At 72.2% G+C, this 104,900-nt stretch carries 93 protein-coding genes, 2 tRNA genes and 1 riboswitch; of the genes, 55 read left to right on the forward strand and 40 right to left on the reverse strand.

The window, feature by feature from the left end; translation table 11 throughout:
* The first annotated feature begins 219 nt into the window (after positions 1–219).
* The 4 genes from AB0D29_RS29120 to moeZ all read left to right on the forward strand — a co-directional run bounded on the left by AB0D29_RS29120 (position 220) and on the right by moeZ (position 4,204).
* The gene (locus tag AB0D29_RS29120) at positions 220–1,080 is read left to right on the forward strand and encodes a hypothetical protein (RefSeq protein ID WP_362858310.1); all 861 of its coding nucleotides are present in this window, start codon (positions 220–222) and stop codon (positions 1,078–1,080) included.
* Between the two features lie 131 nt (positions 1,081–1,211).
* Positions 1,212–2,219 carry an NAD-dependent epimerase/dehydratase gene (locus AB0D29_RS29125; RefSeq protein ID WP_362858311.1) on the forward strand — a complete coding sequence of 336 codons (1,008 nt, stop codon included), beginning with the start codon at positions 1,212–1,214 and terminating at the stop codon, positions 2,217–2,219.
* Positions 2,207–2,962 carry a spherulation-specific family 4 protein gene (locus AB0D29_RS29130; RefSeq protein ID WP_362858312.1) on the forward strand — a complete coding sequence of 252 codons (756 nt, stop codon included), beginning with the start codon at positions 2,207–2,209 and terminating at the stop codon, positions 2,960–2,962. The genes AB0D29_RS29125 and AB0D29_RS29130 overlap by 13 nt, the downstream gene beginning before the upstream one ends.
* Before the next feature lie 63 nt (positions 2,963–3,025).
* The gene (gene moeZ, locus AB0D29_RS29135; RefSeq protein WP_030709977.1) at positions 3,026–4,204 is read left to right on the forward strand and encodes an adenylyltransferase/sulfurtransferase MoeZ; all 1,179 of its coding nucleotides are present in this window, start codon (positions 3,026–3,028) and stop codon (positions 4,202–4,204) included.
* Positions 4,205–4,290: 86 nt separating this feature from the next.
* Here moeZ and AB0D29_RS29140 read toward each other — a convergent pair whose 3' ends face one another.
* From AB0D29_RS29140 to AB0D29_RS29170, 7 genes are all read right to left on the reverse strand, one after another.
* Positions 4,291–5,886, reverse strand: a complete 1,596-nt coding sequence (locus AB0D29_RS29140; RefSeq protein WP_362858313.1) for an alpha/beta hydrolase — start codon at positions 5,884–5,886, stop codon at positions 4,291–4,293.
* A gap of 190 nt (positions 5,887–6,076) precedes the next feature.
* On the reverse strand, positions 6,077–7,447 hold the full coding sequence (gene hemG / locus AB0D29_RS29145; protein WP_362858315.1) for a protoporphyrinogen oxidase: 1,371 nt from the start codon (positions 7,445–7,447) through the stop codon (positions 6,077–6,079).
* A gap of 62 nt (positions 7,448–7,509) precedes the next feature.
* Complete coding sequence (locus AB0D29_RS29150; RefSeq protein WP_362858316.1) at positions 7,510–8,700, reverse strand: TIGR04053 family radical SAM/SPASM domain-containing protein; 1,191 nt, start codon at positions 8,698–8,700, stop codon at positions 7,510–7,512.
* Positions 8,697–9,422: a respiratory nitrate reductase subunit gamma gene (gene narI / locus AB0D29_RS29155; RefSeq protein WP_362858317.1), complete on the reverse strand. Its 726-nt coding sequence runs from the start codon at positions 9,420–9,422 to the stop codon at positions 8,697–8,699. Before narI ends, AB0D29_RS29150 begins: the two co-directional genes overlap by 4 nt.
* On the reverse strand, positions 9,422–10,081 hold the full coding sequence (narJ, locus tag AB0D29_RS29160; protein ID WP_362858318.1) for a nitrate reductase molybdenum cofactor assembly chaperone: 660 nt from the start codon (positions 10,079–10,081) through the stop codon (positions 9,422–9,424). Before narJ ends, narI begins: the two co-directional genes overlap by 1 nt.
* A complete protein-coding gene (narH, locus tag AB0D29_RS29165; protein ID WP_362858320.1) occupies positions 10,078–11,598 on the reverse strand; it encodes a nitrate reductase subunit beta in 1,521 nt (506 codons plus the stop codon). Before narH ends, narJ begins: the two co-directional genes overlap by 4 nt.
* Complete coding sequence (locus AB0D29_RS29170; RefSeq protein ID WP_362858322.1) at positions 11,598–15,248, reverse strand: nitrate reductase subunit alpha; 3,651 nt, start codon at positions 15,246–15,248, stop codon at positions 11,598–11,600. The genes narH and AB0D29_RS29170 overlap by 1 nt, the downstream gene beginning before the upstream one ends.
* Positions 15,249–15,452: 204 nt before the next feature.
* Between AB0D29_RS29170 and AB0D29_RS29175 the strand changes: the two genes are divergently transcribed.
* The gene (locus AB0D29_RS29175; protein WP_362858323.1) at positions 15,453–16,214 is read left to right on the forward strand and encodes a YwiC-like family protein; all 762 of its coding nucleotides are present in this window, start codon (positions 15,453–15,455) and stop codon (positions 16,212–16,214) included.
* A 100-nt stretch (positions 16,215–16,314) separates the two neighbouring features.
* Here the strand turns inward: AB0D29_RS29175 and AB0D29_RS29180 are convergent, their stop codons facing one another.
* Positions 16,315–19,182 carry a lysylphosphatidylglycerol synthase domain-containing protein gene (locus tag AB0D29_RS29180; RefSeq protein ID WP_362858324.1) on the reverse strand — a complete coding sequence of 956 codons (2,868 nt, stop codon included), beginning with the start codon at positions 19,180–19,182 and terminating at the stop codon, positions 16,315–16,317.
* Between the two features lie 119 nt (positions 19,183–19,301).
* On the opposite strand from AB0D29_RS29180, the gene AB0D29_RS29185 reads away from it, so the two are divergent.
* The 5 genes from AB0D29_RS29185 to nudC all read left to right on the forward strand — a co-directional run bounded on the left by AB0D29_RS29185 (position 19,302) and on the right by nudC (position 29,946).
* Positions 19,302–19,661: an MGMT family protein gene (locus tag AB0D29_RS29185; protein WP_362858326.1), complete on the forward strand. Its 360-nt coding sequence runs from the start codon at positions 19,302–19,304 to the stop codon at positions 19,659–19,661.
* Between the two features lie 174 nt (positions 19,662–19,835).
* Complete coding sequence (locus tag AB0D29_RS29190) at positions 19,836–23,339, forward strand: UvrD-helicase domain-containing protein (RefSeq protein WP_362858407.1); 3,504 nt, start codon at positions 19,836–19,838, stop codon at positions 23,337–23,339.
* 71 nt (positions 23,340–23,410) lie between these two features.
* Entirely contained in the window at positions 23,411–27,529 is a 4,119-nt protein-coding gene (locus AB0D29_RS29195; protein ID WP_362858327.1) for a UvrD-helicase domain-containing protein, read from the forward strand.
* Between the two features lie 10 nt (positions 27,530–27,539).
* A complete protein-coding gene (locus AB0D29_RS29200; protein ID WP_362858329.1) occupies positions 27,540–28,946 on the forward strand; it encodes a dipeptidase in 1,407 nt (468 codons plus the stop codon).
* A gap of 55 nt (positions 28,947–29,001) precedes the next feature.
* Entirely contained in the window at positions 29,002–29,946 is a 945-nt protein-coding gene (nudC, locus tag AB0D29_RS29205) for an NAD(+) diphosphatase (protein ID WP_362858331.1), read from the forward strand.
* Positions 29,947–30,032: 86 nt separating this feature from the next.
* On the opposite strand, the gene AB0D29_RS29210 is transcribed toward nudC, so the two are convergent.
* The gene (locus AB0D29_RS29210) at positions 30,033–30,293 is read right to left on the reverse strand and encodes a mycoredoxin (RefSeq protein WP_030011087.1); all 261 of its coding nucleotides are present in this window, start codon (positions 30,291–30,293) and stop codon (positions 30,033–30,035) included.
* Between the two features lie 170 nt (positions 30,294–30,463).
* On the opposite strand from AB0D29_RS29210, the gene AB0D29_RS29215 reads away from it, so the two are divergent.
* The 5 genes from AB0D29_RS29215 (at position 30,464) to AB0D29_RS29235 (ending at position 34,322) form a co-directional block, all read left to right on the forward strand.
* Positions 30,464–32,638, forward strand: a complete 2,175-nt coding sequence (locus AB0D29_RS29215) for an ATP-dependent DNA helicase UvrD2 (protein WP_362858333.1) — start codon at positions 30,464–30,466, stop codon at positions 32,636–32,638.
* Between the two features lie 179 nt (positions 32,639–32,817).
* Positions 32,818–33,132: a hypothetical protein gene (locus AB0D29_RS29220; RefSeq protein WP_362797615.1), complete on the forward strand. Its 315-nt coding sequence runs from the start codon at positions 32,818–32,820 to the stop codon at positions 33,130–33,132.
* Between the two features lie 185 nt (positions 33,133–33,317).
* Positions 33,318–33,689, forward strand: coding sequence for a WhiB family transcriptional regulator (locus tag AB0D29_RS29225; protein WP_362797273.1), 372 nt, complete (start codon positions 33,318–33,320; stop codon positions 33,687–33,689).
* Entirely contained in the window at positions 33,686–34,015 is a 330-nt protein-coding gene (locus tag AB0D29_RS29230) for a hypothetical protein (RefSeq protein ID WP_362858335.1), read from the forward strand. Before AB0D29_RS29225 ends, AB0D29_RS29230 begins: the two co-directional genes overlap by 4 nt.
* A 100-nt stretch (positions 34,016–34,115) precedes the next feature.
* A complete protein-coding gene (locus AB0D29_RS29235) occupies positions 34,116–34,322 on the forward strand; it encodes a hypothetical protein (protein WP_351295246.1) in 207 nt (68 codons plus the stop codon).
* A 31-nt stretch (positions 34,323–34,353) separates the two neighbouring features.
* Here AB0D29_RS29235 and AB0D29_RS29240 read toward each other — a convergent pair whose 3' ends face one another.
* Both AB0D29_RS29240 and AB0D29_RS29245 read right to left on the reverse strand, forming a co-directional pair.
* A complete protein-coding gene (locus AB0D29_RS29240) occupies positions 34,354–35,682 on the reverse strand; it encodes an AarF/ABC1/UbiB kinase family protein (RefSeq protein ID WP_362858337.1) in 1,329 nt (442 codons plus the stop codon).
* 55 nt (positions 35,683–35,737) lie between these two features.
* On the reverse strand, positions 35,738–36,880 hold the full coding sequence (locus AB0D29_RS29245; RefSeq protein WP_362858339.1) for a TOMM precursor leader peptide-binding protein: 1,143 nt from the start codon (positions 36,878–36,880) through the stop codon (positions 35,738–35,740).
* Positions 36,881–37,006: 126 nt separating this feature from the next.
* On the opposite strand from AB0D29_RS29245, the gene AB0D29_RS29250 reads away from it, so the two are divergent.
* The 4 genes from AB0D29_RS29250 to AB0D29_RS29265 all read left to right on the forward strand — a co-directional run bounded on the left by AB0D29_RS29250 (position 37,007) and on the right by AB0D29_RS29265 (position 40,908).
* Positions 37,007–37,645, forward strand: coding sequence for a M48 family metallopeptidase (locus AB0D29_RS29250; RefSeq protein WP_362858341.1), 639 nt, complete (start codon positions 37,007–37,009; stop codon positions 37,643–37,645).
* Between the two features lie 139 nt (positions 37,646–37,784).
* The gene (locus AB0D29_RS29255) at positions 37,785–39,434 is read left to right on the forward strand and encodes a TerD family protein (protein ID WP_362858342.1); all 1,650 of its coding nucleotides are present in this window, start codon (positions 37,785–37,787) and stop codon (positions 39,432–39,434) included.
* 20 nt (positions 39,435–39,454) lie between these two features.
* Positions 39,455–40,135 carry an AIM24 family protein gene (locus AB0D29_RS29260; RefSeq protein WP_030709946.1) on the forward strand — a complete coding sequence of 227 codons (681 nt, stop codon included), beginning with the start codon at positions 39,455–39,457 and terminating at the stop codon, positions 40,133–40,135.
* Between the two features lie 17 nt (positions 40,136–40,152).
* Positions 40,153–40,908, forward strand: coding sequence for an AIM24 family protein (locus AB0D29_RS29265; RefSeq protein WP_362858344.1), 756 nt, complete (start codon positions 40,153–40,155; stop codon positions 40,906–40,908).
* Between the two features lie 81 nt (positions 40,909–40,989).
* Here the strand turns inward: AB0D29_RS29265 and AB0D29_RS29270 are convergent, their stop codons facing one another.
* Together AB0D29_RS29270 and AB0D29_RS29275 are read right to left on the reverse strand one after the other, a co-directional pair.
* Entirely contained in the window at positions 40,990–41,520 is a 531-nt protein-coding gene (locus tag AB0D29_RS29270) for an NUDIX hydrolase (RefSeq protein ID WP_362858345.1), read from the reverse strand.
* A complete protein-coding gene (locus tag AB0D29_RS29275) occupies positions 41,517–42,941 on the reverse strand; it encodes a zinc-dependent metalloprotease (RefSeq protein WP_362858347.1) in 1,425 nt (474 codons plus the stop codon). The genes AB0D29_RS29270 and AB0D29_RS29275 overlap by 4 nt, the downstream gene beginning before the upstream one ends.
* A gap of 192 nt (positions 42,942–43,133) precedes the next feature.
* Here AB0D29_RS29275 and AB0D29_RS29280 point away from each other — a divergent pair, with 192 nt between their 5' ends.
* The 4 genes from AB0D29_RS29280 (at position 43,134) to AB0D29_RS29295 (ending at position 46,595) form a co-directional block, all read left to right on the forward strand.
* Complete coding sequence (locus tag AB0D29_RS29280; protein WP_362858349.1) at positions 43,134–44,291, forward strand: SDR family oxidoreductase; 1,158 nt, start codon at positions 43,134–43,136, stop codon at positions 44,289–44,291.
* Between the two features lie 162 nt (positions 44,292–44,453).
* Positions 44,454–44,915 carry a molybdenum cofactor biosynthesis protein MoaE gene (locus AB0D29_RS29285; RefSeq protein ID WP_351295219.1) on the forward strand — a complete coding sequence of 154 codons (462 nt, stop codon included), beginning with the start codon at positions 44,454–44,456 and terminating at the stop codon, positions 44,913–44,915.
* A 291-nt stretch (positions 44,916–45,206) separates the two neighbouring features.
* Positions 45,207–45,404 carry a hypothetical protein gene (locus tag AB0D29_RS29290; RefSeq protein ID WP_319723032.1) on the forward strand — a complete coding sequence of 66 codons (198 nt, stop codon included), beginning with the start codon at positions 45,207–45,209 and terminating at the stop codon, positions 45,402–45,404.
* Between the two features lie 99 nt (positions 45,405–45,503).
* Positions 45,504–46,595, forward strand: a complete 1,092-nt coding sequence (locus AB0D29_RS29295; RefSeq protein WP_362858350.1) for a PDZ domain-containing protein — start codon at positions 45,504–45,506, stop codon at positions 46,593–46,595.
* Between the two features lie 19 nt (positions 46,596–46,614).
* On the opposite strand, the gene AB0D29_RS29300 is transcribed toward AB0D29_RS29295, so the two are convergent.
* On the reverse strand, positions 46,615–47,184 hold the full coding sequence (locus AB0D29_RS29300; RefSeq protein WP_362858351.1) for a PPA1309 family protein: 570 nt from the start codon (positions 47,182–47,184) through the stop codon (positions 46,615–46,617).
* 130 nt (positions 47,185–47,314) lie between these two features.
* Between AB0D29_RS29300 and AB0D29_RS29305 the strand changes: the two genes are divergently transcribed.
* The 4 genes from AB0D29_RS29305 to AB0D29_RS29320 all read left to right on the forward strand — a co-directional run bounded on the left by AB0D29_RS29305 (position 47,315) and on the right by AB0D29_RS29320 (position 52,522).
* On the forward strand, positions 47,315–50,194 hold the full coding sequence (locus AB0D29_RS29305; RefSeq protein ID WP_362858408.1) for a UPF0182 family protein: 2,880 nt from the start codon (positions 47,315–47,317) through the stop codon (positions 50,192–50,194).
* 52 nt (positions 50,195–50,246) lie between these two features.
* A tRNA-Met gene (locus AB0D29_RS29310) sits at positions 50,247–50,320 on the forward strand.
* 192 nt (positions 50,321–50,512) lie between these two features.
* Positions 50,513–52,369, forward strand: a complete 1,857-nt coding sequence (locus AB0D29_RS29315; RefSeq protein ID WP_362858353.1) for a tetratricopeptide repeat protein — start codon at positions 50,513–50,515, stop codon at positions 52,367–52,369.
* Positions 52,370–52,448: 79 nt separating this feature from the next.
* Positions 52,449–52,522, forward strand: a tRNA-Met gene (locus AB0D29_RS29320).
* Between the two features lie 117 nt (positions 52,523–52,639).
* Here AB0D29_RS29320 and AB0D29_RS29325 read toward each other — a convergent pair.
* Positions 52,640–53,056: a Fur family transcriptional regulator gene (locus tag AB0D29_RS29325; protein ID WP_030709927.1), complete on the reverse strand. Its 417-nt coding sequence runs from the start codon at positions 53,054–53,056 to the stop codon at positions 52,640–52,642.
* Positions 53,057–53,185: 129 nt separating this feature from the next.
* Here AB0D29_RS29325 and AB0D29_RS29330 point away from each other — a divergent pair, with 129 nt between their 5' ends.
* Positions 53,186–54,655, forward strand: a complete 1,470-nt coding sequence (locus tag AB0D29_RS29330) for a catalase (RefSeq protein ID WP_362858354.1) — start codon at positions 53,186–53,188, stop codon at positions 54,653–54,655.
* Positions 54,656–54,738: 83 nt separating this feature from the next.
* On the opposite strand, the gene AB0D29_RS29335 is transcribed toward AB0D29_RS29330, so the two are convergent.
* Both AB0D29_RS29335 and hisN read right to left on the reverse strand, forming a co-directional pair.
* On the reverse strand, positions 54,739–55,131 hold the full coding sequence (locus AB0D29_RS29335; protein WP_319723017.1) for a CBS domain-containing protein: 393 nt from the start codon (positions 55,129–55,131) through the stop codon (positions 54,739–54,741).
* 166 nt (positions 55,132–55,297) lie between these two features.
* Positions 55,298–56,101, reverse strand: a complete 804-nt coding sequence (gene hisN, locus AB0D29_RS29340; RefSeq protein ID WP_362858356.1) for a histidinol-phosphatase — start codon at positions 56,099–56,101, stop codon at positions 55,298–55,300.
* Between the two features lie 123 nt (positions 56,102–56,224).
* Between hisN and AB0D29_RS29345 the strand changes: the two genes are divergently transcribed.
* Positions 56,225–56,776: a TetR/AcrR family transcriptional regulator gene (locus AB0D29_RS29345; RefSeq protein ID WP_362858358.1), complete on the forward strand. Its 552-nt coding sequence runs from the start codon at positions 56,225–56,227 to the stop codon at positions 56,774–56,776.
* On the opposite strand, the gene AB0D29_RS29350 is transcribed toward AB0D29_RS29345, so the two are convergent.
* The 4 genes from AB0D29_RS29350 to AB0D29_RS29365 form a co-directional block, all read right to left on the reverse strand.
* Entirely contained in the window at positions 56,742–57,065 is a 324-nt protein-coding gene (locus tag AB0D29_RS29350) for a multidrug efflux SMR transporter (protein ID WP_030011402.1), read from the reverse strand. The genes AB0D29_RS29345 and AB0D29_RS29350 overlap by 35 nt on opposite strands.
* A gap of 101 nt (positions 57,066–57,166) precedes the next feature.
* Positions 57,167–58,177 (reverse strand): ribosome small subunit-dependent GTPase A, encoded by a 1,011-nt coding sequence (gene rsgA, locus AB0D29_RS29355; protein WP_362858359.1) that lies wholly within the window; start codon positions 58,175–58,177, stop codon positions 57,167–57,169.
* An 8-nt stretch (positions 58,178–58,185) separates the two neighbouring features.
* On the reverse strand, positions 58,186–59,574 hold the full coding sequence (gene aroA, locus AB0D29_RS29360) for a 3-phosphoshikimate 1-carboxyvinyltransferase (RefSeq protein ID WP_362858360.1): 1,389 nt from the start codon (positions 59,572–59,574) through the stop codon (positions 58,186–58,188).
* Between the two features lie 64 nt (positions 59,575–59,638).
* The gene (locus tag AB0D29_RS29365; RefSeq protein ID WP_362858362.1) at positions 59,639–60,352 is read right to left on the reverse strand and encodes a M50 family metallopeptidase; all 714 of its coding nucleotides are present in this window, start codon (positions 60,350–60,352) and stop codon (positions 59,639–59,641) included.
* Positions 60,353–60,405: 53 nt separating this feature from the next.
* On the opposite strand from AB0D29_RS29365, the gene AB0D29_RS29370 reads away from it, so the two are divergent.
* The 8 genes from AB0D29_RS29370 to def all read left to right on the forward strand — a co-directional run bounded on the left by AB0D29_RS29370 (position 60,406) and on the right by def (position 67,991).
* Entirely contained in the window at positions 60,406–61,224 is an 819-nt protein-coding gene (locus tag AB0D29_RS29370) for an SOS response-associated peptidase (RefSeq protein ID WP_362858363.1), read from the forward strand.
* A 26-nt stretch (positions 61,225–61,250) separates the two neighbouring features.
* Positions 61,251–61,895: an alpha/beta family hydrolase gene (locus AB0D29_RS29375; protein WP_362858364.1), complete on the forward strand. Its 645-nt coding sequence runs from the start codon at positions 61,251–61,253 to the stop codon at positions 61,893–61,895.
* Between the two features lie 284 nt (positions 61,896–62,179).
* Positions 62,180–62,824, forward strand: coding sequence for a sigma-70 family RNA polymerase sigma factor (locus tag AB0D29_RS29380; RefSeq protein ID WP_030709911.1), 645 nt, complete (start codon positions 62,180–62,182; stop codon positions 62,822–62,824).
* Complete coding sequence (gene rsrA / locus AB0D29_RS29385) at positions 62,821–63,126, forward strand: mycothiol system anti-sigma-R factor (RefSeq protein WP_351291604.1); 306 nt, start codon at positions 62,821–62,823, stop codon at positions 63,124–63,126. The genes AB0D29_RS29380 and rsrA overlap by 4 nt, the downstream gene beginning before the upstream one ends.
* Before the next feature lie 197 nt (positions 63,127–63,323).
* Positions 63,324–64,874 carry an HD-GYP domain-containing protein gene (locus AB0D29_RS29390; protein ID WP_362858365.1) on the forward strand — a complete coding sequence of 517 codons (1,551 nt, stop codon included), beginning with the start codon at positions 63,324–63,326 and terminating at the stop codon, positions 64,872–64,874.
* The gene (locus tag AB0D29_RS29395; protein ID WP_362858367.1) at positions 64,871–66,145 is read left to right on the forward strand and encodes an HD domain-containing protein; all 1,275 of its coding nucleotides are present in this window, start codon (positions 64,871–64,873) and stop codon (positions 66,143–66,145) included. The genes AB0D29_RS29390 and AB0D29_RS29395 overlap by 4 nt, the downstream gene beginning before the upstream one ends.
* A gap of 120 nt (positions 66,146–66,265) precedes the next feature.
* The gene (locus tag AB0D29_RS29400) at positions 66,266–67,267 is read left to right on the forward strand and encodes a hypothetical protein (protein ID WP_362797223.1); all 1,002 of its coding nucleotides are present in this window, start codon (positions 66,266–66,268) and stop codon (positions 67,265–67,267) included.
* An 82-nt stretch (positions 67,268–67,349) separates the two neighbouring features.
* Entirely contained in the window at positions 67,350–67,991 is a 642-nt protein-coding gene (gene def / locus AB0D29_RS29405; RefSeq protein WP_362858368.1) for a peptide deformylase, read from the forward strand.
* A gap of 20 nt (positions 67,992–68,011) precedes the next feature.
* On the opposite strand, the gene AB0D29_RS29410 is transcribed toward def, so the two are convergent.
* The gene (locus tag AB0D29_RS29410; RefSeq protein ID WP_362858370.1) at positions 68,012–68,977 is read right to left on the reverse strand and encodes a helix-turn-helix domain-containing protein; all 966 of its coding nucleotides are present in this window, start codon (positions 68,975–68,977) and stop codon (positions 68,012–68,014) included.
* An 81-nt stretch (positions 68,978–69,058) separates the two neighbouring features.
* Between AB0D29_RS29410 and AB0D29_RS29415 the strand changes: the two genes are divergently transcribed.
* Positions 69,059–69,283, forward strand: coding sequence for a hypothetical protein (locus AB0D29_RS29415; protein ID WP_362858371.1), 225 nt, complete (start codon positions 69,059–69,061; stop codon positions 69,281–69,283).
* A 130-nt stretch (positions 69,284–69,413) separates the two neighbouring features.
* Here the strand turns inward: AB0D29_RS29415 and AB0D29_RS29420 are convergent, their stop codons facing one another.
* From AB0D29_RS29420 to AB0D29_RS29445, 6 genes are all read right to left on the reverse strand, one after another.
* Entirely contained in the window at positions 69,414–70,430 is a 1,017-nt protein-coding gene (locus AB0D29_RS29420; RefSeq protein WP_362858373.1) for a ribonucleotide-diphosphate reductase subunit beta, read from the reverse strand.
* Complete coding sequence (locus tag AB0D29_RS29425) at positions 70,430–72,823, reverse strand: ribonucleoside-diphosphate reductase subunit alpha (RefSeq protein ID WP_362858375.1); 2,394 nt, start codon at positions 72,821–72,823, stop codon at positions 70,430–70,432. The genes AB0D29_RS29420 and AB0D29_RS29425 overlap by 1 nt, the downstream gene beginning before the upstream one ends.
* A gap of 144 nt (positions 72,824–72,967) precedes the next feature.
* A riboswitch (cobalamin riboswitch) is annotated at positions 72,968–73,099 on the reverse strand.
* A 41-nt stretch (positions 73,100–73,140) separates the two neighbouring features.
* Positions 73,141–73,638: a GNAT family N-acetyltransferase gene (locus tag AB0D29_RS29430; RefSeq protein ID WP_362858377.1), complete on the reverse strand. Its 498-nt coding sequence runs from the start codon at positions 73,636–73,638 to the stop codon at positions 73,141–73,143.
* Between the two features lie 66 nt (positions 73,639–73,704).
* Entirely contained in the window at positions 73,705–73,902 is a 198-nt protein-coding gene (locus AB0D29_RS29435; protein ID WP_030709892.1) for a YbdD/YjiX family protein, read from the reverse strand.
* Complete coding sequence (locus tag AB0D29_RS29440; RefSeq protein WP_362858379.1) at positions 73,899–76,142, reverse strand: carbon starvation CstA family protein; 2,244 nt, start codon at positions 76,140–76,142, stop codon at positions 73,899–73,901. Before AB0D29_RS29440 ends, AB0D29_RS29435 begins: the two co-directional genes overlap by 4 nt.
* A gap of 140 nt (positions 76,143–76,282) precedes the next feature.
* Positions 76,283–77,047 (reverse strand): GntR family transcriptional regulator, encoded by a 765-nt coding sequence (locus tag AB0D29_RS29445; RefSeq protein ID WP_030016685.1) that lies wholly within the window; start codon positions 77,045–77,047, stop codon positions 76,283–76,285.
* A 289-nt stretch (positions 77,048–77,336) separates the two neighbouring features.
* On the opposite strand from AB0D29_RS29445, the gene AB0D29_RS29450 reads away from it, so the two are divergent.
* The 4 genes from AB0D29_RS29450 (at position 77,337) to AB0D29_RS29465 (ending at position 82,130) form a co-directional block, all read left to right on the forward strand.
* A complete protein-coding gene (locus AB0D29_RS29450; protein WP_362858380.1) occupies positions 77,337–78,620 on the forward strand; it encodes an extracellular solute-binding protein in 1,284 nt (427 codons plus the stop codon).
* Positions 78,621–78,745: 125 nt separating this feature from the next.
* A complete protein-coding gene (locus AB0D29_RS29455; protein ID WP_351583352.1) occupies positions 78,746–79,765 on the forward strand; it encodes a sugar ABC transporter permease in 1,020 nt (339 codons plus the stop codon).
* Between the two features lie 71 nt (positions 79,766–79,836).
* A complete protein-coding gene (locus tag AB0D29_RS29460; protein ID WP_030709882.1) occupies positions 79,837–80,640 on the forward strand; it encodes a carbohydrate ABC transporter permease in 804 nt (267 codons plus the stop codon).
* Positions 80,641–80,648: 8 nt separating this feature from the next.
* A complete protein-coding gene (locus tag AB0D29_RS29465; protein WP_362858382.1) occupies positions 80,649–82,130 on the forward strand; it encodes a glycoside hydrolase family 3 protein in 1,482 nt (493 codons plus the stop codon).
* Between the two features lie 190 nt (positions 82,131–82,320).
* Here AB0D29_RS29465 and nagB read toward each other — a convergent pair whose 3' ends face one another.
* Both nagB and AB0D29_RS29475 read right to left on the reverse strand, forming a co-directional pair.
* Positions 82,321–83,106, reverse strand: a complete 786-nt coding sequence (gene nagB / locus AB0D29_RS29470) for a glucosamine-6-phosphate deaminase (RefSeq protein ID WP_362858384.1) — start codon at positions 83,104–83,106, stop codon at positions 82,321–82,323.
* 145 nt (positions 83,107–83,251) lie between these two features.
* Positions 83,252–84,013, reverse strand: a complete 762-nt coding sequence (locus AB0D29_RS29475; RefSeq protein WP_362858385.1) for an SDR family oxidoreductase — start codon at positions 84,011–84,013, stop codon at positions 83,252–83,254.
* An 83-nt stretch (positions 84,014–84,096) separates the two neighbouring features.
* Between AB0D29_RS29475 and AB0D29_RS29480 the strand changes: the two genes are divergently transcribed.
* Both AB0D29_RS29480 and AB0D29_RS29485 read left to right on the forward strand, forming a co-directional pair.
* Positions 84,097–84,693, forward strand: a complete 597-nt coding sequence (locus AB0D29_RS29480; RefSeq protein WP_362858386.1) for a TetR/AcrR family transcriptional regulator — start codon at positions 84,097–84,099, stop codon at positions 84,691–84,693.
* 394 nt (positions 84,694–85,087) lie between these two features.
* Positions 85,088–86,557: a PAS domain-containing sensor histidine kinase gene (locus AB0D29_RS29485; RefSeq protein WP_351583629.1), complete on the forward strand. Its 1,470-nt coding sequence runs from the start codon at positions 85,088–85,090 to the stop codon at positions 86,555–86,557.
* Positions 86,558–86,737: 180 nt separating this feature from the next.
* Here the strand turns inward: AB0D29_RS29485 and AB0D29_RS29490 are convergent, their stop codons facing one another.
* Together AB0D29_RS29490 and AB0D29_RS29495 are read right to left on the reverse strand one after the other, a co-directional pair.
* Positions 86,738–86,995: a WhiB family transcriptional regulator gene (locus AB0D29_RS29490; protein ID WP_003953983.1), complete on the reverse strand. Its 258-nt coding sequence runs from the start codon at positions 86,993–86,995 to the stop codon at positions 86,738–86,740.
* Between the two features lie 324 nt (positions 86,996–87,319).
* Positions 87,320–88,285: a diacylglycerol kinase family protein gene (locus tag AB0D29_RS29495; RefSeq protein WP_362858387.1), complete on the reverse strand. Its 966-nt coding sequence runs from the start codon at positions 88,283–88,285 to the stop codon at positions 87,320–87,322.
* Positions 88,286–88,369: 84 nt separating this feature from the next.
* Here AB0D29_RS29495 and AB0D29_RS29500 point away from each other — a divergent pair, with 84 nt between their 5' ends.
* Complete coding sequence (locus AB0D29_RS29500) at positions 88,370–88,819, forward strand: hypothetical protein (RefSeq protein ID WP_030709865.1); 450 nt, start codon at positions 88,370–88,372, stop codon at positions 88,817–88,819.
* 21 nt (positions 88,820–88,840) lie between these two features.
* On the opposite strand, the gene AB0D29_RS29505 is transcribed toward AB0D29_RS29500, so the two are convergent.
* The 3 genes from AB0D29_RS29505 to AB0D29_RS29515 form a co-directional block, all read right to left on the reverse strand.
* Entirely contained in the window at positions 88,841–89,863 is a 1,023-nt protein-coding gene (locus AB0D29_RS29505; RefSeq protein WP_362858389.1) for an RNA polymerase sigma factor SigF, read from the reverse strand.
* A complete protein-coding gene (locus AB0D29_RS29510) occupies positions 89,860–90,273 on the reverse strand; it encodes an anti-sigma regulatory factor (RefSeq protein ID WP_030012703.1) in 414 nt (137 codons plus the stop codon). The genes AB0D29_RS29505 and AB0D29_RS29510 overlap by 4 nt, the downstream gene beginning before the upstream one ends.
* 202 nt (positions 90,274–90,475) lie before the next feature.
* A complete protein-coding gene (locus AB0D29_RS29515) occupies positions 90,476–90,736 on the reverse strand; it encodes a UBP-type zinc finger domain-containing protein (protein WP_362797189.1) in 261 nt (86 codons plus the stop codon).
* A gap of 55 nt (positions 90,737–90,791) precedes the next feature.
* Here AB0D29_RS29515 and AB0D29_RS29520 point away from each other — a divergent pair, with 55 nt between their 5' ends.
* Positions 90,792–92,372 (forward strand): Na+/H+ antiporter, encoded by a 1,581-nt coding sequence (locus AB0D29_RS29520; protein WP_362858390.1) that lies wholly within the window; start codon positions 90,792–90,794, stop codon positions 92,370–92,372.
* Between the two features lie 225 nt (positions 92,373–92,597).
* On the opposite strand, the gene AB0D29_RS29525 is transcribed toward AB0D29_RS29520, so the two are convergent.
* A complete protein-coding gene (locus AB0D29_RS29525; RefSeq protein WP_362858392.1) occupies positions 92,598–93,506 on the reverse strand; it encodes a pyridoxal-phosphate dependent enzyme in 909 nt (302 codons plus the stop codon).
* A 130-nt stretch (positions 93,507–93,636) separates the two neighbouring features.
* Between AB0D29_RS29525 and AB0D29_RS29530 the strand changes: the two genes are divergently transcribed.
* Positions 93,637–93,831: a superinfection immunity protein gene (locus AB0D29_RS29530; RefSeq protein ID WP_362858393.1), complete on the forward strand. Its 195-nt coding sequence runs from the start codon at positions 93,637–93,639 to the stop codon at positions 93,829–93,831.
* A 48-nt stretch (positions 93,832–93,879) separates the two neighbouring features.
* Here AB0D29_RS29530 and AB0D29_RS29535 read toward each other — a convergent pair whose 3' ends face one another.
* The 3 genes from AB0D29_RS29535 to AB0D29_RS29545 all read right to left on the reverse strand — a co-directional run bounded on the left by AB0D29_RS29535 (position 93,880) and on the right by AB0D29_RS29545 (position 96,421).
* A complete protein-coding gene (locus AB0D29_RS29535; protein WP_362858394.1) occupies positions 93,880–94,470 on the reverse strand; it encodes an N-acetylmuramoyl-L-alanine amidase in 591 nt (196 codons plus the stop codon).
* 127 nt (positions 94,471–94,597) lie between these two features.
* Positions 94,598–95,794: a globin domain-containing protein gene (locus AB0D29_RS29540; protein ID WP_362858410.1), complete on the reverse strand. Its 1,197-nt coding sequence runs from the start codon at positions 95,792–95,794 to the stop codon at positions 94,598–94,600.
* 171 nt (positions 95,795–95,965) lie between these two features.
* Positions 95,966–96,421 (reverse strand): Rrf2 family transcriptional regulator, encoded by a 456-nt coding sequence (locus AB0D29_RS29545; RefSeq protein ID WP_362858396.1) that lies wholly within the window; start codon positions 96,419–96,421, stop codon positions 95,966–95,968.
* 236 nt (positions 96,422–96,657) lie between these two features.
* Between AB0D29_RS29545 and AB0D29_RS29550 the strand changes: the two genes are divergently transcribed.
* The 5 genes from AB0D29_RS29550 to AB0D29_RS29570 all read left to right on the forward strand — a co-directional run bounded on the left by AB0D29_RS29550 (position 96,658) and on the right by AB0D29_RS29570 (position 100,819).
* On the forward strand, positions 96,658–98,064 hold the full coding sequence (locus AB0D29_RS29550) for a family 2B encapsulin nanocompartment shell protein (protein WP_362858397.1): 1,407 nt from the start codon (positions 96,658–96,660) through the stop codon (positions 98,062–98,064).
* Positions 98,055–99,113 (forward strand): family 2 encapsulin nanocompartment cargo protein polyprenyl transferase, encoded by a 1,059-nt coding sequence (locus tag AB0D29_RS29555; RefSeq protein WP_362858412.1) that lies wholly within the window; start codon positions 98,055–98,057, stop codon positions 99,111–99,113. The genes AB0D29_RS29550 and AB0D29_RS29555 overlap by 10 nt, the downstream gene beginning before the upstream one ends.
* Positions 99,114–99,228: 115 nt before the next feature.
* A complete protein-coding gene (locus AB0D29_RS29560; RefSeq protein WP_362858399.1) occupies positions 99,229–99,822 on the forward strand; it encodes a GNAT family N-acetyltransferase in 594 nt (197 codons plus the stop codon).
* 137 nt (positions 99,823–99,959) lie between these two features.
* Entirely contained in the window at positions 99,960–100,544 is a 585-nt protein-coding gene (locus tag AB0D29_RS29565) for a dihydrofolate reductase family protein (RefSeq protein ID WP_362858400.1), read from the forward strand.
* 71 nt (positions 100,545–100,615) lie between these two features.
* Positions 100,616–100,819: a hypothetical protein gene (locus AB0D29_RS29570; RefSeq protein WP_362858402.1), complete on the forward strand. Its 204-nt coding sequence runs from the start codon at positions 100,616–100,618 to the stop codon at positions 100,817–100,819.
* Position 100,820: 1 nt separating this feature from the next.
* Here the strand turns inward: AB0D29_RS29570 and snpA are convergent, their stop codons facing one another.
* A complete protein-coding gene (snpA, locus tag AB0D29_RS29575) occupies positions 100,821–101,489 on the reverse strand; it encodes a snapalysin (RefSeq protein ID WP_362858404.1) in 669 nt (222 codons plus the stop codon).
* Positions 101,490–101,700: 211 nt separating this feature from the next.
* Here snpA and AB0D29_RS29580 point away from each other — a divergent pair, with 211 nt between their 5' ends.
* The 3 genes from AB0D29_RS29580 (at position 101,701) to AB0D29_RS29590 (ending at position 104,743) form a co-directional block, all read left to right on the forward strand.
* The gene (locus tag AB0D29_RS29580; protein ID WP_351291671.1) at positions 101,701–102,633 is read left to right on the forward strand and encodes a LysR family transcriptional regulator; all 933 of its coding nucleotides are present in this window, start codon (positions 101,701–101,703) and stop codon (positions 102,631–102,633) included.
* Positions 102,634–102,825: 192 nt separating this feature from the next.
* Positions 102,826–103,806, forward strand: coding sequence for a DUF4097 family beta strand repeat-containing protein (locus AB0D29_RS29585; RefSeq protein WP_362858405.1), 981 nt, complete (start codon positions 102,826–102,828; stop codon positions 103,804–103,806).
* 1 nt (position 103,807) lies between these two features.
* Positions 103,808–104,743 carry a helix-turn-helix transcriptional regulator gene (locus AB0D29_RS29590; RefSeq protein ID WP_362858406.1) on the forward strand — a complete coding sequence of 312 codons (936 nt, stop codon included), beginning with the start codon at positions 103,808–103,810 and terminating at the stop codon, positions 104,741–104,743.
* Positions 104,744–104,900: the final 157 nt, after the last annotated feature.

Raw genomic sequence — 104,900 nt, forward strand, 5'->3', positions numbered from 1 at the left:
CCTGGCCGAGACCGCCCGCTTCGTCGCCACCCACACCCTGCCCGTCTTCATCCGAGGTGTCGTCAGCCCCGGGCGCTGCCCCCGGACCCCCGCGCCTCAAACGCCGGCGTGGCTGAAAGTGCGGGCGCCCGCACCTCAAATGCCGGCGAGGCCGAGCTTGCCGCCGGCAGGGGTGAAAGTGGGGCCGGGCTGCGCGCGGCAGAGGCGGCTGGGAGGACCGTGCGGCGGCGGGCCGGTGGGGATCCGGTCAAGGCGTTGCTGCACCGGCACCAGGAGCTGTGCGAGCGGGCCGTGGACCCGCTGGAGATCGCCGCCGGCCTGGAGGCCCACGGCATCACCGACCGCACCGCCGCCCGCTTCCGCCACCGCGACGTCTTCTCCCTCGCCGAGGAGCTGTACGCCCGGAGCCCGCGCGGGGAGCTGGCGGAGCACCCCGCCGCCCGGCCCGGCCGAGCCCCCGCAGGGGCCCCGGCCTTCCGGGGCTTCGGCTACGCGCTGCTGCCCGGCGCCCTCGCGTTCGGCGCGGCCGCCGTCGCGCCGACGTGGGCCGGACCCGTCGCCGTGGCCGCCACCGTCGCCGCCCTGGTGTGGCCGGGGCGGGCCGCCGGGGGCCGGTTCCCGTACGCCGCGCACCTGTTGGCCGCGGCCCTCGTGGCCTGGGCCGCGCACCGGCACGGCGCCGCCCTCGCCGTCGGCCTCGCGCTGGCCGTCGCCCCCGGGCACCTGGCCGCCGCCGCGTTCGCCGCGGGGGCCCGGGCCCGGCTCGGCGGGAGCCGCGCCCTGGAGGACTTCGCGGACCGGGCCCGGCCCCTGCTCATCGCGGCCGTCGCCGTGTTCACCGCGGCCGCCGCGGGGGCGGCCGCGCTCGCCGGCACCGCGCTCCCGGTGGCCGTGCCGCTGGCCCTGCTGCTGTTCCTGACCCGGCTCCTGCTCCGGCACGGCGCCCACCGCGGCCCCGTCGGCGCCGCCCTCGTCCTCGCCCTGATCCCGGTCCCGGCGGCGGCGATCGCCGCCGCGGCCGGACTCCTCGTACACGCCGTCCTCGCCCTGTCCCGTGCATCCGCGCATGCGCGGCCCTGACGCGGCAGGGACGACCACCGACCTTCGGAGCCGACGCCGAGGCGCTGTACCCGTACCCCGCCCCATCCACCCACCCGTCCGCAAGGAGAAACAGACATGACCGGCCAGCCAACCAACCAAGGGGTCACGCGATGAGGGTGCTGCTGATCGGAGCCAACGGATACCTCGGCCGCTACGTCGCCGACCGGCTGCTCGCCGACCCCGCCGTCCAGCTCACCGCGCTCGGCCGCGGCGACGACGCCGACGTCCGCTTCGACCTCGCCACCGGCAGTCCCGGCGCGCTCACCCGCTTCCTCGACGCCGTCCACCCGGGCGTCGTCATCAACTGCGCCGGCGCCACCCGGGGCGGGGCCCGGGAACTCACCCGGCACAACACCGTCGCCGTCGCCACGATCTGCGAGTCGCTGCGCCGCAGCGGCTGCGGGGCGCGGCTCGTCCAGCTCGGCTGCGCCGCCGAGTACGGGCCCAGTCAGCCCGGGTCCTCCACGGCCGAGGACGCCGTGCCGAGACCCGGCGGGCCGTACGGCGTCAGCAAACTGGCCGCCACCGAGCTGGTGCTCGGCTCCGGCCTGGACGCCGTCGTCCTGCGGATCTTCTCGCCCGTCGGCCCCGGCACCCCCGCCGGATCCCCGCTCGGCCGGCTGGCCGAGGCCATGCGTCGCGCGATGCAGGCGGGCGACGGCGAGCTCAAGCTCAGCGGGCTCGGCGTGCAGCGCGACTTCGTGGACGTACGGGACGTGGCGCGGGCCGTGCACGCGGCCTCCCTGTCCGCCGCCCAGGGCGTCGTCAACATCGGCACCGGCCGCGCGGTCCGGCTGCGCGACGCGGCCGCCGTCCTGGCCCGGGTCGCCGGGTACGCAGGCGCCCTGCACGAGCTGGACGTCCCGCACGGCGGCTCCCAGCAGGGCCACCACCCGGGCCGGCCGGCCGGGCTCGCCTCCATCGGAGCCCCCCGCTCCGAGGCCACCGCGGAGCAGCTCTCCGGCGCGGCCCCCCAGCCGTACCCGTACCCCGACGGCTGCGGAGCCTGGCAGCAGGCGGACGTCCGTACCGCCCGCGACCGGCTCGGCTGGCGGCCCCGGATCAACCTGGAGGAATCCCTCGCGGACATCTGGATGGAGGCGGCGTGCCGCATCTGACCACGCCGCCGGGGTCGGTGACCGCCGCCGCGGCCGAGGCCGGCCGCCTCGGCCTCGGCATCCCCGGCTACGCGCACCCCCTGCTCGCCCCGGTCGAATGGGCCGAGCTGACCCGCCCCGGCACCCCGCTGCACTGGGCCGTGCTCAACGTCACGGACGGTCCCGGCGGGCGGCCCGACCCGCACTGCACGGAAGCGGCGGCGAAGCTGCGCGGCGCGGACGGCACGGTCCTCGGCCATCTCGCGATGCGGGACGGATCGCGGTCGTTCGGGGAGCTGGTCTCCGACGCCCACCGCTTCCGCGACTGGTACGGGGTCGGCGGCTTCTACCTCGCCGACACCCCGGCCGACAAGGCGGACCTGGCCTCGGTGTGCCGGGTCGTCGAGTCCCTGCGCGGTCTGGGCGAGGACCTGCGGATCGTGCTCGGGCACGGCACGCACCCGTACGAGGGCTACGCGGAGGCCGCCGACCAGCTGGTCACCTTCTCCGGGCCCTGGGCCGACTACCGGTGGTCGCAGGTGGCGGAGTGGACCGCGGACCATCCGGCGGAGCGGTTCTGCCACCTGGTCCACGGGGTGCCGCGCACGCACCTGGAGGAGGCGATGCGGATCGCCCGCTGGCAGGGCGCGGGCACCATCTGGTTCACGGACCGGCGCGCGGTCGGCGACCGTGACCCCTGGGCCTCGATGCCCGGGTACTGGGACGAAATCGTCTCAAGAATTGGGACAGGTGTCTTGGAATGAAGACGGCCGTGGCAGTGTTACGGAGAGAACCACCGTTAAGACGTCACCATCTACGGAGTCCCCGTGTCGCTGCCACCCCTGGTCGAGCCAGCTGCTGAGCTCACCGTTGACGAGGTCCGTCGGTACTCCCGCCACCTGATCATCCCCGATGTCGGGATGGACGGCCAGAAGCGCCTGAAGAACGCCAAGGTGCTGGCCGTGGGCGCGGGCGGCCTCGGCTCGCCCGCCCTCATGTACCTGGCCGCGGCCGGCGTCGGCACGCTGGGCATCGTGGAGTTCGACGAGGTCGACGAGTCGAACCTGCAGCGCCAGATCATCCACAGCCAGGCGGACATCGGCCGTTCCAAGGCCGAGTCGGCCCGCGACAGCGTGCTGGGGATCAACCCGTACGTGAACGTGGTCCTGCACGAAGAGCGGCTCGAAGCCGAGAACGTGATGGAGATCTTCAGCCAGTACGACCTCATCGTCGACGGCACGGACAACTTCGCCACGCGCTACCTGGTCAACGACGCCTGCGTGCTGCTGAACAAGCCGTACGTATGGGGCTCGATCTACCGTTTCGACGGCCAGGCCTCGGTCTTCTGGTCCGAGCACGGCCCGTGCTACCGCTGCCTCTACCCGGAGCCCCCGCCGCCGGGCATGGTCCCGAGCTGCGCCGAGGGCGGCGTGCTGGGCGTGCTCTGCGCGTCCATCGGGTCCATCCAGGTCACCGAGGCCATCAAGGTCCTCACGGGTGTCGGCGAGCCGCTGGTCGGCCGCCTGATGATCTACGACGCCCTGGAGATGCAGTACCGCCAGGTCAAGGTCCGCAAGGACCCCGACTGCGCGGTCTGCGGTCCGAACGCGACCGTCACCGAGCTCATCGACTACGAGGCCTTCTGCGGAGTCGTGTCGGAGGAGGCCCAGGAGGCCGCGCTCGGCTCGACGATCACTCCCAAGCAGCTCAAGGAGTGGATCGACAACGACGAGCCCATCGAGATCATCGACGTCCGCGAGATCAACGAGTACGAGATCGTCTCGATCCCCGGCGCGAAGCTGATCCCCAAGGGCGAGTTCCTGATGGGCACGGCCCTCCAGGACCTGCCGCAGGACAAGCGCATCGTCTTGCACTGCAAGACGGGTGTCCGCAGTGCGGAAGTCCTCGCGGTCCTGAAGTCCGCGGGCTTCGCGGACGCGGTGCACGTCGGCGGCGGCGTCATCGGCTGGGTCCACCAGATCGAGCCCGAGAAGCCGGTCTACTGAGCAGTCGCCCGGAGGGGCCGTACCGCGCGCGTCGTGCGGTACGGCCCCTCCGGCGTTCCGGTGTTCCGGCGTTCTCCGGATCCTGATCAGGCGCCCACCGGATCCTCCGGCGCGACGGGCGTCCCCGTGGCGTCCGGGCTCGCGGTGCAGACGGTGCCCGCCGCCGGCGTCTTCCCGTCCAGCAGGTACGTGTTGACGGCCTCCTGCACACAGGCGTCGCCACTGTTGTACGCGCCGTGGCCCTCGCCCTTGTACGTGAGCTCCACGCCCACGCCGGGGCCGAGCCGCTCCACCATGTTGCGGGCGCCCTCGTACGGGGTGGCCGGGTCGCCGGTGTTGCCGATCCCCAGGATCGGGGCGGAGCCGGGGGCGGACACGTCCGGGGTCTCCCAGGTGCCGGGCACCGGCCAGTCGGTGCAGCTCATCATCGCCCAGCCGAGGAAGTCCCCGAAGACGGGCGAGGCCGAACGGAACGCCGACAGGCGGGCCTTGGTCTCCTCCAGGGTGTAACGGTCCTTGGAGTCCACACAGTTGACGGCGGTGTTCGCGGCGCCGATGTTGCTGTAACGCCCTTGCTGATCACGGCCGTTGAGTGCGTCCGACAGGGCCATCAGCAGCTGCCCCTGGCCGCCCTCGGCCTCGTCGAGGCCCTGCTCCAGCAGCGGCCACAGCTCCTTGGAGTACAGGGCCTGCGCGATGCCGTTGGTGGCGGAGGTCTCGGTGAGCCGGCGGGCCCCGATGCCCGGGATGGGCTTCGCGGCCAGCTCCTTCTGGAGCTTGATGATGTTGGCCTCGATCTCCTTGGGCGTGCTGCCCTGGAGCCGGCACTCGTCGCCGCGGTCCACGCAGTCCTGGGCGAAGTTGTCGAGGGCGAGCTGGAAGCCCTTGGCCTGGCCCATCGCCCCTTCCTCGGAGTTCTTGGTCGGGTCCACGACGGCGTCGAAGACGGCCCGGCCGACGTTCTTGGGGAAGAGGTGGGCGTAGACCCCGCCGAGCTCGGTGCCGTAGGAGACGCCGAAGTAGTTCAGCTTCTCGTCGCCGAGGGCCTGGCGGATGCGGTCCAGGTCGCGGGCGGCGTCCGGGGTGCCGACGTGGGGCAGGAGCTTGCCGGACTTGTCCTTGCAGGCCTGCTGGTACTTCTTGATGTTGTCGACGTAGGTCTTCTCCTCCTGCGGGGTGTCCGGGGAGGAGTCCTGGGAGTAGTACACGTCCAGCTGCTTGTCGTCCTTGCAGAGGACGGGGGCGCTGGCGCCCACCCCGCGGGGGTCGAAGCTGACCAGGTCGTACCGGGCGCGCAGGGCCTCGTACTCCTTGGCGGCGCCGGGGAGGGTGGCGACGCCGGAGCCGCCGGGGCCGCCGAAGTTGAAGACCAGGGAGCCGAGACGATTCTTCTGGTCGCGCGCCTTGGCACGGATCAGGGCGATCGGGATCGTCTCGCCGCCCGGGTCGGCGTAGTCGAGGGGGACGTCGAGGGTGGCGCACTGCCAGTCCTTGGGCGGGACCGGGCCGCTGCCCTGGGCCGGGGTGGGGGCGTCGCAGTCGCCCCACTTGAGGGGCTTGGCCGGCTTGGTGCCGTCGGCCTGCGGCCGGCTCCCTTCGCCGTCGTCGGAGCACGCGGCCGTGGAGAGCAGAGCGGCGGCGAGTGCGGCGGCGGCGGTGACCCGCCAGGCGTTTCTCGGCATGCCTCCATCCTGTGCGCCCTCCGCCGCCCCCGCCCCCGCGCTGACCCAAACGGGTCCCCCGCGCCCCCTGCTCCGGCTGCGCCAAACCCAGCCCCTTCGGCTGCGCCGCGCATATTCAGCCCCAGACCCCGCTCCTCAAACGCCGGAGGGGCTGAAATGGCCCGGCGGAGCGGGAGGAGCCACATTGCCCTCAGGGGAGGGAGGCGGCGGCGGCGCGGCCCGTGGCGGCGCAGGCGGCGATGCCCACGCCCTCGTACGCGGCGCCGCACAACGCCAGCCCCGGCAGTTTCGCCGCGGCTTCGCGGATGCGCCGCACGCGCTCCCGGTGGCCGACGCCGTACTGCGGCAGGCCCCGGTCCCAGCGGGTCACGCGGGCCGCGAGGGGCTCGCCCATCGGCCCCACCGCGTGGTGGAGCTCGGCGATCGCCGCCCGGACCAGGTGCCGGTCCGGGCGGCGCAGCAGCTCCTCCTCGCCGATCCGGCCGACGGAGGCCCGCAGTACGAAGGTGTCCGGCGCCGACGCGTGCAGCCAGCCCCACTTGTTGGACAGGAACGACGCCGCCTTCAGGACGCGCCCGTCCACCGGCGGGACGAGGAACCCGTTGCCCTCCGGGAGGAAACGGGCCCGGGCCCGGGAGAACGCCATCGTGATCACCGCCGTCGAGGCGTGCGGGATCGCCGACAGCTCGGACTCCGCGAGCGGCGAGTGCGGCCGCAGCAGCTCCGCCGCCGCGAACGCGGGCAGCGCGAGGATCACCGCGTCGGCCTCCATGGTCAGGGCCCCGTCACCCGTCATGGCCCGTACCCGCCAGCGGCCGCCCGGGATCCGTTCGAGCGAGCGCGCCGCCGTCCCCGTCAGGATGCGCGCCCCGGACGCCTCGGCGACCGCCTGCGGGAAGCGTCCCGTGCCGCCGCTCACGCCCCGGACGGCCGCGGGGGCCGGCCGGGCGGCGCCCTCCGCCTTCATGCGGCGCAGTGCGGGCAGCAGCGGGCCGCCCTGTTCCGCCAGCGCCGCGATCCTCGGCATGGCCGCCCGCAGCGAGAGCCGGTCCGCGCGGCCCGCGTACACCCCGCCCAGCAGCGGTTCGATCAGCCGGTCCACGGCCTCCTGGCCGAAGCGCCCGGCCAGGTAGCCGGCGACCGAGCAGTCCTCGGTCAGCGGCTGCGCCGCGCGCGCCTCCTCGGCGGCGAGCCGGGCCAGGCCCGCCGGCGAGAGCAGCCCGGTGCCGGCCAGCTCCGCGGGATCGGCCGGGACGCCCATGACGTGCCCGGCCGGCAGCGGCCGCAGCGCGCCGTCGGTCCAGATCGCGGTGGGGGACGGCGCCGGGTCGCACAGGGCGTCGCCGAGGCCGACGGCGGTTGCCAGTTCCACGGCCTCCGGCCGCAGCGCCATGAGGGATTCCGCGCCCTCGTCCACGGTGATCCCGGCGATGGTGCCGGTGCGGAGCTTGCCGCCGACCTTGCCCTGGCTCTCCAGTACGGTCACCTCGGCCCGGCCGCGCAACTCCCACGCGGCGGCCAGCCCGCTGATGCCGCCACCGATGACGATCACTGAACGCATTGTCTTCTCCCGCGACCGATATGTCCCCCTGCCCCCTGTGGAATGTATGCGGCTCCCCGGTGTCAGCGCTTCGTGCTTTCGGCCAGAGCCCGGATCTCCTCCTGGTACGGGAAGCTGCCCGGCTCGTACGCGCAGTACGGATCCGCCGCCAGCACGTCCCGGGTGGAGCCGTACGCCCGCGAGCGCGAGCCGCCGCACACCGACCTGAACTCGCACGCCCCGCACTTCCCGCCCAGCAGCGACGGGTTGCGCAGCCGCGTGAACAGCTCCGATTCCCGGTAGATCTCCGTCAGCGGACGGTCCTTCACATTGCCGCCCGACACCGGCAGGAAGCCGCTGGGATGCACCTCGCCCGTGTGCGAGACGAAGACGAAGCCGCGCCCCGAGGACACGTCCATCGGCGGGCGGCGCACCGCGCGGCGCTCCCCGTCGAAGAGCCCCAGCTCCGCGGCGCGCGCCGTGAGGCGTCCGTACAGCGGTCCCAGCCGCGGGCGTTGCCCGTGAGCGTCGAGGACGGCGCGCTGGAGCGCGACCCGGCGGAAGTGGTGGCCCTCGGTGGTCTTCACGGCCATCACGGAACCGCAGTCGTGGAGGAAGTGCAGCACGTCCTCGATCTCGTCCGCGGTGAGCGGCTCCAGCTGCTCACCGCGCCCGGTGGGGACGAGCAGGAAGCCCGACCACAGCATCGCCCCCTCGCGCCGGACCAGGGCCGCGACATCGGCCAGGTCCTCCAGCCCGTGCCGGGTGACGGTGGTGTTGACCTGGACCTTGAGCCCCAGCTCGCGGGCGGCCCGCCAGCCGTCCAGGGTCCTGTCGAAGACGCCGGGCACGCCCCGGAAGGCGTCGTGCCGCTCGGCCGTCGAACCGTCCAGGGAGAGCGACAGGGCCACCGCGCCCGCCTCGCGCACCGCGGCCAGAGCGGCCCGCGTGAGGGTCGGCGTACCGGAGGGGGAGACCGCGACCCGCAGCCCGAGCGAGGTCCCGTACGCGATCAGGTCGGTGAGGTCGGCCCGCTGGAAGGGGTCCCCGCCGGTGATGACGAACAGCGGGCCCGGCCGGCCGAAGGCGGCGACCTGGTCCATGACGCGGCGGGCGCCGTCGCCGTCGAGCTCATCGGGGTGCCGGGCGGTCTGCGCCTCGGCCCTGCAGTGCAGGCAGGCCAGCGGACAGGCCCGGGTGGCCTCCCAGATGACGAGGAACGGCCGTTCGCAGACGCAGTGCCGGGGCCGGCGGACGACGGCGGGCGGCTTCACGACACCCGCTCCCAGCCGCGCCGGTCCGGGCGTTCGGCCGGCTGCCGCGGATCGCGCCGCCGGTAGACCACGTAGGGCCGGAACAGGTACTTCAGGGGCGCCGAGAACGTGTGCACCAGGCGCGAGTACGGGATCAGGGCGAACAGCGTGAAGCCGAACAGCACGTGCAGTTTGAAGGCGAGCGGGGCGCCCGCCATCAGCTGGTAGTCCGGGGTGAAGGTGAACAGGCTGCGGAACCACACCGAGATGCCCTCGCGGTAGTTGTAGCCGTCCGTCCGCCCCGTCGAGTTGAGGACGGTGGCCGTCAGGCCCAGCACGATCGCGCCCAGCAGGAAGGCGTACATCAGGTGGTCGCTCCGCAGCGTCGCCCGGCGCACGGCGGGGACCCTGAGGCGCCGGTACACGAGGATGCCGACGCCCGCGGCGGCGGCGACGCCCGCGACCGCGCCGGTGGAAACGGCCAGCAGGTGGTACGCGTGGTCGCTCAGGCCCACCGCGTCGGTCCAGCCCATCGGGATCAGCAGGCCCACCACGTGGCCCAGCACCACGAACAGCATGCCGAAGTGGAACAGCGGCGAACCGATCCGCAGCAGCCGCGACTCGTGCAGCTGCGAGGAGTGGGTGGTCCAGCCGAAGGCGTCGAACCTGGCCCGCCAGAGCGTGCCCGCGATCAGCAGGGCGACGCAGACGTACGGGAGCACGCCCCACAGGATGAGGTCCATCAGGCCGTCCGCCTTTCCGCGAGGGTGGGCCAGGGCAGATCGGAGGGCCGGTCGATCCCGGGGCCGAAGGGTTCGAGGGGGGAGCCCGCGCCCACCAGCTCCTGCGGCGGTCCGTTCCTCGCGAGGGCCTTCGCCTCGGCCCTGGTCTCGGGCGAGGGACCGGGCAGGGTCGTGCAGACGGCCTCCAGCACCCGGGCGTACGGGGAGCCGGACTCGGTGAGCGAGAGCCGCAGCAGCTCCAGCCCGGCCCGGTGCTCCTGGAGCAGTTCGGTGCCGGCCCGCTCGCGCAGCGCGGCGAACTCCAGGGCCGCGGGCAGGAAGTCGGGCAGTTCCTCGCCGGTGAACTCCAGCCCGAAGTCCCGGTAGATCCGCTTCAGCCGGACCAGGGACAGCCCGCGGCGCCTGGTGTCGCCGTCGGTCCACCAGGTCAGGTACAGGCAGCGCCGGTTGCGGGTGTCGAAGGTGGAGGTGTACGCGGCGCACAGCTCGATCGGGGTGCTCGCCCCGGCCTCGTCGAGGAAGGAGCCGAGCAGCGCGGCCGGTTCGGCGGGCGCCCCGGCGAGGGCCGCGCGCAGCCGCGGGAGTTCGTCGTGGAAGTGGTCTCCGGGGTACTGCAGGACGCAGCCCGCGACCAGTCGTACCAGGGCGTCGGGGGTCACGAGCTCCTCCTTGTGGGGCTGAGGTCGAGCATCACGCGCGGTTCGCCGGCCGTGCCCACCGGGCAGGCGTCGTCCAGCGGGTGCGACGAGGCGAGGGCTTCCGCCTCGGGGCGGGCGGCGCTCGGGACCACGAACCGGTCCTCGATCTTGGCGATGGCGAGCAGGCGGAACATGTCCTCCATCTCGGCGCCGGTCAGGCCGACCGCCGCGGCGATGGACTCGTCCGCTTCCTCGCCGAGGTTGATCCGGCGCATGTACGCGCGCATCGCGGCCATCCGGCGCAGCACCGCCTCGACGGCGTACGTGTCGCCCGCCGTCAGGATCGCGGCGAGGTACTCGACGGGGATGCGCAGCGCGTCGATGGCCCCGAAGAGGTTGCCCGCGTCCTCGCCGTCGCTGCCGGTGGCGGCGACCGCCTCGACGACGGGGGAGAGCGGGGGCACGTACCAGACCATCGGCATGGTCCGGTACTCCGGGTGGAGCGGGAGGGCGACCTGGTAGGTGGCGATCAGGTCGTGGACGGGGGAGTTGCGCGCCGCCTCGATCCACTCGTGCGTGATGCCGGCCGCGCGGGCGGCCGCGACCACGGCCGGGTCGTTCGGATCGAGGAAGCACTCCAGCTGGGCGGGGTAGAGGTCGTGCTCGTCCTCGACGGCCGCGGCCTCGGCGACCTTGTCGGCGTCGTAGAGCATCACACCGAGGTAGCGCATGCGGCCCACGCAGGTCTCGGAGCAGACGGTCGGCATGCCGACCTCGATGCGCGGGAAGCAGAAGGTGCACTTCTCGGCCTTGCCGGTGCGGTGGTTGAAGTACACCTTCTTGTACGGGCAGCCGGTCACGCACATGCGCCAGCCGCGGCAGCGGTCCTGGTCGACGAGGACGATGCCGTCCTCCTCGCGCTTGTACATCGCGCCCGAGGGACACGACGAGACGCACGCCGGGTTCAGGCAGTGCTCGCAGATCCGGGGCAGGTAGAACATGAAGCTCTGCTCGAACTCGAAGCGGATCCGCTCCCCGACCTCCTCGCGGATCTTCTCCACGATCGGGTCCTTCGGCGCGTGCGCGGGGGCGCCGCCGAGGTTGTCGTCCCAGTTCGGACCCCACTCGATCGTGTCGATGGGCTCGCCGGTGACCTGGGAGACGGGCCGGGCGGTCGGCATGTCGTCGCCCGCCGGCGCCTCGGTGAGGTTCTTGTACTCGTAGGTCCAGGGCTGGTAGTAGTCGTCGATCTCCGGCAGGTGGGGGTTGGCGAAGATGTTCCCGAGCTTCTTCAGCCGGCCGCCGGCCCTGAGGCGGAGCCTGCCGGAGCGGGTGCGCTCCCAGCCGCCCTTCCACTTCTCCTGGTCCTCCCAGCGGCGCGGATAGCCCTGGCCGGGGAGGGTCTCGACGTTGTTGAACCAGACGTACTCGGTGCCCTGCCGGTTGGTCCACGCCTGCTTGCAGGTGACCGAGCAGGTGTGGCAGCCGATGCACTTGTCGAGGTTCATGACCATCGCGACCTGTGCCATGACGCGCATCAGTACTCCACCTTCTGGTCGCGGCGGCGGATGACCGTCACCTCGTCGCGCTGGTTCCCGGTCGGGCCCAGGTAGTTGAAGGCCCAGGTGAGCTGGGCGTAGCCGCCGATGAGGTGGGTGGGCTTGAGCATCACCCGGGTCAGGGAGTTGTGGATGCCGCCCCGGCGGCCGGTCTTCTCGGTCTTGGGGACGCCGACCGTGCGCTCCTGGGCGTGGTTCATGTAGACCGTCCCGGGCGGCATCTTGTGGGAGACGATCGCGCGGGCGGTGACCACGCCGTTGCGGTTGACCGCCTCGATCCAGTCGTTGTCCGCGACGCCGATCGCCTCGGCGTCCTGCGGGGACATCCACACCGTCTGGCCGCCCCGGCCGAGGGTCATCATGTAGAGGTTGTCCTGGTACTGGCTGTGGATCGCCCACTTGTTGTGCGGGGTCAGGTAGCGGACGGCGACCGACTTCGTCTTCTCGTCGACGACGCCGAGCTCCGGCTCCCCGTACAACGTGTGCATGTTCAGCGGAGGCTTGTAGACGGGCAGCGATTCGCCGACCTCGTGCAGCCAGTCGTGGTCGATGAAGAAGTGCTGGCGGCCCGTGAGGGTGTGCCAGGGCTTGAGGTGCTCGGTGTTGACGGTGAAGGCGGTGTAGCGGCGGCCGCCCGCCTCGCTGCCCGACCACTCGGGCGAGGTGATCACCGGGACCGGGCGGGCCTGGGTGTCGGCGAAGGTGATCCGCTTGCCCTCGGCCTCGGCGGCCAGATGGGCCATGTGCGTGCCGACCTGCTTCTCCAGGGTCTGGAAACCCTGGGTGGCGAGCCGCCCGTTGGACGTTCCGGAGAGGGAGAGGATCGCCTCGCAGGCGCGCTGCGCCGTGTCCAGGCGCGGGCGGCCGTCGGCGGTCCCGCCGCGGACCAGGCCGTTCTTCGCTCCGAGGTACGCGACCTCCTCGGCCACGTCGTAGGTGACGGCCTTCGTCGTGACCCCCAGCTCGTCGACCAGCGGGCCGAGCGCGGCGAACTTCTCGCCGACCGCCCCGTAGTCCCGCTCGACGACGGTCAGGTCGTACATGGTCCGGCCGGGCACCGGCTCGCACTCGCCCTTGGACCAGTCCAGCGCGACCCCGCCGGGCTGGGCCATCTCACCGCCCGGGGTGTCGTGCTGGAGGGCGGTGGCGACCAGGTCCTTGCGCACGCCCAGCCGGGTCCCGGCGAGGTCGCCGAAGCTCCGGGCGATCGCCAGGAAGGCGTCGTAGTCGGAGCGGGCCTGCCAGGGCGGGTCCACGGCCGGGGTGAAGGCGTGCAGGAAGGGGTGCATGTCCGTGGAGGACAGGTCGTGCTTCTCGTACCAGGTGGCCGCCGGGAGGACCACGTCGGACAGGAGCGTCGTGGACGTCATCCGGAAGTCCATGGTCATGAGGAGGTCCAGCTTCCCCTCGACGTCCTCCTCCCGGTACGTGACGTCCTTCGGCGTGCAGCGCGGGCCGTCCTCGGCGAGGTTGGAGTGGGTGCCGAGGAGGTGCTTGAGGAAGTACTCGTTGCCCTTGGAGCTGGAGCCGAGGAGATTGGCCCGCCACACGTTGAGCACGCGCGGCCAGTTGCGCGGCGCGTCCGGGTCCTCGCCGGCGAAGCCGAGGCTGCCGTCCTTGAGCTGACGAATCGTTTCGGCAATCGGGTCGGCGGCCTCGCCCAGCTCCAGCGGGTTGCGGTCGAAGGTCGGGTAGGAGGGCATCCAGCCCATCCGGGCGCTCGCGGCCAGGCAGTCCGCGCCGGTCATGCCGGTGAAGGCCCCGGTGGCCAGCGGCGAGGCCAGGGCCTCGGCGGGCAGGGTGTCGTAGCGCCACTGGCCGGTGTGCAGGTAGAACCAGGCCGCGCCGATCATCTGGCGGGGCGGGCGCGACCAGTCGGAGGCGGCGGCGAGGGTGGCCCAGCCGGTGACCGGGCGGCACTTCTCCTGGCCGACGTAGTGGCCCCAACCGCCGCCGTTGCGGCCCTGGCAGCCGGTGAGGGTGAGGAGGGCGAGGAACGAGCGGTAGATGGTCTCGGAGTGGAACCAGTGGTTGGTGCCCGCGCCCATCAGGATCATGCAACGGCCCTGCGAGCGCTCGGCGGTCTGCGCGAACTCCCGCGCCACGCGGGCGGCCTGCGCGGCCGGCACCGAGGTCAGCGACTCCTGCCAGCCGGGGGTGCCGGGCTGCGAGGCGTCCTCGTAGCCGGTGGGCCACTCGCCGGGCAGGCCCTCGCGGCCGACCCCGTACTGGGCGAGCATCAGGTCGAAGACGGTGGTGACGAGCCGGCCGCCGAGGCGGCGGACGGGGACGCCTCGGCGCACGGTGGAGCCCCGCTCGTCGTCCTCGAAGCGCGGCAGCGTGATCAGGGCGGCCTCCCCCTCGCCGAGGAGGGAGAGGCGGGGCACGGTGTCGCCGAGGTCGAGGTTCCACTCGGGGGTTTCGCTGCGGCCCCAACGGTGGCCGAGGGTGCCGTTCGGGACCACCGCCTCACCCGTGGCGTCGTCGACGAGGACGGTCTTCCACTGCGCGTTCTCCGTGTCCCGGCCGAGATCGGCGGCGGTGACGAACTTCCCCGGGACCAGACCCTGTTCCGTCTCCTTCAGCGATACGAGGAAGGGCAGGTCGGTGAACTGCCGTACGTAATCGGTGAAGAAGGGGGTCTGCCGGTCGACGAAGAACTCCTTCAGGATCACGTGACCCATCGCGAGGGCCAGCGCCCCGTCCGTACCGGGGTGCGGGTGCATCCATTCGTCGGCGAACTTGGTGTTGTCCGCGAAGTCAGGGGAGACGGTGACGACCTTCTGCCCCCGGTAGCGGGCCTCCGTCATCCAGTGAGCGTCGGGAGTACGGGTGACGGGGACGTTGGAGCCCCACATCATCAGGTACGCGGCGTCCCACCAGTCGCCCGACTCCGGCACGTCGGTCTGGTCGCCGAACACCTGCGGGGAGGCCACGGGCAGGTCGGCGTACCAGTCGTAGAAGCTCAGCATGGGCGCGCCGATGAGCGAGTGGAAGCGGGCGCCCGCCGCGTGCGAGGCCATCGACATCGCCGGGATCGGCGAGAAGCCGGCGACGCGGTCCGGGCCGTGCTCCGCGATCGTGTGCACGTGCGCGGCGGCGATGATCTCGGTCGCCTCCTCCCACGTCGCCCGGACCAGCCCGCCCTTGCCGCGGGCCCGCTGGTACGCGCGGCGGCGCTCGGGATCGCCCTGGATCTCGGCCCATGCCGCGACCGGGTCGCCGAGGCGCCGGCGGGCCTCGCGGTACATGGCGAGGAGCGTGCCGCGCACGTACGGGTGGCGGACGCGGGTGGGGGAGTACGAGTACCAGGAGAAGGAGGCGCCGCGGGGGCAGCCGCGGGGCTCGTACTCGGGGCGGTCCGGGCCGACGGAGGGATAGTCGGTGGCCTGGGTCTCCCAGGTGATGATCCCGTCCTTGACGTACACCTTCCAGCGGCACGAACCGGTGCAGTTCACGCCGTGCGTGGAGTGCACCACCTTGTCGTGGCTCCATCGGTCCCGGTAGAAGGCCTCCGCCGCCCGGCCGCCGGTCCGGTGGACCGTCCGCAGGTCCTCGGACATCTCGGCCCGGGTGAAGAAGCGGCCCGCCTTGATCAGCGAATCCGCGGCGTCCTGACGCTTTTGCACGGCGACCCTCCAGGCCGAAATCAATGGTGCGTTTTCGACGCTACGCCCGCGGAATGCACGAATCCGGTGACAAAGGTCCCGTACGTGCATGACCTCCTTCCGCTCTTTCGCGGGCCGATGGGATGCAAGGCTGGAAGGCGCCCAACTCCGCGCCGGCGGAGGCGAATCACGCGAAGGAATGCCAATTTGAGGAGGAGGGCGGGAATGGCGCCGAAGGCCGGGGGAGACGGCAAGTACCGGGAATACCGCTGGATACCGGACCAGCACGGGGCGTGGGCGATGCTGGCGGTGCCGTTCCTCGCGGGCACGTTCCTGGCCCCGCGGCCCGGGTGGGCGCACGCGGAGCTGTTCGCGGCCTGGCTGCTCGGCTACGTCGCGGTGTTCCACGCCCAGCAGTGGCTCCGGCTGCGGACGCGCGGGCTGCGCTCGGCGCGGCGGCACGGGCGGCCGGCGCTGGTGTCCGGGGCGGCGTTCGCGGTGGCGGCCGCGCCGCTGGTGCTGCTGCACCCCTGGCTGGTGGTGGCGGCGCTGATCGCGACGCCGTTCCTCGGGATCAACACGTACTACGCGTGGCGGGGCCGGGAGCGGGCGCTGGTGAACGGCCTGGCGGCGGTGGTTCCGGCGTGCGGGATGCTGCTGGTGGCGGCCCGCCTGGGCGGCGCGGAGCCGGGGGCGGCGTGGCGGCCGGCGGTGGCGTGCCTCCTGTACTTCGCGGGGACCGTGCCGTACGTGAAGACGATGATCCGGGAGCGGAACTCCCGGGCCTACCGGGCCGGTTCGGTGGCCTACCACGCGGTGGCCCTGGCGGTGGCCGCCTGCCTCTCGCCCTGGCTGGCCCTCCCCTTCACGGCCTACCTCGCCCGAGCCGCCGCCCTCCCGGGCCGAGGCCTCCGCGTCCCGCTGGTCGGCGCGACGGAACTCGCCTGCGCGTGTGCCTTGCTGGCGGCCCTGCTGCTCATCTTCTGAGGCGCGCCGCCGCCGGCCGGGCGCGCCGCCGCTTCCCGGGGCTCCGCCCCGAACCCCGCGCCTCAAACGCCGGCGGGGCTGGAAAATCCAGCCCGTCCGGCTAGATGGCTTCCTTGCGGGTCAAGAAGTTGAACGAGATCCACCCCGGCAGCACCGGGAGCCAGAAGGTCATCAGGCGGAACAGCAGCACCGCCGAGATCGCGACCTCCTTCTCCAGCCCGGCCGCGACCAGGCCCAGCGTCAAGGTGGCCTCCACCGCGCCCATGCCGCCCGGCGTCGGCGCCGCCGAACCGAGCGCGTTGCCCGCCAGGAACACCACCGCGATGCTCGCGTAGCTGATGGCCTCGCCGCCCCCGAACGCGCGGATCGACGCGTCCAGGCACATCACGAAGCAGCCCGTCAGCAGCAGCATCCCGCCGATGCCGGTCACCAGCTTCTTCGGCCGCTGCAACACGTCCAGCATGCGCGGCACCACACCCGCGAACAGCGCCCGTACCCGTGTCACGACGAACTTCCGCATGAACGGGACCGCCGTCACCACCAGCACCAGCACCGCCACCGTCAGCAGCCCCGCGATGACCGCCCGGGACGGGGTCATCTCGGGGGTCTTCTCGGTCCCGGTGAGGTAGCCGAAGGACAGCAGCAGCAGGATGTGGCTGGCCAGACCGAACAGCTGCGATGCGCCGACGCTCGCCACCGCGAGCCCCGGCCGGATCCCGGCCCGCTGCAGGAAGCGCGTGTTCAGTGCGACACCGCCGACCGCCGCCGGGGCCACCAGCTTCACGAACGAGCCGGCCACCTGCGCGATCACCGTCCGCAGGAAGGACACCCGCTCGGGTACGAAGCCGAGCAGGCTCATCGCCGCCGCGAAGTACGTCAGCGCCGAGAAGGCGAGGGCCGCGCCGACCCAGCCCCACTGCGCGTCCGCGACGGTCTCGGCGAGGGGGACGTGCGCGAGCTGCGTCAGCAGGAAGTACGCGCCGAAGGCGCCCGCGATGAACGAGACCAGCGTGCGCGGCCGGATCCGCTCCAGCCGGGCCGGCTCCACCGGTGCCTGCGGGCGGATCAGCAGCACCTGCTGGCGGATCTGGCTGAGCAGGTCCTCCTCGCGGGCCCCGTCCAGGGCGTCGTCGAGTGCCCTCTTCTCGGCCTTGCGGTCGGCCGCCGCCGAGGTCGGGGCGGCGGACGCGGAGGCCGCGGCCTCCGCCTCGCGCGCGGCCTTCGCCGCCCGCGACGACTCCAGTACGGCCTCCCGCTCCCGCTCGGCCCGTTCCCGGGCCAGCTTGCGCAGCGTCGCCCGGGTGGAACGGCTCAGCGCGATCGGCTGGAGCAGCGGCAGGCAGTCCGCCACCGCGTCCGGGCCGAGGACCGACACCGCCGAGGCCACCGACCGCTCCGCGCCGACCCGCAGGCCGAGCGTGGTGAGCATCTGGGCGATGTCCATCCGGAGCACCAGATCGCCCGCGGCGATCTCCCCGCCCCGCAGGTCGGTGAGGATGACGTTGCCGGAACGATCCACCACCAGGGCGTCCCCGGTGAGCCGCCGGTGCGCGATCCGCCGCGACTGGAGGGCCCGTACCTGCTCCCACGCGTTGCCGATCAGCTCGTCGGTGATCTCCTCGTCGGGGACCGAGTCCATGGTCCGGCCGCCCAGGTGCTCGTACACGAGCATCACGGCGTCCGGACCGAGCTCGGAGGTGGCGATCAGCTTCTGCGCGTTGGCCCCGGCCGCGATGGCCGCGTACGCGAGGAGTGCCTCCTGCTCCAGCGCCTGGCGCAGCGACAGCAGGCTGCGTCCCGTGGTGATGCCGCGCAGCGTGAGCCGGCGCCAGACCCGGTAGAAGAAGCCCTGGGCCTGCTGCTCGCGGTCGACGACGGTCACGTCGAGCGCCGGGCCGTCCTCCAGGGTGACGTGGTAGCGCCGGCCCCGGTCGTTCACCTCGGACGCCTCGGGGCCCTCGGGCATTTCGGCGCGCATCGCGCTGACCGGCTGGAAGCCGACCCGGCGCAGTCCGGCGAGGAGGTTCTGCCCGGTGGGGCGCACGTTGGGAGAGCCGACGGCGTACAGGGTGCCGTAGGCGACGCTCCAGCCGATCAGCACGGTGAGGATGATCGAGAAGGGCGTGGTGTACCCGTTGACCAGCATGGTGAGGGCGTTGAGCAGCAGGACCACCCACAGCGCCACGCGCCAGTGGGGTCTGCGGGTCATGCCGACGGCGGTCATGTACGCGATGACGGGCGCGAGGTAGCCGTGCACCGGGTCGGTCAGGGCCCCGCCGCCCGCCGAGCGGGTCAGGGCGTCCTGGATGGTGTCGGGGGCGGCCTGGGAGACCCACAGGTCGGTGGCGAGGGTGACGCCGTGCGCGAGGACGGCGGCGAGCACGCCGTCGGCGATGCGCAGCCCGTCGCGTTTGATCAGCCGCTCGATGGCGAAGGCGACGGGCAGCAGCAGCACCGCGATGCTGGACACGAGCGCCGCGACCTTGATCAGCAGGTCCGGCGCCTGGCCGGTGCCCTTGTTGATGTCCTCCTCGAGACCGACCGTGGTGCCGTGGGCGAAGGCGGCGATGGCGAGCAGGACGGCGATGCCGAGGACGCCGACGAGGAGGCGTACGAGGTCGGACGGCCGGTGCACGCGGGCGGCGAGCAGCGGCTCGTCGACCTCGACGCGGTCGGCGGCCGTGGGGGCGTGGCCGTGCGGCCCCTCCGCGTCCTCGCCCGCGCCGTCCGTACCGCTGCCGTCGGAGGTGCCGGGGGCACCCTCGGCGGGCGGGGTCTTCGACGGGATCTCCGGCGTGGCCTTCGGCGAGATCTCCGGTGTGGCCTCCGGGCGGGTCGCCGGAACGGGTTCGGGGCGGGAGGCGGCGCCGTCGTCTGGGCGCGCGCCGTCGTCGGTCGCCGCGCCGTTCGGAGGGCTCACACCCTGCTCCTTCGTCGTCACATCCGTCTCTTCTTGATCACGTATCACCAGTCACCGCCCGGAAGATGGTGGCACGGACCGACGGGCCAGCGGGGCATCAGGGTGCGCGCCGGTCCGGAACCCCGACTTCCGTCGGCGGGCCTCCGGTGTACTGCACCATGTGCTGAATGAGTGAGGAGCTGCCCGCGTACGCGGAGCACGTGCTTGAGGTGGCCGAGCGTATTCCGCCCGGCCGGGTGATGACATACGGGGACGTCGCCGAATGGCTCGGCGAGGGAGGTCCGCGCCAAGTCGGGCGTGTCATGGCCCTGTACGGGGGAGCCGTGCCCTGGTGGCGCGTGGTGCGGGCGGACGGCGTACCCCTGCCCGGCCACGAGCTGCGCGCCCTGGAGCGCTACCGGGCCGAGGCCACCCCGCTGCGCCTGACGGCGGGCGGCGAGCCGCGTCTGGACATGCGGCGGGCGCGCTGGGACGGCGCCCCGGGAGGACCCGGACGGGACGGCACGCGCGACGAGTCTCACACCTGACAGCTTCGGCCATGCGCGGCCCGGACGGGCGATCGGGCGACGGCGCGAACGTCCGTCCGGGGTACCCGGGGGGACTGCGCGGCGTCGGCCGGTTGCCGTAGCGTTGCCTCTTCGGCTTCTCCGCGAGCCGTCACGGCAACACCCGCAGACCCACCAGGACCGGCACCCCACGTGATCACCTCTTCCTCCGAAAGCCACCGCGCCGAGCGGCGGCGTACGCGGACCCCTGACGCGTACCGCCTCGTGCGCACCGGGCCGGAACGGGTGGATCCCCCTGTGCTGGACGCAGCGCAACGGGCGGTGGTTGACCACACCGGCGGACCACTCCTGGTCCTGGCCGGACCGGGCACCGGGAAGACGACGACGCTGGTAGAGGCGGTCACCGCCCGCGTGGAGGCGGGGGCGGACCCCGCCCGCATCCTCATCCTCACCTTCAGCCGCAAGGCGGCGGCGGAACTGCGCGACCGGGCCGCCCTGCGGCTGGGCGGTGCGCGGGCTCCGCAGGCCACCACCTTCCACTCCTTCTGCTACGGCCTGGTCCGCGCCCACCAGGACACCGACCTCTTCGCCGACCCGCTGCGGCTGCTGTCCGGCCCGGAGCAGGACGTGATGGTCCGCACCCTGCTGGAAGGCCAGCGCCGGATCCGCTCCATCCGCTGGCCCGACGACCTGCGGGCTGCGCTGACCACGCGCGGCTTCGCCGACGAGGTCCGTGCGGTGCTGGCCCGCGCCCGCGAACTGGGCCTCGGCCCGCAGGCCCTCTCCTCCTTCGCCGACCGCATCGGCCGCCCCGACTGGAAGGCGGCGGCGGCCTTCCTCTCCGAGTACCTGGACGTCCTGGACCTGCAGGGCACCCTGGACTACGCGGAACTCCTCCACCGTGCGGTCCTCCTGGCGGAGAGCACCCCCGCCCTGGCCTCCGCCTACGACGCGATCTTCGTGGACGAGTACCAGGACACGGACGCCTCGCAGCTGCGGCTGCTGCGGGCCCTGACCGGCCGGGGCGGCACGCTGGTCGCCTTCGGCGACCCGGACCAGTCGATCTACGCCTTCCGCGGCGCGGACATCAACAACGTCCTCGACTTCGAGTCCGCCTTCCCGGGCGCGCGGGTCGAGGCCCTGACCGTCGGCCGCCGCTCCGGCGCGGCCCTGCTGACGGCGACCCGTCTCCTGACCACCCGGATGCCGGTCCCGCGGCTGCCGGCCGCGGCGGTACGCGCCCACCGGAATCTCGCACCCGTTCGGGAGGGCGGCCGGGTGGAGGTCTTCACGTACCCGACGGCCGGCGCCGAGCTGGACAACATCGCCGACATCCTGCGCCGGGCCCACCTGGAGGACGGCGTCCCGTGGCAGGACATGGCCGTCCTGGTCCGCGCCGGCGGCCGCACCCTCCCGGCGATGCGCCGCGCCCTGATCGCGGCCGGCGTCCCCACCGAGACCGACGGCACGGACACCCCCCTCCGCCACGAACCCGCCATCACCCCCCTCCTCACCGCCCTCCGCCTCACCGCCACGGCAACCCTGCCCCCCGACCCGTCGCCCGAGCCGACCGCCACCACAGGCGAGGCGGGATCGGGGCCGGGCTCCGAGGCGGCCGCCTCCGGCTCCGCCGAAGTGGAAGCCGCAGGCACCGCGGACGCGTCCGCCGCCACGGGCGAGGCGGGACCGGGGCCGAGCCCCGAGGCGACCGCCGCAGGCGAGGCCGGACCTGGGCCGGGCTCGGAGGCGACCGCCCCCGGATCCGCCGAAGTGGAAGCTGCCGCAGGCGAGGCGGGATCTGGGCCGGGCCCTGACACAGCCGACCCCGCCGGAGGCGTCGAGGCGGCCATTGCCCTGCTCACCTCCCCCCTCGGCGGCATGGACGCCGCCGACCTGCGGCGGCTCGGCCGGGCCCTGCGGGACGAGGAGCGCGCCGCCGGCGTCAAGGTGCCCGCGCCCTCCGACGTGCTGCTCGCGCGCGCCCTCGCCGAGCCCGAGCGGCTCACCGCGCACGACCCCGTCTACGCCCGCGGCGCGCAGCGCCTCGGCCTGCTCCTGCGCAAGGCCCGCGAGCTGCTCCAGGGCGGCGGCACCGCCGAAGAGGCCCTGTGGATCCTCTGGGACGGCACCCCCTGGCCCCAGCGGCTGGAGCGCAGCGCCCGCCGCGGCGGCGCGGCCGGCCGCAACGCCGACCGCGACCTCGACGCCGTCTGCGCCCTCTTCGACACCGCCGCCCGCGCCGAGGAACGCACCGGCGGCCGCGGCGCGCTCAACTTCCTCGAACAACTGGAGGCGGAGGACATCGCCGCCGACACGTTGACGGCCCGCGCCACCCGCTCCGAAGCCGTCCGGCTGATGACCGCCCACCGTTCCAAGGGCCTGGAATGGTCCCTCGTCGTCGTCGCCGGCGTCCAGGAGGGCCTGTGGCCCGACCTCCGCCGCCGCGGCTCCCTCCTGGAGGCCGACCGCATCGGCCGCGACGGCCTCGCCGAGCCCCTCACCCCCGGCGCCCTCCTCGCCGAGGAGCGCCGACTCTTCTACGTCGCCGCCACCCGCGCCCGCGACCGCCTCGTCGTCACCGCCGTCAAGGCCCCCGCCGACGACGGCGACCAGCCCTCCCGCTTCCTCACCGAGCTCGGGGTCACCCCCAAGGACGTCACCGGCCGCCCCCGCCGCCCCCTCGCCGTGCCCGCGCTCGTCGCCGAGCTGCGCGCCACCACCGTCGACCCCGACGCCTCGCCCGCCCTGCGCGACGCCGCCGCCCGCCGCCTCGCCCGCCTCGCCGCGCTCACCGACGACGAGGACCGCCCGCTGGTCCCCGCCGCGCACCCGCAGCGCTGGTGGGGCCTGTACGAGCCCACCCGCAGCAGCGTCCCGCTCCGCGACCGGGACCGGCCCGTCGCCCTCTCCGGCAGCGCCCTGGAGCAGCTCGCCAACACCTGCTCCCTCCAGTGGTTCCTCGGCCGTGAGGTCAAGGCCGACACCCCCTCCACCGCCGCCCAGGGCTTCGGCAACGTCGTCCACGTCCTCGCCGACGAGGTCGCCTCCGGCCGCACCCCCGCCGACCTGGCCGTCCTCATGGAACGCCTCGACTCGGTGTGGGACGCCCTCGCCTTCGACGCGCCCTGGAAGTCCCGCCAGGAGAAGGACAACGCCCGCGCCGCCCTGGAGCGCTTCCTGCGCTGGCACACCACCGACCGCGGAGGCCGGGCGTCCGTCGCCACGGAGCACGAATTCGACGTCACACTCGAAGCCGGTGAGGTCGCCGTCCGCATCCGGGGATCCATGGACCGGGTCGAATCGGACCCGCAGGGGCGTGCGTACGTCGTCGACTTCAAGACCGGCAAGTCCGCGCCCACCCGCGACGAGGTCGCGCGCCACCCCCAGCTCGCCGTCTACCAGCTCGCCGTCCGCGAGGGCGCCGTCGACGAGGTCTTCGACGGCCTGCGCCCCGCCCCCGGCGGCGCCGAGCTCGTCCAGCTCCGCCAGGGCGCGGCCCAGCGCGACGGCGGCGACACGGTCCCCAAGGTCCAGGCCCAGCAGCCGCTCGACGGGGAGTGGGTCGGCGACCTGCTCGCGACCGCCGCCGGCCGGGTCCTGGACGAGCGGTTCGCGCCCGCCACGGGCAAGCACTGCGACCACTGCTCCTTCCGCAACGCGTGCAGCGCCCGCCCCGAGGGCCGCCAGACCGTCGAGTGAGCTCGGCGGCCGGGGCGGCCGCGGCAGTCGGGGCGGTCGGGGCTGTCGGTGGGGGCGGCTAGCCTTTTTACGTGTCCGCGCGTGCGTCCGTCCTCACCGATCCCGAGCAGCTCAAAGAGCTCCTCGGGATCCCCTTCACGCCCGAACAGATGGCCTGCGTCACCGCCCCGCCCGCCCCTCAGGTCATCGTCGCCGGCGCCGGCTCCGGCAAGACCACCGTCATGGCCGCCCGCGTGGTCTGGCTGGTGGGCACCGGCGCGGTCGCACCCGAGCAGGTCCTCGGCCTGACCTTCACCAACAAGGCCGCCGGCGAGCTGTCCGAGCGCGTACGGAAGGCCCTCGCGCGGGCCGGCATCACCGACCCGGACCCTTCCCCGGCCGGGCCCGGGGCCGGGTTCGACGCCGGGGCCGACGCGGCCGGCGGCGAGCCGCGCATCTCCACGTACCACGCCTTCGCCGGCCAGCTCCTGAAGGACCACGGCCTGCGCATCGGCCTGGAGCCCAGCTCCCGCCTCCTCGCCGACGCCACCCGCTTCCAGCTCGCCGCGAAGGTGCTGCGCGAGGCCCCCGGCCCGTACCCCTCGCTCACCAAGTCCGTCCCCGACCTGGTCGGCGACCTCCTCGCGCTCGACGGCGAGCTCTCCGAGCACCTGGTCGAGCCGGAGCGGCTGCGCCTCCACGACACCGCACTGCTGGACGTGCTCGCCGGCACGAAGCTCACCAACGAGGACCTGCGCAAGGTCCCCGAGGCGGTGCGCGGCCGCCTCGAACTGCTGGAGCTCGTCGTCCGCTACCGCGCCGCCAAGCGCGCCCGCGACCTCTTCGACTTCAGCGACCAGATAGCCCTCTCCGCACAGCTCGCCACCACCCGCCCCGAGGTCGGCGCGCTGCTGCGCGAGGAGTTCAGGGTCGTGCTGCTGGACGAGTACCAGGACACCTCGGTCGCCCAGCGCCTCCTGCTGTCCGGGCTCTTCGGCGCGGGTTCCGGCCACGCCGTGACCGCCGTCGGCGACCCCTGCCAGGCCATCTACGGCTGGCGCGGTGCCTCCGTGGCCAACCTCGACGACTTCCCCGAGCACTTCCCGCACGCCGACGGGAGCCCCGCCACCCGGCTCTCCCTCAGCGAGAACCGGCGCAGCGGCGGCCGGCTCCTCGACCTGGCCAACGGCCTCGCCGCCCCGCTGCGCGCCCTGCACGAGGGCGTGGAGGCGCTGCGCCCCGGCCCGGGGGCCGAGGGCGCGGGGCAGGTCCGCTGCGCCCTGCTGGAGACCCACGCCCAGGAGCTCGACTGGCTCGCCGACTCCGTCGCCCACCTGGTCCGCACGGGCACGGAGCCGCGCGAGATCGCGGTCCTGTGCCGCTCGGCCGGGGACTTCGCGCGGATCCAGGCCGTCCTGGTGGACCGGGACGTGCCGGTGGAGGTCGTCGGCCTGTCCGGGCTGCTGCACCTCCCCGAGGTCGCGGACCTCGTCGCGGTCTGCGAGGTCCTCCAGGACCCGGGCGCCAACGCCTCCCTCGTCCGGCTCCTCATCGGCCCGCGCTGGCGGATCGGCGCGCGCGACCTGGCCCTGCTGGGCCGCCGGGCACGGCTCATGGTGGGCCGTGCGCCGGCCGGGGCGGACCCGGACGAACGGCTCGCGGCGGCCGTGGAGGGCGTGGACCCGGCGGAGATCGTGTCGCTGGCCGACGCGCTGGAGACCTTCCTCGACGGCGCCGGACAGGCCCCGGACGACCTCCCCTTCTCGGCGGAGGCCCGGGTCCGCTTCGCGCACCTCGCGCAGGAACTGCGCGACCTGCGCCGTTCCCTGGCCGACCCCCTCATGGACGTCCTGCACCGCGTGCTGTCCGCGACCGGCCTGGAGGTGGAGCTGTCCGCGTCACCGCACGCGCTGGCGGCCCGCCGCCGCGAGACGCTGTCGAGCTTCATGGACGTCGCGGCCGGTTTCGCCGCGCTGGACGGCGAGGCCTCGCTCCTGGCCTTCCTCGCGTTCCTGCGCACGGCCGCCCAGTACGAGAAGGGCCTCGACCACGCCCTGCCCGGCGGGGAGAACACCGTCAAGGTCCTGACCGCCCACAAGTCGAAGGGCCTGGAGTGGGACGTGGTCGTCGTCCCGGACCTGTGCGCGGGTTCCTTCCCGAAGGAGAAGGCGCCGGAGGCCTGGACCTCGTACGCGAAGGTGCTCCCGTACGCGCTGCGCGGCGACGCCCCCACCCTGCCGGCGGACCCGGACTGGACCTCGGCCGGCCTGAAGTCCTTCAAGGCGGCCCTGAAATCCCACAAGGAGACGGAAGAGCTCCGCCTCGGCTACGTCACCTTCACCCGCCCCCGCTCCCTCCTGCTGGCCTCGGGCCACTGGTGGGGCCCGACCCAGAAGAAGCGCCGCGGCCCTTCGGCCTTCCTCCACGCCCTCCACGACCACTGCGCGGCGGGCCACGGCGAGATCGAGGCCTGGGCGGACGAGCCGGAGCCGGCCGCCGAGAATCCCTCCCTCGCCGACGAGTCCACCCCGGACCACTCCTGGCCCCTCCCGCTCGACCCGCGTTCCCTCACCCTGCGCCGCGCGGCGGCCGCCCTGGTGGAGTCCTACCTGGCGACCCCGCCCCCGCCGGAGGACGACCCCTACCTCTGGCCCCCGGACTGCGAGGACCCGTCCTACGACGAAGAACCCTGGCCGGACCCCACCACCTGGCCCGGCGCCGGGACCCGGGAAGAAACCCCGGGCACGGCGCAGCCACGTCCCGACTCCTGGCCGAATCCCGCGCCCGACCCGGCAGCCCCGACCCCTGACGGTGCCCGGGAAGGAGCCCCGCATCCGCCGGAGCCGCGTCCCGACTCCGGGCCGGACCGTGCCGGCGAACCCGCGCCCGGGTCGGTAGCCCCGACCTCTGACGGGGGCCGGGAAGGAGCCCGGGGTACGGCGCAGCCGCGTCCCGACTCCTGGCTGGATCCCGCCGGCGAACCCGCGCCCGGAGCCTCGGGTTCCTGGCCGGATGCTGCCGTGCGCGTGCCCGCGCCACGCGCCGCAGGCCCGACCCCCGGCGGGGTCCGGGGCGGCGCCCCGGTTCCGGGAAGGGGCGGGGCGGGGGAGGACTCCGCCCCCGCCGACCCCGACGCGCCGCTGGACGACGAGCTCTGGCCGGAGGCCGAAGCCTGGCCCGCCGACCCGGCTCGGCCCACCACCCCGCTGGACGACGACCTCTGGCCGGAGGCGGCCGACTGGGCCGTCGCCGAGGGCCCGGGCGGAGCCCGCCACACGGCGGAGCCGCGCTCCGGTGCCACCGCCCCGGAGGGCGATGACCTCTGGGCTGGCGGAGCCGCAGCCGGCGGACGGGGCGCAGTCCGCCGAGAGGGCGAGCCGCGTACCAGTGCCACCGCCCCGGAGGGCGGTGACCCCTGGGCCGGCGAGGCCTGGGTCGGCGCGGGTGGACCCGGCGGGGGCCGATACGGCGGTGCGGCCGGACTCGCGCCGGAGGACGCGCGCGCCATCGCCTCCTGGGACCGCGACCTCGACGCCCTGGAGGGCGAGCTCCGCCGCGCCCGCGCCGCCGTCCGCGACGTCGAGCTGCCCGCCGCCCTCTCCGCGAGCCAGCTGCTCCGGCTCGCCGCCGACGAGCAGGGCTTCGTACGCGACCTCGCCCGCCCCATGCCCAAGCCCCCGCAGCCCGCGGCCCGCCAGGGCACCCGGTTCCACGCCTGGGTCGAGTCCCGCTTCGACGAGCTCCCGCTGCCCTTCCTCGACGTCCTCGACCCCGTCGCCGACCTCCCCGGCGCCGGCTCCGACCAGGAGATCGCCGACGAGGCCGACCTCGACTCCCTCAAGGCCGCCTTCGAGCGCAGCCCGTACGCCGACCGGCCGCCCCACCGCATGGAGGCCCCGGTCCAGCTCACCCTCGCCGGCCGGGTCATCCGCGGCCGGATCGACGCCGTCTACCGGAACGACGACGGCTCGTACGAGATCGTCGACTGGAAGACCGGCCGCACCACCGAGGCCGACCCCCTCCAGCTCGCCGTCTACCGCCTGGCCTGGGCCGAGGCCACGAACACCCCGCTCAGCCAGGTCACCGCCGCCTTCCTCCACGTCCGCAGCGGCCGCGTGATCCGCCCCCGCAACCTCCCCGACCGGGCCCGCCTTGAGCGGATCCTCCAAGGCAAATCGGACACCGACGGTGACCATCAGGTGGACGGCTAGGCTCGTGGGCATGAGCGACACCCCGCCGGACAACGTCGTCCGCACGTACATCGACACCCACCGCGCCGCCTTCCTCGACGACCTCGCCGAGTGGCTCCGCATTCCCTCCGTCTCGGCCCAGCCCGAGCACGCGGGCGACGTACGCCGCAGCGCCGAATGGCTGGCGGCCAAGCTCAAGGAGACCGGCTTCCCGGTGGCCGAGGTCTGGGAGACCCCCGGCGCCCCCGCCGTCTTCGCGCACTGGCCGAGCGAGGACCCGCAGGCCCCCACCGTCCTGGTGTACGGGCACCACGACGTGCAGCCCGCCGCCCTCGCCGACGGCTGGCACACCGACCCCTTCGAACCGGTGGTTCAGGACGGCCGCATGTACGGGCGCGGCGCCGCCGACGACAAGGGGCAGGTGTTCTTCCACACCCTCGGGGTGCGCGCGCACCTGGCGGCCACCGGCGCCGCCGCCCCCGCCGTGAACCTCAAGCTGATCGTCGAGGGCGAGGAGGAGTCCGGCTCCATCCACTTCCGCGAGCTCGTCGAGGCCCGCGCCGCCGAACTCGCCGCCGACGTCGTGATCGTCTCCGACACCGGCATGTGGTCCGAGACCACCCCCACCGTCTGCACCGGCATGCGCGGCGTCGCCGACTGCGAGATCGACTTCCACGGCCCGGACCAGGACATCCACTCCGGCGCCTTCGGCGGGGCCGTGCCCAATCCGGCCGCCGTCGCCGCCCGCCTCGTCGCCGCCCTGCACGACGACGACGGGCGCGTGACGATCCCCGGCTTCTACGACGGCATCGCCGAACTCACCGAGGCGGAGCGCGCGCTCATCGCCGAGCTGCCCTTCGACGAGTCCGAGTGGCTCCGTACCGCCAGGTCCCACGCGGCCTCCGGCGAGGCGGGCTACTCCACCCTGGAGCGGGTCTGGGCCCGCCCGACGGCCGAGGTCAACGGCATCGGCGGCGGCTACCAGGGCCCCGGCGGCAAGACCATCGTGCCCGCCTCCGCCCACCTGAAGCTGTCGTTCCGCCTGGTCTCCGGCCAGGACCCGTACGAGGTCGAGGCCGCCGTCAGGGACTGGGTCGCGGCCCGGATCCCGGACGGGATCCGGCACGCCATCACCTTCGGCGCCCCGACCCGGCCGTGCCTGACCCCGCTGGACCACCCGGCCCTGCAGTCCGTCGTACGGGCCATGGGCCGCGCCTTCGGCCAGAAGATCCGCTTCACCCGCGAGGGCGGCTCCGGCCCCGCCGCGGACCTCCAGGACGTCCTGGACGCGCCCGTCCTCTTCCTCGGCATCTCGGTGCCGTCCGACGGCTGGCACTCGCCGAACGAGAAGGTCGAACTGGATCTGCTCCTCAAGGGCGTCGAGACGACCGCCTACCTCTGGGGAGACCTGGCCGCCACCCACCGCGCAACCGCCTGACACCCGACGCACGCACGCCTGCCTTGTCCCACCACCGGGGGAGTTGGAAGTACCTGTGAGCACCCATACCGAGCGCCCTCTCGCCGAGCGCCCTCTCTCGCTCGCCGCGCCCAGCGGAATCGACCGCGCCGCGCACCACCGCCTCGACGAGGCGTGGCTCGCCGCCGCCTGGAGCCACCCCACGACCCGCGTCTTCGTCGTCTCCGGCGGCCAGGTCCTGATCGACGACACCCCCGACGGGGGCTCCGGCATCGTGATGACCCCGGCCTTCGAGGCCCCGGTCACCGAGACCCACCGCTACTTCCTGGGCACCGACGAGGACGGCGTACGGTACTTCGCGCTGCAGAAGGACGCCCTGCCCGGCCGCATGGACCAGTCGGCCCGCCCGGCCGGCCTGCGCGAGGCCGGCCTGCTGCTCTCCCCGCGCGACGCCGGGCTGATGGTGCACGCCGTGGCACTGGAGAACTGGCAGCGGATGCACCGCTTCTGCTCCCGCTGCGGCGAGCGCACGGTGGTCGCGGCCGCCGGGCACATCCGCCGCTGCCCGGGCTGCGGCGCCGAGCACTACCCCCGTACCGACCCGGCCGTGATCATGCTGGTCACCGACGAGCACGACCGCGCGCTGCTGGGCCGCCAGGTGCACTGGCCGGAGGGCCGCTTCTCGACCCTCGCCGGGTTCGTGGAGCCGGGTGAGTCGATCGAGCAGTCCGTGGTCCGCGAGGTGTGGGAGGAGGCGGGCGTCAGGGTCGGCGAGGTCGAGTACGTGGCCAGCCAGCCGTGGCCGTTCCCGTACAGCCTGATGCTGGGCTTCACGGCCCGCGCCACCACCTCCGAGATCACCGTGGACGGCGAGGAGATCCAGGAGGCCCGCTGGTTCTCCCGCGAGGAGCTGCGCGCGGCGTTCGAGACGGGCGAGGTGCTGCCCCCGTCGGGGATCTCCATCGCCGCCCGGCTGGTCGAGCTCTGGTACGGCGAGCCGCTGCCGAAGATGGCGGCGTAACGTTCGTCACAGCAGAAGGCCCCCGCCTCGGCGGGGGCCTTTCTGGTGCGCGCGAGCACGCGCGGGTGCTCGGGGACGAGGCTGCCTCAGACGGCGAGGGCCTGCTTGACCTGGGCCAGGCTCGGGTTCGTCATGACGGACTCGCTGCCGGCGGCGGACTTCACGAGCACGGTGGGAACCGTCTGGTTGCCGCCGTTGGCCTTCTCCACGAACGCGGCGGACTCGGGGTCGAGCTCGATGTTGATCTCGTTGTACGCGATGCCTTCCCGGTCCAGCTGGGTCTTCAGCCGACGGCAGTAGCCGCACCAGGTCGTGCTGTACATCGTGACGGTGCCCGTGTCCTGCATGCTGCGCTCTCCTTCGTGAGGGCTCGGTGGTCCGAGTACTCGAACGTACGGGACCCCGCCGCCATTCCCGTACGGCCGCCCCCGCGCCCCCGGTGTGACTGATACGACTGATACGTGCCGCCTGTGGACGGTTTTCCCGCCCGTCCCACGAGACCTGGCAGCATGGCGGGGTGACATCAGCAACGCACTCCCCATCGTTCCCGGGTGGCCCCGCCTCCGCCGACTCGGCCGACGCGGTGCTCCTGGGCCTGGACCCGGAGCAGCGCGAGGTCGCGACGACCCTGCGCGGGCCGGTGTGCGTGCTGGCGGGCGCCGGTACGGGCAAGACCCGCGCGATCACCCACCGCATCGCCTACGGCGTCCGCTCCGGCCAGCTCATGCCGGCCAGTGTGCTGGCCGTCACCTTCACCAACCGCGCCGCCGGGGAGATGCGCGGACGCCTGCGCGCCCTCGGAGCGGGCGGGGTGCAGGCCCGGACCTTCCACTCCGCCGCCCTGCGCCAGCTCCAGTACTTCTGGCCCAAGGCGGTCGGCGGGGACGTGCCCCGGCTCCTGGAGCGCAAGATCCAGCTCGTCGCCGAGGCCGGCGCGCGCTGCCGGATCCGGCTCGACCGGGGCGAGCTGCGCGACGTCACCGGCGAGATCGAGTGGGCCAAGGTCACGCAGACGGTGCCCGCCGACTATCCGGCCGCCGCCCTCAAGTCGGGCCGCGAGGCACCCCGGGACATGGCCGAGATCGCCCAGATCTACGGGACGTACGAACAGCTCAAGCGCGACCGCGGCATGATCGACTTCGAGGACGTGCTGCTCCTGACGGTCGGCATCCTCCAGGACCGCCACGACATCGCCGAGCAGATCCGCACCCAGTACCAGCACTTCGTGGTCGACGAGTACCAGGACGTCAGCCCCCTCCAGCAGCGGCTGCTGGACCTCTGGCTCGGCGAGCGCGACAGCCTCTGCGTCGTCGGCGACGCCAGCCAGACCATCTACTCCTTCACCGGCGCCACCCCCGACCACCTGCTGAACTTCCGCACCAAGTACCCGCAGGCCACCGTGGTCAAGCTGGTCCGCGACTACCGCTCCACCCCCCAGGTGGTGCACCTCGCCAACGGGCTGCTGAACCAGGCCAAGGGCCGCGCCGCCGAGCACCGGCTGGAGCTGATCTCCCAGCGCGAGACCGGCCCCGACCCGGTCTACGCCGAGTACGCGGACGAGCCGGCCGAGGCCGAGGGCGTCGCCCACCGGATCCGGGACCTGATCGCCGCGGGCGTCCCGGCCGGCGAGATCGCCGTCCTCTACCGCATCAACGCCCAGTCCGAGGTCTACGAACAGGCCCTCGCCGACGCCGGGGTCCCCTACCAGCTGCGCGGGGCCGAGCGGTTCTTCGAGCGCGCAGAGGTCCAGAAGGCGATCCTCGCGCTGCGCGGGGCCGCCCGCTCCGGCGGGAACGACCCGCTGCTCGACGACGTCGTGGAACTGGGCTCCCAGGTCCGGGCGGTGCTCAGCTCCACCGGCTGGACCGCCGAGCCGCCCGCCGGCTCCGGCGCCGTGCGCGACCAGTGGGAATCCGTGGCCGCGCTGGTCCGGCTCGCCGAGGACTTCGCCCGGAACCGGCCGGGAGCCACCCTGGCGGACCTCACGATCGAGCTGGACGAGCGCAAGGCCGCCCAGCACGCCCCGACCGTCCAGGGCGTCACCCTGGCCTCCCTGCACGCGGCGAAGGGCCTGGAGTGGGACGCGGTGTTCCTCGTCGGCCTCACCGACGGCATGCTGCCGATCACGTACGCGAAGACCGACGAGCAGGTCGAGGAGGAACGCCGGCTGCTCTATGTCGGCGTCACCCGGGCGCGGCTGCACCTGACCCTCTCCTGGGGCCTCTCCCGGGCTCCGGGCGGCCGGGCCTCCCGTCGCCCCAGCCGCTTCCTGAACGGCCTGCGGCCGGGCTCCGCGGTGCCCCGCAGCGGCCCGGGCTCCGCGACCGAGAGCGGGCCGCGCAAGCGGGGCCGCCGCGGCCCGGTGCGGTGCCGGGTCTGCGGCAAGACCCTGACCGAGGCCGGCGAGCTCAAACTGATGCGCTGTGAGGACTGCCCGTCCGACATGGACGAAGGGCTCTACGAGCGGCTGCGGGAGTGGCGTGCGGGCCAGTCGAGGGAGCAGGGGCTGCCCGCCTACTGCGTCTTCACGGACAAGACGCTGATGGCGATCGCGGAGGCCGCGCCCACCGAGCCGGGCGAGCTCTCTATGATCTCCGGAGTGGGCGGCCGCAAGGTCGACCGCTACGGAGCCGAGGTCCTGGCCATATGTGCAGGTCAGGAGCGCGAGCCCGAGGATCCTGCCGACGCGTAGAAACTCGTCGGAAAAATAGTTTGCACATGCCCAGCGAAGACCCATAGGTTCTTAGCAACGGAAACGGTGGCTTCTCCGAAGCCCTGGATCCGTGCTGTACTTATCCGAATACGCATGGGACAGGCCCCCGGGCCACGTCCCCGAGACGCCGAGAGGAGGCGAGACCAGTGACCAGCTTCATGACCTTCACCAAAATGACCGATCGCTCGGTCGACGCTTCCTGCCTGCTCGGTTCCGTCTCCCTCCTGGGTACCGGTGTGTCCGCGATTTCCGCCGACCGCCCCGCCCTGCTGGCGACCCTTCCGGTCAGTGAGCGCAATGAGCGACCGACCCTGGCACCGGTGGCAGTACTGGCAGCAGAAGCTCAGGCGCATGGCGCCTATGGCTTCGCGGCCGCAGCCGGTGCCGGAGCCAAGACGAAGCAGACGAAGAAGCAGCAGCACCACCTGATGTGGGCCTTCCGTGGGCTCGAACCCTGGAGTGATCCAGTCTGATCGCATGATCAGGCCGGCGCCTTCAGGGCCGCGGAACCCCACCCGGGATCCGCGGCCCTTCTGTTTGTCCCCGAACAGGGACAACGCAGCGAAGGAGCCTCGGGACTGGCAGAACCAGGTGACAGCCGAACCCGGCCGACCGGCCGGAACGACTAGCCGACCAAGACGACGAGGAAGAAACCACCGTGCAACTCGAAGCGCACGCCCCGTCCGTAACGCAGACCCACACGATCTCCCCGCCCGCAGTCCCGGAGGACCACACCTTGACCCCGCTCACCGCGCTGACCGCGCTCGACGACGCCATCGAGAACCTCGGCGTACCCGTTCCCTGCCGCACCTTCGACCCCGAGGTCTTCTTCGCCGAGTCCCCGGCCGACGTCGAGTACGCCAAGTCCCTCTGCCGCACCTGCCCGCTGGTCGAGGCCTGCCTCGCCGGAGCGGTCGAGCGCCGCGAGCCCTGGGGTGTCTGGGGTGGCGAGCTCTTCGTCCAGGGTGTCGTCGTCGCCCGCAAGCGGCCCCGTGGCCGTCCGCGCAAGAACCCGGTCGTCTCGGCATGACCGCCATCGGAACCATCGACCGCCCCCTGACGCACGACCCCCTGAAGCAGGCCCTCATGACCGCCCACATCACGAGCGAGCAGCCCCACGGCGCCGCCCACGCAGACTTCATCACCGCCGGCGCGATCACCTCGCGTCAGAACAGGACCCGCGAAATGCAACTCATCCCAGAAGCCCTGGCTCGTGCCCATATGGACGAGCTCATGCGTGAGGTGGACGTCGAACGTCACGCCGTACGCCTGGTTGCCGCCCGCCGCATGCAGCGGCGTGCCGAGCGCGTCTCGATGCGCGCCCGCCGTGCGCTGGCCATGGCCGTCATGCACTAAGAGCTGAAAACAGCGTCCCCGGGGGGACCGGTCCGAACGGACCGGTCCCCCCGGTGCGTTGCGGACGGCAGTCCACCCCTTACGGGGATATCGTCTGGAGGTGGACCAGCCGACTCCCCACCCCACCCCGTCGGAATCCGAGGCCCAGCCCGTCGTCTGCGCGCGCTGTGGCACAGAGTCCCCCGACGGCGCCCCGCCCACCTGGACCTGCTCGGTGGAGAACGGGACCAGACAGTACTTCTGCGTCGACTGCGCGCGGGCCAACCTCCGGGCGATCGAAGGCAGGCTCGACTCCTCCTGGTGGTGACCCCGGGGCCCGGGCCCCGGACCCTACGGAGTCACTCGGCGGAGGCGAACCCGGGCAGCCAGGCGTCCAGTTCGTCCCGCAGCCGCACCGTCGCGCCCAGCTGGCACAGCACCCCGATCGTGCTCAACGTCACCCGGTGGATCAGCAGGTACGACGGCGGCAGGTTGATCTGCCGGCCCAACTGGTGCGCGGGGGAGCGGGGATCGGCGATCCGCGCCGCCTGGCCGCGCAGCCACGGCCGGGTGAAGGTGAACTCCTCGGCCTCGGCCGGCTCGATGATCGGCTTGAGGTAGTCCAGCACCGCGTCGGGGTCCAGCTCGATGGACTCCTTCACGAACCCCTCGGCGCGCAGGTGCCCGTAGACCCCCTCGGCGTCACCGTCCAGGGTCATCCGCAGCGACCTGCCGATGGGCTTGGGCCAGCCACCCGGCAGCCGGTCGACCGTGCCGAAGTCCAGCACGCCCAGCCGCATCCGGCCGTCCGCCCCCGGTATCAGCCGGAAGTTGCCCGGGTGCGGATCCGCGTGCAGCAGACCGGTCCGCGCGGGACCGGAGAAGAGGAACCGGGCCAGCAGCTGTCCGGCGCGGTCGCGCTCCTCATCGGTGCCGTCGGCTATCACCTCCGACAGCGGGGTCCCCTCCATCCACTCGGTCACCAGCACCTGGTCGCCCTGGTGCACGACATCCGGCACGACCACGTCCGGATCGTCCTCGAAGGCGTCCGCGTGGGTCCGCTGGGCCTCGGCCTCCAGCTCGTAGTCGAGCTCCTCGGCGACCCGGTCGCGCAACTCCTTGATCAGCGGCTTGATCTCCATGCCGGGGATCAGCGGCCCCAGCAGCCCCGCGAACCGGCCCAGCTGCTTCAGGTCCGACAGCAGCGCCTCACCGGCCCCCGGGTACTGGACCTTGACCGCGACCTGCCGGCCGTCGTGCCACACCGCCCGGTGCACCTGCCCGATCGAGGCAGCCGCGGCCGGCTTGTCCTCGAACTCCTCGAACAGCTCCCGCCAGTCCGCGCCGAGACGGTCCGCCAGCACCTGGTGCACCGTCGCCGCTGGCAGGGGCGGAGCCGCCTCCTGGAGCTTGGTCAGCGCCGCCCGGTAGGGCCCCGCGACCTCCTCGGGCAGCGCCGACTCGAAGACCGACAGGGCCTGCCCGAACTTCATGGCACCGCCCTTCAGCTCCCCGAGCGTGCGGAACAACTGCTCGGCGGTGCGCTTCTGGAGCTCGCCCGCCACGATCTCCGCGGACTTGCCCCCGATCCGCTTGCCCAGCCCCCAGGTGGCCCGGCCCGCGATGCCGAGCGGCAGCGCGGCCAGCTTGACGGTGCGGGTGACCGCCTTCCGGGGAAGATCAGACATACGCCCCTCCATTTCCCAGACTGCTGCGCCGCGAACAGCGGTTCTCCGCATCCTGTCATGGCCACCTCGCGGCTCGGAGGAGGGCACCTTCCCCGGGTTCCCGCGGGGTGTCCGTGCGCTCCGCGTGCGCCCCGCAGGGGCAGTCGGGATGGGGGAGGACCGGGGTGGATTCCCAGTGGAGGGAGGGGAGGGCGGCCTCCCAGCGGGTGGCGGTGGACGCGGGCAGTTCACCGTCGAGGAAGGAGAGCGCGTGGGCCGCGGCCAGGCCGGCCACCGCCGTGGACAGCCCCAGGTCGCAGGCGGCGCCCGCGCGGCGGCGGTGGGCCGAGCGCCACTGGACCAGCATCCGGGGCCAGGCCGCGTCCCGGTCCACGCGGTCGCGCTCCATGCACCCCGCGCAGGCCGTCACCCCCGGCAGGACCAGCGGCCCCACCAGCCCCGTCCCCTCCAACACCCCCGCGTACAGGTGCGGGATGCCCGTGGCGACCCAGTCGGCCGCGGTGTCCGGATCGGGGGCCCAGGCGTGCAGCCCGTCCCGGGGCGCGACCACCACCAGGGCCAGCCGCGGCTCCGCCCCCTCCTCCTCCCCGGCCCGAGGAGCGCGCCCAGGGGCGGCCCCGCGCACCAGCTTTCCCGCGGCCTCCGCCCGCAGCCGGCCCACGCTCCCGGGATCCAGCCCGCCCGGCGCCACGTCCGCCGGCTCCACCCGGCCCCCGTCGAGCACCTCGACCCGGCCCACGCCGGCTCCCGCCAGGACCGCGGCGATCACGGCGCCCACCCGTCCGCTCCCGCGCACCCGGACCCGTATCGCCCGGCGCGCGGCGACACCCCGCAAGTCCCCGCCCGGCTCCCGGTGGACCAGGGAGAGGGAGCCCAGATCGGGCCCCAGCCGCTCCAGGGCCTCCGGATGACCGCGCACGGCCTGGGCCCGCGGGCCGCCCGCCGTGGCGTCGTCGAGCAGACCGGCTCCCGCCAGCCGCCTGACGAGCGCGTCGGTCTGGCCGTCCGGCAGCCCCATGCCCGTGGCCTCGGCCCGCAGCAGCTCCATCCCCCGCGTCCCGTCGATCCGGTCGATGAGCGCGCCCGTCGCCGTGTCCACCGGGCCGAGCACCACCGCATGGGCGGGGGTCACCCCGAACTGCACCGTCTCGCGGTCCCGCCAGGCCCGCGCCAGCGCGGGCTTCACCTTCGGATACATGACCGATCCCCCTCGATTTTCCGTGCGGACTCGAGCCGCCCCATTTCCGGCTCTCCCGCAACACTGCCCGTCCGCCGGAATCCGTGCGCGAATTTGTCCACAGGCGAGGGGTATTAGGCATATGAGATGAAGGGAAATGCCGTTCCCGATATCGGCTCTGCATCGCTCGAGTTCGACCCCCGGACGGGCGGGACTTCGGCCGCCGCTACCGGGTACCGTCGTGGCGTGTCCGCCGATCCACCGCAGCGCGCCGTCGAAGTCCGCCGGAGCGCGCGCCGCCGCAGGACCGTATCCGCCTATCGCGAGGGTGACCGTACGGTCGTCCTCATCCCTGCCCGGATGTCCGAGGCGGAGGAGCAGCGCTGGGTGGGTGTCATGCTCGACAAGCTCGCCGCCCAGGAGAGCAAACGCACCCTCGGGGACGCGGAACTCACCGTGCGCGCCGAGCGTCTGTCCGAGCAGTACTTCGGCGGCCGCGCACGCCCCCGCACGGTCCGCTGGGTCACGAACCAGAACACCCGCTGGGGCTCCTGCACCCCGGCCGAAGGCAGCATCCGGCTCTCGCACCGCATCCAGGGCATGCCGGAGTACGTCGTCGACTACGTGCTCCTGCACGAGCTGGCCCACCTCCTCGTGCCCGGCCACGGGCCCCGTTTCTGGGAGCTGCTGGAGGCGTACCCGCGCACCGAGCGCGCCCGCGGGTACCTGGAGGGAGTGGTGGCGGCCGAGCGCCTTCCGACGGTCCCCGCCGCCCGCGACGAATGATCCGGAAGGCCCTGTACCCACCCGTCATGTCACACAGCGTGATATGTACCGGGTCGGTACCGACTTGGCCGGATGTCGGCAGTTGCCGTTAGCCTGAGCGGCACGCATTCACAGTCGGGATGGGGGACGGTCGTTACGTATGGCCAGGGAATTCCAACGCGGCCACAAGGCCAAGATCAGTGATCTCACGGCGGGCACGGATCTGTACGTAGGCGTCCAGATCGCCGGGCCCGGACTCACCTTCGACATCAGCTGTTTCGGGCTCGATGTCAACGAGCAGCTGTCGGACGACCGCTACTTCGTCTTCTTCAACCAGCCGAAGTCGCCGGAAGAGTCCATTCAGCAACTCGGCGCGCAGTCCGGTGACACCGAATCCTTCCGGGTGACCCTGGACCGCATTCCGGCGTCCATCCACAAGCTGTCCTTCACCGCCACCATCGACGGCGCCGGACAGATGTCGCAGATCGGTCCGGGCTACATCCGGATCGTGGCGGGCGGCGAAGAGGTCGTCCGGTACGCCTTCACCGGCTCGGAGTTCACGACCGAGCGGGCCGTGATGCTCGGCGACTTCTACCACAAGGACGTGTGGCGCTTCGCCGCCGTCGGCCAGGGCTTCGACGGCGGGCTCGACGCGCTGCTGAGGAACTTCGGCGGCGAGGTCGCCGAGGAGGCACAGCCCGCGCAGCAGGCGCCCGCCGCGGCCGCGCCCGGGTTCGCCCCGCCGCCGCAGGCGGCCGCCCCGGCCCCCTCCTTCGGCGCCCCCGCCCCCGCGCCCGCCCAGGCACCCGCGCCCGCGCCGTCCTTCGGCGCCCCCGCGCCCGCGCCCGCCGCGGTCCCGCAGTCGCAGTACCAGCAGCCCGCCGCCCCGGCCCCGGTGCACGCCGCGCCCACCATGGCCGCGCCGCTCGCCCCGCCGGCCCCCGCCCCGTACGGGCAGCCGCAGCCGCAGCAGCCCTCGTACGGCCAGGTCCCCGGACAGGTTCCCGGCTACCCGGGCCAGGTCCCGCCGCCCGCCCCGGCCCCCGCGCCCTACGGGCAGCAGCCGGGCTACGGCCAGGTCCCGGGCCAGGTCCCCGGGCAGGTCCCGGGCCAGCAGCCCGGCTACGCCCCCCAGGCCGCCCCCGTCGGCGCCGGTCTCGCCGCCGCGCTCCAGCCGTACAAGGAAGCCCCCACGGGCGCCCGCTGGACCCCGCAGAACGCGCAGCTCATGCGCGTCGACCTGGCGATGGGCGGCCAGGCCGTCCTCGCCCGGCAGGGCAGCATGGTCCTCTACCAGGGCAAGGTGGACTTCAGCTACAAGGGCGCGGGCTTCGCCGGCCGCATCGTCGGCAACGCCACCGGCCAGGAGATGCAGCTCATGCGCTGCACCGGCCGCGGCCAGGTCTTCCTCGCCGAGAACGGCTCCCACCTGCACGCCATCGAGCTCCAGGGCGACGGGATCTGCGTCTCCGCCGAGGCGGTCCTCGCCTTCGACGAGTCGCTCCAGCACGAGGTCCGCCGCATCGAGGGCCACGGCATCCCCGGCGGCGCCCTGTTCACCATGCAGTTCCAGGGCACGGGCACGGTCATCGTCAAGACGCACGGCGTCCCGGTGGTCCTGCCCGTCACCCCGACCACCTTCGCGGACAGCAACGCCATCGTGGCGTGGTCCTCCGCCTCGCAGGTGATCCTGTCCAGCCAGGTCCGGCTGCGGCGCAACGCCTACCCCGGCCACAGCGGGGAGACCGTGAACCTCCAGTTCCGCGGTGCTCCCGGCAACTTCATCGTCGTCCAGCCGTACGAGGTCTGAGGGAGCCCGACATGAACGCAATGAACCAACAGCTCGCGGGCTTCGCCCCGACGCCCGTCACGGCCCGCATGGAGAACCACGGCCGGGCCATGCTCAAGGTCGCCATGCAGAGCGGCCAGGACCTCTTCGCCCGCACCGGCTCGATGGTCGCCTACGAGGGCTTCGTGCAGTACGAGCCCAACCCGCCGGCCGTCCGCCAGATGGCCTCGCAGTGGATCACCGGCGAGGGCGCGCCCCTGATGAAGTGCACCGGCGACGGCCTGCTCTACCTCGCCGACTACGGCGCCGACGTCGTCGTCATCAACCTCCAGAACGACTCGCTCTCGGTCAACGGCACCAACCTGCTCGCCTTCGACGCGCACCTCCAGTGGGGCGTCGAGCGGGTCAAGGGGCTCGCCAAGTTCGCCGGCCAGGGCCTGTTCAACGTGCAGGTCGCGGGTACCGGCTGGGTCGCCCTGACCTCCCGCGGCACCCCGATCGTGGTCGACTGCGGCCGCGGCGAGGACGAGACGTACGTCGACCCGGACGCGCTCGTCGCCTGGTCGCCGAATCTCAAGGTCAAGGGCAAGCGCAGCTTCAAGGCCTCGTCGATGATCGGCCGGGGCAGCGGGGAGGCCTACCAGATGGCCTTCTCCGGCCAGGGCATCGTCGTCGTACAGCCCAGCGAGGACAGCACCGACCGGCTCCGGGCCCGGGGCTGAGGGGGAGCGGACACATCATGCAGAGCTCACTTTTCGCCCACGCCGAGGCGCAGTCCCAGGACCGGTACGCCATCCAGAACCCGCAGCTGCTGCGGGTCTCGCTGACCGGCTCCGACGACGTCCTCGCCCGCAAGGGCGCGATGGTCGCCTACCAGGGCCTCATCGACTTCGACGGCGAGTACCAGACCACCAACCAGCGCAATGCCCGCCGCCGCACCGGCGAGGGCCTGGACCTCATGCGCTGCTCCGGGCAGGGCACGGTCTACCTGGCCAACCTGGCCCAGTACGTGCACGTCGTGGACGTGGACCAGGAAGGCCTCACGGTCGACAGCAGCTACGTGCTCGCCCTGGACTCCACCCTGCACACCGAGGTCATCGCGGTGGACAGCCAGTACGGGATCTCCGGTTCCGGCAAGTACCAGCTCAACATCACCGGCCGCGGCAAGGTCGCGCTGATGACCTCCGGGCAGCCGCTGATGATGCAGGTCACGCCCGACAAGTACGTCAACGCCGACGCGGACGCGATCGTCGCCTGGTCGACCTCGCTGCGCGTGCAGATGCAGGCCCAGACGCACTCCAGCGGAGTCTGGCGGCGGCGCGGCAACACCGGCGAGGGCTGGGAGCTCAGCTTCCTCGGCACCGGCTTCGCGCTGGTGCAGCCCAGCGAGGTGCTGCCGCCGCAGAACGCCCAGCTCGGCCAGGGCGTCGCGGCCCAGTTCGGCATGGGCCAGCACGGCTCCCACGCGCAGAACCAGAACAACGCCTGGAACTGATCCCGGGCGACTGATCTGATCGCAGGCAGGCGAAAGGGGCGGCCCCGCCAGGGACCGCCCCTTCGTCGTACGTGCCCGGGATCAGCCGCCGAGCCGTGCCAAGGTCGCCTCCAGCAGCCGCACCACCGAGGCGTCGGCCGCCGCCGCCACCTCCTCGTACGGGAACCAGCGCAGGTCCAGCGACTCCTCGCTGATCTCCGCCACCGCGCCGGCGGGGGCCAGCGCCGCGTACTGCACGTCCAGGTGCCAGTTGCACGGCGCCGGAATCGGATGCCGGTCCAGGCGCACCGGGCCGCCGGGCAGCAGGCTCAGCCCGGACGCGATGCCCGACTCCTCGAAGGCCTCGCGCAGGGCCGTCGCCTCGAGGGTGTCGTCGCCGGGCTCGCAGTGGCCGCCCATCTGCAGCCACATGCCCAGCTTCTTGTGCAGGGTCAGCAGTACGCGCCCCCGCGCCGGGTCGATCACCAGCGCGCTGCCCGTGATGTGCCCGGCCGTGCACGGCTTGTACACCCCGTCCGGATGGGCGGCGAGGTGCTCCAGATAGACGTCACGCAGCTCGGGCTGGCCCTCGTAGCCCTTGAGGACCAGGACCGCGTCTTCGTGCAGGCTCACTTCTTCTCGTCGCCGTCCTCGTCGTTCCGGTCACGCTGGTCGCGCTGCTCGGCGGCCTCGCCGAGCATCTTGTCGATCTCGGAGAAGTCCAGCTGCTCGCGGTGCACGAAGCCGTCCGGGTCGTCCAGGTCGGAGGCCGTCGGCAGCATGTCCGGGTGCTCCCACAGCCCGTCGCGCCCGTCCACGCCGCGCGCGTCCGTGAGCGAGGCCCACAGCCGGGAGGCGTCGCGCAGCCGGCGCGGACGCAGCTCCAGGCCGATCAGCGTCGCGAAGGTCTGCTCCGCGGGGCCGCCCGAGGCGCGCCGCCGGCGCATGGTCTCGCGCATCGCGTCCGCCGAGGTCAGCCGGGGCTTGGCGGCCTCGTGCACCACCGCGTCGACCCAGCCCTCGACCAGCGCGAGCGCCGTCTCCAGGCGGGCCAGGGCGGCCTTCTGCTCGGGGGTGTCCTGCGGCTGGAACATGCCGCCCTGCAGCGCTTCCTGCAGCTGCTCCGGGTTCGACGGGTCGAGCTGGCCGACCACCTCCTCCAGCTTCGAGGTGTCGACCTTGATGCCGCGGGCGTAGCCCTCGACCGCACCGAACAGGTGCGAGCGCAGCCACGGCACGTGGGCGAAGAGCCGGGCGTGCGCGGCCTCGCGCAGGGCCAGGTACAGCCGCACCTCGTCCGCGGGGACGCTCAGGTCCTTGCCGAAGGCCTCGATGTTCAGCGGCAGCAGCGCGGCCTTGCCGGCCGGGCCGAGCGGCAGCCCGATGTCCGTGGAACCGACGACCTCGCCCGCGAGCGTGCCCACGGCCTGGCCGATCTGCTGGCCGAACATGGCCCCGCCCATGGAGCGCATCATCCCGAGCAGCGGGCCCGCCATGGCCTGCATCTCCTCGGGCAGGACGCCGCCCATGGCCGCGCCCACGCGCTCGGCGACCGGGTCCACGAGCTCCTTCCACACCGGAAGGGTCGCCTCGACCCACTCGGCGCGGCTCCACGCCACGGAGGTGGTGGCGCCCGACGGCAGCGAGGTCACGCCGTCCAGCCAGTGGTCGGCCAGGCGCACGGCCTCCTCGACGGCCGACTTCTCGGCGATGCCGACGCTCGTGTCCTTCACGCCGTCCGCCGTGCCCTGCGCGACGGTCTGGCGGGCGATGTCCTTGGCCATGTCCCAGTTCACGGGACCGCCCTCGTAGCTCAGCATCTGGCCGAGCTGCTGGAAGGCCGCACCGAGGTCGTTCGGGTTCATGGCACCGAACATCGCGGCGAACGGATTGTCCGCGCCGCCGGGGGCGCCCGCGCCGCCCGGCAGGCCCATGCCGGGGAACCCGAACGGATTCGGGCCGCCCTGACCGCCCTGACCGCCCTTCTTCTTGCCCTCGTCGCCGTTGTCCGGCTCCTCCGGCGGAAGGCCGAATCCGAATGGGGTGTCGCTCACGGGTTTCCTCGGCTCGTAGGGCCGCCGGCGGGTGCCGACGGGCAATGGTCCGACAACACCACCCAGCGTAGACACCCGGCCCGCATACGGGCTCGGTGCTCCGCCGACTCCTGGGCTGCGGCAGGATGGACATCACCTGGTGGGTACGCGTCACGGCGCGTCCCTACTGAAGACAACCGCTGGAGACGCCCGGTGAGTTCCCCAGATCCGCAGTTTCGCGCGATGAACGACGACGAAAACCGCCCTGAGCACGGCGACAGCGCCCAGAGCGTTCGCCAGCCGCGAAACCCGGCCGTGCGCGGCCCCGTGATCGCCGTGACCGGCGCCGCGTCGGGTGTCGGCGCGGCCCTGGTGAGCCGGCTGGCCGCCTCCGACGAGGTCAAGCAGGTCGTCGCCATCGACGAGCGGCGGGGCGACTGCGCGGCCGCGCAGTGGCACATCCTGGACGTACGGGACCCCGCGATCGCCGAGAAGCTGCGCGGCGCGGACGTCGTCGTCCACCTCGCCCTCGACCTGGATCTGGAGACGGACCCGGCGGCCCGTACGGCGTACAACGTGCGCGGGACCCAGACCGTCCTCACCGCGGCCGCCGCGGCCGGCGTGCACCGGGTCGTGCTCTGCACCTCGGCCATGGTCTACGGGGCGCTCCCGGACAACGACATCCCGCTGTCGGAGGACTCCGAGCTGCGGGCCACCGCCGAGGCCACCGGCGTCGGCGACCTGCTGGAGATCGAGCGCCTCGGCCGCCGGGCCCCCCGCGCGCACCCGGGCCTGAACGTCACCGTGATCCGCCCGGCGGTCCTGGTCGGCGGCACCGACACGGCCCTGACCCGCTACTTCGAGTCCCCGCGGCTGCTCGTGGTGGCGGGATCCCGTCCCACGTGGCAGTTCTGCCACGTCGAGGACCTGGTCAGCGCCCTGGAGTACGCGGCCCTGGAAAAGGTCGAGGGCGAGCTGGCCGTGGGCTGCGAGGGGTGGCTGGAGCAGGAGGAGGTCGAGGAGCTGAGCGGCATCCGCCGCATGGAGCTCCCCTCGGCGGTCGCGCTGGGCGCGGCGGCCCGGCTGCACCGGATCGGCCTGACCCCGTCCCCGGCCGGGGACCTCGCGTACACGATGCACCCCTGGGTGGTCAGCGTCAGCGGGCTGCACGCGGCGGGGTGGCGGCCGCGCTGGACCAACGAGGAGGTGCTCGCCGAGCTCCTCCAGGAGGTCTCGGGGCGCCACACGGTCGCGGGCCGCCGGCTGGGCCGCAGGGACGCCGCCACGGCCGCGGGTGCGGCGGGTGCGACGGTGGCGCTGCTGGGTGCGGCCGCCGCGGTCCGCTTGGCGCGGAAGCGGCGCGGGATCTGACCTGCGGGTCACAGACCGGGGCTCCGCCCCGGACCCCGCGCCTCAAACGCCGGCGGGGCTGGATGTGGCGGGCCGCATTGGTAGGAGGCTCCCAAGGGGCCGGGTCCGGCACGGGCGAAACTGCTATTTCGCCTCGTCAGCCACTAGGGCACGATGGAAGGCATGGCACCGCACTTCGACCACCCCGGCGAGCAGGCCGCTCAGGACCCGATCCGGCTGCTCGAGATCCGTGACACCCCGCTCTCGATCGACGAGGTCTTCCAGGCCGTCGGCGACGACGCGACGGGAGGGACGACGCTCTTCGTCGGCACGGTGCGCAACCACGACAGCGGCGCGGACGTCGACTCGCTCGGCTACTCCTGCCACCCCACGGCCGAGGCCGAGATGCGCCGGGTCGCCGAGCGCGTCGTGGCCAAGTTCCCCGTCCGCGCGCTGGCCGCCGTGCACCGCGTGGGCGACCTCGCCGTCGGCGACCTGGCCGTCGTCGTCGCCGTCTCCTGCCCGCACCGCGGCGAGGCCTTCGAGGCCTGCCGGATGCTCATAGACGACCTCAAGCACGAGGTCCCCATCTGGAAGCACCAGACCTTCGCCGACGGCACCGAGGAGTGGGTCGGCGCCTGCTAGGCGGCGCGCGCCGGGACGGGACGACGGACGGAGTCCGGCGCAGGCGTCCGAAGCCTGTGAGGCGCTCCGGCGCCGAGCAGTGCGAGGGCGGCAGTGAAGGAGGGGTCCTTCGCCGACGGCACGGAAGAGTGGGTCGGCGCCTGCTGAGCCCCGGGCGCGGAGCGGCCCCCGCGAGGGGGTAGCCTCGCACCCGTTCGGCCGCGCAACACGCCCTCGATTTGCGTAACCCCCCCACGGGCACGAGCGTTGAAGCCACCAACGAAACGTAGTTCGGGGTAGGGAGGCACGCCCATGGCGTCTTTGGCGTGGTTGCTGATTCCGCTGTTCGCCGCGATAGGTGCGGCGATATGGGGCAGCTGGGCGGCACGCGACCGCACGCAAGGTGACATATCCGAGCTCGCCGGCTACGCGCGGTTCCGCGAGGCCATGGGCAACGCCGATCAGGCCAGGGCCAAGGCAGAGGCCCATTCGGGTTCCGACGCCGTCTGACGGGACCCGGCTGAGAATCCCCTGAGAGTTTCGCGCGCGGACCCCGTACGGACCGGCCCCGAGGGCTGCCCGCCGGGGCCGTCCCGTACTGTCGGATCCATGCCACGCCGCACTGCGACGATGCTCGCTTCCACCCTCGTGCTGTTCGCGCTGCTCTGCGCAGGGCTGCTCATCAAGGTCCCGTACTCCGAGATGAGCCCGGGCCCGACCGTGAACACGCTCGGCGACTCGCACGGTGCGCCCGTCCTCAACATCGCGGGGCGCAAGACGTACCCGACCAGCGGTCACCTCAACATGACGACGGTCCGCGTCACCGGCGCGGACTACGACATGAGCCTGGTGGAAGCGGTGTACGGGTGGCTGTCCGGCGACAACATCGTCGTGCCGCACGAGAACCTCTACCCGGACGGCAAGACGGACGCGGAATCCACCCAGGAGAACGCCGAGGAGTTCAGCCAGTCGCAGCAGGCGGCCAAGGTGGCGGCCCTGAAGCAGCTCGGCATCCCCGTCACCCCCCGCGTGATCGTCGCGTCCGTGGTCAAGGCGAGCCCCGCCGAGGGCAAGCTGCACGCCGGTGACGTGATCAAGGCCGTGGACGGCGCCCCCGTGACCGCCCCCGAGGACGTGGCCAAGCTCGTCACCAAGCACAAGCCGGGCGAGCCGGTCGAGTTCACCATCGTGCCCGCCGCGGAGGCGGCCGAGGCGGCGAAGGCGAACCACGAGCCCACCGGGTCCTCGAAGGTGACGATCAACGCGGGCAAGGCGGAGGGCGACGGTCACGCCATCGTCGGCATCCGGGCCGGATCCGACCACACCTTCCCGTTCACGATCGACATCAAGCTCGCGGACGTCGGCGGCCCGAGCGCCGGACTGATGTTCGCCCTCGGCATCGTCGACAAGCTGACCCCGGAGGACCTGACCGGCGGCAAGTTCGTCGCGGGCACCGGCACCATCGACGACGCGGGCAAGGTCGGTCCGATCGGCGGCATCCAGATGAAGACGATCGGCGCCCGCCAGGCCGGCGCCGAGTACTTCCTGACGCCCGCCGAGAACTGCGCCTCCGCGGCCACGAACGTGCCCGACGGCCTGACCCTGGTGAAGGTCTCCACGATCGGCGACGCCACCAAGGCACTGGAGAAGATCAGCAAGGGGGACACGGCCGGGCTGCCGCAGTGCAGCGCCAAGCCCTGACCGGTCCTCCCCCACGGTCCTACGAGAAGGTCGCGGCCAGGGCCTCCGCCAGCCCGGGCACCAGACCCCCGCCGGTGAGCACCTCGGTCGAGGAGTCCTTCTCGCGCAGCCGTACGGCCGACTCGCGCGAGCCGTCGCGCAGCACGGCCACGGTGAGGCGGACCTCCTGCCGCTCCGGGTGACCGGCGACCCACTTCGACAGCTGCTTGTCGCTCAGTCCCTCCGGTACGGAGGCCTCCGCGGACGGCGGCAGCATCAGCCGCTCCACCGTCAGCGCACAGCCGACGACGGCGTCGGGCCAGGCGATGGTGCCCAGGAACTTGTCGAGCGGCGTCCCCTTCGGGACCTCGTCCTGCTCGATCGGGGTGAGGGAGGCCTTGCCGGCGTCGTCCTGGTCGAGGCCGAGCTGGCTCGCGAGCCGCGGCTCCTGCTTCTTGAGCCGGGCGGTGTCGACGAGGGCGAACAGCCGGGCCGGCCGGTCCCAGCCGAGGCCGGCCGCGTACTCGTCGATCTCGAGGCAGGCACGGGTCAGCGGCGAGGCCGCCATGGGGGTGCCGGGGGAAGGCGAAACGTTGGACATGGGCAACATCCTGCCTCCTTTCCACCGGATACCGGGAACTGAGCAAAGCCTCAGTAAGTTGCATGAGTGGGCTCTACGATCGGGGGCCCGTTCATTACCAGACCCAGCGACTTTCGAGGTGCGCACCTTGGCTTTCCAGATGCCGGACCGCGGCGGAGGCCCGTCCGGGCCACGGATGAGAGTCGGCCGCCCCTCCCGGCGGGCCCGCACTCTCCTCATGACCTTGGGCGTGCTGGCCGTCCTGGCCATGCTCTTCATCATGTTCGCGGGCTTCTGGACGGACTGGCTCTGGTTCCGCTCCGTGAAGTACTCCACCGTCTTCACCACCACGCTGTGGACCAAGATCGGGCTCTTCGCCGTCTTCGGTCTGCTGATGGCCGGTGCCGTCGGATTCAACATCTGGCTGGCCCACCGGCTGCGGCCGCCGCTCAGCGCGATGTCGATGGAGCAGCAGAGCCTCGACCGTTACCGGATGAGCATCGCCCCTTACAAGAAGTGGCTGCTGCTGGGCATCGCGGTGCTCGTCGGCCTGATCGCGGGCGCCTCGGCGGCCGGCCAGTGGAAGACCTGGCTCATGTACGTGAACGGGGTGTCCTTCGGTACGAAGGACCCGCAGTTCCACATGGACGTGTCCTTCTACACCTTCGACCTGCCCTGGTACCGCTTCCTGCTCGGCTTCGGCTTCGCCGCGGTCGTGCTGTCGGTGATCGCCGCGGCCGTCGTGCACTACCTGTACGGCGGACTGCGCGTCACCAGCCCGGGCGCCCGGGCCACCGCCGCCGCGACCGGGCACCTGTCGGTGCTGCTCGGCCTCTTCGTCACGCTCAAGGCGATCGCGTACTGGCTCGACCGGTACGGGCTCGCCGTGAAGTCCAGCGACTTCAAGGCCGCGGACAACTGGACGGGCCTGCGGTACGTCGACGCCAACGCCTACCTGCCGGCGAAGACGATCCTCGTCGCCATCGCCGCGATCTGCGCCGTGCTGTTCTTCGCGACGCTGTGGCGCCGCACCTGGCAGCTGCCCGTGATCGGCTTCGGCCTGATGGTGCTCTCCGCGATCCTGATCGGCGGGCTGTACCCGGCGATCGTGCAGAAGTTCCAGGTCCAGCCGAACGAGCAGGCCAAGGAATCCCCGTACGTCCAGAAGAACATCAAGGCCACGCGCGACGCCTACGGGATCGCGGGCTCCGAGGTCACGGACTACCCGGGCTCCCCGCAGACGGCGGACCGGGGCAAGCTGCGGCCGCAGGCCGACACCACGGCCAGCATCCGGATCCTGGACCCGAACATCGTCTCGCCGGCCTTCCAGCAGCTCCAGCAGGTCAAGGGCTACTACGCCTTCCCGTCCACGCTCGCCGTGGACCGGTACAGCGGCCAGGACACGGTCATCGGGCTGCGCGAGCTGAACATCGGCGGCATCCCGAAGAACAACTGGATCAACGACCACTTCAAGTACACGCACGGCTACGGCGTGGTCGCGGCCAAGGGCACCACCGTCGGTGACCAGGGCGCCCCGGACTTCACCCAGTCCGACCTGCCCTCCAAGGGGATGTTCGGCACGGACTTCGAGCAGCGCATCTACTACGGCGAGCAGACGAAGCAGTACTCGATCGTCGGCGGGCCGCAGAAGGAGCTCGACTACTCGGACGACAAGGGCGAGAAGGAGACGAGCTACAAGGGCGACTCCGGCGTCAACCTCGACAACCCGGTCAACCGGGCCGCCTACGCGCTCTCCTTCAGCGAGCCGCAGATCCTCTACTCGGGCGCCATCGGCGAGGGCTCGCGGATCCTCTACAACCGCACGCCCAAGCAGCGCGTCGAAGCGGTCGCCCCGTGGCTGACCATCGACGGCGCGCCGTACCCGGCCGTGATCGACGGCCGGATCAAGTGGATCGTCGACGCGTACACGACCACCAACGGCTACCCGTACGCCTCGCGCACCACGCTGGGCCAGAGCACCGCCGACTCGCTGACCAACAGCCAGCGCGCGGTGGTGGCCCAGGAGAACCAGGTCAACTACATCCGCAACTCGGTGAAGGCCACCGTCGACGCGTACGACGGCTCGGTCAACCTGTACCAGTGGGACACCGAGGACCCGGTCCTGAAGACCTGGATGAAGGCGTTCCCCGGCACGGTGAAGCCCAAGAGCGACATCGGCAAGCCGCTCATGGACCACCTCCGCTACCCGCAGGACCTCTTCAAGGTCCAGCGCGAGCTGCTGACCCGGTACCACGTCACGGACCCGCAGACCTTCCTCAGCGGCAGTGAGGCCTGGGCCGTCCCGGACGACCCGACGACCAAGGCCGGCACGGCGGTCCCGCCGTACTACCTGTCGATGAAGATGCCGGGCCAGAAGGAGAAGGACCAGGTCTTCTCGCTCACCACGACGTTCACGCCGAACGAGCGGCCCAACCTGAGTGCCTTCATGGCGGTCAACGCCGATCCGGGCACCCCGGACTACGGCAAGATCAGAATCCTGAAGATGCCGACCAGCAAGCCGCCGGACGGCCCCGGTCAGGTGCAGAGCAAGTTCCAGTCCGAGCCGAAGATCGCCGAGTCGATCCGCCTGCTGCGCGGTGGTGACTCGGAGATCGAGTACGGCAACCTGCTCGCGGTGCCGCTCGACGGCGGAATGCTCTACGTGGAGCCGGTGTACGTCCGCAGCTCCGGGCTGAAGTACCCGCTGCTGCGCAAGGTGCTGGTGACCTACGGCGGCCAGACGGCCTTCGAGGACACGCTGGAGAAGGCGCTGAACGTGGTCTTCGGGGCCGAGGCCCCGACCACGCCGGTGCCCCCGGTCCAGCCGCCGGGCGAGGGCACCGTCACGCCCCCGGTGAACCAGGACCCGACGGTCAAGGCGGCCCTCGCCGACGCGCAGAAGGCCGTCGAGGACGCCGAGAAGGCCCGTCAGGCCGGTGACTGGGCGGCCTTCGGCAAGGCCCAGGACGAGATCAAGGCGGCGCTGAAGCGTGCGATCGACGCGGAGGCGAAGCCGGCGGCGCCCAGTCCGGGCGGCTGATGATCAATCGGTAATGGCTCCGTCCCGCGTCGTGATACTGTGGTTTCACCGACGCGGGGTGGAGCAGCTCGGTAGCTCGCTGGGCTCATAACCCAGAGGTCGCAGGTTCAAATCCTGTCCCCGCTACTGAAGATGAAGGCCCGGATCCATGGGATCCGGGCCTTCGTCATGCCCGGGGCGGACACGCGTTAGCTGGGGCGGGTGAGTTGGGGTAGGAGCGTGTTTGACTTACCTCACTGTGGGCATGTCGACAAAACGCTGTAGTGACCTCACTGGCTGCGACATACCAGGTGTACGCGGGTAGCAGGTGATGCGACGATGGGATTTATGGGGGACAGGTCAACTCTGCTGGAGACAGGGCGGTTTGTGAGGGCGGAGACCGAATCGGGCGCAGAGGCCCAGGGGGCGGTTCCGGTAGCCGACGCGCAGACCGCGCTGACCGATGCGGATTTCGCGCAGGAGCTGTTCGCCGAGACCGACGCGGCGAGCGACGCCGAGCTGGAGGCCCGGCACCGGGTGGCCGCCGACAAGGGCGACCCCGGTGCCATGAGCGTGCTCGGCGCGCTGCTGCTGCGCCGTGGTGACCTCGACGGGGCCGAGCCGTACCTGCGGGGGGCCACCGGCGAAGGGGACCGGGCCGCCGCGAACAACCTCGGTGTCCTGCTGCACCAGCGCGGGTACCCCGAAGAGGCCGCCGGCTGGTGGCGGGTCGCCGCCGTGGCCGGATCCGCTCCGGCCGCGCACGCCCTGGGCCGTCACTTCCGCGAGCGCGGGGACGAGCCCGCGGCCGAGTACTGGATGCGGCAGGCGGCGGAATCCGGCCACGCGCTGGGCGCGTACGGGCTGGCCGACCTGATGGAGCACCGCGGGGACAAGGGCGTCGAGCGGTGGTTCCGAGCCGCCGCCGAACAGGGGCACCGCGAAGCCGCGTACCGGCTGGCGAGGCACCTGCGCAAGGGCGACCCCACCGAGGCCGAACAGTGGTACCGGCAGGCCGCCGCGCGCGGCCACCGGCGCGCGGCCCTGCACCTGGGCGCGCTGCTGGAGGCGCGCGGGGAGCTCAAGGAGGCCGGGCGCTGGTACCTGACCTCCGCCAAGCAGGGCGAGGCCCGCGCCGCGTGCGCGCTCGGCTTCCTGCTGCGCGACGCCGGGGACGAGGAGAGCGCGGCCACCTGGTGGCACCGCGCCGCCCAGGACGGCGACGGCAACGCCGCGAACGCGCTGGGCGCCCTGCACGCCGCGCGCGGGGAGACCCAGACCGCGGAGCGCTGGTACCGGACGGCCATGGACGCGGGCGACCAGAACGGGGCGTACAACCTCGCCCTGCTGTGCGCCGCACAGGACCGCACCGCGCAGGCCGAGCAGTGGTACCGGCGGGCGGCTTACGCGGGGCACCGCGAGGCGGCCAACGCGCTGGCCATCATGCTGCTGCAGGTCGGGGACGCGGCGGGCGCGGAGCCGTGGTTCTCCAAGGCGGCCGAGGCGGGCAGCGTCGACGCCGCGTTCAACCTCGGCATCCTCTTCGCCAGCCGCGACGAGGACCGCACGGCGCTCAAGTGGTACGAGCGGGCCGCGTCGGCCGGGCACACCGACGCGGCGCTCCAGGTCGGCATCGCGCTGGTCCGCGACGGCGAGGAGCGCGCCGCCGAGCGGCACCTGCGCTGCGCGGCGGGCGGCGGCAGCGCGGAGGCCGCCTTCCGGCTGGCCGCGCTGCTGGAGTCGCTCGCCCCGCCGCCGGAGCCGGTCGCGCTGGGCGAGCCGGTGGGCGGCGCCCCGAAGACGGAGAGCGAGGAGTGGTACGAGCGGGCCGCCGAGCTGGGGCACCGCCGTGCCCAGGTGCGGGTCGGCATGCTGGCCGCCGCCCGCGGCGACCTGGCCGTCGCCGCGCGCTGGTACCGGGAGGCGGCCGAGGCCGGGTCCCGCAACGGGGCGTTCAACCTGGGGCTGCTGCTCGCCCGCGAGGGGAGCGAGCCGGAGGCCGCGCTGTGGTGGACGCGGGCGGCCGTGGCGGGCCACGGCCGTGCGGCGCTGCGGCTGGGGCTGCTGGCGGCCCGGCACGGGGACCTCGCGGAGGGGCAGAAGTGGTGCGTTCGCGCCATGGAGCTGGGGCCGGCGGAGGTCTCGGAGCGGGCGGCGCGGCTGCGCGACGCGCTCGCGGAGGAGCTGTCCGCCTGAGCGTGGTCGGGTGCGGCGCCGCCGGAAGTTAAGCGATTTGCATCTGTTGGAAGGCTTCACGTACAGTCGTGTTTACCGACGCGGGGTGGAGCAGCTCGGTAGCTCGCTGGGCTCATAACCCAGAGGTCGCAGGTTCAAATCCTGTCCCCGCTACTGAAGGCCCAGGGCCCGGATCCAATGGATCCGGGCCCTGAGTCGTTTCCGGATGTGAACCGGACGGCAGAAGGGCCCGGACCCCCGTGGGGTCCGGGCCCTTCTCGTGTTCCCGGGTCAGGCGGCGGCGCAGTTCGGGCAGACCCCGCGGTAGGTGACCTCGACCGCGGACACGACGAAGCCGAAGCGCTCCGTGTCCGGCAGGTCGGCCAGCGGGTTGCCCGCCGGGTGGACGTCGCGGATCGCGCCGCACTGGGCGCAGACCAGGTGCTGGTGGGGCTTGTGGGCGTTCGGGTCGTACCGCTTGGCGCGCCGGTCCGTGGAAACCTCCAGGACCTCGCCGAGGGTGACGAGCTCGCCCAGTGTGTTGTAGACGGTCGCCCGGGAGATCTCGGGCAATTTGGCCACCGCGCGCGCGTGCACCTCGTCGGCCGTCAGGTGCACGTGGTCACCGTCGAGCACCTCGGCCACGACACGCCGCTGCGCCGTCATGCGCCAGCCGCGTCCGCGGAGTCGTTCCAGCAGGTCACTCATAGACATCAGCCTAACAGTGAGGGATTCGGTGTAACTCACGAACCGATGCGGACTTGGATGCTTACTTGACTTAGACAAAGTCCATCGTAGGATCGAGTACGGCAGACGCCAAGGACAGGACACGCAGGAATGACGCAGGAGGCGCACGTGACGCAGGGACCGCTCACCACGGAGGCCGGGGCTCCGGTCGCCGACAACCAGAACAGCGAGACCGCCGGCGTCGGAGGTCCCGTCCTGGTCCAGGACCAGCTGCTGCTGGAGAAGCTCGCGCACTTCAACCGCGAGCGCATCCCGGAGCGCGTGGTGCACGCCCGCGGCGCCGGTGCCTACGGCACCTTCACGCTGACCCGCGACGTCTCCCAGTGGACCCGTGCCAAGTTCCTGTCCGAGGTCGGCAAGGAGACCGAGACCTTCCTGCGCTTCTCCACCGTCGCGGGCAACCTCGGCAGCGCCGACGCGGTGCGCGACCCCCGCGGCTGGGCGCTGAAGTTCTACACCGAAGAGGGCAACTACGACCTCGTCGGCAACAACACCCCGGTGTTCTTCATCAAGGACGCCATCAAGTTCCCCGACTTCATCCACACCCAGAAGCGCGACCCGTACACGGGCTCGCAGGAGGCGGACAACGTCTGGGACTTCTGGGGCCTGTCGCCCGAGTCGACCCACCAGGTGACCTGGCTGTTCGGTGACCGCGGCATCCCGGCGTCCTACCGCCACATGAACGGCTTCGGCTCGCACACGTTCCAGTGGAACAACGAGGCCGGCGAGGTCTTCTGGGTCAAGTACCACTTCAAGACCGACCAGGGCATCAAGAACCTCACCCAGGCCGAGGCCAACCGGCTCGCCGGTGAGGACCCCGACAGCCACCAGCGCGACCTGCGCGAGTCCATCGAGCGCGGCGACTTCCCGTCCTGGACCGTCCAGGTCCAGATCATGCCGGCGGCCGAGGCGGCGACCTACCGCTTCAACCCGTTCGACCTCACCAAGGTGTGGCCGCACGCGGACTACCCGCTGATCGAGATCGGCAAGCTGGAGCTCAACCGCAACCCGGAGAACGTCTTCGCCGAGGTCGAGCAGTCGATCTTCTCCCCGGCGCACTTCGTCCCCGGCATCGGTCCGTCCCCGGACAAGATGCTCCAGGGCCGCCTCTTCGGCTACGGCGACGCCCACCGCTACCGCGTCGGCATCAACGCCGACCACCTGCCGGTGAACCGTCCGCACGCCACCGAGGCGCGCACCAACTCCCGCGACGGCCACCTGTACGACGGCCGCCACAAGGGTGCGAAGAACTACGAGCCCAACAGCTTCGGCGGCCCGCACCAGACGGACCGCCCGCTGTGGCAGCCCATCGACGTGACCGGCGGCACGGGCAACCACGCGGCCGCCGTCCACAGCGAGGACGATGACTTCGTCCAGGCCGGCAACCTCTACCGCCTCTACTCGGAGGACGAGAAGGCCCGCCTGATCGAGAACCTGTCCGGCTTCATCGCCAAGGTCTCGCGCGACGACATCGTCGAGCGCGCGATCGACAACTTCCGCCAGGCGGACGGTGACTTCGGCAAGCGGCTGGAGGCCGCGGTCCAGGCCCTCCGCGCCTGATCCCGGATCGCTTGTCGTAGCAGGACGCCGGGCCGCAGCCCTCCTCGGAGGACTGCGGCCCGGCGTCGTTCGTGGAGAAGGGCCTACGCGGAGACCGTGCGCCGTGCCGGTACCCAGCAGCGGATGACGTCCCGTACGGACACGATGCCCACCGGGCCGCCGTTCTCCAGCACGATCAGGTGCCGGAATCCGCCGTGCGCCATCGCCTCGGCCGCCTCCTGCACGGTGGCATCGGGAGTGCAGAAGACGACGTTGTTGGTGGTGTGGGCACCCACGGACTCCCGGTCGGGATCGTGGCCCGCGCCGATCGAGTTGAGGATGTCGCGCTCGGTCAGGATGCCGATTCCGCTGTGCTCGGGGTCGAGGACGACGGCCGCGCCGACGCGCCGGCCGGACATCAGGCAGGCCGCCTGCCGGAGGGTGTGTGCGGGTCCGAGGGTGAGGATCACGGTGCTCATTGCGTCACGGACGAGCATGAAGAGAGCCACCTCCTGGGGTGAGCCCCCCGCTTGGGCGGGTGTGCCGGTGAAGCCTTTAGAGAAAGGCTTCACAAGCGCACAAGCGTGGGGAGTATCAGATTCCCACGGACCCGGAGGGCCGACAAGAAGGCGCGCAACGGAGCGCGAGCAGCGCGCGCCGGTCTCAGGCGCGCGGGCGCAGCAGGTCGAGCATCTCCTCGTGCAACAGCCCGTTCGAGGCCGCCGCGTTCCCGCCGTGCACGCCGTCCACCCCGTCGAGGCTGGTGAAGCGGCCGCCCGCCTCCTGGACCACGACCGCGATGGCCGCCATGTCCCAGAGGTTCAACTCGGGCTCGGCGCACAGGTCCAGCGAGCCCTCCGCGACCATCATGTACGGCCAGAAGTCGCCGTAGCCGCGGGTGCGCCAGCACGCGCGGGTCAGGTCCAGGAACCCGGCGAGCCGGCCCTGCTCCTCCCACCCGCTCAGCGAGGAGTACGCGAACGAGGCGTCACCCAGCCCGGCCACCTTCGACACGCCGATCGGGCTGGTCTCGCCGAGCGCGCCGCCCGCGTACGCCCCCCGGCCCTCGGCCGCCCACCAGCGGCGGCCCAGCGCCGGCGCGGAGACCACGCCGACCACCGGCCGGAAGACGCCGTCCGCGCCCTCGGCCATCAGGGAGATCAGCGTCGCCCATACGGGCACCCCGCGCACGTAGTTCTTCGTACCGTCGATCGGGTCCACGACCCAGCGGCGCGGGCCGCTGCCCTGCAGGCCGTACTCCTCGCCCAGGATCGCGTCGCCGGGCCGCGCGGCCGCGATGCCGGCCCGGACGATCTCCTCGGCGGCCTGGTCGGCCTCGCTCACCGGGGTCATGTCCGGCTTCGTCTCGACCTTCAGGTCGAGGGCGCGGAACCGCTCCATGGTGGCGGCGTCCGCCGCGTCGGCGAGTTCGAGGGCAAGGCGCAGGTCATCGTCATACTCGGGCATGCCCGAACAGTATCGAGACTCCCGGACCCGGGCGAACGACGTCCACGGTACGGCCCCGACGCGCCCTTGACAGGATCTGTCGACCCGTCAAGTCTGGCCGGAGAGCCGATCGGGGAGGCGAGGATGCCGGCAGCCCGGGAGTCCTTACTGGAGGCGGCGGGAGCGGCCCTCTCGGCCCGCCCCTGGCCGGCCGTGCGGATGGTCGACGTGGCCGCCGCCGCCGGGGTGTCCCGGCAGACCCTCTACAACGAGTTCGGCGGCAAGGCGGGCCTGGGCAGCGCCCTGGTCCGGCGCGAGGCCGACCGCTACCTCGACGGCGTGGACCGGGCCCTGTCCGCCCCGGCCCAGGCCGCCGAACGGCTCGCCGCCGTCGCCGAGTGGACCGTACGGGCGGCCCGCGCCCATCCCCTCGTACGGGCCCTGCTCACCGGCAGTTGGGACGCGGGCCTGCCGGCCGCGGGACGCCGGACGCCGGAACCAGGGGAGCTGGCCCGGGCCGTCCGCGACCGGGCGGCCGCCGCGCTCACGCCGGGGGAGGGGCCGCAGCGGTGCGAGCTCGCCGTGCGCCTCGCCCTCTCCTACGTGATCGCCCCGGGCGAGGAGCCGGGGGCGGCCGAGCTGCTCGGACTGCTCGGGCAGCTCAGTGCGCCGACCCGGACAGCTGGAGCCCGATGACCCCCAGGATGACCAGCGAGATCGAGACGAGCTTGAGGGTGGAGACCAGGTCACCGAGGAAGACCATGCCGTAGATCGCGGTGCCGGCCGCGCCGATGCCCGTCCACACCGCGTACGCCGGTCCCACGTCCAGCTTCTTGAGGGCCAGCGTCAGCAGACCGAAGCTGCCGAGCGCGAAGCACGCGAAGGCGACGGTCGGCCACAGCCGGGTGAATCCGTGGGAGAGCTTGAGGCAGACCGCGAATCCGGTCTCCAGGAGTCCCGCGACCACGACCAGCAGCCACGCCACGTCGAATGCCTCCCCGCGTCACATGACATCACGTCACTTGGTGAGATTATGCATTTATCCAGACAGGGCCCTCGACAAACACGGCACGCCCCGCCGAACGGTCAGTCGCCCTCGCGACGCTCACGCGTCTCCAGCAGCCGCCGCAGCGAATACAGTCGCGCCGGGTCCGCGTGCCCGTCCTCCACCCACTTGTCGAGCGCGCAGTCCGGCTCGTCGTGGCTGCACGCGCGCGGGCACCCCTCCGTGCCCGGCACCAGCTCCGGGAAGGCCAGGATCACCCGGGACGGGTCCACGTGGTGCAGGCCGAAGGAGCGCACGCCCGGGGTGTCGATGACCCAGCCGTCGCCGCCCGGCAGCGGCAGCGCGAGCGCCGAGGTGGTGGTGTGCCGGCCGCGACCGGTCACCGCGTTGACCACTCCGGTGGCGCGCTGGCGGCCCTCGGCGACCAGCGAGTTCACCAGCGTGGTCTTGCCGACGCCCGAGTGGCCGACGAAGGCGGTGATCCGGCCGTTGAGGTGCTCGCGCACCCGGTCTGCCGCGTCGCCCGTCGCGAGCTCCTCGCGGTTGGTGACCACGTACTTCAGCCCGAAGGTCGAGTAGATCTCCAGGATCTGGTCCGCGGAGGTCAGATCGGACTTGGTGAGCACCAGCAGCGGCTCCAGCCCGGCGTCGTACGCCGCGACCAGGCAGCGGTCGATCATCCGGGGCCGCGGCTCCGGATCGGCCAGGGCCGTGACGATGGCCAGCTGGTCGGCATTGGCGACGACCACCCGCTCGTACGGGTCGTCGTCGTCGGCGGTGCGCCGCAGGACGGACTTGCGCTCCTCGATCCGCACGATGCGGGCCAGGGTGTCCTTCTTGCCGGACAGGTCACCGACGATCCAGACCCGGTCCCCGACCACCGCGGCCTTGCGGCCGAGCTCGCGGGCCTTCATCGCGTGCACCGAGCGGCCCTCGACCAGGCAGGTCAGCCGACCGCGGTCGACGGTCAGGACGAAGCCCTCGGCAGCGTCCTCGTGCTTGGGCCGGATGCTCGTCCGCGGCCGGTTCCCCTTGGGATTGGGGCGCTGGCGGATGTCGTCCTCGTCGGTGTTCTTGCCGTACCTGCGCATGACCGGCCCTACGCTCCCGCACCCGCTCCGGGCGTCCCGGAACCGGAACCACCGGCGTCCCCGGCGAGCATGTCCGTCCACATCTGCGGGAAGTCCGGCAGGGTCTTCGCGGTCGTCGCCACGTTCTCGATCTGTACGCCCTCCACCGCCAGGCCGATCACCGCGCCCGCGGTGGCCATCCGGTGGTCGTCGTACGTGTGGAACACGCCGCCGTGCATCCGGCGCGGCCGGATGCGCAGGCCGTCCGCGGTCTCGGTGACGTCGCCGCCGAGCGCGTTGATCTCCTTGGTCAGCGCCGCCAGCCGGTCCGTCTCGTGCAGCCGCAGGTGCGCGACCCCGCGCAGCACGGACTCGGAGTCGGCCAGGGCCGCCACCGCCGCGATGCCCGGGGTGAGCTCGCCGACCTCGCTCAGGTCCACGTCGATGCCGTGGATCTTGCCAGTGCCGGTGAAGACCAGGCCCGCGTCGGTCAGCTCGCAGGAGCCGCCCATCTCCGTGAAGATCCGGCGCAGCGCGTCACCGGGCTGGGTGGTGCGGCGCGGCCAGTCCGGGACGGTGACCGTGCCGCCGGTGATCAGGGCCGCGGCCAGGAAGGGCTGGGCGTTGGACAGGTCCGGCTCCACGACCATGTCGCGGCCGAGCAGGGCGCCGGGGGAGACCCGCCACACGTTCTTCTCGCCGCCGGCCTCGGGGGTGTCGACCTGGGCGCCCGCCGCGCGCAGCATCTCCACGGTCATCCGGATGTGCGGCATCGACGGCAGGGTGGAGCCCACGTGCCGGACCTCGACGCCCTGGTTGAAGCGCGGGGCGGAGAGCAGCAGCGCGGAGACGAACTGGGAGGAGTTGCTGGCGTCGATCTCGACCGTGCCGCCCTCCAGGGCCCCACCGCCCTGGACGGTCATGGGCAGCGCGCCCCGGCCGTCGTCGTCGATCCGGGCGCCGAGCGTGCGCAGGGCGCTGATGACCTGGCCGAGCGGGCGCTCGTAGGAGCGCGGGTCGCCGTCGAAGCGGATGTCCCCGTCGGCGAGGGTGGCGACGGGCGGCAGGAAGCGCATGACGGTGCCGGCGTTGCCGACGTCCACGGTCGTCGGGCCGTGCAGGGCCGCCGGGATGATCCGCCAGGCCTCGCCGCCCACTGCGCCGTTGGTGGCACTCGCGGAGCTGGAGGAGACCGTTTCCTCGATGCCGACGCCCAGCGCGCGCAGTGCGTCGGACATCAGCTGGGAGTCGCGCGAGCGCAGCGGGCGGCGCACCCAGCCGGGTTCGGCGGCGAGCGCGGCGAGCACGAGGGCACGGTTGGTGACCGATTTGGACCCCGGCACCGTGACGGTGGCGTGGACGGTCCCATCGGCGAGCGGAGCGGGCCAGAGGGCAGGGAGCGCGGTGGTCTCGGTCATGGCCCCCACTTTAGTGGCTTCCCCCGGCCCCAGATCTTGATCGCCGTCCGGTCTCAGGGGGTGGTCACAGGGCGAGCAGCCAGCGGCCGCCGCCGATCAGCGAGCAGAGCGCGACGACGTGGAAGAACAGCAGCCACACCACCGGATGCAGGTGGGTGAGCCGGCCCAGCTGATCGGCATCGGAATCCGGGGCTCCGCCGTTCCTGCGCTTGGCCCCCAGCTCGAAGACCGGCCGCACCCCGCCGAGCAGCAGGAACCACACCACCAGGTAGGCGAAGCCGGCCTGCACCTCGGCCGGCGTCAGCCAGGACACCAGCAGGAAGGCCCCGCCGGTCAGCACCACGGTCAGCGCCCCGTACGCGTTCCGGATCATCACCAGCATCGCCACCAGCAGGGCGGTGGCCGCCCACAGCAGCAGCGTGATCCGGTGCGCGGACAGCAGCGCCGCGCCGCCCAGCCCGAGCAGCGAGGGCGCCGTGTACCCGCCGGCGGCGGTCAGGATCATCCCGAGCCCGGTCGGCTTGCCCCGGCTGACGGTGACCCCGCTCGTGTCGGAGTGCAGCCGTATCCCGCTCAGGCGCCGCCCGGTCAGCAGCGCCAGCAGACCGTGCCCGCCCTCGTGCGCGATGGTGATGGCGTTGCGGGAGAGCCGCCACAGCGGGCGGGGACCGACGGCGGCCAGCGCGACCAGGCCGGTCACGATCACCAGCCACAGGTCGGGCGGGGTCTGTATGCCCGTGAGCCGGTCCCACAGGCCGGCCGTCGTGCTGCTGTCCATGAGGTGGCGGACTCCTTGCGGTGGTGTCGGGGGGACATGGCAGTGTGGCAGCCATGTGCGGACGGTATGCGGCGAGTCGTAAGCCCGAGGACCTCGTGGAGGCCTTCGGCATCGAGAAGTGGGAGCCGGAGGAGGCCCTGGCCCCCGACTGGAACGTGGCGCCGACGAAAGAGGTCCACGTCGTCCTCGACCGTCCTCTGAAGGACGCTTCGCACCCGCGTCCGGTTCGCCAGCTGCGCACCCTGAAATGGGGCCTGGTCCCCTCCTGGGCGCAGAACCCCGACGGCGCCGCCCGGATGATCAACGCCCGGTCCGAGACCCTGCACGAGAAGCCGTCCTTCCGGCGCCCCTTCGCGCAGCGCCGCTGCATCGTCCCCGCCGACGGCTACTACGAGTGGGTCACCGCCCACGACGAGCGGCAGCTTGAGGTGGAGGGGAAGAAGAAGCGGGCCCGCAAGCAGCCCTACTTCGTGCTCCCCTCCGACGGCTCCGTCTTCGCGATGGCCGGGATCTACGAGTTCTGGCGCGACCGGACCCTGCCCGACGAGCACCCGCTCGCCTGGTGGGTCACCTGCTCGGTGATCACCACCGAGGCCGAGACGACCCCCCTGGGCGTGCCCCCGGCCGAGGGGCCGCGCTCGCTCTCCGAGATCCACCCGCGGATGCCGCTGATGCTGACCCCGGACCGCTGGGACGCCTGGCTGGACCCCGCGAACACCGACACCGAGGGCTCCCTGCGGGACCTCCTGGCGCCGCCGCCCGGCGGGCTGATGCGCGCCTACCCGGTGTCCACGGCCGTCAGCAGCGTGCGCAACAACGGGCCGGAGCTGCTGGAAGAGCTGGCCGCCCCGGAGGAGGCAACCCTCTTCTAGGGCCGGGCCCGGGCAGGATGGGGTGCATGACCACGCGTACCGAGAGCGTCGACACCCCGGCGGGCGAGGCCCGCATCACCTGGCACACCGCCCGCGCGGCGAAGCTCGTGCTCGCCGTGAGCCACGGCGCCGGCGGCGGCATCGAGGCCCGCGACCTCCAGGCGCTGGCCGCCGCCCTGCCCGCCCGCGGGATCACGGTCGCGCTGGTCGAACAGCCCTGGAGGGTCGCCGGGAAGAAGGTCGCCGCCGCGCCCAAGGTGCTGGACGAGGGCTGGCGCGCGCTGTGGCCCGCGCTCGCGGAGCCCGGGCTGCCGGTGGTCGCGGGCGGACGCAGCGCCGGGGCCCGGGTGGCCTGCCGGACCGCCGTCGAGCTGGGCGCCGCCGGGGTGCTGGCGCTGGCGTTCCCGCTGCACCCGCCGGGCCGGCCGGAGAAGTCCCGCGCCGCGGAGCTCACCGGGGCCGGCCGGCCCACGCTCGTGGTCCAGGGCGGCCGGGACCCCTTCGGGCGCCCGGAGGAGTTCCCCGCGGGTGAGCACGAGCTGGTGGAGATCCCGTACGGCGATCACGGTTTCGCCGTGCCGAAGAAGGCGGACCTCACCCAGGAAGAGGCCCTCGGGAAGATCACCGGGGCGGTCGAGCGGTGGCTCCTGGCGCTCCCGGCCGGCAACTAGCCGGAAGCGGGAGGGGCGGAAGGCCGAAAACCCGTCCGGTACGCGGGAATGCGCCGCCCGGCCCTTCTGTTGTCTCGGATGTCGGTACGTACGGGAAATTGTCGGAGGAGAGGGAGCGCATGACCCAGGTCATCAGTCAGAACCGTCGGCAGGCCGCTGACCTGGACTGGACTGTTCTTCCTGCCCCCAAGCGCAGCACGCTTCGGGCGGCGGAGGGCCGGGATGGTCGACTATTCTCCGATTCGAGCGGGTCCGCTTTCGGAGCCGCCACGCAGTCGGAGGAGGTGGGTCCTGTCGCTGGGACCGACGAAGGCCACGCGGAGGAGACGACCCCGGAGCGCAATGCGCGCTTCGAGCGGGACGCCCTCGGCTACCTCGACCAGATGTACTCGGCCGCGCTGCGCATGACGCGCAATCCGGCCGACGCTGAGGACCTGGTCCAGGAGACGTACGCGAAGGCATACGCGTCCTTCCACCAGTTCCGCGAGGGCACCAACCTGAAGGCGTGGCTGTACCGCATCCTGACCAACACGTTCATCAACTCCTACCGCAAGAAGCAGCGCGAGCCCCAGCGCAGCGCCGCGGAGGAGATCGAGGACTGGCAGCTGGCGCGCGCCGAGTCGCACATGTCGACCGGACTGCGCTCCGCCGAGTCGCAGGCGCTCGACCACCTGCCCGATTCGGACGTGAAGGAAGCCCTGCAGGCCATTCCGGAGGAGTTCCGCATCGCGGTCTACCTTGCCGACGTAGAGGGCTTTGCGTACAAGGAGATCGCGGACATCATGGGTACACCCATCGGTACGGTCATGTCGCGACTGCACCGTGGCCGCCGTCAACTCCGCGGAATGCTGGAGGACTATGCCCGTGAGCGCGGGCTGGTTCCCGCGGGCGCGGGAGAGTCGAACGACCGGAAAGGCTCGGGCTCATGAGTTGCGGAGAGCCGCACGAGACAGAGTGCTCTGAGGTCCTGGACCACTTGTACGAGTTCCTTGATCAGGAAATGCCCGACAGCGACTGCACGAAGTTCGAGACCCACTTCGGCGAGTGCAATCCCTGCCTGGAGAAGTACGGCCTGGAGCAGGCCGTGAAGAAGCTGGTGAAGCGCTGCTGCGGGTCGGACGACGTGCCGACCGACCTGCGGTCGAAGGTCATGGGCCGGATCGAGCTGATCCGCTCGGGGCAGGCGGTGCCCGATCACGATGTCACCGCCGACAACCCGACTCCCGGCTGACCGCAGCGGCAACGGCAGCGCATTGAACAGCCGCCCCCGGAAGAGCACTTCGTTCACCCGAATGTGCTAATCCGGGGGCGTCCGCATGGCGCAATACGAAAATGTGGCCCACGTCGCTGGGGGCCCCACTTATTCTCCCCATTCGGTACCGGTCCGCACCGGTACCCGGCCGGAACGGCACAGGGGAGGAGAGCGCCATGCGGGTACTTCCGCCGGCGGCGCGCGGATTCATCCTGTGCGCCGTCCTCGCCGCCGCCGCGTGCGTCACCCCGGCCCTCACGGATTCCGGTACGCCCTGGGCGGCCGTCGGCCTCCTCGCCGTGCTCTACCTCGGCTGCGAACTCGTCAAGGTCTGCCCGCTGCTGGGCAGCCGGGTGCCCGAGGGCATCGGCGCCTTCTTCCCCGTGGTGCTCGCCGCCGTCTTCCTGCTGCCGCCGGCCGCCGCCGCGCTCGTGGCGCTGCCCGGCGGATGCGCGGGGACCGTGGCCGAGCGGCCCGCCCGGGTACGCCGGGTGTGGCACGGCGCGCAGCAGGCCATGGCCGCCTGGGCCGCCGGCCGGGCGTACGGGCTGCTGCGCGGTCCGGACTCGCTCGGCGGAGGGCCCTCCGCCGGGTCCGGGCCTCCCGGCTGGGTGGCCGACTTCCCCTACGCGATGCTCCCCGCCGCCGCCGCGGCCGTCGTCTTCTGCCTGGTGCTCACGGCCCTCGACGGCGGCATCCTGGCCACCGCCGAACGCCGGCCCGCCGCCACCGCCTGGCGCGGACTGCTCACCCTCTCCCTCGCCCCGCACTGCGTCCACGGCCTCGCCGGACTGATGATGGCCGTCATGTGGCGCAGCCCGTACGGGCTCCCGGCCGCACTCCTCGTCCTGCTGCCGATGTACGTCTCCTGCTGGGTCTTCGCCCAGTACCACCGCGAGCGCTCCGCCCACCGGGCCACCATCCGCGCCCTCGTCCAGGCCGTCGACATCAAGGACCGCTACACCCGCGGGCACAGCGAGCGGGTCGGCCAGGCCTCCGCGATGATCGCCCGCGAGCTGGGCATGGCCGACGACAGGATGGAAGTCGTGCGGATCGCCGGGATCCTCCACGACGTCGGCAAACTGGGCGTCCCCACCCGGCTGCTGCGCAAGGACGGGCCGCTCACCCCGGAGGAACGCCGGATCATCGAGCTGCACCCCGAGTACGGGCACGAGATGGTGCGCGGCATCGGCTTCCTCGGCGAGGCCCGGTCCGCGATCCTGCACCACCACGAGCGGGTCGACGGCACCGGCTACCCGTACGGGCTGACCGGCGAGCAGATCCCGGTACTGGCCCGCGTGGTGGCGGTGGCCGACGCCTTCGACGCGATGACCTCGACCCGTTCCTACAGCCGGGCCCGGCCGGTGCCGGTGGCCCTGGCCGAGCTGGACCGGTGCGCGGGCGCCCAGTTCGACCCGGCGATGGTGCGGGCCCTGACGGGCGCCATCGGCCGGCACGGCTGGCACCCGGTGGTCACCTCCGACGAGGACCTCCAGGTGATCAGCGCGAACGATCCCGCCGCGGTGGCGGCTCCCGGCCCGGCCGACCGGAACGGCGGCGCCCTGCCCGAGGGTGCCCGCACGGCCCGATCGGCCGCGCGGACGGCGCTGCGCGCCCTGCCCGTGCAGGACGCGCCGCTCGCCGGGGCCGACCGCCCGGGGAGCGACGCGCCGGCCACCGGTGGGCGGCCCGGCCGCGACGCGGACGGCTCCGGGGCGGGCGGATGAGGACCGCGGCCGTGTGGACGGTGCGGGGGGCCGCGGCCGTGCTCACCGCCGTCGCCCTCGCGCACACCCTGTGGAACGGTCTCGTCGAGCCCGGTACCGCCCTGGCGTTCGGCGCGCTGATCGCCGTCGGCGAGCTCGCCCGCCGGGACCGGCAGCAAGGCGGCTCCGTCGACCGGCTGCCCGCACCGCTCGGCTCCGCCGGCGCCCTCGCCTACGCCCTGCTCGGCGAGAACGCCGGCCAGCCCACCCGGCACGGGGTGCTCCAGATCGTCGCCGTCGTCGTCGCGGCGGCCCTCGCCGGGATCGTCCCGCACATCGCCCGGGGCCGCGGCCCCGCCCTCGACCACCTGTCCCGCCGGGTGCTCACCGTCGCCTTCGCCGCCGCCTGTTTCCAGCCGCTCTACAACTCCGGCCGGCTGGCGGAACGGGTGGGCCGGGGCCCGTGGCTCGTCCTCTTCCTGCTCTGCCTGCTCGGCCTCACCGCCCTGTGCGACGCCGTGCTCGCCGCCGCGCTGGCCGGGGCCCGCACCGGCTGGCCGTACGGTCCGCTGCTGCGCGACGAGCTGCGGGCCCAGCTCGGCATCGGCGCGGCGATCTGCGCCACCGGGGTCGTGATGGCGCTCGGCGCGGCCGTGGCGGGCCTGTGGGCCATACCCGTCTTCAGCGTGCCCCTGCTGCTGACCCAGCTGTCCTTCCACCGGATCACCGCGATCCGCACCACCTACCGCCAGACCATCACCTCCCTGGCCCGCGCCACCGAGATCGCCGGCTACACCCGGCCCGGCCACTCCCGCCGGGTCGCCGCCCTGAGCTGCGCCGTGGGCCGGGAGCTGGGCCTGTCGGAGCGGGAGCTCACGGTGCTGGAGTACGCCGCCCTGATGCACGACATCGGCCAGCTGTCCCTCGTCGACCCGGTCCCGGACGGGGCCACCGCCGAGCTGCCGGCCGCCGAGGCCCGCCGGATCGCCGGGCTGGGCGGGGAGGTGGCCCGGCAGACCGGGGTGCCCGCGGAGGTCGCCGTGGTGGTGGAGCGGCAGGCGGACCCGTACCGGGAGCAGCCCGTCCTGGCCCGCATCGTGCGTACGGTGAACGCGTACGAGGACCTCACCGGCGCCGCCGGCGGGAGCCGTCACCCGGGCGGCTCACTGGCCGCCCTGGAACAGCTCCGGCTGGGCACCGGGCACGATTACCAGCCGGAGGTCGTGGAGTGCCTGGCGAGGGTTCTGGCCAGGGGCGGACGTGACAGAGTTGTTCCCGTCCGACCTGGGTAACCCATGGGTAATGAGCGGCCGTCCGAGTGGGCATGGTTGGATGCCAGTAAGAGTGTCCGCAAGGCTGCACCGTTGTCCCCCGGCTACCGCCGGGAGGGTGCCCCCAGGCAGGCGGGAATCGTGAGGATCTTCGGGAAGGTACGGCATCGGCCCTCCGCCTCGTGGCGGCAGGCCACCGACCGCGCGTTCACGCTGATCGGCGACGGGCGGTACGAGGACGCGGGAGCGCTCCTGACCAGAGCGGCGGACCTGGAGCCCTGGCTGTCGGAGTCCTGGTTCAATCTGGCCCTGCTGCACAAGTTCCGGCACGACTGGGAGCAGGCGCGGGCCGCGGGACTGCGCGCCGTGGCCCTGCTGGACCGCGAGACCGGCGCCCCGGACTGGTGGAACGTGGGCATCGCCGCGACCGCGCTCCAGGACTGGCCGCTGGCCCGGCGGGCCTGGCAGGCGTACGGGCTGAAGGTGCCCGGCGACGCGCACGGCGCGGGCGGCAAGGGCAGCGGCGAACCGGTCGGCATGGAGCTCGGCAGCGCCGCCGTACGGCTCTCGCCCGAGGGCGAGGCCGAGGTGGTCTGGGGCCGTCGGCTGGACCCGGCCCGGCTGGAGGTCCTGTCGATCCCGCTGCCCTCCTCGGGGCGGCGCTGGGGCGAGGTCGTCCTCCACGACGGGGTGCCGCACGGCGAGCGGGTCACCGCGGCCGGCCCCTCGTACCCCGTCTTCGACGAGATCGAGCTGTGGGCGCCGTCGCCGGTGCCGACCTGGGTGGTGCTGCTGGAGGCGGCCACCGAGGCGGACCGTGACGCGCTGGAGCAGCTGGCCTCGGACGCGGGCTTCGCCGCCGAGGACTGGTCCTCGTCGGTGCGGCTGCTGTGCCGGACCTGTTCGGAGAGCGAGATGCCCAGCGACGAGGGCGACGGCGAGCACCTGGATCCGCACGACCACAGCGAGCCGGGGCATCCCGGACCGCTGGGGCACCGCACGGCCGGTTCCGGCTCCCTGTGGGTGCCCGAGCGCGAATGCGGGATCGCGGCGCCGGCCGGGCTGGTGCGCGGACTGCTCGACGGCTGGGTCGCGGACAGCCCGGGCACCCGTGAGTGGCGGGATCTCGAAGAAGTCTGCTGAGCAGGGCCGTAGGCTGTACGGGCACATCGGTGGCCATTGGCGACCACCGGTGACTTGGACTTACGGAAGGCGTACGGCGGACATGTCGCAGCAGGAGAACGAGGTAGTCGGCGTCGAGGTCGTGAACGACGGGTACGTCGTGGACACGGAGGACTGTGCCGAGCGCGAGCTCGCCCACCGTGAGCGCGGCACCGCCCGCCCGATCACCGTCGTCGGCAACCCGGTCCTGCACCGCGAGTGCAAGGACGTCACCGAGTTCGGCGACGAGCTGGCGCAGCTGATCGACGACATGTTCGCCAGCCAGAAGGCCGCCGAGGGCGTGGGCCTGGCCGCGAACCAGATCGGCGTGGACGCCAAGGTCTTCGTCTACGACTGCCCGGACGACGACGGCGTGCGGCACACCGGTGTCGTGGTCAACCCGAAGCTCGTCGAGCTGCCCGCCGGCACCCGCATCCTGGACGACTCGAACGAGGGCTGCCTGTCGGTCCCGACCGCCTACGCCTCGCTGGCCCGCCCGGACTACGCCGAGGTCGAGGGCCAGGACGCCCAGGGCAACCCGATCAAGGTGCGCGGCACCGGCTACTTCGCCCGCTGCCTCCAGCACGAGACCGACCACCTGTACGGCTACCTCTACATCGACCGCCTCTCGAAGCGGGACCGCAAGGACGCCCTGCGGCAGATGGAAGAGGGCACCCCGCGCTACGAGACCGTCCCGAACGCGTAACCCCCTCGGCCGGACAGGGCCTAGGCCGCCTGCGGGCCCCGGAACGCGCGCCGGAACGAGTTCGGCGTGGTGCCCAGGGTCCGCAGGAAGTGGTGGCGCAGCGCGGCCGCGTTGCCGAAGCCGCAGCGGCCGGCGATCGCGTCCACGGTCTCGTCGGTCGCCTCCAGCAGCTCCTGCGCGAGCAGGACCCGCTGGCGCAGCACCCACTTGTACGGGGTGGTGCCGGTCTCCTGGAGGAACCGGCGGGCGAAGGTGCGCGGTGACATGTGCGCGCGCTCCGCGAGCTGCTCGACGGTGATCTCCTCCTCCAGGTGGCGGGCCATCCACTCGATCACCTCGCCCACGGTGTCGCAGGAGGTGCGCGGCAGCGGCCGCTCGATGTACTGGGCCTGCCCGCCGTCCCGGTGGGGCGGTACGACCATCCGCCGCGCGATGGTGTTGGCCACCTCGGCCCCGTGCTCCTGGCGCACGAGGTGCAGGCAGGCGTCGATGCCGGAGGCGGTGCCGGCGGAGGTGATCACCGGGCCGGCGTCGACGTAGAGCACGTCCGGGTCGACCAGTGCCCGCGGGAAGCGCCGGGCCAGCGTCGCGGCGTGCATCCAGTGCGTGGTGCAGTGCCGGCCGTCCAGCAGCCCCGCCGCTCCGAGCGCGTACGCGCCGCTGCACACGCTGAGCACCCGCGCTCCCCGGTCCACCCCGCGGCGCAGCGCCTCCAGGAGCGCTTCCGGGTACACGCGGGTTCCCGCTTCCCGGAAGGCGGGCACGCAGATGAGGTCGGCGCTCTCCAGCCGCTCCAGCCCGTGTTCGGGGGAGACCGTGAAACCGGTGCCGGACATGGTCAGGGGGCCTTCCTCCGCCGCGCAGACGGCGAAGTCGTACACCGGCAGCCCGTGGTCGCTTCGGTCGATTCCGAAGACCTCGCAGAAGATCCCGAACTCGAAGGGGGCGATCTCGTCGAGGAGGGCCACGGCCACGTTTTTCAGCATGCCTCCAGTGTGGCAGTAATTCGCTCTTTCATGACAGTCCTGCCACTGTGCGAGTTTCCCCAGCGGGAGGAGAGTAGAGACATGAACACGTTCCTGAGCTACCTCACCGTCCTCGCCGTCGCCACGCTGGTGCTCGCCCCCAGCCTGTACGGGGTCCTGCGCGACCGTCGGATCGACCGGCAGCTGCGGGCCGTCGAGACCCGGCTCGTGTGGCTGCCGCGCCAGAAGGCGGGCGGCATGCCCCCCACCGTCCGCCGGTCCCGAGCCCGGCACACCCGGATGCACTGGGGACCCGTCGCCCACTGAGCGGGGCGACCGTGCACACGGGAAGCCGGACGATCGGGCGCCGGAAACGCGAGAAGCCGGGACGCGGTGGTGAACCGCATCCCGGCTTCGCGGCGTTCACCGCGTCCCGGCCGGAGGGACAGCAGGACCCCTAGAAGTCCTCGTCCAGGTCGACCGTGCCCTCGACCGCGACCTGGTAGGCCGACGGACGGCGCTCGAAGAAGTTCGTCAGCTCCTGGACACCCTGCAGCTCCATGAAGGAGAACGGGTTCTGCGAGCCGTACACCGGCGCGAAGCCGAGGCGGACCAGACGCTGGTCCGCGACGCACTCCAGGTACTCGCGCATCGACTCGGTGTTCATGCCCGGCAGGCCGTCGCCGCACAGGTCGCGGCCGAACTGCAGCTCCGCCTCCACGGCCTCCTTCAGCATGTCGGTGACCTGCTGCTGGAGGGCGTCGTCGAAGAGCTCCGGCTCCTCCTTGCGGACCGTGTCCACGACCTCGAAGGCGAAGTTCATGTGCATGGTCTCGTCACGGAACACCCAGTTGGTGCCGGTGGCCAGGCCGTGCAGCAGGCCGCGCGAGCGGAACCAGTACACGTACGCGAAGGCGCCGTAGAAGAACAGGCCCTCGATGCACGCGGCGAAGCAGATCAGGTTCAGCAGGAAGCGGCGGCGGTCGGCCTTCGTCTCCAGCCGGTCCAGCTTCTCGACCTCGTTGATCCACTTGAAGCAGAACTGCGCCTTCTCGCGGATGGAGGGGATCTCCTCGACGGCGTCGAAGGCGGCCGCGCGGTCGTCCGGGTCGGGCAGGTAGGTGTCGAGCAGCGTCAGGTAGAACTGGACGTGCACGGCCTCCTCGAACAGCTGGCGCGACAGGTACAGGCGCGCCTCAGGGGAGTTGATGTGCTTGTAGAGCGTCAGCACCAGGTTGTTCGAGACGATCGAGTCGCCCGTCGCGAAGAACGCGACCAGACGGCCGATCATGTGCTGCTCGGCCGGCGTCAGCTTGGCGAGGTCCGCGACGTCCGAGTGGAGGTCGACCTCCTCCACCGTCCACGTGTTCTTGATCGCGTCCCGGTAGCGCTCGTAGAAGTCCGGGTAGCGCATGGGGCGGAGCGTGAGCTCGAAGCCCGGGTCCAGGAGGTTCTTGTTGTCGGTGGAGCTCATTACTGGCAGGCCTCGCAGGACTCGGGGTTCTCAAGGGAGCAGGCCAGAGCGTCGGCGTCGACGGCCTGCGGGAGCGGGGTGGCGGCGGCCGGGACGGCGGACGCGGACGCGGCGCGGGCGATCTTCGTCGCGGGGCGCGAGCGCAGGTAGTAGGTGGTCTTCAGACCCTGCTTCCAGGCGTACGCGTACATCGAGGAGAGCTTGCCGATGGTGGGCGTCTCCAGGAACAGGTTCAGCGACTGCGACTGGTCCAGGAACGGCGTACGGGCCGCCGCCATGTCGATCAGACCGCGCTGCGGGATCTCCCACGCCGTGCGGTACAGCTCGCGCACCTCGGCCGGGATCCAGCCGAAGCCCTGGACGGAACCGCTGGCCTCGCGCAGCGCCTCGCGGCTCTGCGCGTCCCACACGCCGAGCTTCTTCAGCTCCTCCACCAGGTAGCCGTTGACCTGGAGGAACTCGCCCGACAGGGTCTCGCGCTTGAAGAGGTTGGAGACCTGCGGCTCGATGCACTCGTACACGCCGGCGATCGAGGCGATCGTGGCCGTCGGGGCGATCGCGAGGAGCAGCGAGTTGCGCATGCCGGACTTCGCGACGCGGGCGCGCAGCGCCTCCCAGCGCTCCGGCCAGTTCAGCTCGGTCTCGTAGTGGTCCGGGTGCAGGACGCCGCGCGCGGTGCGGGTCTGCTCCCAGGCCGGCAGCGGGCCGCTGCGCTCGGCCAGGTCGCACGAGGCCTCGTACGCCGCGAGCATGATGCGCTCGGAGAGCCGGGTGGAGAGCGCCTTCGCCTCGGCGGAGTCGAAGGGCAGCTTCAGCTTGAAGAAGACGTCCTGGAGGCCCATCGCGCCCAGGCCCACCGGGCGCCACCGGGCGTTGGAACGGCCGGCCTGCTCGGTCGGGTAGAAGTTGATGTCCACCACGCGGTCGAGGAAGGTCACGGCGGTGCGGACGGTCTCGTCCAGCCGCTCCCAGTCGATCTCGCCCGTCTCCGTCAGCACGAACGCGCCGAGGTTGACCGAGCCGAGGTTGCAGACGGCCGTCTCGCCGTCGTTGGTGACCTCGATGATCTCGGTGCAGAGGTTGGAGGAGTGGACGACCGTGCCCGGCTCGGCGGTCTGGTTCGCCGTGCGGTTGGAGGCGTCCTTGAAGGTCATCCAGCCCTGGCCGGTCTGCGCGAGGGTGCGCATCATCCGGCCGTACAGGTCGCGGGCGGGCATGGTCTTGCGGGCCAGGCCCTCGGCCTCGGCCTTGCGGTAGGCGGCGTCGAACTCGTCGCCCCACAGGTCGACCAGCTCGGGCACGTCGGCCGGGGAGAACAGCGACCAGTCGGCGTCCGCGTTCACGCGGCGCATGAACTCGTCCGGCACCCAGTGCGCCAGGTTCAGGTTGTGCGTACGGCGCTGGTCCTCGCCGGTGTTGTCGCGGAGCTCCAGGAACTCCTCGATGTCCGCGTGCCAGGTCTCCAGGTAGACGGCGGCGGCGCCCTTGCGGCGGCCGCCCTGGTTCACGGCGGCGACGGAGGCGTCGAGGGTCTTCAGGAACGGCACGATGCCGTTGGAGTGGCCGTTGGTGCCGCGGATCAGGGAACCGCGGGCGCGGATGCGGGAGTACGACAGGCCGATGCCGCCGGCGTGCTTCGACAGGCGCGCCACCTGGTGGTAGCGGTCGTAGATCGAGTCGAGCTCGTCCAGCGGGGAGTCCAGCAGGTAGCAGGAGGACATCTGCGGGTGCCGGGTGCCGGAGTTGAAGAGGGTGGGGGAGGAGGGCAGGTAGTCGAGGCGGCTCATCAGCCGGTACAGCGAGGCCACTTCCTCGACGGCCTGGACGCTCTCGTCCGCGGCGAGGCCACAGGCCACGCGCAGCATGAAGTGCTGCGGGGTCTCGATGACCTGGCGGGTGATCGGGTGGCGCAGCAGGTAGCGGCTGTGCAGGGTGCGCAGGCCGAAGAAGCCGAAGCGGTCGTCGGCGCCCTCGGCGAGGGTGTGCTCGACCAGCGCGTCCAGGCGGTTCGCGTGGGTCCGCACGAACTCGGCCGTGCGGTCGGCGATGAGGCCCTCGCGGTGGCCGACCTCGACGGAGGCCGAGAAGGACGTGGAGCCCTGGCTCGCGGCCTCGTCGCGCACGGCCAGCGTCAGCAGCCGGGCGGCGAGCTTCGAGTACGCGGGGTCCTCGGAGATCAGGCCGGCGGCGGCCTCGGTGGCGAGCCCCCGCAGTTCGGCCTCGTCGGCGGCGGAGCTGCGGCCGCGGAGCGCGGCGGCGGCGACGCGGCCGGGGTCGGTGTCGGGGAGGTCCGCCGTAAGTTCGGTGAGGGTACGCAGCAGCGTGGCCCCCGGGCCCTCGGTGTTGTCGCCAGAAACGGACTCGGCGCGCGGTGCGGAAGGCGCGATGGTCACGGCGGGAGCTCTCCCTCGCTCGGCCCGGTCATCGGCGGAGCGGGGCGCGAGCGGGCGCATGCGGGCGTGGCAGGAACGCGTTCACACCGCATGGCGTCCACCGGCCCAACCGCGAGGCCCGGACGTGTCGGCACCCGGTTCGGTCGAGCCGGGCGCGCTGTCGGCAGGTCATCGGACTTGGTGTCCGGTAGCCGGACACTTCATACCGTTGCGGGACAGTTCCGGATTCACACCGGATTCCCCTGCGGGACAGCAGCCTTGAGCATACATGTGGGGGCGCCCCTGTGAGGCAACCCCCACATGTAGTGTCGGCGTGGCTACAGGTTGAGCCGATACGCCAGAAGTGTCAGGCCCTGGATGGGCGCCCAGTCCCGCTCCGGAACGCGTACGAAGCCCAGTCGCGCGTAGATCCGGTGGGCGCCGGCCATGCTGCGCTGGGTGGAGAGCACCATGCCCGACACGCCCTCGATCGCCCGCGCCCGCTCGACGCACGCCCGCACCAGAGCCTCGCCGGCGCCCTGGCCGCGCCCCTCGTGGGCGACGGCGAGCATCCGGAACTCGGCCTCGTCCGGGCCGGCGATGTCGGCGAGCGGGCTCCCGGGTGCGGCGAAGGTCACCCCGCCCAGGATCCGCCCGTCCCGCTCGGCGACGAGCACCTCGGCGAGGGCGGCCCGGTGGGCCACGTCGCGCAGCACGTTCAGGTACGGGTCGTCCTCGTTGAAGTCCAGATGCCCGTCGGCGAGGTAGGCCCGCGCCGTGATCTCGCCCAGTTCCGCGTACTCGGCGGGCCGTACCGGTCTGATCGTGATGTCCATGCGTTCGAGTGTGCCGCAGGCGCGCGAAGGGCCCCGCCGGATTTCGGCGGGGCCCTCCGGTGCGGTTCAGCAGCAGCCGAAGCCCTCGCGGGGGTCCGCCTCGCGGGCGTCCGTGCGGGCGCGTTCGAAGGCGCGGCGGGTCAGGACCTCCGCGTCCGGGTCGTGGGAGCGGGCGTGGGCGACGTAGCGGTCGTACGCGGCCTCCCCCGAGAACTCCCGTACGTAGAACCGGGCCCGGGCCAGTGCGCTCCGTACGGTGCTCACGCCACCGGCTCCTTGACGTGTCCGCCGCCCGAGTCGAGGCCCGCCGCGGCGAGCTCCGCCCGCTCCTCGGGCGTCGGGATCAGCCCGGCCGGGGCGACGATCTTCGACTCGGTCCACGGGACCTCGGTCAGGGTCACCGACTCCGGCTTGCGGACGGCCTTCAGGCAGGTCCGGGCCGCGTCCAGGAGCACGATGATGATCAGCACGGCGAAGAGGGCCGACAGCACTCCGTCCACCGTGGCGTTGGTGACCACGGTGTGCATCTCGCCCATGTCCTTCGCGGGCTTGAGCACCTTCCCGGCGTCGATGCCCTCCTGGTAGGTGCTGCGCTGCGCGAAGAAGCCGATCTTCGGGTTGTCGGAGAAGATCTTCTGGTAGCTGGCGGTGAGCGTTACGGCCACGTCCCAGACCAGCGGCACGGCCGTCACCCAGGCCCACTTGAGGCGGCCGGACTTGACCAGCAGGGTGGTGCAGACGGCCAGGGCCACCGCGGCGAGCAGCTGGTTCGCGATGCCGAACAGCGGGAACAGTTGGTTGATGCCGCCCAGCGGGTCCTTGATGCCCACCCACAGGAAGTAGCCCCAGGCGCCGACGACGATGGCGCTCGCCAGCCAGACGCCCGGCTTCCAGCTGACGTCCTTGAAGGGCTTGTGCAGGTTGCCGAGGGTGTCCTGGAGCATGAACCGGCCGACGCGGGTGCCCGCGTCGAGGGTGGTGAGGATGAACAGCGCCTCGAACATGATCGCGAAGTGGTACCAGAAGGCCTTCATGCCGGCCCCGCCGATCACCGACGAGAAGATCTCCGACATTCCGAGTGCGAAGGTCGGCGCGCCGCCCGTACGGGACAGCAGGCTGGCCTCCTCCACGTCCTTCGCGGCCTGGGTCAGCGCCTCGGGGGAGATGGCGAAGCCGAGGTTGGTGACCGCCTGCGAGGCGGACTCGACGGTGGTGCCGATGACCCCGCCGGGGGAGTTGACCGCGAAGAACAGGCCGGGCTCGATGATGCAGGCCGCGATGATCGCCATGACGGCGACGAAGGACTCGGTCAGCATCGCGCCGTAGCCGATGACCCGGACCTGGGTCTCCTTCTGGATCATCTTCGGGGTGGTGCCCGAGGCGACCAGCGAGTGGAAGCCGGACAGCGCGCCGCAGGCGATGGTGATGAAGACGAAGGGGAACATCGACCCGGCGAAGACCGGGCCGTCGCCGCGCGCGGCGAAGTCCGTGACCGAGGGCATCTTCAGCATCGGCATCGCGATGACCACGCCCAGCGCGAGCAGCGCGATCGTGCCGATCTTCATGAAGGTGGAGAGGTAGTCGCGCGGCGCGAGCAGCATCCACACCGGCAGCACCGAAGCGATGAAGCCGTACGCGACCATCCAGATGACCAGCGTCTCCTTCTCCAGCGTGAAGGTGTCCGCGAAGGAGGACTCGGCGACCCAGCCGCCCGCGATGATGGCGACCAGGAGCAGGGCGACACCGATGGTGGAGACCTCGGTGACCCGGCCCGGCCGCAGCACGCGCAGGTAGAAGCCCATGAAGAGGGCGATCGGGATGGTCATGCCGATGGAGAACACGCCCCAGGGGGAGTGCGCCAGGGCGTTGACGATGACGAGCGCGAGCACCGCCAGCAGGATGATCATGATGGCGAACACGGCGACCAGGGCGGCGGCTCCGCCGACGGGGCCGATCTCGTCCCGGGCCATCTGGCCGAGCGAGCGGCCGTCGCGCCGGGTGGAGAAGAACAGCGTGATCATGTCCTGCACGGCGCCGGCGAAGATGACGCCCGCGACGATCCAGATGGTCCCGGGCAGGTAGCCCATCTGCGCGGCGAGCACCGGTCCGACGAGCGGGCCGGCGCCGGCGACGGCGGCGAAGTGGTGGCCGAAGAGCACCCGGCGGTCGGTGGGATGGAAGTCGACACCGTTGTCGAGGCGTTCGGCGGGGGTGGCCCGCGTCTTGTCCACCTTGAGCACGCGGTCCGAGATGAAGCGCGCGTAGAAGCGGTAGCCGATGGCGTACGAGCCCAGTGCGGCGGCGAGCAGCCAGGCGGCCGAGATCTCCTCACCGCGCGAGAGCGCCAGCACGCCCCAGCCGAGGGCGCCGACGAGTCCGACGAGCACCCACACGGCGATGGACTTGGGAGAGGGCGAGCCGGGCGCGGTGCCCGGACTCGCCGTGTCCCGTTCTGTCCTTGTTGCTTCCGGTTCAGGCATGGCTCTCGTCCCCTCGTCGATCATCTGCGTAAGGGCAGGGAATCTACGGGGGATTGCCCGGTGAGCGTAAGAGTCAGTCCGCATTCCGGTATGTGAAGGAATTCGGTAGACCGGGGTCCGGCGGGCGGGGCCGGACGGGCTCGGGCGGGGCGGAACGTACGAGGTCAGACGGCGGGGCGCTTGAGCCGGGCGACGAACTTGTACCGGTCCCCGCGGTACACCGACCGCACCCACTCCACCGGTTCCCCGTCGGCGTCCAGCGAGTGCCGCGACAGCATCAGCATCGGCAGGCCGACGTCGGTGCCGAGCAGGCCGGCCTCGCGCGGGGTGGCCAGCGAGGTCTCGATCGTCTCCTCGGCCTCGGCCAGGTGGACGTCGTACACCTCGGCGAGGGCGGTGTAGAGGGAGGTGTACTTGGCGAGCGAACGGCGCAGCGCGGGGAAGCGCTTGGCCGACAGGTGGGTGGTCTCGATGGCCATCGGCTCGCCGCTGGCCAGGCGCAGCCGCTCGATGCGCAGCACCCGTCCGCCGGTGGTGATCTTGAGCAGTCCGGCGAGGGTGTCGTCGGCCGTCACGTAGCCGATGTCGAGGAGTTGGGAGGTCGGTTCGAGGCCCTGGGCCCGCATGTCCTCGGTGTACGAGGTCAGTTGCAGCGCCTGGGAGACCTTGGGCTTGGCGACGAAGGTGCCTTTGCCCTGGATCCGCTCCAGTCGTCCCTCTACGACCAGTTCCTGGAGGGCCTGCCGGACGGTGGTCCGCGAGGTGTCGAATTCGGCCGCGAGCGTGCGCTCCGGCGGGACCGGGGTGCCGGGCGGCAGTGTCTCGGTCATGTCGAGCAAGTGCCGCTTGAGTCGGTAGTACTTGGGAACACGTGCCGTGCGGGTGGCTGCCCCGCCCTCCGGCTCCGTGGTCGCCCCTTCGGTGGCCATCGCCGCCCGCCTTCCCGACTCCAGTTTCGCTGCCGTCACCGGCTCCTCCGATATGTGCGGTCACATGGTGACACGTAAGGGGGGACAGGCCTTCTCTCTCCCCAGGTGTCGGTCCGATAACGGACCGGGCACCCGCTCATTAGACCCTTGACACCCCTAAAGGTCTAGGCCAAGCTCCAGCTACTGGTCTAAACCAATATGGATCAGATCCCGGCCCCACGGCAGTACTTCGCGTATGTCACCGCGGCGGGCGAGGGAAGTGCAGGCAGGCATCCCTGAGGAGGGTGGCGTGAAGCGCAAGCTCATCGCGGCGGTCAGTGTCGCGGGCATGATGGTCGGAGTCGCGGCGTGCGGCAACGGCGGCGACGACAAGGCCAAGACCGACGCGGGTGGCGCCAAGGAGATCACCGTCTGGGTGATGGACGGCTCCGCTCCCAAGGCCTGGATCGACGAGGTCAACAAGGAGTTCTCGGCCAAGCACCCCGGTGTCACGGTCAAGGTCGAAGAGCAGAAGTGGACCGGCATCCAGGAGAAGGTCACCACGGCCCTCTCGGAGAACAACCCGCCGGACGTCCTGGAGCTCGGCAACACCCAGACCGCCGGCTACGCGGTCACCGGCGGCCTCGCCGACCTGACGAAGGACAAGGCCAAGCTCGGCGCCGACGCCTGGCAGAAGAGCATGCTCGCCTCGGCCGAGATCGACGGCAAGCTCTACTCCGCCCCGTGGTACGCCGCCAACCGCGTCGTCATCTACGACAAGAAGGCCTACGAGAAGGCCGGCGTCACCCCGCCGAAGACCCGCGACGAGTGGATCGCCGGTCTGGAGAAGCTGAAGGCGGCCGACCCGGCTTCGCAGCCCATCTACCTGCCCGGCCAGAGCTGGTACGTCCTCGCGGGCTTCGTCTGGGACGAGGGCGGCGACCTCGCCGTCAAGGACGGCGCCAAGTGGAAGGGTGGACTCGGCACCCCGCAGGCCGCTTCCGCCGTGGAGTTCTACAAGAAGCTCCAGTCCTTCTCCACCGCCCCCAAGGACAAGGACGAGGCCAACCCGCAGCAGTCCACCGACATCGTTCCCAAGGGTGGCGTCGCCTCCTGGATCGGTCTTGGCTGGGAGGCCGGCGGCGCCGAGAAGGCCCTGAAGGACGCGGGCAAGGAAGCCGACTTCGGCTACTTCCCGATCCCGGGCAAGACCGCGGACAAGACCAGCACCGTCTTCCTCGGCGGCTCGAACCTCGCGATCGCCGAGCGCTCCAAGAACAAGGAGCTCGCCAAGGAGTGGCTGGCCCTCGCCGCAGGCAAGGACCAGATGACCAAGTACGCCGCCGAGACCAAGGGCGCGCTGCTGCCGAACCAGACCGGCGCGAACTTCACCCCGGCCGCCGGCTCCTTCGCCGAGGCCATGGGCAAGGCCGGCGTCAACGGAAAGATCACTCCGGTCACCGCGGGCTGGGCGAACGTCGAGACCGAGCCGAACCCCATCAAGGAGTTCATGACCAAGGTCCTGAACGGTGAGGACGCCGCCAAGGCGGGCGCGGACGCGGACAAGGAAATCGCGAACCGCATCAACAAGTAGTCCCACCCCGCAGTTCCCGCACCACCCAGCAGTGTGAGCGCACTGGGGGCACGGCAGGCGCCAGGCCGCCGCCGTGCCCCCCGTCGCGCATTTGACTCCACAGTCAACCGCGAGGAAGCCACGCCATGACCGTGCACTCCCAGGGAGCGATGACCGCCGCTCCACAGGACGCACCACAGAAGTCCGCCGGACGGCCCGAGAAGTCCGCGTCCCCGACCGGTTCCGGTCCCACGTCTCCTCGCGGGGGCAGAAAGTCGCTCCCCTCGGGGTGGCTGCCCTACCTGCTGGTCGGGCCCGCGGTGCTCGCCCTCGCGACACTGCTGCTGTACCCGCTGATCAAGAACGTGATCCTGTCCTTCCAGGACATCAACAAGATCGAGTTCATCCAGCGGAAGTACCCCTTCGCGGGATTCTCCAACTACACCGAGCTGATCGGTGACGCGGACTTCTGGACCGTGGTCGTCCGCAGCTTCGCCTTCACCGCCGCCAACGTCGCGCTGATCATGGTGCTCGGCAGCCTCATCGGCATCCTGCTGAACCGGCTCGGCAAGAAGATGCGCCTGGTCCTCTCGATGGCGCTGGTGATGGCCTGGGCCATGCCCATCGTCGCCTCCGTGCAGGTCTTCAAGTGGCTGTTCGACGAGCAGTTCGGCGTCATGAACTGGGTGATGCGCACCGCCGGCTTCGCCGGCTACGAGCAGCACAACTGGATGCAGACGGGCCTGTCGACCCTGACGATCGTCACCGTCCTGGTGGTCTGGGGCTCCATCCCCTTCGTCGCCCTCAACATGTACGCCGGACTGACCACGGTCGGGGCCGAGCTGTACGAGGCCGCCCGGATGGACGGCGCCAACGGCTGGCAGACCTTCTGGAAGATCGTCTTCCCGAACCTCAAGCCGTTCTTCCTCATCACCACGTTCCTCGAGGTGATCTGGGTGTTCAAGGCCTTCACCCAGGTCTACGCGATGAACAAGGGCGGCCCCGACCGCGGCTCCGAGATCCTCCCGGTCTTCGCCTACGTCGAGGGCCAGAGCCAGGCCCACTACGGCCTCGCCGCCGCGATCTCCGTCCTGACGATCCTGATCCTCGTGGTCGTCATGTCCTTCTACTTCCGCCTGATCCTGAAGCAGGAGGAGGAGCAGTGAGCAGCCCCACCACCACCGCGCCGAAGCCCGCGCAGCAGCTCCGCAAGCGCCGGCCGGTCCGCCCCGCCGCCGTGGCCAAGAACCTCGGCGCGCTCCTCCTCGCCCTGGTCTTCGTCTTCCCCGTGTACTGGATGTTCTCCTCGGCCCTCAAGCCGTCGAGCCAGATGCTCACGAAGGACCCGGTCTTCGTCTTCACCCCGACGCTCGACAACTTCAGCAAGGCCACCGGGGTCTCCAACTTCTGGACGTACGTCACCAACAGCGTCCTGGTGACCGTCGGCGCCGTCGCCCTGGCCCTGCTCGTCGCCCTCGCCGCGAGCTTCGCCATCGCCCGGATGAGGTTCAAGGGCCGCAAGGGCCTCGTCCTCACCGTGATGATGGCCCAGATGGCCCCCTGGGAGGTCATGGTCATCGCGATGTACATGATCGCCCGCGACGGCGAGATGCTGAACAGCCTCCCGCTGCTCACCGCGATCTACTTCGTGATGATCCTCCCCTTCACCATCTGGACCCTGCGCGGCTTCATCGCCGCCGTCCCGGTGACCCTGGAGGAGGCGGCCCAGATCGACGGCTGCACCCGCGGCCAGGCCTTCCGCAAGGTGATCTTCCCGCTGCTGGCCCCCGGCCTGATGTCCACCTCGCTCTTCGGCTTCATCACCGCCTGGAACGAGTTCGCCATGGTCCTGATCCTGAACAAGGACAAGAGCGCGCAGACCCTGCCGCTGTGGCTGACCGAGTTCATGTCGGCCTTCGGCAACGACTGGGGCGCCACCATGGCCGCGTCCTCGCTCTTCGCGGTCCCGGTCCTGCTCATCTTCATCTTCCTCCAGCGCAAGGCCGTCGGCGGGATGACCGCCGGCGCCGTGAAGGGATAACGGCCGCCATGACTGTCCTTGCGCACCAGACCGACACGCTCACCCGGGACGCCCTCGCGGTCCTCCAGCCCGGCTTCGAGGGCACCACCGCCCCCGCCTGGCTGCTCCGCCGGGTCGGCGAAGGACTCACCGCCGTCGGCCTGTTCGGCCGCAACATCACCTCGCCCGAGCAGCTCGCCGCGCTGACCGCACAGCTGCGCGCCGAGCGCGACGACGTGCTGGTCGCCATCGACGAGGAGGGCGGTGACGTCACCCGCCTGGAGGTCCGCGGCGGCTCGTCCTTCCCCGGCAACCTGGCCCTCGGCGCCGTCGACGACACCGGCCTCACCCGGGACGTCGCCCGCGAGCTGGGCCGCCGCCTCGCCGAGTGCGGGGTCAACCTCAACTGGGCCCCGTCCGCGGACGTCAACTCCAACCCGGACAACCCCGTCATCGGCGTACGGTCCTTCGGCGCCGACACCCACCTCGCCGCCCGGCACACCGCCGCCTACGTCGAGGGCCTCCAGGCCGCCGGCGTCGCCGCGTGCACCAAGCACTTCCCGGGCCACGGCGACACCAGCGTCGACTCGCACCACGCCCTGCCGCGCATCGACGTGGACCTGGACACCCTCCAGGCCCGCGAACTGATCCCCTTCAAGGCGGCCATCGAGGCCGGCACCAAGGCCGTGATGAGCGCGCACATCCTGGTGCCCGCCCTCGACCCGACCCGCCCGGCCACGCTCAGCCCGCAGATCCTGACCGGCCTGCTGCGCAAGGAGCTCGGCTACGAGGGCCTCATCGTCACCGACGGCATGGAGATGAACGCCATCGCCGGGACGTACGGGATCGAGCGCGGCTCGGTCCTCGCCATCGCGGCGGGCGCCGACGCCATCTGTGTCGGCGGCGGACTCGCCGACGAGGCCACGGTCCTGCGGCTGCGCGACGCGCTGGTCGCGGCCGTACGCGAGGGCACGCTTCCCGAGGAGCGCCTCGCCGACGCCGCCGCCCGCGTCCGCGAGCTCGCCGCATGGACCCTGCGGGCCCGGCCGGACGCGCGGCCGGAGGGGAGCCGCGCGTCCGGCATCGGGCTGACGGCGGCCCGCCGCGCCCTCGCCGTCACCGGCTCGCCGCAGCCGCTGTCCGCCCCGTACGTGGCGACGCTGACCCCGGTCGCGAACATCGCGGTGGGCGACGAGACCCCGTGGGGCGTGGCCGACGAACTGGCCGCACTGGTACCCGCGACCACCTCGGGCCGCTACCCGGAGGGGGCCCGGGCCGCGGACATCCTGGCGGCGGCGGGGGACCGCACGGTCGTCGCGGTGGTCCGCGACGCGCACCGGCACCCGTGGATGACGGAGGCCCTGGACGCGCTGGTCGCTGCGCGGCCGGACACGGTGGTGGTCGAGATGGGCCTCCCGATGGCTGCGCCGCGGGGTGCGGTGTACATCGCCACCCACGGCGCGTCCCGAGTCTGCGGCCGAGCCGCGGCGGAAGTCATCGCGGGCGCGTAGCCGCCCGATCCAGCCCCGCCGGCGTTTGAGGCGCGGGGTCCGGGGCGGAGCCCCGATCTTGAAGCCTCGCCGGCGTTTGAGGCGCGGGTGCGGGCAGAGCCCGGAAGGCACCGCGCAGCGGCTGCCCGGACACGACACGAAGGGCCGGACTCCCTCGGCGGGAGTCCGGCCCTTCGGCGTGCCCGTGCGGCTACAGACCCTGCCAGGCGGGCTTGTTGGCGTACGTGTGCCGGAAGTAGTCCGCCAGCTTCAGCTTCGACGCGGCGGCCTCGTCCACGACGACGGTCGCGTGCCGGTGCAGCTGCAGCGCGGACGCCGGGACCAGCGCGGACAGCGGGCCCTCGACGGTCTGCGCGACCGCCTCGGCCTTGCCCTCGCCGGTGGCCAGCAGGACCAGGTGGCGGGCGTCGAGGATGGTGCCGATGCCCTGGGTGATGACGTGGTGCGGCACCTGGTCCAGGTCGTCGTCGAAGAAGCGCGCGTTGTCCACGCGGGTCTGCTCCGTCAGCGTCTTGATGCGGGTGCGGGAAGCGAGCGAGGAGCACGGCTCGTTGAAGCCGATGTGGCCGTCCGTGCCGATGCCGAGCAGCTGGAGGTCGACGCCGCCGGCCTCGGCGAGGGCCTGGTCGTACGCCTCGCACGCGCCGACTATGTCCTGCGCCGAGCCGTCGGGCCCCATGAAGGAGGCCTCGGACAGACCGAGCGGTTCGACGACCTCGCGGAGCACGACCGCGCGGTAGGACTCGGGGTGCCCGGCCGGCAGGCCGACGTACTCGTCGAGCTGGCAGATGCGGGCCCGGGAGGCGTCGACCTGACCGGCCTTGACCTTGGCGGCGAGGGCTTCGTAGATGGGCAGCGGGGTAGAGCCGGTCGCCACGCCGAGCAGGGCGTCGGGCTTGCGGCGCACCAGGGCGGCCATGGCCTCCGCGATGAGCTCGCCGCCTGCCTTGGCGTCCGGGACGATGACAACTTCCACGCGGGGCCTGCCGATCTGGAGTGGTGGTGTGGTATAGACCAATCTAGCAGAGGCCGGCGCCCGTGGCGGGGGTCTCGTCGTTATCCATGGTGATCCGGATCCCGGCACCGGGCCCGTCGGCAAGCTCCCTGGATCGGCCGGATCCCTAGATCAGCGCGAGCTGGAGCCCGCCCGTCGCGTCCAGGTGCTGGCCCGTGACCCAGCGGGAGTCCGCCGAGGCCAGGAACGCCACCACGTCCGCGACCTCCTCCGCCGTGCCCACCCGGTGGAAGACCGAGCGGGCGGCCAGGTGGGCCCGGGTCGCCGCGTCCGCGAGCAGGCCGGCGTTCAGGTCCGTCTCGATGATCCCGGGGCCCACCGAGTTCACGGTGATCCCGCGCGGGGCCAGCTCGGCGGCGAGGGAGCGGGTCATCGCGTTCGCCGCGCCCTTCGCCATGACCGTCGCCAGGATCGCCGGAAGGGCGATCTCCGGGGTGCCGGTCACGTTCACGATCCGGCCCCCGTCCCGCAGCCGCGCCAGCCCGTGCTTGATCACGAAGAACGGCGCCTTGGCGTTGAGGGCGTGAGCCCGGTCGTACGTCTCCTCGTCCGTCCCCTCGATCCCCGCGAAGGTCGCCCCGCCCGCGTTGTTGACCAGGATGTCCACGCCCGCGGTGTGCGCGGGATGGGCCTCGTACGCCGCCCAGAGGGCCCGTGCGTCCCCGGGGACCCCGAGCTCGGCCCCGATGGCGAAGGCGTGCCCGCCGGCCGCCTCGATGCCCGCCACCGTCTCCTTCGCCGCGGCCTCGTTGTGCCCGTAGTGCACCGCGACCAGAGCCCCGTCCCCGGCCAGCCGCTCGGCCACGGCCCGCCCGATGCCTCGGCTGCCGCCCGTGACCAGTGCCGTCTTTCCCTTGAGCACGCCCATGACGCGCCCCCCTCCGCAATTGATAGTGGTCGCTACAGAAAGGACCGTACCAGATTCCCTAACGCCCGCTATAGAATGCGGGCATGGTGACCGGACAGCGCGGCAGACCCCGTTCCTTCGACCGCGACGCCGCCCTCGACAAGGCGATGACCGCCTTCTGGGAGCGCGGTTACGAGGCGACGTCCATCTCCGATCTGACCGCCCTGCTCGGCATCAGCGCGCCCAGCCTCTACGCGGCCTTCGGCGACAAGCGCAGGCTCTTCGACGAGGTCGTGACCGTGTACGGCGGCCGGTACGGGGACTTCGCGAGCGTGGCGCTGGCCGAGGAGCCCACCGCCCGGGCCGCCGTCGAGCGCGTCCTGCGCGAGGCGGCCGAGGTGTACACCGATCCGGCCCACCCGCGCGGCTGCCTGGTGATCAGCGCCGCGATCAACACCACCTCGGACGAGGTGGCGGCGGCCCTGCGCGAGCGGCGCAACGCCGGCCTGGAGATGTTCGAGAGCCGGATCCGGGCCGACGTGGCCACCGGCGTACTGCCCGCGGACACGGACGCGCGGGCGCTGGCCCGGTACGCCGGGGCGGTGGTTCAGGGGATGTCCCAGCAGGCGCGCGACGGGGCGAGCCGGGAGGAGCTGGAGGCGGTCGCGGCGCGGGCCCTGCTGGCCTGGCCGCCGGCGTAGTCGCCGATCGGGGCGTCCGGCCCGGAAAGCGGCCCGGAAACGGGCCCGAAAATTCCTCTGGGCCACGGTGCAGGACGGGACCCTCAGCCCGCCCGGCACCGTAGCCCGGAGTACTTACGGCCGACAGGTGTGCGGTTCCCGACGGCCGGTGGGAGGTGCCTGCGCGGTCAGGGCAGAGCGCGCGGCTTACCTCGATCCGTCCTCCTGTGCGGGGAGGGCGGAAGCTTACTCAATTGTGGACTAGACCATTCTGTTCTGTCCATCCAATGACGGGACGTGGAAACCCGTCGCTTCCTCCAACAGTACGCGGCCCGCGGCCTTCCTGGATACTCCTGAGTACCGTCGTGGGGAAAGTCATCACGCGTACCCGGGGTACGCTCGCAACGTGCCCTCCATGAACGACCTCGTACGCCAGCACACCGCTCTCAGTGAAACCGACCTGGAGTGGCTCCACCTGCTGGTCTCGGAGTGGCAACTGCTCTCCGACCTCTCCTTCGCCGACCTCGTGCTGTGGGTGCCCACCCTCGACGGCACGCGGTACGTCTCGGTCGCCCAGATGCGCCCGAACACCGGCCCCACCTCGTACCAGGACGACATGGTCGGCCACCTGGTCCCGCGCGGCCGCCGCCCGCTCCTGGACGCCGCGCTCGACGAGGGCCGGATCGTGCGCGAGGGCGACCCGGAGTGGCGCGAGGAGGTGCCGGTCCGCGTCGAGTCGATCCCCGTCCGCCGCGAGGGACGGGTACTGGGAGTGATCGCGCGCAACACCAACCTGCTCACCGTGCGTACACCGAGCCGGCTGGAGCTGACCTACCTCCAGTCCGCCTCCGACCTCGCGCAGATGATCGCGGCGGGCTCCTTCCCGTTCCCCGGCCAGCAGGTCGACATGGACGCCTCCCCGCGCGTCGGGGACGGCCTGATCCGGCTCGACGCCGACGGCGTGGTCACCTACGCGTCCCCGAACGCGCTCTCCGCCTACCACCGGCTCGGCCTCGCCTCCGACCTCGTCGGCCAGCACCTGGGCAACACCACCGCCGAACTCGCCCCCTCCCGCGGCCCGGTGGACGAGGCCCTGGTCAAACTCGCCAGCGGCTGGGCCCCCAGGGAGACCGAGATCGAGGGGAACGGCGGGGTCATCCAGCTGCGCGCGATCCCGCTCAAGCCGAAGGGGACCCGGATCGGCTCCCTGGTGCTCTGCCGCGACGTCACCGAACTGCGCCGTCGCGAACGTGAACTCATCACCAAGGACGCGACCATCCGGGAGATCCACCACCGGGTGAAGAACAACCTCCAGACGGTGGCCGCGCTCTTGCGCCTCCAAGCCCGCCGAATGGATTCTCCGCAGGGCCGCGAGGCGCTCAACGAGGCCGTGCGCCGCGTCGGTTCGATCGCGATCGTGCACGAGACGCTGTCTCAGAACCTTGACGAGCGGGTCGAGTTCGACGAGATCGCCGACCGCGTGATCGCGATGGTCTCGGAGATCTCGCCGGGCAAGGTCGACTGCCGGCGCACCGGCCGGTTCGGGATCCTGGACGCGGAGGTCGCCACTCCGCTGTCGATGGTGCTGACCGAGATCCTGCAGAACGCCCTGGAGCACGCCTTCACCCAGGGGGAGCGGGGCACCGTGGAGGTGGCCGCGACCCGCACCGGGACCGGCCGCGCCGACGGGCGGCTGTTGATCACCGTGCTCGACGACGGCAGCGGTCTGCCCGAGGGGTTCGATCCCCAGCGGGCCGGCAACCTCGGGCTGCAGATCGTACGGACCCTCGTGGAGGGGGAGCTCGGCGGAACGTTCGACATGGTCCGGGCGCAGCCGCGCGGGACCAAGGTCGTCCTCGACCTGCCGTCGAGCCCGCAGAAGTAGCCGTAGCGGTAACGCTCCGTCACCTGAAGTGACGTGCGGCCGAGCGGGGGAACCTCACTCGGTGTGACCGGAAAAGCACTGAGCCCCGGACCGAATGGTGATCGGTCCGGGGCTCAAGAGCACGTTGCTGAGCGCTTGTTCGGGTACTACGCGCTGCGCGTCGAGGCTCGAAAGTCGTTGTCAGGCGCTGGCGTTGCGCGCCCGGTTGCGAGCGGCGCGGCGCTTCATCGCGCGGCGCTCGTCCTCGCTGAGACCGCCCCAGACGCCGGAGTCCTGACCGGACTCGAGCGCCCACTGCAGGCACTGCTCCATGACGGGGCAACGGCGGCAGACGGCCTTGGCTTCCTCGATCTGCAGCAGCGCAGGACCGGTGTTGCCGATGGGGAAGAAGAGTTCCGGGTCTTCCTCGCGGCAAACGGCGTTGTGACGCCAGTCCATGGCTGCTCCATCTCCTTGTATTGCGGGCACTTTGCTTGTGAATGTGAACGCTTTCACGAATCCCCCCGTGAGGGAAGGGCGACCGCCCGGTTTCACGCGGGTGATCAGTCAGAGATTCGTGGAGGGGTTCTGGCGATCTGTGTGGGTGCCGGGTTGTGCGGGCTGTCCCGATCGCCATGAAGAGATTCGCAAACCTCGGACGGGGATACAACCCCTTCCGGAAAGTTTTTTTTGATTCGTCGGTGTCTACTAGGTCACAGCCCTACATCGTGAGGGTGGACCGGCGTGTAAACGTTCGAGTGAAAGGCCTTCTGGCCCTTCCACTCACACAATCACACGCAGTGCACGGCGTACGCCTGTGAACCGAACGCTGGTCCGCAGTCCGAGGTGGTCTCCGTCCATCTGGAACGGAAGGGGAACCTTCGAATGCAAGGTGAAGTCGGTCAGATCGTGCAGAGACACCGCGTGCTTGCCGTGCGGACCCCGCTCAGGAGTGGAGGTCAGGAGCTGTGTCGCGTAGCGCGCGACGGCTGGAGTTGACAAACGGTCGAGCGCCAATACGTCAAGCGCGGTATCGAACGACGCCTCCGGAGAGGCATAAAGCGGACGATTGCCCAGATACGTCCACGGTGAGGTGTTGCACACTATCGACAGCACCAGATCCGTCACCGGATCCGCTCCCGGCCGCTCCAGCGTGACCGTGCCGTGCCGCCGGTTCGGTTCCTCCCAGAACTGGCGCATCAGCTGTCGTACATACAGGGCGTGCGTCGAACGCTTGCCGCGCTCCCGCTGCTGCTCGACCCGGCCCACCACGCCCGCGTCGAAGCCGAAGCCCGCGCAGAAGGTGAACCAGCGCGCCGGGACCGACTCGTCCTCCGTGCCCGGGGTGCCGGCCGCCAGGCCCAGCCCCACCGTCCGCTCCCGCTGCTCGCGCAGCGCGTCCAGCAGGGCGCCGGTCGCCTCGACCGCGTCGTTGGGCAGCCCCAGGGCGCGCGCGAACACGTTGGTGGAGCCACCGGGCACCACCGCGAGCCGGGGCAGGCTGTCCGGATCGGGCCCGTCGTGCAGGAGCCCGTTGACCACCTCGTTGACCGTGCCGTCGCCGCCGAGCGCGACGACGAGGTCGAGCCCCTCGTGCGCGGCCTTGCGTCCCAGGTCCCGGGCGTGCCCGCGGTACTCGGTGGTCACCGCCTCCAGCTTCATCTCGCTGGCCAGGGCATGGGTCAGGACGTCGCGCGTGCGCGCACTGGTGGTCGTCGCTGCTGGGTTGGCCACGAGAAGTGCACGCATGAGCGCCAGACTACCCACCCCTTCTCCTGCCGACCCTACTGCCCGTCCCCTCCGGGGTCCGGGGCCCGCCGCTACCCTGCTGGAGTGAGTAAGAAGCAGCCTGCGCAGGCCCCCGCCCCCACCGTCGCACCGCCCGCCGGGCTGCCCGGCCGGCTGACCGCCGCCGCCGCGCTCACCGCGCTGGAAGGTCTGGCACTGGCCGGCCTCGGCGTCTACATGCTGTTCGTCGGCATCGCCGGCGACCCCGACTCCCCGCAGCAGGCCGAGACGGGCGGGATCACCCTGCTCGCCCTCGCCGCGCTGCCGCTGATCGCGGCCCGCGGGCTGCGCCTGGGCCGCCGCTGGAGCCGCGGCCCGGCGCTGATCACCCAGCTGATGGCGCTGCCGGTGGCCTGGACCCTCTACAGCACCGGCGGGGCGATGATCGCCGCCGCGGTGGCCCTGGCCGTGGCCGCCGTGGCCGTCGTGGCCCTGCTGGTGAACCCGACGGCGACCGAGGCACTCGGTATCGGGCCCGGCGAGCAGGCCCGATAACCGGACGTCCGACCCCTGGTCCTACTCCTCCACCAGCAGCTTCTCGCGGAGCTGGGCCAGGGTGCGGGCCAGCAGCCGGGAGACGTGCATCTGGGAGATGCCGACCTCCTGGGCGATCTGCGACTGGGTCATGTTGCCGAAGAAGCGAAGCAGCAGGATCCGCTTCTCCCGCGGAGGCAGCCCCTCCAGCAGCGGCTTGAGGGACTCGCGGTACTCGACGCCCTCCAGCGCCTCGTCCTCCGCGCCCAGGGTGTCCGCGACGGCCGGCGACTCGTCGTCGGTGTCCGGGACGTCCAGGGAGAGCGTGCTGTAGGCATTGGCCGATTCCAGCCCCTCCAGCACCTCCTCCTCGGAGATCCCCAGCCGTTCGGCCAGTTCGTGCACCGTGGGGGAGCGGCCGTGCTGCTGGGAGAGCTCGGCCGTGGCCGTCGTCAGCGAGAGCCGCAGCTCCTGCAGCCGCCGGGGCACCCGAACCGCCCAGCCCTTGTCACGGAAGTGGCGCTTGATCTCGCCGACCACCGTGGGCGTGGCGTACGTGGAGAACTCGACCCCGCGGTCGGGGTCGAACCGGTCCACCGATTTGATGAGGCCGATCGTGGCGACCTGGGTCAGGTCGTCGAGCGGCTCACCGCGGTTGCGGAAGCGCCTGGCCAGGTGCTCGACCAGCGGCAGGTGCATCCGTACGAGCCGGTTGCGCAGCTCCGCCTTCTCCGCCGACCCGTCGGGCAGCGCCCGCAGCTCGATGAAGAGGGCCCGCGCGCCGCTGCGGTCGCGCGGATCCGGCAGCGCCGGGGTCACCGGGAACACCGGTGCCGCCGACGCCGCCGGCGCCACGGGGGCCGCGGCCTCCGGTGGCTGTGGTTGGTCGTGCTGGTTCTCGCTCATAGGGCCCGCCCGTCGCTCCGCCGAGTCCAAAAAGCCGTCTTCCGCATCCGCGTCAGCCGGGTGCGGCCGGGCGTGCTGCTGTTCCGGGATGCCGCCGTCGACCTCGTGCCGTACCCGGGGCCGATCCCCGCCCCGCACCGGGATCTCCCCGCCGCTCACGCCGGGCCTGGTCCCGCGCCGCGCTGTTTGTAGAGGCTGATGCTCACCGTCCGGTTCTCCTCGACCGTGGCCTCGACCTTGCCGGCCAGTGCCGACAGGACCGTCCACGCGAACGTGTCACGCTCCGGTGCGCGTCCGTCGGTGGTGGGCGCCGAGACGGTCACCTCCAGCGAATCGTCGATCAGCCGGAACACGCAACTGAGGACGGAGCCCGGCACGGCCTGCTGGAGCAGGATCGCGCAGGCCTCGTCCACCGCGATGCGGAGGTCCTCGATCTCGTCGAGGGTGAAGTCCAAACGTGCTGCGAGACCGGCCGTGGCCGTGCGCAACACCGACAGGTAGGCACCCGCAGCGGGCAGCCGGACTTCCACGAAGTCCTGAGTCCCGGGCTCGCCTGCGATCTGGGACACCCTCACCTCCAAGGTGGTACGAGCTCTGTTCGCCGGTGACGCTATCGCGATCCGGGTGATCGTGTCGCGGCACCCCTCGTGGCGCCCGCTTGGACACCCGCCTGCGGCCAGTGACTGATGGTAAGCCCATGGGTACGCACAGTGGCTAGGGGTCTGCGGGGCTCAAATCGGGGGAACCGGCGGAGGGTTGACCTACCCCGCCTCAGACGATCGAACCGTCGACAAAACACCATCGCCAGGTCTCGCCCGGTTCGAAGCTCCGCATGACCGGATGGCCGGTCTCCTGGTGGTGCGCGGTGGCGTGCCGGTAGGGGGAGGAGTCGCAGCATGCCACGTACCCGCACCCCAGACACATCCGCAGTTGTACGGGATGACTGCCGAGGGCCAGACATTCGGGACAGGTCTGCGCAGACGGGACCGGCTCGGGGCGCGGCAGTTCGGCAACGTGCGTGCACTCGCTCATGATGACCAGCGTAGGGCCGCGGTGCGGACACGCGACGAATGAGGGTGGATCTTCGATGGAGGTATTGCCGCTGGTGGGGCTCATCGCGGGCAGCGCGGCCGTCGCGGGGCTGGCCCGCCGCACGCCCGTGCCCGCGCCGCTGATGCTCGTCGCCGCGGGCCTGCTGGCCGGGTACCTCCCGGGCGTGCCCCCGTACATCCTCGACCCGCACATCGTGCTGCCGCTGCTGCTGCCGCCCCTGCTCTACACGGCCGCCGTGGACAGCTCGTACCTGGACCTGCGGGCCAACATCCGGCCGATCGCGCTGCTGTCGGTGGGCTACGTGCTCTTCGCGACGCTCGCCGTCGGGTACGCGGCGTACCTGCTCGTGCCGGGGCTGTCCGTGCCGGTGGCCCTGGTGCTGGGCGCGGTGATCGCGCCGCCCGACGCGGTCGCCGCCACCGCGATCGCCCGCAAGCTCGGGCTGCCGAACCGGGTGACGACCATCCTGCAGGGCGAGTCCCTGGTCAACGACGCCACCGCGATCACCGCCTACAAGGTGGCGCTGGCCGCCGCGGTCGGGGTCAGCGCCGGCTGGGCGGGCGGGATCGCGGAGTTCCTGCTGGCCTCGGTGGGCGGTGTGGGCGTCGGCCTGCTGCTGATGGTGCCGATCCACCACCTGCGCACACGGCTCAAGGAGCCGCTGCTCCAGAACACGCTCTCGCTGCTGATCCCCTTCGTGGCGTACGCGGCGGCCGAGCGCGTGCACGCCTCCGGAGTGCTGGCGGTGGTCGTGGTCGCGCTGTACCTCGGACACCGGAACTGGCAGGTCGACTTCGCCACCCGGCTCCAGGAGGAGGCGGTGTGGCGGGTGGTCGCCTTCGTGCTGGAGTCGGTGGTCTTCGCGCTGATCGGGCTCCAGCTGCCGGTGGTCCTGACGGGGCTGGACGAGTACGCGGGCCCGCAGGCGGCCTGGTACGCGGTCGCCGTGTTCCTCGTGGTGGTGGCGTCCCGGTTCCTGTGGGTGTTCCCGGCGACCTTCGTGCCGCGCTGGGTCTCCCAGCGGATCCGGGCGAGGGAGACGGACACCGACTGGAAGTCCCCGGTGATCGTGGGCTGGGCCGGGATGCGCGGAGTGGTCTCGCTGGCCATCGCCTTCTCGGTGCCGATCTCGGTGCCGCACCGGAACCTGATCCTCTTCCTGACCTTCACGACCGTCATCGGGACGCTGGTGGTGCAGGGGCTGACGCTGCCGCCGCTGATCAGGGCGCTGAAGCTGCCGCCGAAGGACGTGCAGGCCGAGACGCTCGCGGAGGCGCAGGCGCAGAGCGAGGCCTCGCGGGCGGCGGAGGAGCGGCTGGCGGAGCTGCTGGAGGAACCGGAGAACAGCACCCTGCCGCCGCCGCTGGCGGAGCGGCTGCGGACGGTGCTGGAGCGGCGGCGCAACGCGGTCTGGGAACGGCTGGGCGAGGTCAACCCGCTGACGGGGGAGTCCGCGGACGACATCTACCGGCGGCTCGCGCGGGAGATGATCGAGGCGGAGCGGGAGGTCTTCGTCACGCTGCGGGACCGTCGGCGGATCGACGACGAGATGCTGCGGGCCCTGCTGCGCCGACTGGACCTGGAAGAGGCGGCGGCGTACCGCGAGGCGACGTGACGTGTCCCGTGCCGGGTCGCTCGGCGGAGGCAAGGCCCGGCTGATCCGGAGCACCACGGGCCCAGTCGGGGAGCGGCTACGGGCGGCGGTGCGGGCACCGCGGCCCTGCGTGGCGGCCAGGCCGTCTCTTTTCGGATCGTGCCGGGGCCGCAGCGCCCCGCACGGCACCGGACACCGCGGGCTCGGCCGACAAGATCCGAAAGAGCCGGCCTACGGGCGCGGCGGCTACGGGCGGCCGGTGATCACCGCGGCCAGGGTGGTGCCGCGGGGGAAGGCGCCGGAGGCCGTGAGGTCGGCCAGGGCCCAGAGCAGCTTGGCCACGTAGATCCGCTCCACCGCGAGGCCGTGACGGGACTCGAAGTCGGCGGCGAAGGCCTCCAGCGCGGGCGGGACCCGGGCGTAGCCGCCGTGGTGGAAATCCTCGGCCAGGGACCAGTCGCCGGCCGGGCCACCGAAGGCGGCCCGCTGGAGGGAACGTATCTCCGCGTCCAGGAAACCGCCCGCCAGGACCGGTACGCCGAGCGCCCGCTGCCCCGGGGCCAGACCGGCCGCCAGGCCCGCCAGGGTCCCGCCGGTGCCGCAGGCCACGGCCACCACGTCGGCCGCGCCCCGCAACTCGCGGCCGAGCCCGGCGCAGCCGTGCAGGGCGAGGGCGTTGCTGCCGCCCTCGGGGACCACGTACGCACCGCCCGCGCCCGCCCCGTCCACCAGCCGCGCCAGCGCCCGCGGGTCCGCCTTGCCGCGGTACTCCGAACGGGAGACGAAGTGCAGCCGCATGCCGTCGGCCGCGCAGCGGGCGAGGGAGTCGTTCAGGGGCCGCCGGCCGAGCTCGTCGCCGCGCACGATGCCCACGGTCCGCAACCCCAGCAGCCGCCCGGCGGCCGCGGTGGCCCGCAGGTGGTTCGAGTACGCCCCGCCGAAGGTGACGAGCGTGTCGTGCCCCGCCTCCACCGCGGCCCGCAGGTTCGGCGCGAGCTTGCGCCACTTGTTGCCCGGCAGCTCCGGATGGACGAGGTCGTCCCGCTTGAGCACCAGCCGTACGCCGTACGCCGCGAACCGCTCGTCCCCCGCCTCGACGAGCGGCGACGGCGGTCGCGGTTCCAAGAGCACATCACGGTGCGCGGGCAGGTTCACCCGTCCATTGTGTGCCGGTCGGCTCCGTGGTGCGGGAGGAGAGGGGGGCGATGGGGGGGTGAGAGGTTCTTCACGGGGTGGGGGGAATCGGTGATGATGGGGCGTCATATCCGTTGGCGGTGGGGGATTCATGGGCAGCAGTGATGCGATTCCGTTCGGCGTGGTGGGGCTCTTAGTCATCGTCCTCGCGTATTTCATTCCGACTGCTGTCGCCTTCGGCCGAGGAGTGCCCAACAAGGGCTCCGTGCTGGTGGTCAACCTGTTCTTCGGGTGGTCCGTGGTGGGATGGGTGATCGCGCTCGCCATGGCCGCGCGCAGCAGGTAGTGAGGCTGCGCCGTCGTCCCCGGCGCGGCGCCGGGGACGACGGCCCGGCTACTTCAGGCGCTCGCCGATGCGTTCGCGCAGCGAGTCCATCGTGAAGCCCCGGGGGTCGACCTTGCCCGGCTGCCATTCGAGGTGGCCGATCACCGAGCGGGCGGTCCAGCCGTGGACCCGGCAGAGGGCCGCCGCCGCGCGGGTGACGGCTTCGAGCTGGACCGCCGGCCAGGGGTCCTCGCCGTCGCCGAGGTTCTCGCACTCGAAGCCGTAGAAGTGGCGGTTGCCGTCCGTGTCGGCCTGGTGGTCCGCGGGGAGCCGCTTCTCCGCGATCACCGCCGCCAGGACGTCGGAGTCGCCGAGGCCGGCGTGGTTGGCGCGGCCGTAGCCGACCAGGTGGACCCGGCCGTCCTTGGCGATCACGCCGTGGCAGAGCGGGCCCGGCAGGGCGCTGTGGCCCTCCCGGCAGAGCTGGACGGTGTACGGGGTGCCGCGGGTGACGGTGTGGTGGATCATCACCCCGTGCAGCGGGCCCCACGGCCCCTTGTGGTTGCGGTTGTGGGTGCGCCAGGCGCCGACCTCGACGACGGTCAGGCCTTCGTGCCGGAGTGCGTCGATGAACCGGTCCGCGGACATGGGTGCGGCCATGGCCGCCTCCTTCGTTGCGGTGCGGGACGGACACCCTGTGTGTGCGTCCCATCACGTTACGTTTAGTGGAGGCGGCCCTTCCGCGGCTAGTGTTTTCGTACGGCGAGCGAGCCGATCCGGACACGGCTCATGCGGAAGCGAGCCAGAGGTCCGGGCCGAACACCTCGTAGTGGATGTCGCGGGCCGGCACGCCCTTGGCGATCAGCTGCTCGCGCACGGCCCGCATGAACGGCAGCGGCCCGCACAGGTAGGCGTGGGTGCCGGGGGCGACGGGGACGGCCGAGAGGTCCATGCGGCCCTCGCCGTCGCCCGGCTCCGCCGCCTCCTCGTACCAGAACCGGGCCGAGGCCTCGGCCAGCTTGTGCGTCAGGGCCCGGTGGTCGGCGCGCAGCGGGTGGTCGGCGGGGGAGCGGTCGGCGTGCAGCACCGTGACCGGGGCGGCGTGCCCGGTGTCGGCCAGGTGCTCCAGCATCGAGAGCATCGGGGTGCAGCCGATCCCGGCCGAGGCGAGCAGGACCGGGGCCGTGGAGTCCCGCAGGACGAGGTCGCCGTACGGGGCCGAGACGCGCAGGGTGTCGCCGGTGCGGACGCGGGCGTGCAGGTGGTGGGAGACCTCGCCGTCGGGGCCCGCGGCGGCCGGGCCGTGGACCCGCTTGACCGTGATCGCGCGGACCGGGGAGCCGGGTGCGGTGGACAGGCTGTACTGGCGGATCTGGCGGGCGCCGTCCGGGAGTTCGACCTGGACCGAGACGTACTGGCCGGGCTTGAAGGCGGGCGCGGGGGCGCCGTCCGCGGGGGCCAGCCGGAAGGTGGCGCAGTCGGCCGTCTCCTCCGTCCGGCCGGTGACGGTCCACTCGCGCCACACGTCCCCGGCGGTGACCTGCCGCTCGGCGTACAGGCGCTCCTCGATGGCGACGAGGGCGCCCGCCATCAGCCAGTAGACCTCGTCCCAGGCCTGGGCGACCTCGGGGGTGACGGCCTCGCCGAGTACCTCCGCGATGGCCGCGAAGAGGTGCTCGTGGACGACCGCGTACTGCTCCCGGGTGACGCCGAGGCTGGCGTGCTTGTGGGCGATGCGGCCGAGCATCGCGTCGGGGCGGGTGTCCGGGTGCTCGACGAGGTGGACCGCGAAGGCGGCGATGGATCCGGCGAGTGCCTGCTTCTGGAGGCCGGAGTTCTGGTTGCCCCGGTTGAAGAGGTCCCGGATCAGCTCCGGGTGGGCCGCGAAGAGCTTCGTGTAGAAGAGCTCGGTGATCTCGCCGATCGCCGCCCCCACGGCGGGCAGGGTGGCTCGTACGGTCGCGGTCGACTTCTCGGACAGCATCGTGGCTCCTCGCGTGCGCTGCATGAATTGGTATCTGAGATGCGTATTTATGGTTGCGGAAAGGTGCGGCCGGTGGGGGCGTGAACCCGTGCGGACTTCTGTTCGAGGTCCCGGAGGGATCGGTCCTCGCGGGCCGTCGGGCGGCGTGAACCGGCCACCGGGCCGGGGCGGTCAGGCCCCTTCGGCCCCCGTCGGCGCCCGGCCGGAAATGCCCAGCAGGAGCGGTCCCGTGGGGGCCGCCACCAGGTCGTTCACCGTCAGAGGGTCCAGCGCGGCGAAGAAGGCCTCCTGGGCCCTGCGCAGGGCCCCGCGCAGCAGGCAGGCGCCGCGCAGCGGGCAGGGGGTGGTGCCGTCGCAGTCCACGACGTCGCCCGCGCCCTCCAGCTCGCGCACCACCCCGCCCACCGAGGCGGCCCGCCCGGCGGAGGTCAGGGCGAGCCCGCCGCCGCGGCCGCGCCGCGCCTCGACCAGCCCGAGGTGCTGCAGCCTGGCGACCACCTTGGCCGTGTGGGTGTACGGGACCTCCATGGTCGCCGCCACGTCGCGGGTGGTCGGGAGTTCGCTCTCCTCGACCGCCAGGCGCATCAGGACGCGCAGTGCCAGGTCGGTGAATCGGGTCAGCCGCATGGGTCCACCGTAGAAAACTTGCATCTTGTCTGCAAATTAAGGCGCGCGGACAGGGGTGGCTTGGCCGAAAACGGTGGGGTGTGAGGGGCTCATGAGGCGCCTGGGGGAGGAGGGGGGCCCGAAAGAGTGCCCCGCGCCCGGACGGAGTAGTCCCACCCTTTTGTGTAATGGTCCCATCACGTTCTGTGCTGAAAGGCTGACCCCGCAGATCCATGGAGTGATCGAAAGGGAAATACATGTCGGTCCAGGCAGGTTCCGAACCCGAGGCCCAGGCACCGCAGCGCAGTCTTGGGACGACGGCCGCGCGGAACTTGGCAACCACGACCAAGTCCGCGCCGCAGATGCAGGAGATCACCTCCCGGTGGCTCCTGAAGATGCTGCCGTGGGTCTCGGTCCAGGGCGGCACGTACCGCGTCAACCGCCGGCTGAGCTACTCGGTCGGCAACGGCGTCGTCGAGTTCATCAAGACCGGCACCCAGGTCCAGGTGATCCCCGCCGAGCTCGGCGAGCTCCCGCTGCTGCGCGACTACGAGGACCTCGACGTCCTCGGCGAACTGGCCCAGCGGTGCCGGCAGATCGACTTCGAGGCCGGCCAGGAACTGACCGCGTTCGGCAGCCCCGCCGACCAGGTGTTCCTGCTCGCCCACGGCCGCGTCGACCAGATCGGCCCGGGTCCGTACGGGGACGACGCGGTCCTGCAGACCGTCGCCGACGGCGCGTACTTCGGCGAGGACTCCCTCGTCGATGAAGAATCGATTTGGGAGTACACGGCCCGCGCCGCGACCGCCGGCACCGCGCTGGTCCTGACCCGTCAGGACTTCCAGCTGCTCGCCGACCGGGTCGACTCGCTGCGCGAGCACCTGGACGCCGTACGGACGCTGCCCGCCCAGCGCACCAACAAGTACGGCGAGGCCGCGATCGACCTCTCCGCCGGCCACCAGGGCGAGGCCGTCCTCCCCGGCACCTTCGTGGACTACGAGGCGCGCCCGCGCGAGTACGAACTGTCCATTGCACAAACGGTCCTGCGGGTGCACAGCCGCGTCGCGGACCTCTACAACCACCCGATGAACCAGACCGAGCAGCAGTTGCGGCTCACGGTCGAGGCGCTGCGCGAGCGCCAGGAGCACGAGATGCTCAACAACCGCGACTTCGGCCTGCTCCACAACGCCGACTACGACCAGCGCATCCAGCCGCACGACGGCGCGCCCAGCCCGGACGACATGGACCAGCTGCTCAGCATGCGGCGCGGCTCCAAGCTCTTCCTGGCCCACCCCAAGGCGATCGCCGCCTTCGGCCGCGAGTGCAACAAGCGCGGGCTCTACCCGGAGTCGGTGGAGATCAACGGCAACCGGGTGCCGTCCTGGCGCGGCGTGCCGATCTTCCCCAGCAACAAGATCCCGATCAGCGACGCCCGGACCACGTCCATCCTGTGCATGCGCACCGGCGAGGACGAGCAGGGCGTCATCGGCCTGCACCAGCCGGGCATCCCGGACGAGATCGAGCCGAGCCTGTCGGTCCGCTTCATGGGGATCAGCGAGCAGGCGATCATCTCGTACCTGGTCACCGCCTACTTCTCCGCCGCCGTGCTGGTGCCGGACGCGCTCGGCGTGCTGGAGAACGTCGAGATCGGCCGCTGGCGCTGAGTACGGTGAACGCCACCGCGACCGGTGAGGGCCAGGAGGCGGCCGTCCTCCTGGAACGGACGAGGCACACGGTCAACCCGGAGCTGCGCCGGACCGTCGAGAGCCTGCCCGGGGGGATGCGCCGAGTGGCGATGTACCACTTCGGCTGGGAGCACGAGGACGGCACCCCGGCCGCGGGCAACGCCGGCAAGGCCATCCGGCCGGCCCTGGTCCTGGCCGCGGCCCAGGCCCTCGCCGGGCCGGGGGCCGGCAAGGGCGACGAGGCCGTACGGGCGGCCGTGGCCGTGGAGCTGGCGCACAACTTCACGCTGCTGCACGACGACGTCATCGACAAGGACGTCCGGCGGCGCGGCCGCCCGACCGCCTGGACCGTCTTCGGGATACCGGACGCGATCATCACCGGCGACGGCATGATGGCGCTCGCGCAGCGGCTGCTCGCGGAGGATCCGCATCCTGCCTCGGCGGCGGCCTCGTCCCGGCTCGCCGCGTGCGTCATCGAGCTGTGCGCCGGCCAGCAGGCGGACTGCGCCTTCGAGCAGCGTCCGGACGTCTCCCTCGACGAGTGCCTGACCATGGCGACTGCCAAGACCGGGGCCCTGCTGGGCTGCGCGTGTGCGCTCGGCGCCCTGTACGCGGGGGCCGGGCCGGACGAGGTGGACGCCATGGACGCCTTCGGGCGGGAGGCCGGGCTGGCCTTCCAGCTGATCGACGACCTGATCGGCATCTGGGGGGACCCGGGGCACACCGGCAAGCCCGCGGGGGCCGATCTGATCGCCCGCAAGAAGTCCCTCCCGGTGGTGGCCGCCCTCACCTCCGGCACCGCGGCGGGGGAGGAACTGGCCGCGCTGTACGCGGGCCCCATGACCGGGGACGACGTGCGCGCCGCGGCGGACGCGGTGGACCGGGCGGGCGGGCGCGACTGGGCGCAGGCCCATGCCGCGGACCGGATGGGGCGGGCGGTCCAGCAGCTGTCGCGCGCCGTGCCGGACCTCGCGGCGGCGGGCGGGCTGCTGGCGCTCGCGGAGTTCGTGACGCGCCGCACGCGGTGAGGCGCGACCGAGGCCCGTTCCGGCACGGCACGGTGCCGGAACGGGCCTTACCGCGGGTCCGTGCCAACTCTAGGATCGCTCACGGTTGTTGACGCGTGAGCGAAGGGTGTGACCAGTGGCGCTGGAGATACGTCAGGCGGATCAGTCGGACCGGGACGCGGTGGCGCGGCTGCTCGACGAGGCCTTCCGCACGGACCCGGTGAGCAGCTGGGTCTTCCCGGACCCGGAGCACCGGGCCGCGGTGCACGGGAAGTTCCTCGGCGTCTTCGTGGACGTGGCGCTGGCCGAGGGCCGGATCGACTACGCCGTGGACGGCTCGGCGGCGGCGCTGTGGCTGCGGATCCCGGCCGGCGAGCCCGAGGGCGAGGACGAGATCCCGGCGCGGATGCGCGCGGTGGCCGATCCGGACAACGAACGGTGCGAGCTGGTCGGCCGCCTGACGGGCGCGGTCCACCCGACGGCGGAGGAGCACGAGTACCTGCTGATGATCGCTGTCGCCCCGGACCGCCAGGGACGCGGGCTGGGCAGCGAGCTGATCCGGCCGGTGCTGGAGCGCTGCGACCGCGAGGGCGTGCCGGCGTACCTGGAGGCGAGCAGCGAGCGCAGCAAGGGGCTGTACGAGCGGCTCGGGTGGGACTTCACGGGTGAGGCGGTGCGCCTGCCGGAGGGGCCGCTGATGTGGCCGATGTGGCGCAAGCCGCGCGGCTAGGCGGGCCGGGGTCGGGTCGGCGGGCCGGGGTCGGCGGGCGCAGGGGGCCGCGCGGGGGCTTGCGTAACCACTTCAGTTGAAGTACTTTCTCCGGCGTGCCTCCGGTGCGGTGGCACGGTCGAACGGAAGAGAATCGCTTGCGCAAGCTCACGTACTTCATCGCCACGTCGGTCGACGGCTTCATCGGGGCCCCGGACGGCGACGGCGATTTCTTCTACGCCCACGTCGACGCGGAGTTCACCGAGTTCCTCAAGGCGGAGTACCCGGAGACCATCGCGGCCCAGGGGCGCGCCGCCCTCGGGATCGCCGACGCCGAGCCGAAGCGCTTCGACGCGGTGCTCATGGGCCGGAACACGTACGAGCCCGGCCTCAAGGCGGGCATGACCAGCCCCTACGGCCACCTGCCCGGGCAGTACGTCGTCTCGCGCTCGCTCACCGCCTCGCCGGACCCCGAGGTCGAGCTGATCTCCGGAGACGTCGCGGCCAAGGTCCGCGAGCTCAAGGCCCGGGACGGGCTCGACATCTGGCTCTGCGGCGGCGCCGACCTCGCCACCCAGCTGATCGACGAGATCGACGAGTTCATCGTCAAGACGTACCCCCTCTTCCTGGGGGCCGGCATGCCGATGTCCCGGGCCGGATTCGGGGTGCGCCCCCTGGAGCTGACCGGGGTCAAGGTCCTCGGCGGCGGTCAGACGGTCGCCTCGTACGCCGTCAAGCGCTGACCCGGCCGGCCGGCCGGCGCCCGGGCGCCCTCCGACCGCCGGAACGCGCCGAACCGGCCTACCGTGGAGGTATGGCCGGTGAACAGCAGCAGCGCACACACGAGACGGTCGCCCCGCAGGCCGGGCACGAACAGCAGACGTGCCCGGCGTGCGGGCGCCTCGTCGACACGGTGGTCAGGCGGCGCAAGTCCCTCGGGATCTTCATTCCGGTGTGGGGCCGGGGCCCCTGCCGGAATCCGGGATGCCCCGATCACGCGGACCCCGAGGAGCGGTGACTCAGCCCTTGGTCGCGAGTTCCTTCGCGCCCAGGCCGGAGGCGAAGCCGTTGGCCCAGAGCTGGTTGACGCGCGACCGCTCGGCGGAGTTCGGGTTGGCGTTCTGGCACGAGGTGCCCGGTCCGCCGCCCGACATCAGCTCGGAGCACGGACCCGAGTAGTGGTCCGGAAGACCCAGCACGTGGCCGGTCTCGTGCGCGGTCACGCGGGTGGAGTTGTACTGCTGGTTCTGCCGGTAGTCCAGGAAGATGTAGCCGCGGCCGTGCCCGTCCGTGCTCGCGTACGAGCCGCGTGAGTCATTGCCCTCGCGGTACGAGAAGTTCCCGCCGGAGGACACCTCCTGCAGCCGGACGTTGCTCACCGAGCTGTTCCAGATCTGCGTGGAGCGGGCTATCTGGCTGCGGAAGCTGGGCGCGCTGCGCGTGTTGTACGTGACGGTCACGGCCAGGACGCCGGGGTTCGCGGCGCGCTGCTCGGCGACCGAGCGCTGCACGGCCTCGAAGAAGGCGCGGTTGGCGGCCTCGTTCTCCTGCGAGCCCGCGTACGCGGCATAGCTGGCGGCATTGCCGACGGGGGCGGGAGCGGCGCTGGCGGTGGGGGTGACGCCGAGGGCGGCGGCGAGGCCGAGGCCGACGGTCGTGGCCAGAACGGCCTTACGGGAGTGGCGCATGTGGGGGAGCTCCTACTCGTCCGGTGCGGTGGGGGGTGGGTCGTTCGGTACCGGAGTCTGCGGGAGTGCCGTGGTCCGGCGGATGATGTCACTGCCCGATAGCGCCGGCCTATCGGGAAGATTTCGACAGCCCAACTAGCGTGAGAATGGCGGGATTCGGGGGGCTATCAGTGGCTGGTGCGGTCCACCGGGACCGGCCTACTCTCGGGTCATGGAGCTTGAGGTCAGGCACCTGCGCGCGCTGTGCGCCATCGCCGACGCCGGCAGCCTGCACAAGGCCGCCCGGCAACTCGGCGTGAGCCAGCCCTCGTTGACGACCCAGCTGCGCCGCATCGAACGGGCCCTGGACGGTGAGCTGTTCCTGCGCGAGCGGACCGGCTGCCGGCCCACCCCCTTCGGCCGGACCGTACTGGGCCGGGCCCGGCCGTTGCTCGCAGAGATGGCCGCGCTGGTCGCCGAGGCCCGGGCGCAGGCCCGCGGTCCGCGCCTGAGCATCGGCTCCACGGCCAGCCGGGCGCTGCCGGGTTGGCTGCGGCGGCTGCACCGGCGGATGCCGGACACCGAGACCTCCCTCGTCGTGGACGTCTCCGCCAACGCGCTGCTGCGGATGGTGGCCTCGGGGCAGCTGGACGTGGCGTTCGTGCACGAGGTGGAGGGCAGCCCGCTGCGGGTGCCGGCCGGGCTGCAGCTGCACGTGCTGATGGAGCGGGAGCCGCAGTTCGTGTCGATGTCCCGGGACCATCCGGCCGCCGGGCAGGCGGTGGTCTCCTTACATGACCTGGCGGCCGACCGCTGGATGGTCGACCCGTCGGTCGACGGCGAGTGGGACGGGCTGCGGCGGGTCTTCGCCGGGGCCGGACTCGACCCGCCGGTGCTGCACGCCGACTACCACACGGCGACCTCGCTGATCATCTCCGGCGAGGCCGTCGCGCCCTGCCAGCCGACGTCCGGGCCGCGCGACGACATGGCGATCCGGCCGCTGTCGGGTGACCCCCTCGCCGTACGGCTGCTACTGGCGACCCGGCCCGGCGCGCACGCGGAGGTCTACGAGGACCTCCGCGCCGCCTATCGCGAGGCGGCCCTGCGCACGCCCCCGTACCGCGCCTGGCTCCACCACCACGCGAGCCCCCTGCTGGCGGCCTGACCGCCCGCCGGGGCCCGCGGCCCTGATGCGCGCCGAACGCCGGTGAGCCGGATTTCCCGGTCTCACCGGCGTTTCGGCATGCCCGCGCACAGGCTTGACTTCCCCCAACCGCGATATATCGTGTTACTCAGAAGACGCGATATGTTGCGTGCGTCGAGTCCGGTCCGTGAACGCACGAGGAGGATCAGCACCATGGCAGAGCAGTCGTCCCGGCCGTCGCCTTCGCAGTCGACCTGGCACGTCGCCGAACCGCAGAAAGTCACCTTCGAGGTGCCGGTGACCGAGCTCCGCGTGCGCGTCGTGAGCGGCACGGTGAACGTGGTCGCCGCCGAGGAGGGCCCGGCCCGCCTGGAGGTGACCGAGGTCGACGGACCGCCGCTGTACGTGGTGCAGGACGGCGGCACCCTCACCGTCTCCTACGAGGACGTGCCCTGGAACGGTGCCCAGGGCCTGAAGCAGTGGTTCGAGTCCAAGCCCTGGAAGGCGTGGTCCGGTTCCGCCGCCGGCCGCAAGGCCTGGGAGCGCAGCGCCGCGATCACCCTCACCGTCCCCGCCGCGACCCGGGTCCAGGTGGCCGCCGTCGACGCCACCGCCTTCGTCTCCGGCATCTCAGGCGGCACCGAGGTCAACGAGGTCTCCGGCGACGCCACGCTGGTCGGGCTCTCCGGCCGGGTCAAGGCGCACACCGTCTCCGGCAGCGTCGAGGCCCAGTCGGTCACCGGCGACCTCCGATTCCACTCGGTGTCCGGCGGCCTGACGGTCGTCGACGGCGAGGGCGTGAGCGTACGGGCCGACTCGGTCAGCGGTGACATGCTCCTCGACCTGGACCTCGGCACGGCGTCCGCGCGCCCCGTGGACATCGCGCTGAACTCCGTCTCCGGACAGGTCGCGATCCGCCTCCCGCACCCGGCCGACGCCCGCGTGGAGGCCAACACCGCCACCGGCGGGGTCTCCAACGCCTTCGAGGACCTGCGGGTCTCCGGCCAGCTGGGCGCCAAGCGGATCACCGGCACGCTCGGTTCCGGCACCGGCACCCTGCGGGCCACCACCGTCTCCGGCGGCATCGCGCTGCTGCGCCGCCCGCCGTCCGACGTCGACGGCGGCGCCGCCGATGCCGCCGACGCCCCCGCGCCCGCCGCCGCTCCGCTCGCGCTCGACAAGAAGGTGCTCTGACATGCCGCCCGTCTTCGCCCACGGCCGCCTCCGCCTCTACCTCCTCAAGCTGCTGGACGAGGCCCCGCGCCACGGGTACGAGGTGATCCGCCTGCTGGAGGAGCGCTTCCAGGGCCTGTACGCCCCCTCCGCGGGCACCGTGTACCCGCGGCTGGCCAAGCTGGAGGCCGAGGGCCTCGTCACGTACGCCACCGAGGGCGGGCGCAAGGTGTACTCCATCACCGAGGCGGGGCGCGCCGAGTTGGCCGACCGCAGCGGTGAACTCGCCGACCTGGAGCTGGAGATCCGCGACTCGGTCACCGAACTGGCCGCGGAGATCCGCAACGACGTCCGCGGCGCGGCGGGTGACCTGCGGCGCGAGCTGCGGGAGGCGGCCTCCGCGTCCGCGACCCCGGTCGAGGACGAGTCGTGGAAGGCGGCCAAGGAGGAGCTGCGCAAGGCGAAGCAGGAGTGGAAGGAGCAGGCGCGGCGGGCGAAGGACGAGAGCCGCCGGGCCCGCGAGGAGGCGCAGCAGGCCCGCCGCCAGGCCAAGGAGGCGCAGGAGCGGGCCCGCGAGGAGGTCCAGCGCATAGCGGTCCAGCTGCAGGAGCAGTTCGCCAGGTCCGGTGGCGTGCTGGGCAGCCTGGCGGGGGCGTGGCTCGGTGGCGGTGCGGGGCCGTCCGGGCCGGCGGCCGCGCCTCCGGCTTCGGCTCCGGCTCCGGCTTCGGCGGCGGAGGCCGAGGCCGAGGCCGAGGCCGATGCCGGTGCGGGCTGGGCCGAGGATCTCGTGCCCAGCGGTGACCCGGCGCGGGATCTGGACCGGCTGCTGGACCGCTTCCGCGACGAGGTGCGGGATGCGGCTCGGGACCGCGGGGTGACTTCGGCCCAGGTGGCCGAGGCGCGGGCCGGGCTCGCGGCTGCCGCCGCTCGGCTGAGGGTGACGCTGGGGGTCGGGTAGGGGGCTCGGCCGCGCCGCCGTTGCGGGGGCTCCGCCCCCGAGCCCCCGCGCCTCAAACGCCGGCGGGGCTGAAAGATCGGGGCTCCGCCCCGGACCCCGCGCCTCAAACGCCGGCGGGGCTGGATGGTGCGGCGGGGCTGGATGGGGTGGCGGGGCC

Source organism: Streptomyces sp. NPDC048424, assembly GCF_040651555.1.
Classification (GTDB): Bacteria; Actinomycetota; Actinomycetes; order Streptomycetales; family Streptomycetaceae; genus Streptomyces.

Coding starts and splice junctions, on each gene's coding strand:
- AB0D29_RS29125 (WP_362858311.1), top strand. CDS start 1,212: ATGAGGGTGCTGCTGATCGGAGCCAACGGATACCTCGGCCGCTACGTC.
- AB0D29_RS29140 (WP_362858313.1), bottom strand. CDS start 5,886: ATGCCGAGAAACGCCTGGCGGGTCACCGCCGCCGCCGCACTCGCCGCC.
- hemG (WP_362858315.1), bottom strand. CDS start 7,447: ATGCGTTCAGTGATCGTCATCGGTGGCGGCATCAGCGGGCTGGCCGCC.
- narI (WP_362858317.1), bottom strand. CDS start 9,422: ATGGACCTCATCCTGTGGGGCGTGCTCCCGTACGTCTGCGTCGCCCTG.
- narH (WP_362858320.1), bottom strand. CDS start 11,598: ATGCGCGTCATGGCACAGGTCGCGATGGTCATGAACCTCGACAAGTGC.
- AB0D29_RS29175 (WP_362858323.1), top strand. CDS start 15,453: ATGGCGCCGAAGGCCGGGGGAGACGGCAAGTACCGGGAATACCGCTGG.
- AB0D29_RS29185 (WP_362858326.1), top strand. CDS start 19,302: ATGAGTGAGGAGCTGCCCGCGTACGCGGAGCACGTGCTTGAGGTGGCC.
- AB0D29_RS29200 (WP_362858329.1), top strand. CDS start 27,540: ATGAGCGACACCCCGCCGGACAACGTCGTCCGCACGTACATCGACACC.
- AB0D29_RS29210 (WP_030011087.1), bottom strand. CDS start 30,293: ATGCAGGACACGGGCACCGTCACGATGTACAGCACGACCTGGTGCGGC.
- AB0D29_RS29220 (WP_362797615.1), top strand. CDS start 32,818: ATGACCTTCACCAAAATGACCGATCGCTCGGTCGACGCTTCCTGCCTG.
- AB0D29_RS29230 (WP_362858335.1), top strand. CDS start 33,686: ATGACCGCCATCGGAACCATCGACCGCCCCCTGACGCACGACCCCCTG.
- AB0D29_RS29240 (WP_362858337.1), bottom strand. CDS start 35,682: ATGTCTGATCTTCCCCGGAAGGCGGTCACCCGCACCGTCAAGCTGGCC.
- AB0D29_RS29245 (WP_362858339.1), bottom strand. CDS start 36,880: ATGTATCCGAAGGTGAAGCCCGCGCTGGCGCGGGCCTGGCGGGACCGC.
- AB0D29_RS29250 (WP_362858341.1), top strand. CDS start 37,007: ATGAAGGGAAATGCCGTTCCCGATATCGGCTCTGCATCGCTCGAGTTC.
- AB0D29_RS29255 (WP_362858342.1), top strand. CDS start 37,785: ATGGCCAGGGAATTCCAACGCGGCCACAAGGCCAAGATCAGTGATCTC.
- AB0D29_RS29260 (WP_030709946.1), top strand. CDS start 39,455: ATGAACCAACAGCTCGCGGGCTTCGCCCCGACGCCCGTCACGGCCCGC.
- AB0D29_RS29265 (WP_362858344.1), top strand. CDS start 40,153: ATGCAGAGCTCACTTTTCGCCCACGCCGAGGCGCAGTCCCAGGACCGG.
- AB0D29_RS29285 (WP_351295219.1), top strand. CDS start 44,454: ATGGCACCGCACTTCGACCACCCCGGCGAGCAGGCCGCTCAGGACCCG.
- AB0D29_RS29290 (WP_319723032.1), top strand. CDS start 45,207: ATGGCGTCTTTGGCGTGGTTGCTGATTCCGCTGTTCGCCGCGATAGGT.
- AB0D29_RS29295 (WP_362858350.1), top strand. CDS start 45,504: ATGCCACGCCGCACTGCGACGATGCTCGCTTCCACCCTCGTGCTGTTC.
- AB0D29_RS29300 (WP_362858351.1), bottom strand. CDS start 47,184: ATGTTGCCCATGTCCAACGTTTCGCCTTCCCCCGGCACCCCCATGGCG.
- AB0D29_RS29305 (WP_362858408.1), top strand. CDS start 47,315: ATGCCGGACCGCGGCGGAGGCCCGTCCGGGCCACGGATGAGAGTCGGC.
- AB0D29_RS29315 (WP_362858353.1), top strand. CDS start 50,513: ATGGGATTTATGGGGGACAGGTCAACTCTGCTGGAGACAGGGCGGTTT.
- AB0D29_RS29325 (WP_030709927.1), bottom strand. CDS start 53,056: ATGAGTGACCTGCTGGAACGACTCCGCGGACGCGGCTGGCGCATGACG.
- AB0D29_RS29330 (WP_362858354.1), top strand. CDS start 53,186: ATGACGCAGGAGGCGCACGTGACGCAGGGACCGCTCACCACGGAGGCC.
- AB0D29_RS29335 (WP_319723017.1), bottom strand. CDS start 55,131: ATGCTCGTCCGTGACGCAATGAGCACCGTGATCCTCACCCTCGGACCC.
- hisN (WP_362858356.1), bottom strand. CDS start 56,101: ATGCCCGAGTATGACGATGACCTGCGCCTTGCCCTCGAACTCGCCGAC.
- AB0D29_RS29345 (WP_362858358.1), top strand. CDS start 56,225: ATGCCGGCAGCCCGGGAGTCCTTACTGGAGGCGGCGGGAGCGGCCCTC.
- rsgA (WP_362858359.1), bottom strand. CDS start 58,177: ATGCGCAGGTACGGCAAGAACACCGACGAGGACGACATCCGCCAGCGC.
- aroA (WP_362858360.1), bottom strand. CDS start 59,574: ATGACCGAGACCACCGCGCTCCCTGCCCTCTGGCCCGCTCCGCTCGCC.
- AB0D29_RS29365 (WP_362858362.1), bottom strand. CDS start 60,352: ATGGACAGCAGCACGACGGCCGGCCTGTGGGACCGGCTCACGGGCATA.
- AB0D29_RS29370 (WP_362858363.1), top strand. CDS start 60,406: ATGTGCGGACGGTATGCGGCGAGTCGTAAGCCCGAGGACCTCGTGGAG.
- AB0D29_RS29375 (WP_362858364.1), top strand. CDS start 61,251: ATGACCACGCGTACCGAGAGCGTCGACACCCCGGCGGGCGAGGCCCGC.
- rsrA (WP_351291604.1), top strand. CDS start 62,821: ATGAGTTGCGGAGAGCCGCACGAGACAGAGTGCTCTGAGGTCCTGGAC.
- AB0D29_RS29390 (WP_362858365.1), top strand. CDS start 63,324: ATGCGGGTACTTCCGCCGGCGGCGCGCGGATTCATCCTGTGCGCCGTC.
- AB0D29_RS29395 (WP_362858367.1), top strand. CDS start 64,871: ATGAGGACCGCGGCCGTGTGGACGGTGCGGGGGGCCGCGGCCGTGCTC.
- def (WP_362858368.1), top strand. CDS start 67,350: ATGTCGCAGCAGGAGAACGAGGTAGTCGGCGTCGAGGTCGTGAACGAC.
- AB0D29_RS29410 (WP_362858370.1), bottom strand. CDS start 68,977: ATGCTGAAAAACGTGGCCGTGGCCCTCCTCGACGAGATCGCCCCCTTC.
- AB0D29_RS29415 (WP_362858371.1), top strand. CDS start 69,059: ATGAACACGTTCCTGAGCTACCTCACCGTCCTCGCCGTCGCCACGCTG.
- AB0D29_RS29420 (WP_362858373.1), bottom strand. CDS start 70,430: ATGAGCTCCACCGACAACAAGAACCTCCTGGACCCGGGCTTCGAGCTC.
- AB0D29_RS29430 (WP_362858377.1), bottom strand. CDS start 73,638: ATGGACATCACGATCAGACCGGTACGGCCCGCCGAGTACGCGGAACTG.
- AB0D29_RS29440 (WP_362858379.1), bottom strand. CDS start 76,142: ATGATCGACGAGGGGACGAGAGCCATGCCTGAACCGGAAGCAACAAGG.
- AB0D29_RS29445 (WP_030016685.1), bottom strand. CDS start 77,047: ATGGCCACCGAAGGGGCGACCACGGAGCCGGAGGGCGGGGCAGCCACC.
- AB0D29_RS29455 (WP_351583352.1), top strand. CDS start 78,746: ATGACCGTGCACTCCCAGGGAGCGATGACCGCCGCTCCACAGGACGCA.
- AB0D29_RS29465 (WP_362858382.1), top strand. CDS start 80,649: ATGACTGTCCTTGCGCACCAGACCGACACGCTCACCCGGGACGCCCTC.
- AB0D29_RS29475 (WP_362858385.1), bottom strand. CDS start 84,013: ATGGGCGTGCTCAAGGGAAAGACGGCACTGGTCACGGGCGGCAGCCGA.
- AB0D29_RS29480 (WP_362858386.1), top strand. CDS start 84,097: ATGGTGACCGGACAGCGCGGCAGACCCCGTTCCTTCGACCGCGACGCC.
- AB0D29_RS29485 (WP_351583629.1), top strand. CDS start 85,088: ATGAACGACCTCGTACGCCAGCACACCGCTCTCAGTGAAACCGACCTG.
- AB0D29_RS29490 (WP_003953983.1), bottom strand. CDS start 86,995: ATGGACTGGCGTCACAACGCCGTTTGCCGCGAGGAAGACCCGGAACTC.
- AB0D29_RS29495 (WP_362858387.1), bottom strand. CDS start 88,285: ATGCGTGCACTTCTCGTGGCCAACCCAGCAGCGACGACCACCAGTGCG.
- AB0D29_RS29515 (WP_362797189.1), bottom strand. CDS start 90,736: ATGAGCGAGTGCACGCACGTTGCCGAACTGCCGCGCCCCGAGCCGGTC.
- AB0D29_RS29520 (WP_362858390.1), top strand. CDS start 90,792: ATGGAGGTATTGCCGCTGGTGGGGCTCATCGCGGGCAGCGCGGCCGTC.
- AB0D29_RS29530 (WP_362858393.1), top strand. CDS start 93,637: ATGGGCAGCAGTGATGCGATTCCGTTCGGCGTGGTGGGGCTCTTAGTC.
- AB0D29_RS29535 (WP_362858394.1), bottom strand. CDS start 94,470: ATGGCCGCACCCATGTCCGCGGACCGGTTCATCGACGCACTCCGGCAC.
- AB0D29_RS29540 (WP_362858410.1), bottom strand. CDS start 95,794: ATGCTGTCCGAGAAGTCGACCGCGACCGTACGAGCCACCCTGCCCGCC.
- AB0D29_RS29545 (WP_362858396.1), bottom strand. CDS start 96,421: ATGCGGCTGACCCGATTCACCGACCTGGCACTGCGCGTCCTGATGCGC.
- AB0D29_RS29550 (WP_362858397.1), top strand. CDS start 96,658: ATGTCGGTCCAGGCAGGTTCCGAACCCGAGGCCCAGGCACCGCAGCGC.
- AB0D29_RS29570 (WP_362858402.1), top strand. CDS start 100,616: ATGGCCGGTGAACAGCAGCAGCGCACACACGAGACGGTCGCCCCGCAG.
- snpA (WP_362858404.1), bottom strand. CDS start 101,489: ATGCGCCACTCCCGTAAGGCCGTTCTGGCCACGACCGTCGGCCTCGGC.
- AB0D29_RS29580 (WP_351291671.1), top strand. CDS start 101,701: ATGGAGCTTGAGGTCAGGCACCTGCGCGCGCTGTGCGCCATCGCCGAC.
- AB0D29_RS29585 (WP_362858405.1), top strand. CDS start 102,826: ATGGCAGAGCAGTCGTCCCGGCCGTCGCCTTCGCAGTCGACCTGGCAC.
- AB0D29_RS29590 (WP_362858406.1), top strand. CDS start 103,808: ATGCCGCCCGTCTTCGCCCACGGCCGCCTCCGCCTCTACCTCCTCAAG.